General features: G+C 56.2%; 97 protein-coding genes (2 of these 97 only partly in view). 55 read left to right on the top strand and 42 right to left on the bottom strand.

Annotated features, from left to right (window positions below; translation table 11 throughout):
* On the top strand, positions 1 to 1,290 hold the 3' portion of the coding sequence (locus tag IBT47_RS14485; protein WP_200560974.1) for an MFS transporter. It extends 198 nt beyond the left edge of the window; only the last 1,290 of its 1,488 coding nucleotides appear in the window; the start codon falls outside the window, past its left edge; its stop codon occupies positions 1,288 to 1,290.
* A gap of 25 nt (positions 1,291 to 1,315) precedes the next feature.
* The gene (locus tag IBT47_RS14480) at positions 1,316 to 1,903 is read left to right on the top strand and encodes a TetR/AcrR family transcriptional regulator (RefSeq protein ID WP_105594123.1); all 588 of its coding nucleotides are present in this window, start codon (positions 1,316 to 1,318) and stop codon (positions 1,901 to 1,903) included.
* 40 nt (positions 1,904 to 1,943) lie between these two features.
* On the opposite strand, the gene IBT47_RS14475 is transcribed toward IBT47_RS14480, so the two are convergent.
* A complete protein-coding gene (locus IBT47_RS14475; protein WP_200560972.1) occupies positions 1,944 to 2,576 on the bottom strand; it encodes an FMN-binding negative transcriptional regulator in 633 nt (210 codons plus the stop codon).
* 134 nt (positions 2,577 to 2,710) lie between these two features.
* On the opposite strand from IBT47_RS14475, the gene IBT47_RS14470 reads away from it, so the two are divergent.
* Together IBT47_RS14470 and IBT47_RS14465 are read left to right on the top strand one after the other, a co-directional pair.
* Positions 2,711 to 4,192, top strand: coding sequence for a PLP-dependent aminotransferase family protein (locus IBT47_RS14470; RefSeq protein WP_200560970.1), 1,482 nt, complete (start codon positions 2,711 to 2,713; stop codon positions 4,190 to 4,192).
* Between the two features lie 272 nt (positions 4,193 to 4,464).
* Positions 4,465 to 5,328, top strand: a complete 864-nt coding sequence (locus IBT47_RS14465; protein ID WP_105594120.1) for an AraC family transcriptional regulator — start codon at positions 4,465 to 4,467, stop codon at positions 5,326 to 5,328.
* An 84-nt stretch (positions 5,329 to 5,412) separates the two neighbouring features.
* Here the strand turns inward: IBT47_RS14465 and IBT47_RS14460 are convergent, their stop codons facing one another.
* The 5 genes from IBT47_RS14460 to IBT47_RS14440 all read right to left on the bottom strand — a co-directional run bounded on the left by IBT47_RS14460 (position 5,413) and on the right by IBT47_RS14440 (position 13,873).
* On the bottom strand, positions 5,413 to 6,492 hold the full coding sequence (locus IBT47_RS14460) for a sensor domain-containing diguanylate cyclase (RefSeq protein ID WP_200560968.1): 1,080 nt from the start codon (positions 6,490 to 6,492) through the stop codon (positions 5,413 to 5,415).
* A gap of 135 nt (positions 6,493 to 6,627) precedes the next feature.
* Positions 6,628 to 8,793 carry a ferric-rhodotorulic acid/ferric-coprogen receptor FhuE gene (gene fhuE / locus IBT47_RS14455; protein ID WP_200560966.1) on the bottom strand — a complete coding sequence of 722 codons (2,166 nt, stop codon included), beginning with the start codon at positions 8,791 to 8,793 and terminating at the stop codon, positions 6,628 to 6,630.
* A 378-nt stretch (positions 8,794 to 9,171) separates the two neighbouring features.
* Positions 9,172 to 10,188, bottom strand: coding sequence for an NAD(P)-dependent alcohol dehydrogenase (locus tag IBT47_RS14450; protein WP_200560964.1), 1,017 nt, complete (start codon positions 10,186 to 10,188; stop codon positions 9,172 to 9,174).
* 277 nt (positions 10,189 to 10,465) lie between these two features.
* A complete protein-coding gene (gene proP / locus IBT47_RS14445; protein ID WP_234471902.1) occupies positions 10,466 to 11,971 on the bottom strand; it encodes a glycine betaine/L-proline transporter ProP in 1,506 nt (501 codons plus the stop codon).
* A 318-nt stretch (positions 11,972 to 12,289) separates the two neighbouring features.
* The gene (locus IBT47_RS14440; RefSeq protein WP_200560959.1) at positions 12,290 to 13,873 is read right to left on the bottom strand and encodes an EAL domain-containing protein; all 1,584 of its coding nucleotides are present in this window, start codon (positions 13,871 to 13,873) and stop codon (positions 12,290 to 12,292) included.
* Between the two features lie 319 nt (positions 13,874 to 14,192).
* On the opposite strand from IBT47_RS14440, the gene IBT47_RS14435 reads away from it, so the two are divergent.
* A complete protein-coding gene (locus tag IBT47_RS14435; RefSeq protein ID WP_200560957.1) occupies positions 14,193 to 14,522 on the top strand; it encodes a DHCW motif cupin fold protein in 330 nt (109 codons plus the stop codon).
* On the opposite strand, the gene IBT47_RS14430 is transcribed toward IBT47_RS14435, so the two are convergent.
* From IBT47_RS14430 to IBT47_RS14415, 4 genes are all read right to left on the bottom strand, one after another.
* Positions 14,523 to 15,560 carry an AI-2E family transporter gene (locus IBT47_RS14430; RefSeq protein ID WP_200560955.1) on the bottom strand — a complete coding sequence of 346 codons (1,038 nt, stop codon included), beginning with the start codon at positions 15,558 to 15,560 and terminating at the stop codon, positions 14,523 to 14,525.
* An 80-nt stretch (positions 15,561 to 15,640) separates the two neighbouring features.
* Complete coding sequence (locus IBT47_RS14425) at positions 15,641 to 17,296, bottom strand: iron ABC transporter permease (RefSeq protein ID WP_200560953.1); 1,656 nt, start codon at positions 17,294 to 17,296, stop codon at positions 15,641 to 15,643.
* A 47-nt stretch (positions 17,297 to 17,343) separates the two neighbouring features.
* Complete coding sequence (locus IBT47_RS14420; RefSeq protein WP_200547165.1) at positions 17,344 to 18,318, bottom strand: ABC transporter substrate-binding protein; 975 nt, start codon at positions 18,316 to 18,318, stop codon at positions 17,344 to 17,346.
* Entirely contained in the window at positions 18,315 to 19,019 is a 705-nt protein-coding gene (locus tag IBT47_RS14415; RefSeq protein ID WP_200560951.1) for an ABC transporter ATP-binding protein, read from the bottom strand. The genes IBT47_RS14420 and IBT47_RS14415 overlap by 4 nt, the downstream gene beginning before the upstream one ends.
* Positions 19,020 to 19,279: 260 nt before the next feature.
* Between IBT47_RS14415 and IBT47_RS14410 the strand changes: the two genes are divergently transcribed.
* Positions 19,280 to 20,473 (top strand): MFS transporter, encoded by a 1,194-nt coding sequence (locus IBT47_RS14410; protein ID WP_200560949.1) that lies wholly within the window; start codon positions 19,280 to 19,282, stop codon positions 20,471 to 20,473.
* A 103-nt stretch (positions 20,474 to 20,576) separates the two neighbouring features.
* On the opposite strand, the gene IBT47_RS14405 is transcribed toward IBT47_RS14410, so the two are convergent.
* Complete coding sequence (locus IBT47_RS14405) at positions 20,577 to 21,392, bottom strand: TIM barrel protein (protein ID WP_200560947.1); 816 nt, start codon at positions 21,390 to 21,392, stop codon at positions 20,577 to 20,579.
* 498 nt (positions 21,393 to 21,890) lie between these two features.
* Between IBT47_RS14405 and IBT47_RS14400 the strand changes: the two genes are divergently transcribed.
* Together IBT47_RS14400 and iolB are read left to right on the top strand one after the other, a co-directional pair.
* Complete coding sequence (locus IBT47_RS14400; protein ID WP_200547161.1) at positions 21,891 to 23,396, top strand: CoA-acylating methylmalonate-semialdehyde dehydrogenase; 1,506 nt, start codon at positions 21,891 to 21,893, stop codon at positions 23,394 to 23,396.
* A gap of 65 nt (positions 23,397 to 23,461) precedes the next feature.
* Positions 23,462 to 24,280, top strand: a complete 819-nt coding sequence (iolB, locus tag IBT47_RS14395; protein WP_200560945.1) for a 5-deoxy-glucuronate isomerase — start codon at positions 23,462 to 23,464, stop codon at positions 24,278 to 24,280.
* A gap of 130 nt (positions 24,281 to 24,410) precedes the next feature.
* Here iolB and IBT47_RS14390 read toward each other — a convergent pair whose 3' ends face one another.
* Positions 24,411 to 25,316, bottom strand: a complete 906-nt coding sequence (locus tag IBT47_RS14390) for an AraC family transcriptional regulator (RefSeq protein ID WP_200560943.1) — start codon at positions 25,314 to 25,316, stop codon at positions 24,411 to 24,413.
* A 181-nt stretch (positions 25,317 to 25,497) separates the two neighbouring features.
* On the opposite strand from IBT47_RS14390, the gene IBT47_RS14385 reads away from it, so the two are divergent.
* Positions 25,498 to 26,712 (top strand): MFS transporter, encoded by a 1,215-nt coding sequence (locus tag IBT47_RS14385; protein ID WP_200560941.1) that lies wholly within the window; start codon positions 25,498 to 25,500, stop codon positions 26,710 to 26,712.
* A gap of 41 nt (positions 26,713 to 26,753) precedes the next feature.
* Here IBT47_RS14385 and IBT47_RS14380 read toward each other — a convergent pair whose 3' ends face one another.
* Positions 26,754 to 27,590 carry a MurR/RpiR family transcriptional regulator gene (locus IBT47_RS14380; RefSeq protein WP_105594105.1) on the bottom strand — a complete coding sequence of 279 codons (837 nt, stop codon included), beginning with the start codon at positions 27,588 to 27,590 and terminating at the stop codon, positions 26,754 to 26,756.
* A 631-nt stretch (positions 27,591 to 28,221) separates the two neighbouring features.
* Here IBT47_RS14380 and IBT47_RS14375 point away from each other — a divergent pair.
* The 3 genes from IBT47_RS14375 to IBT47_RS14365 all read left to right on the top strand — a co-directional run bounded on the left by IBT47_RS14375 (position 28,222) and on the right by IBT47_RS14365 (position 30,661).
* Positions 28,222 to 28,713 (top strand): fimbrial protein, encoded by a 492-nt coding sequence (locus IBT47_RS14375; RefSeq protein ID WP_200560939.1) that lies wholly within the window; start codon positions 28,222 to 28,224, stop codon positions 28,711 to 28,713.
* 89 nt (positions 28,714 to 28,802) lie between these two features.
* Positions 28,803 to 29,546, top strand: coding sequence for a fimbria/pilus periplasmic chaperone (locus IBT47_RS14370; protein ID WP_200560937.1), 744 nt, complete (start codon positions 28,803 to 28,805; stop codon positions 29,544 to 29,546).
* 62 nt (positions 29,547 to 29,608) lie between these two features.
* Entirely contained in the window at positions 29,609 to 30,661 is a 1,053-nt protein-coding gene (locus IBT47_RS14365; RefSeq protein ID WP_200560935.1) for a fimbrial protein, read from the top strand.
* A 453-nt stretch (positions 30,662 to 31,114) separates the two neighbouring features.
* On the opposite strand, the gene iolC is transcribed toward IBT47_RS14365, so the two are convergent.
* Complete coding sequence (iolC, locus tag IBT47_RS14360) at positions 31,115 to 33,037, bottom strand: 5-dehydro-2-deoxygluconokinase (RefSeq protein ID WP_200560933.1); 1,923 nt, start codon at positions 33,035 to 33,037, stop codon at positions 31,115 to 31,117.
* Positions 33,038 to 33,646: 609 nt separating this feature from the next.
* Here iolC and iolD point away from each other — a divergent pair.
* The 4 genes from iolD to iolE all read left to right on the top strand — a co-directional run bounded on the left by iolD (position 33,647) and on the right by iolE (position 38,599).
* Positions 33,647 to 35,581 carry a 3D-(3,5/4)-trihydroxycyclohexane-1,2-dione acylhydrolase (decyclizing) gene (gene iolD / locus IBT47_RS14355; RefSeq protein ID WP_200546772.1) on the top strand — a complete coding sequence of 645 codons (1,935 nt, stop codon included), beginning with the start codon at positions 33,647 to 33,649 and terminating at the stop codon, positions 35,579 to 35,581.
* Between the two features lie 97 nt (positions 35,582 to 35,678).
* A complete protein-coding gene (locus tag IBT47_RS14350; protein ID WP_105594097.1) occupies positions 35,679 to 36,689 on the top strand; it encodes a Gfo/Idh/MocA family protein in 1,011 nt (336 codons plus the stop codon).
* Positions 36,690 to 36,773: 84 nt separating this feature from the next.
* Entirely contained in the window at positions 36,774 to 37,658 is an 885-nt protein-coding gene (locus IBT47_RS14345) for a sugar phosphate isomerase/epimerase family protein (protein WP_105594096.1), read from the top strand.
* Positions 37,659 to 37,702: 44 nt separating this feature from the next.
* Positions 37,703 to 38,599, top strand: coding sequence for a myo-inosose-2 dehydratase (iolE, locus tag IBT47_RS14340; RefSeq protein WP_200560931.1), 897 nt, complete (start codon positions 37,703 to 37,705; stop codon positions 38,597 to 38,599).
* 90 nt (positions 38,600 to 38,689) lie between these two features.
* Here iolE and IBT47_RS14335 read toward each other — a convergent pair whose 3' ends face one another.
* Both IBT47_RS14335 and IBT47_RS14330 read right to left on the bottom strand, forming a co-directional pair.
* On the bottom strand, positions 38,690 to 39,250 hold the full coding sequence (locus IBT47_RS14335) for a DcrB family lipoprotein (RefSeq protein WP_200560929.1): 561 nt from the start codon (positions 39,248 to 39,250) through the stop codon (positions 38,690 to 38,692).
* A 102-nt stretch (positions 39,251 to 39,352) separates the two neighbouring features.
* Positions 39,353 to 40,018, bottom strand: a complete 666-nt coding sequence (locus IBT47_RS14330) for a 7-cyano-7-deazaguanine/7-aminomethyl-7-deazaguanine transporter (protein ID WP_105594093.1) — start codon at positions 40,016 to 40,018, stop codon at positions 39,353 to 39,355.
* A gap of 235 nt (positions 40,019 to 40,253) precedes the next feature.
* Here IBT47_RS14330 and tusA point away from each other — a divergent pair, with 235 nt between their 5' ends.
* The gene (gene tusA / locus IBT47_RS14325; RefSeq protein ID WP_200560926.1) at positions 40,254 to 40,499 is read left to right on the top strand and encodes a sulfurtransferase TusA; all 246 of its coding nucleotides are present in this window, start codon (positions 40,254 to 40,256) and stop codon (positions 40,497 to 40,499) included.
* 63 nt (positions 40,500 to 40,562) lie between these two features.
* Here the strand turns inward: tusA and IBT47_RS14320 are convergent, their stop codons facing one another.
* Together IBT47_RS14320 and IBT47_RS14315 are read right to left on the bottom strand one after the other, a co-directional pair.
* Entirely contained in the window at positions 40,563 to 42,845 is a 2,283-nt protein-coding gene (locus IBT47_RS14320) for a zinc/cadmium/mercury/lead-transporting ATPase (protein ID WP_200560924.1), read from the bottom strand.
* Between the two features lie 83 nt (positions 42,846 to 42,928).
* Complete coding sequence (locus IBT47_RS14315) at positions 42,929 to 43,555, bottom strand: lysoplasmalogenase (RefSeq protein ID WP_200560923.1); 627 nt, start codon at positions 43,553 to 43,555, stop codon at positions 42,929 to 42,931.
* Positions 43,556 to 43,690: 135 nt separating this feature from the next.
* Here IBT47_RS14315 and IBT47_RS14310 point away from each other — a divergent pair, with 135 nt between their 5' ends.
* Positions 43,691 to 44,056, top strand: a complete 366-nt coding sequence (locus IBT47_RS14310) for a DUF2500 domain-containing protein (protein ID WP_200560921.1) — start codon at positions 43,691 to 43,693, stop codon at positions 44,054 to 44,056.
* A 50-nt stretch (positions 44,057 to 44,106) separates the two neighbouring features.
* Here IBT47_RS14310 and IBT47_RS14305 read toward each other — a convergent pair whose 3' ends face one another.
* Both IBT47_RS14305 and rsmD read right to left on the bottom strand, forming a co-directional pair.
* Positions 44,107 to 44,376 carry a DUF1145 family protein gene (locus IBT47_RS14305; protein WP_200546767.1) on the bottom strand — a complete coding sequence of 90 codons (270 nt, stop codon included), beginning with the start codon at positions 44,374 to 44,376 and terminating at the stop codon, positions 44,107 to 44,109.
* Between the two features lie 39 nt (positions 44,377 to 44,415).
* The gene (gene rsmD / locus IBT47_RS14300; RefSeq protein ID WP_200560920.1) at positions 44,416 to 45,021 is read right to left on the bottom strand and encodes a 16S rRNA (guanine(966)-N(2))-methyltransferase; all 606 of its coding nucleotides are present in this window, start codon (positions 45,019 to 45,021) and stop codon (positions 44,416 to 44,418) included.
* A 222-nt stretch (positions 45,022 to 45,243) separates the two neighbouring features.
* Here rsmD and ftsY point away from each other — a divergent pair, with 222 nt between their 5' ends.
* The 7 genes from ftsY (at position 45,244) to IBT47_RS14265 (ending at position 51,744) form a co-directional block, all read left to right on the top strand.
* Positions 45,244 to 46,836: a signal recognition particle-docking protein FtsY gene (gene ftsY, locus IBT47_RS14295; protein ID WP_200560919.1), complete on the top strand. Its 1,593-nt coding sequence runs from the start codon at positions 45,244 to 45,246 to the stop codon at positions 46,834 to 46,836.
* A 6-nt stretch (positions 46,837 to 46,842) separates the two neighbouring features.
* Positions 46,843 to 47,511 carry a cell division ATP-binding protein FtsE gene (gene ftsE, locus IBT47_RS14290; RefSeq protein WP_105594085.1) on the top strand — a complete coding sequence of 223 codons (669 nt, stop codon included), beginning with the start codon at positions 46,843 to 46,845 and terminating at the stop codon, positions 47,509 to 47,511.
* Positions 47,501 to 48,493: a permease-like cell division protein FtsX gene (gene ftsX, locus IBT47_RS14285; RefSeq protein ID WP_200546764.1), complete on the top strand. Its 993-nt coding sequence runs from the start codon at positions 47,501 to 47,503 to the stop codon at positions 48,491 to 48,493. Before ftsE ends, ftsX begins: the two co-directional genes overlap by 11 nt.
* Before the next feature lie 290 nt (positions 48,494 to 48,783).
* Complete coding sequence (rpoH, locus tag IBT47_RS14280) at positions 48,784 to 49,638, top strand: RNA polymerase sigma factor RpoH (RefSeq protein ID WP_105594083.1); 855 nt, start codon at positions 48,784 to 48,786, stop codon at positions 49,636 to 49,638.
* 118 nt (positions 49,639 to 49,756) lie between these two features.
* Entirely contained in the window at positions 49,757 to 50,623 is an 867-nt protein-coding gene (locus IBT47_RS14275) for an AraC family transcriptional regulator (RefSeq protein ID WP_200560918.1), read from the top strand.
* Positions 50,624 to 50,713: 90 nt separating this feature from the next.
* On the top strand, positions 50,714 to 51,433 hold the full coding sequence (locus tag IBT47_RS14270; RefSeq protein ID WP_200560917.1) for an AzlC family ABC transporter permease: 720 nt from the start codon (positions 50,714 to 50,716) through the stop codon (positions 51,431 to 51,433).
* Positions 51,433 to 51,744 (top strand): AzlD domain-containing protein, encoded by a 312-nt coding sequence (locus IBT47_RS14265; protein ID WP_200560916.1) that lies wholly within the window; start codon positions 51,433 to 51,435, stop codon positions 51,742 to 51,744. The genes IBT47_RS14270 and IBT47_RS14265 overlap by 1 nt, the downstream gene beginning before the upstream one ends.
* On the opposite strand, the gene panM is transcribed toward IBT47_RS14265, so the two are convergent.
* The gene (panM, locus tag IBT47_RS14260; protein WP_200560915.1) at positions 51,720 to 52,124 is read right to left on the bottom strand and encodes an aspartate 1-decarboxylase autocleavage activator PanM; all 405 of its coding nucleotides are present in this window, start codon (positions 52,122 to 52,124) and stop codon (positions 51,720 to 51,722) included. The two genes, IBT47_RS14265 and panM, sit on opposite strands and share 25 nt — an antisense overlap.
* A gap of 386 nt (positions 52,125 to 52,510) precedes the next feature.
* On the opposite strand from panM, the gene IBT47_RS14255 reads away from it, so the two are divergent.
* From IBT47_RS14255 to ugpQ, 10 genes are all read left to right on the top strand, one after another.
* Complete coding sequence (locus IBT47_RS14255) at positions 52,511 to 53,626, top strand: branched-chain amino acid ABC transporter substrate-binding protein (RefSeq protein ID WP_105594079.1); 1,116 nt, start codon at positions 52,511 to 52,513, stop codon at positions 53,624 to 53,626.
* 135 nt (positions 53,627 to 53,761) lie between these two features.
* Entirely contained in the window at positions 53,762 to 54,688 is a 927-nt protein-coding gene (gene livH / locus IBT47_RS14250; protein WP_123334125.1) for a high-affinity branched-chain amino acid ABC transporter permease LivH, read from the top strand.
* Positions 54,685 to 55,959, top strand: a complete 1,275-nt coding sequence (locus tag IBT47_RS14245; protein ID WP_105594077.1) for a high-affinity branched-chain amino acid ABC transporter permease LivM — start codon at positions 54,685 to 54,687, stop codon at positions 55,957 to 55,959. The genes livH and IBT47_RS14245 overlap by 4 nt, the downstream gene beginning before the upstream one ends.
* Positions 55,956 to 56,723 (top strand): high-affinity branched-chain amino acid ABC transporter ATP-binding protein LivG, encoded by a 768-nt coding sequence (gene livG / locus IBT47_RS14240; RefSeq protein WP_105594076.1) that lies wholly within the window; start codon positions 55,956 to 55,958, stop codon positions 56,721 to 56,723. Before IBT47_RS14245 ends, livG begins: the two co-directional genes overlap by 4 nt.
* A 1-nt stretch (position 56,724) precedes the next feature.
* Entirely contained in the window at positions 56,725 to 57,438 is a 714-nt protein-coding gene (livF, locus tag IBT47_RS14235; protein ID WP_105594075.1) for a high-affinity branched-chain amino acid ABC transporter ATP-binding protein LivF, read from the top strand.
* A gap of 270 nt (positions 57,439 to 57,708) precedes the next feature.
* Complete coding sequence (gene ugpB, locus IBT47_RS14230) at positions 57,709 to 59,025, top strand: sn-glycerol-3-phosphate ABC transporter substrate-binding protein UgpB (protein WP_105594074.1); 1,317 nt, start codon at positions 57,709 to 57,711, stop codon at positions 59,023 to 59,025.
* 139 nt (positions 59,026 to 59,164) lie between these two features.
* Entirely contained in the window at positions 59,165 to 60,052 is an 888-nt protein-coding gene (ugpA, locus tag IBT47_RS14225) for a sn-glycerol-3-phosphate ABC transporter permease UgpA (protein WP_105594073.1), read from the top strand.
* The gene (ugpE, locus tag IBT47_RS14220) at positions 60,049 to 60,894 is read left to right on the top strand and encodes a sn-glycerol-3-phosphate ABC transporter permease UgpE (RefSeq protein ID WP_200560914.1); all 846 of its coding nucleotides are present in this window, start codon (positions 60,049 to 60,051) and stop codon (positions 60,892 to 60,894) included. The genes ugpA and ugpE overlap by 4 nt, the downstream gene beginning before the upstream one ends.
* A gap of 3 nt (positions 60,895 to 60,897) precedes the next feature.
* Positions 60,898 to 61,968, top strand: a complete 1,071-nt coding sequence (locus IBT47_RS14215) for a sn-glycerol-3-phosphate import ATP-binding protein UgpC (protein WP_200560913.1) — start codon at positions 60,898 to 60,900, stop codon at positions 61,966 to 61,968.
* Positions 61,968 to 62,708 carry a glycerophosphodiester phosphodiesterase gene (ugpQ, locus tag IBT47_RS14210; RefSeq protein WP_200560984.1) on the top strand — a complete coding sequence of 247 codons (741 nt, stop codon included), beginning with the start codon at positions 61,968 to 61,970 and terminating at the stop codon, positions 62,706 to 62,708. The genes IBT47_RS14215 and ugpQ overlap by 1 nt, the downstream gene beginning before the upstream one ends.
* A 195-nt stretch (positions 62,709 to 62,903) precedes the next feature.
* Here the strand turns inward: ugpQ and IBT47_RS14205 are convergent, their stop codons facing one another.
* Positions 62,904 to 63,194: a DUF2756 domain-containing protein gene (locus IBT47_RS14205; RefSeq protein ID WP_200560912.1), complete on the bottom strand. Its 291-nt coding sequence runs from the start codon at positions 63,192 to 63,194 to the stop codon at positions 62,904 to 62,906.
* A 155-nt stretch (positions 63,195 to 63,349) separates the two neighbouring features.
* Between IBT47_RS14205 and ggt the strand changes: the two genes are divergently transcribed.
* Positions 63,350 to 65,128 carry a gamma-glutamyltransferase gene (gene ggt / locus IBT47_RS14200; RefSeq protein ID WP_105594068.1) on the top strand — a complete coding sequence of 593 codons (1,779 nt, stop codon included), beginning with the start codon at positions 63,350 to 63,352 and terminating at the stop codon, positions 65,126 to 65,128.
* 42 nt (positions 65,129 to 65,170) lie between these two features.
* Here ggt and malT read toward each other — a convergent pair whose 3' ends face one another.
* The gene (malT, locus tag IBT47_RS14195) at positions 65,171 to 67,891 is read right to left on the bottom strand and encodes an HTH-type transcriptional regulator MalT (protein ID WP_200560911.1); all 2,721 of its coding nucleotides are present in this window, start codon (positions 67,889 to 67,891) and stop codon (positions 65,171 to 65,173) included.
* 566 nt (positions 67,892 to 68,457) lie between these two features.
* On the opposite strand from malT, the gene malP reads away from it, so the two are divergent.
* Entirely contained in the window at positions 68,458 to 70,860 is a 2,403-nt protein-coding gene (malP, locus tag IBT47_RS14190; RefSeq protein ID WP_200560910.1) for a maltodextrin phosphorylase, read from the top strand.
* Between the two features lie 9 nt (positions 70,861 to 70,869).
* A complete protein-coding gene (gene malQ, locus IBT47_RS14185; protein ID WP_200560909.1) occupies positions 70,870 to 72,951 on the top strand; it encodes a 4-alpha-glucanotransferase in 2,082 nt (693 codons plus the stop codon).
* Positions 72,952 to 72,993: 42 nt separating this feature from the next.
* Here the strand turns inward: malQ and fabF are convergent, their stop codons facing one another.
* The 3 genes from fabF to gntX form a co-directional block, all read right to left on the bottom strand.
* Positions 72,994 to 74,268 (bottom strand): beta-ketoacyl-ACP synthase II, encoded by a 1,275-nt coding sequence (gene fabF, locus IBT47_RS14180; RefSeq protein ID WP_200560908.1) that lies wholly within the window; start codon positions 74,266 to 74,268, stop codon positions 72,994 to 72,996.
* Positions 74,269 to 74,464: 196 nt separating this feature from the next.
* The gene (gene nfuA / locus IBT47_RS14175; RefSeq protein ID WP_105594063.1) at positions 74,465 to 75,040 is read right to left on the bottom strand and encodes a Fe-S biogenesis protein NfuA; all 576 of its coding nucleotides are present in this window, start codon (positions 75,038 to 75,040) and stop codon (positions 74,465 to 74,467) included.
* Between the two features lie 58 nt (positions 75,041 to 75,098).
* A complete protein-coding gene (gntX, locus tag IBT47_RS14170; RefSeq protein ID WP_200560907.1) occupies positions 75,099 to 75,782 on the bottom strand; it encodes a DNA utilization protein GntX in 684 nt (227 codons plus the stop codon).
* 37 nt (positions 75,783 to 75,819) lie between these two features.
* Between gntX and bioH the strand changes: the two genes are divergently transcribed.
* The gene (bioH, locus tag IBT47_RS14165; RefSeq protein WP_200546749.1) at positions 75,820 to 76,584 is read left to right on the top strand and encodes a pimeloyl-ACP methyl ester esterase BioH; all 765 of its coding nucleotides are present in this window, start codon (positions 75,820 to 75,822) and stop codon (positions 76,582 to 76,584) included.
* 240 nt (positions 76,585 to 76,824) lie between these two features.
* The gene (locus tag IBT47_RS14160) at positions 76,825 to 77,091 is read left to right on the top strand and encodes a YdgH/BhsA/McbA-like domain containing protein (RefSeq protein ID WP_200546748.1); all 267 of its coding nucleotides are present in this window, start codon (positions 76,825 to 76,827) and stop codon (positions 77,089 to 77,091) included.
* Between the two features lie 18 nt (positions 77,092 to 77,109).
* Here the strand turns inward: IBT47_RS14160 and IBT47_RS14155 are convergent, their stop codons facing one another.
* The 7 genes from IBT47_RS14155 to IBT47_RS14125 form a co-directional block, all read right to left on the bottom strand.
* Complete coding sequence (locus IBT47_RS14155) at positions 77,110 to 78,801, bottom strand: alpha-amylase family glycosyl hydrolase (protein ID WP_200560906.1); 1,692 nt, start codon at positions 78,799 to 78,801, stop codon at positions 77,110 to 77,112.
* Between the two features lie 104 nt (positions 78,802 to 78,905).
* Entirely contained in the window at positions 78,906 to 81,209 is a 2,304-nt protein-coding gene (feoB, locus tag IBT47_RS14150) for a Fe(2+) transporter permease subunit FeoB (RefSeq protein ID WP_200560905.1), read from the bottom strand.
* Entirely contained in the window at positions 81,206 to 81,448 is a 243-nt protein-coding gene (gene feoA, locus IBT47_RS14145; RefSeq protein WP_200560904.1) for a ferrous iron transporter A, read from the bottom strand. Before feoA ends, feoB begins: the two co-directional genes overlap by 4 nt.
* 159 nt (positions 81,449 to 81,607) lie before the next feature.
* Positions 81,608 to 83,944, bottom strand: a complete 2,337-nt coding sequence (locus IBT47_RS14140) for a Tex family protein (RefSeq protein ID WP_200560903.1) — start codon at positions 83,942 to 83,944, stop codon at positions 81,608 to 81,610.
* Positions 83,945 to 84,053: 109 nt separating this feature from the next.
* Complete coding sequence (gene greB / locus IBT47_RS14135) at positions 84,054 to 84,533, bottom strand: transcription elongation factor GreB (RefSeq protein WP_105594056.1); 480 nt, start codon at positions 84,531 to 84,533, stop codon at positions 84,054 to 84,056.
* A 142-nt stretch (positions 84,534 to 84,675) separates the two neighbouring features.
* Positions 84,676 to 87,468 (bottom strand): TonB-dependent receptor domain-containing protein, encoded by a 2,793-nt coding sequence (locus IBT47_RS14130; RefSeq protein ID WP_200560902.1) that lies wholly within the window; start codon positions 87,466 to 87,468, stop codon positions 84,676 to 84,678.
* A 255-nt stretch (positions 87,469 to 87,723) separates the two neighbouring features.
* Positions 87,724 to 88,701: a helix-turn-helix transcriptional regulator gene (locus tag IBT47_RS14125; protein ID WP_105594054.1), complete on the bottom strand. Its 978-nt coding sequence runs from the start codon at positions 88,699 to 88,701 to the stop codon at positions 87,724 to 87,726.
* A 413-nt stretch (positions 88,702 to 89,114) separates the two neighbouring features.
* Between IBT47_RS14125 and ompR the strand changes: the two genes are divergently transcribed.
* The gene (gene ompR / locus IBT47_RS14120; RefSeq protein ID WP_001157751.1) at positions 89,115 to 89,834 is read left to right on the top strand and encodes a two-component system response regulator OmpR; all 720 of its coding nucleotides are present in this window, start codon (positions 89,115 to 89,117) and stop codon (positions 89,832 to 89,834) included.
* A complete protein-coding gene (envZ, locus tag IBT47_RS14115; protein WP_105594053.1) occupies positions 89,831 to 91,195 on the top strand; it encodes a two-component system sensor histidine kinase EnvZ in 1,365 nt (454 codons plus the stop codon). Before ompR ends, envZ begins: the two co-directional genes overlap by 4 nt.
* Before the next feature lie 43 nt (positions 91,196 to 91,238).
* On the opposite strand, the gene pckA is transcribed toward envZ, so the two are convergent.
* The 4 genes from pckA to IBT47_RS14095 all read right to left on the bottom strand — a co-directional run bounded on the left by pckA (position 91,239) and on the right by IBT47_RS14095 (position 96,938).
* Positions 91,239 to 92,858, bottom strand: coding sequence for a phosphoenolpyruvate carboxykinase (ATP) (pckA, locus tag IBT47_RS14110; protein ID WP_200560901.1), 1,620 nt, complete (start codon positions 92,856 to 92,858; stop codon positions 91,239 to 91,241).
* A gap of 520 nt (positions 92,859 to 93,378) precedes the next feature.
* Positions 93,379 to 94,257, bottom strand: a complete 879-nt coding sequence (hslO, locus tag IBT47_RS14105) for an Hsp33 family molecular chaperone HslO (protein ID WP_200560900.1) — start codon at positions 94,255 to 94,257, stop codon at positions 93,379 to 93,381.
* 23 nt (positions 94,258 to 94,280) lie between these two features.
* On the bottom strand, positions 94,281 to 94,682 hold the full coding sequence (gene hslR / locus IBT47_RS14100) for a ribosome-associated heat shock protein Hsp15 (RefSeq protein WP_105594048.1): 402 nt from the start codon (positions 94,680 to 94,682) through the stop codon (positions 94,281 to 94,283).
* Positions 94,683 to 94,799: 117 nt separating this feature from the next.
* On the bottom strand, positions 94,800 to 96,938 hold the full coding sequence (locus IBT47_RS14095; protein WP_200560899.1) for an intracellular growth attenuator family protein: 2,139 nt from the start codon (positions 96,936 to 96,938) through the stop codon (positions 94,800 to 94,802).
* A gap of 403 nt (positions 96,939 to 97,341) precedes the next feature.
* Here IBT47_RS14095 and nudE point away from each other — a divergent pair, with 403 nt between their 5' ends.
* The gene (nudE, locus tag IBT47_RS14090) at positions 97,342 to 97,908 is read left to right on the top strand and encodes an ADP compounds hydrolase NudE (RefSeq protein ID WP_105594046.1); all 567 of its coding nucleotides are present in this window, start codon (positions 97,342 to 97,344) and stop codon (positions 97,906 to 97,908) included.
* Between the two features lie 82 nt (positions 97,909 to 97,990).
* Here the strand turns inward: nudE and mrcA are convergent, their stop codons facing one another.
* Positions 97,991 to 100,546 carry a peptidoglycan glycosyltransferase/peptidoglycan DD-transpeptidase MrcA gene (gene mrcA, locus IBT47_RS14085; protein ID WP_200560898.1) on the bottom strand — a complete coding sequence of 852 codons (2,556 nt, stop codon included), beginning with the start codon at positions 100,544 to 100,546 and terminating at the stop codon, positions 97,991 to 97,993.
* Between the two features lie 117 nt (positions 100,547 to 100,663).
* Between mrcA and pilM the strand changes: the two genes are divergently transcribed.
* The 12 genes from pilM (at position 100,664) to trpS (ending at position 110,612) form a co-directional block, all read left to right on the top strand.
* Complete coding sequence (gene pilM / locus IBT47_RS14080) at positions 100,664 to 101,491, top strand: type IV pilus biogenesis protein PilM (RefSeq protein WP_200560897.1); 828 nt, start codon at positions 100,664 to 100,666, stop codon at positions 101,489 to 101,491.
* The gene (locus IBT47_RS14075) at positions 101,491 to 102,036 is read left to right on the top strand and encodes a PilN domain-containing protein (protein ID WP_200560896.1); all 546 of its coding nucleotides are present in this window, start codon (positions 101,491 to 101,493) and stop codon (positions 102,034 to 102,036) included. The genes pilM and IBT47_RS14075 overlap by 1 nt, the downstream gene beginning before the upstream one ends.
* Positions 102,029 to 102,526 (top strand): hypothetical protein, encoded by a 498-nt coding sequence (locus IBT47_RS14070; protein ID WP_200560895.1) that lies wholly within the window; start codon positions 102,029 to 102,031, stop codon positions 102,524 to 102,526. Before IBT47_RS14075 ends, IBT47_RS14070 begins: the two co-directional genes overlap by 8 nt.
* Positions 102,516 to 102,872 (top strand): HofP DNA utilization family protein, encoded by a 357-nt coding sequence (locus IBT47_RS14065; RefSeq protein WP_200560894.1) that lies wholly within the window; start codon positions 102,516 to 102,518, stop codon positions 102,870 to 102,872. Before IBT47_RS14070 ends, IBT47_RS14065 begins: the two co-directional genes overlap by 11 nt.
* Positions 102,859 to 104,079: a DNA uptake porin HofQ gene (gene hofQ, locus IBT47_RS14060; RefSeq protein WP_370569899.1), complete on the top strand. Its 1,221-nt coding sequence runs from the start codon at positions 102,859 to 102,861 to the stop codon at positions 104,077 to 104,079. Before IBT47_RS14065 ends, hofQ begins: the two co-directional genes overlap by 14 nt.
* 390 nt (positions 104,080 to 104,469) lie before the next feature.
* Positions 104,470 to 104,991, top strand: coding sequence for a shikimate kinase AroK (gene aroK / locus IBT47_RS14055; protein WP_105594039.1), 522 nt, complete (start codon positions 104,470 to 104,472; stop codon positions 104,989 to 104,991).
* A 53-nt stretch (positions 104,992 to 105,044) separates the two neighbouring features.
* Complete coding sequence (gene aroB / locus IBT47_RS14050; RefSeq protein ID WP_200560892.1) at positions 105,045 to 106,133, top strand: 3-dehydroquinate synthase; 1,089 nt, start codon at positions 105,045 to 105,047, stop codon at positions 106,131 to 106,133.
* 100 nt (positions 106,134 to 106,233) lie between these two features.
* On the top strand, positions 106,234 to 107,217 hold the full coding sequence (locus tag IBT47_RS14045; RefSeq protein WP_200560891.1) for an SPOR domain-containing protein: 984 nt from the start codon (positions 106,234 to 106,236) through the stop codon (positions 107,215 to 107,217).
* Positions 107,218 to 107,339: 122 nt separating this feature from the next.
* A complete protein-coding gene (dam, locus tag IBT47_RS14040) occupies positions 107,340 to 108,158 on the top strand; it encodes an adenine-specific DNA-methyltransferase (protein WP_200560890.1) in 819 nt (272 codons plus the stop codon).
* Positions 108,159 to 108,243: 85 nt separating this feature from the next.
* Positions 108,244 to 108,930, top strand: a complete 687-nt coding sequence (gene rpe, locus IBT47_RS14035) for a ribulose-phosphate 3-epimerase (RefSeq protein ID WP_105594035.1) — start codon at positions 108,244 to 108,246, stop codon at positions 108,928 to 108,930.
* Entirely contained in the window at positions 108,914 to 109,591 is a 678-nt protein-coding gene (locus IBT47_RS14030; RefSeq protein WP_200560889.1) for a phosphoglycolate phosphatase, read from the top strand. Before rpe ends, IBT47_RS14030 begins: the two co-directional genes overlap by 17 nt.
* A gap of 16 nt (positions 109,592 to 109,607) precedes the next feature.
* Positions 109,608 to 110,612, top strand: a complete 1,005-nt coding sequence (trpS, locus tag IBT47_RS14025) for a tryptophan--tRNA ligase (RefSeq protein WP_105594033.1) — start codon at positions 109,608 to 109,610, stop codon at positions 110,610 to 110,612.
* Positions 110,613 to 110,658: 46 nt separating this feature from the next.
* Here trpS and cysG read toward each other — a convergent pair whose 3' ends face one another.
* The 4 genes from cysG to tsgA form a co-directional block, all read right to left on the bottom strand.
* The gene (gene cysG, locus IBT47_RS14020) at positions 110,659 to 112,020 is read right to left on the bottom strand and encodes a siroheme synthase CysG (RefSeq protein ID WP_200560888.1); all 1,362 of its coding nucleotides are present in this window, start codon (positions 112,018 to 112,020) and stop codon (positions 110,659 to 110,661) included.
* A 67-nt stretch (positions 112,021 to 112,087) separates the two neighbouring features.
* Positions 112,088 to 112,435: a nitrite reductase small subunit NirD gene (gene nirD, locus IBT47_RS14015; RefSeq protein ID WP_200560887.1), complete on the bottom strand. Its 348-nt coding sequence runs from the start codon at positions 112,433 to 112,435 to the stop codon at positions 112,088 to 112,090.
* Positions 112,432 to 114,966, bottom strand: a complete 2,535-nt coding sequence (gene nirB / locus IBT47_RS14010; protein WP_200560886.1) for a nitrite reductase large subunit NirB — start codon at positions 114,964 to 114,966, stop codon at positions 112,432 to 112,434. The genes nirD and nirB overlap by 4 nt, the downstream gene beginning before the upstream one ends.
* Before the next feature lie 276 nt (positions 114,967 to 115,242).
* Positions 115,243 to 115,343, bottom strand: partial view of an MFS transporter TsgA gene (gene tsgA, locus IBT47_RS14005; RefSeq protein ID WP_200560885.1) — the end only. 1,084 nt of this gene lie beyond the right edge of the window; 101 of the gene's 1,185 nt are visible here — the last part of the coding sequence; the start codon falls outside the window, past its right edge — the gene reads right to left on this strand; it ends in the stop codon at positions 115,243 to 115,245.

Below are 115,343 nucleotides of genomic sequence, written 5' to 3'. Positions count from 1 at the left end.
AGCGATCGCCTGGGCCACAAACGGCTGTTTATCACCGGCCTGCCGCTGTTTGCCCTCGCTTCCTGGTGTGCGGCGTTTTCCCCCACCGCCGGGCTGCTGATTGCTTCCCGCGTGTTCCTGGCCGTGGGCGCGGCCATGATGATGCCCGCCACGCTGGCGATTGTGCGCCATGTATTTGTCGATGAACGCGAGCGGGCGCTGGCCATTGGCATCTGGGCCGCGGTGGCGTCCGGTGCGGCGGCGCTGGGGCCGGTTCTGGGCGGGCTGCTGCTGGAGTACTTCTGGTGGGGATCGGTCTTTTTGATCAACGTGCCGGTGGTCATGGTGGTGCTGCCTTTCGCCTGTTGGCTCATCCCACACAGCGGCGGCAATCGCCAGCGGCCTTTCGATCTGGTGGGATCGCTGCAAATTATGTTCGGTCTGGTGGGGGCGGTGTTTGCTCTGAAAGAACTGAGCAATATCAATGCATCGCTGTTTTCTGTTGTGGCCTCTTCCGCCGTCGGCGCACTGTTCCTGACGCTGTTCGTTCGTCGCCAGCAGCGTGCTGCGCAGCCGATGATCGATTTTTCGCTGTTTCGTAATGGCGGCTTTTCCGGTGGGGTGATGATTGCTATCGTTTCCGGGATTGCACTGACCGGCGTGGAACTGGTACTGACCCAGCGCCTTCAACTGGTGCTGGGGCTGTCGCCGCTGATGTCCGCGTTGATGCTGCTGCCGCTGCCGGTGGCGTCGGTACTGGCGGCTCCGTTGGCGGGTGTGCTGCTGCCGCGCTACGGTGAGCGGGCGGTGATTATGTTCAGCTTTACGCTCAGCGCGCTGGGGATCATCTGCCTGCTGGGATTATTTAGCAGCGCGTTGATATGGCAGATGCTGGCCCTGTTTGTCACCGGATGCGGCCTGGGTGCGATGTTTACCGCTGCATCTACCTCCATCATGCTCAACACCCCGGAAGAAAAAGCCGGGATGGTGGCGGCGATTGAAGATGTTTCCTGGGAACTGGGTGGCGTACTGGGCGTGACGCTGCTGGGCGGGATGATGACGGCGGTTTACAGTTACGGGCTGGTTCTGCCGGAAGGGCTGGTCAGCGGGGAGGCGGCTTATGATAGCATTGACGAAGCGTTACGCATTGCTGCCGGAATGGGAGCGGAGCGTGCAGCTCAGCTGACGGGCCTGGCCTACGGTGCTTTCGATCGCGCCTTCCTTGCCGTGCTGGGCAGCGCCGCTGCGCTGCTGGTGCTGACTTCGCTGGTTCTGCGGCGGGTTTTGCGGCCGGTTCACTGCATTAAGTAAATACAGAGGTCACACGGAATAACAGATGAAAGAAACTGCGGAAGAACTACGAGCCAGAATCCTGAGCGGCGCGATTGAATTGTTTATTGAGAAAGGCGTGGAAAAAGTGACCACGCGCGAGCTGACAGAGCATCTTGGCCTCTCCCGCAGTCATATCTATCACTACTTTCGTGACTGGCAGGCGTTGTGCCTGGAGGCGCTGACCGTTTTTTTGCAGGCCGATTTGGATAATCTGAAAGCGAGGATCGTCGGTCAGCCCGCCAGGGAACAGCTGAGGATGCTGATGCAAACCTATCTGCCCGATGTGCAGGACGCGGTCTGGCAGCTTTACGGTTCGCTGTGGCAGCTGGCCATTCACGACGAAACCTGGGCGGCGCTGGCCCGGCAGATGGTGGATAAATGGCAGCTGCTGCTGGACGGCATTATTAACGCCGGTATTGCGGAAGGCGTGTTCAGCAGCGCCGATCCGCTCCGTACAGCCCGCCAGCTGGGCGCGATGATCAACGGCTACAGCGACCTGCTGATCGTTGAACCTTCCGCCAGCGCACGCCAGCAGGCGACGGAAGATATTGAAGCCTTTATCGCGCTCGCGCTGCTGACGCCAGCAGAGTAGCTCTGCGCCGCCGCTCCGCATTGACCCGCAGCGGGCCGGTTTAGCGTTTTTCCCTGCCCGCCGCCCGCATCGCTCCGGCAATATCCTGCTGGCCGCGATCGTAGAGTGCCGTTACGGCACCTTCCCGATCGGCGGCTTTCTTGTTCTGCCCCAGTTTCATCAGCCCGTCAATTTCACTGATGCGGATCTCAATTCCCACGACCGCTTTCAGCATGGCGCTGAGGAAATTTTCCGGCGCGTCGGAAAGCTGCCACGGCTGCGGCATCGCCGACTCCTGCTTCCGGGTCAGGCTGGCAATCATCTGGCGTAAAAAATCCTCATCGTCACGGAATGAGATGCGTCCACGGACGTGCACCGCCTGATAGTTCCAGGTGGGGACTTCACGGTGCGTTTCCTGCTTTGAGGGATACCAGTTGGGGGAGATATAGGCCTCCGCGCCGCGAAACACCACCAGCACATCGCTATCCGCTGCCACCCTTTGCCACAGCGGATTGGCGCGGGCGATATGGGCATACAGGCTGCCCATATCGCCCTCGCGCGGCTGAAACTCAAAAGGGATATGTAGTACTTCAAGCTGTTGCTGAGTGCTGATCAGCATCCCCAGCGGATACTCCGCGATCAGACTATGGAGAACCTCAGGCCGTTTTTCGCTGAAAAAAGAAGAAGGGTACATTGTTCACTCCTGGTAAACATGAAAGAGAACGGGCGTGGCTGGCTACTGACCTGCCGCAGAAGGTCGTGCTAAATTACGCCAATAGTGGCCTGCAATTAAGGGCCAGTATCACGCAAAATCACCAGGCCACAATCATGTCCAGAACCGTAGCAGTAGTGGAAATTCCCTCTATTGGCGAGTTAGATCGCCAGTCGGGGCAGCTCAGCCAGCAGCTGGCTCGGGCGTTGAAGAGGGCGATTCAGCGAGGGGAACTTAAAGCGGGCGATCGTCTGCCTTCCACGCGCGTACTGGCCGCCGCACTGGGGCTATCCCGGGGCACGGTGACCGTTGCGTATGAGCAGCTGATTGCTGAAGGATTTTTTCAGGCAGAGCGCGGGGCTGGCACTCGGGTAGCGAGCGATCTCACCCTGCCGGATAAATCACCAAACGATCGACTACGGGACTCGGCGCCCCCTCCGCTTTCTGCCAGAGCGCAGCGCTTCGCGCGTGCCGCCGGGCAAATCTCACCGATGCCGGCCGTGCCGTTTGCGGTGTCGGTTCCTGCCGGTGACACACTGCCTGACGATATCTGGCGGCGAATCGGCAATCGCATACGGGCTAGAGGCTCCGGTGCACCTTCCGGCTATGGCGAGCCCGCTGGCGCACCTGAACTGCGTGAGGCTATCGCCGAATACGTCAGAAAATCCCGATCGGTACGCTGTCATGCCGAACAGGTCATTATCACCTCCGGCACTCAGCAGGGGTTGTATCTGGCGACACAGGTCCTGCTGGAGGAGGAGGATAAAGCCTGGGTTGAGGACCCGGCTTATCCCGGCATTACCTCTATTTTTGAGTGCCATGGTCGTCAGCAGCAGATGGTGAGAGTGCCGGTCGATGATGCCGGGCTGGATGTTGCGGAGGGGATTGCACGCTGTGCGGAAGCCCGGGCGGTATTTGTGACGCCCTCGCACCAGTATCCGCTGGGCATGCCGCTGTCTATGGCCCGCCGTAGCATGTTGATTAACTGGGCGAAAGAGCACCGGGCCTGGATCGTTGAGGATGATTACGATAGCGAGCTGCGCTACGGCGGCCATCCTTTTCCTGCCCTACAGGGGCTGGCTCCGGAGCAGGTTATCTACCTGGGGACTTTTAGCAAAATCCTGTTTCCCTCGCTGCGCCTGGGCTATGCCGTCGTGCCGGAAGGCATGGTGGACGCCTGGCGGGGAGCCCGAATGCTGATGGATCGCCATCCCCCAAACGCTGACCAGTATGTGCTTGCCCACTTTATGCGGGAGGGGCATCTGGATCGGCACATTCGCCGCATCCGCAGTGTGTATGCCGAAAAGCGTAGCGTACTGATCGCGGCGATCGCGCGATTCATTCCGGCGGATCTGGCGTCGGTGCAACCCGGCGATCAGGGGATGCACCTGCTGCTGTGGCTGCGGCAGGATCTGGACGATCGTCAGGTCGTCAGGCGGGCGCTGGCGTCGGGCGTTTCGGTGCGGGCCATCTCGCATATGTATGCTGATGCCAGCCGTCGTCCGGGGCTGATCCTCGGTCTGGGGGGATTCACCGGGGATGCAATGGAGCAGGCGGTACGCTGGCTGGCAGCCGCTATTATTGCGGAGGCCGGGTAGCCTGTCGTTCCGGCAGAGTACAGGCGGCGGGTTGCGAAGCCGCTCTGATTTTCGCTATCCGCGACTTAAAAAAAGCAATTTTCGCGATAAATTGCCGGTGTGGAAAATTTTATTTAATTATTACATGTATTTATGTTGATCACTAAAACAACCATTGTGATTGTTTGCGGGCCGCCCGGCGGTAATACTGACTCAATCAGTAAAAGATTGGGACTTCGCTGGCAACCACGGCAGATGATATCTGAAGCTCCACTCCGCCTGGCGAGGTAGCGATGCTGGTTTTTTTGAAAGAGAGTGAAAGCGATCGGCTCTGCACCGATGCATGGCGCCTTCCACGCCTGCTGTTTGTGTGCAAGATCGGCGGCGAGGAATCCGGTATTCCGCGCGTGATGCACAAGCATGATGAGCGCCTGGAAATCATGTTTATGGCGCGCGGCAGCGGTGATTACAGCATTGACGGGGTCCATTATCTGGTGAAAGAGGGAGATATCCTGATCTTTAATGCCGGGATCACTCATGAAGAACGCCCGCACGTCAGCGGAGATGCGCTGATCTACTGCTGCGGTCTGGACGGGCTGCATATTGACGGTTTGAAACTCAACCAGCTGGAAGATCGCAAGCAGCCGGGCGTGCTCCCCAGCGGCGATCGTTACAATGAGCTGCTGTGTATTTTTGAGCTGCTCTGGCTGCAGGTGAGCCGCAAAGAGCAGAGGACGCTGGCAATAATCAACAGCGCGGTGGAAGCGCTGCTGCTTTCCTGCAAAAAAGTCTGGCAGGAATCCGCAGCGGACCCGACCAGTGAAAACAAGGTATTAGGCAAGCGAATAAAAACGTTTATCGATGCGCACTACAATCAGGAACTGACGCTACAGTCGATTGCGCGCGATCTGAATATCAACCGTTTTTATCTGATCCACAGCTTTAAGGCCTATTCGGGATATTCACCCAAGCAGTACCTGATTCGCCGCCGCATTGGTGAAGCGCAATCGCTGTTGCTCAGCTCGGACGACAGTATCGCGCAGATTGCCACGCAGGTGGGTTTTGAAAACGTGACCAATTTCCATCGGGTTTTTAAGCAGATAGTCGGCATCCCCCCGATAAAGTACAAAAAATTATGGCTCAAGGAAGAGGGGTGATTCCTGAGCGTCGCAAAAATCCCATGACGTTTTATCCGTAAGGATATCGGGTCCGGCTTCTGTAAGGGGGGGCCGGACCTTTTTTTATGCCGTCGGGTTCTCCGGCGCGGGTCGCCACAGCTGAACGCCGTTTCTGCCCGCTCGCTTCACGCTGTACAGGGCCAGGTCGGCGCGGCTCAACCACTGTTGCAGGCTCTCCGCCTCGCTGGCGGCGGCAATGCCGATGCTGATCGAACAGTGAAAATCCGCCGAGGCCGGTAGCCGCAGCCGGGTAATTTTTTGTTGCAGGGTTTCGGCCAGCGCGAGTATGCCCACTTCATCCGCATCGTGGACGATAACCCCCAGCTCATCACCGCCAAAGCGTGCCGGAATATCCTGCTCACCCGCCTCGTTGCGCAGCAGGGCGGAAATTTCCGCCAGCAGGAAATCCCCCGCCTCGTGACCAAAGGTGTCGTTCACGGTTTTGAAATTATCGACATCAAGCAGCAGCAGCCAGGCACGGCATTCACCGCGCCGGGTACGTAAATATTCACTTTCCAGCCGGCGATCGAACAGGCGGCGGTTGGGGATGCCCAGGCTGGGGTCCATCAGTGAGATGCGTTCAAGTTCGCGATTTTTGCGCCGCAGCGTCAGGGTTAACTTATATGAAACGGCGCTAAGCACGAACATATAGCCAGCGGCCAGCGGCAGCGTTAACCAGACTGTACGGGTACTAAAGCTGGTCTGCCACGGCATGCCGTTCAGCATCCACATCGGGATAAAGATCAGTAAAAATGCCCGCATCGCCGACTGCAGCTGTAGCCAGCCGCCAACGGCATAACGATCCGAGGCCAGCACGGCCATGATGATCAGCGACGGCATTGGGCTGATACCCATCATCGCCACCCAGAAGCCGCCAAGGGCCGCATCGATGGTCAGATTACGCCGCTCGCTGGCGGTCGGATCGGCGGAGGACATCGCCACGCGGTAGGCCACCCAGGGCCAGACAAAGGCGTTGATAAACAGCAGAACGTAAAAGGCGTTGCCTTTTTGTAGTTCCAGCAGCACCGAGATGATCGGGTTAAAACAGAGAAATGTACCCAGCTGACGCATGGCAAACATGCGGCGGATAAAGCGCGTTGAGCGCAATTTCAGATGGCTGTGATCGGGTGAATTATAGTGCATGAATAAGCAGTGTTTATCCGGTCCATAGTGCAGTGTATCGGGAAACCAATAATGCGGATCGTTTTTTTGCTTATCGTGCTGAGAAATGCCAGCCGCCGAAGCGGACTGGCATCAAAAGGCAGGTTTTTTACCGCATCAGAAGGTGTAGTTTGCCGACACGGAGAAGTTACGTGGCGCACCGTAAACGGCGTAGGTGCCCAGGTAGTCGTAATACTCTTTATCGAACAGGTTGTTGATGTTGGCCTGTACGGAAAGCTGTTTAGTCACCTGGTAGCGACTGAACAGGTTGACCAGGGTGTAGCTGCCCTGTTCAACATAGGTGTAGCCCTGCGGGCCGTACACGTCGTCCTGCCAGGTATGGTTCTGCCAGTTCACGCCGCCGCCGACGGTCAGATCCTGCAGCATCGGCAGGCGGTAGCTGGTGAACAGCTTCGCCGTAGTACGCGGAACTTCCGGTTTCACCGCCGTGCCGTCCGGCTGCTCGGCAACATAGCGCGATGCGCCAAAGGTCATCTGCCAGTTGTCGGTCAGCGCGCCGTTCACTTCAAACTCCACGCCGCGGCTGACAGAGTCTACCGCCGCATAGGCGTATTCAGTGGTGCCGGTCACGAAGCCGTAGGTGTTCACACCCAGGTTTTTCTGCTCGGTGCGGAACACCGACACGGTAGCGGTCAGGCGGCTGTTGGCCCAGTCGCCTTTCAGACCCGCTTCGTAGCTCTTACCTTTCACCGGGCCGAGGTAGTTTGCGTTGGTGTCACGCGTGCTCTGCGGCTGGAAGATCGTGGTGTAGCTGGCGTAGGCCGAATAGGTGTCGTTGATGTCGTAGGTCAGACCGGCGTAAGGCGCGATCTTGTCGGCGCTCTTGGTGCCGGAGGTGCCCACGGCGCTCCAGTCGGTGTAGCGTGCGCCCACCAGCAGCGACAGCGGGTCGGCCAGCGAGAAGCGCGCAGCGGCGTAGGCGGATTTCTGACGGATGGTATCGTCATCTTCCACGGCCCAGTCGCTCCAGTCGCCTTGTGCGGTGTTGCCGTCCCAGTCGTTGTAGTTACCGTCATAGGTGGCAGCGGTGAAGGACGAGTTCATAAAGTAGTTTTGCTGGCGGCTGTAGCTGCCGCCGACCATCAGCTCGTGGCTGCGGCCCAGCAGTTCAAACGGACCGTTGGCGTACAGATCCACCGAGTTCACGTTACGCGTGCCTTTGTTCCAGCCGCTGTACAGCACCGCGCCCTGGCCGGTGTCTTTATCCGGGTAGCCGTACGGGTACATCAGCTTGGTGTCGAAGGTGGTTTTGCTGTGCGTGCCGGTGACCTGCGCCTGCCAGCCGTTATCGAATTTCTGCGCGACGGTGGCGAAGATCTTATTGCTCTGCTTATCACTGTAGGACCAGTCCGGCGCGGCGTTAAAGCTGCGGTCGTAGTGGGTGCGATCGCCGTTGCTGTACCAGGTCGGGATACCGCCCCAGCTCGGGTCGCGGGCTTCGGTCTGCTGGAAGTCCCAACCGAGTGACAGCGTGGTGGAATCGGTCAAGTCTGCATCCAGCACGGTGCTCAGGAAGCGCTTACGCTTGTGGTAGCGGTCCAGCCAGCTGTCGTTCTCCTGATAGCCGCCGATGGCGCGAGCGCGTACGGTGCCTTCTTCATTCAGCGGTACGGTGACATCGCCGACGTAGCGCTGTTTATCCCAGCTGCCGGTTTCCGCAGACAGGCTGCCGGTCAGCACCTTGCTGTCGGCGTGCTTGCGCACCATATTGACGGAGGCCGACGGGTAGCCGGAGCCGGTCATCAGGCTGTTGGCACCGCGAATGATTTCAATGCGATCGTAGATGGCGGTATCGGCGGCGGTGTCGCCAAAGTCCCAGATATCGTCCACTACGGTCGGAATGCCGTCGGTCAGGTAGTTATTGATCAGATAGCCGCGTGACCAGTAGGAGGCGCGATCGGAGTCGATATTGAAGGCGGAAACGCCGGTGGTATTGGTTAGCACATCGCCGATGCTTTGCAGCGCCTGATCCTGCATACGCTGTTTGCTGACAATGGTTGCGGACTGCGGGATGTCACGCAGCGCCAGCGGCATTTTGGTCCCGGCGGTGGTGACCGGAACGCTGTAATCGGTGTCAGCGGTGGCTGAAGCTGCGCTGTCCCCCGCTTTTGCTTCTACGGTCAGGGTGTTTTCACTGGTCTCGGCGGCAAATACGGGCTGAAGTGCGGAGAGCACCAGCAGGGCGGCCAGGGTTGGTTTAAACAGGGACCGGGCAGAGGATGCTGCTGTACGGTGGTGCGGCAGGGTACGCGAAGAAGACAAAATCGGGCCTCATTTATCAGTTATTTATTGACGCTTTCCCGCACCGCGCGCTGTTAAATCCCAATAAATGGCAGGTGATTCTGGCGTGTTAATTTATCCCTGTATTAACCGGTGAGGCGCTTTTACGGCCCAATCCGCGCCGCAGTTTTCATCTTTATTAAAAAAGAGAATGAGAACTATATGTATTAGCGTTGTAGCTGTAAACGATTATCAGGCGCGAATGACAATTAAAATTTCGGTAAGTTCCGGAATTACGAAATCTTAACAATTCCCAAAGCGCTGAAAAGAAAAAGCCACCTGCTGGAGGTGGCTAAAGAAGGGGGATGACGGGTTGGCTCACTGCGGCAGTGTGGCCTGCGGCCAACCGTGACGCGGGGGTCAGAAGTCGGCTTTCAGCACCACGCGGAAATCGGCTTTACCGGCGCGTACGTGGTCCAGCGCGTCGTTGATTTTCGACATCGGGAAGAACTCCACTTTCGGGGCGATATCGCGGCGCGAGGCCAGTTTCAGCAGCGAACGCAGCTGGCCCGGAGAACCGGTAGAAGAACCGGTGATCGCCTTATCGCCCATAATCAGGTCAAACGCGCTGACCTGGAACGGCTTCATGACCGCGCCCACCGTGTGGAACTTGCCCTGCGGCGCCAGCGCATTGAAGTAGGGTTGCCAGTCGAGGTCAACGGCCACGGTGCTGATAATCAGATCGAAACGGCCTGCCAGCGCCTTCAGCGCTTCAGGATCGCGGCTGTTCACCACTTCGTCCGCACCCATGTCGAGGATCGACTGCTTTTTGGCCGGAGTGGAGCTGAACGCCACCACTTCGGCACCCATCGCACGCAGAATTTTAATCGCAATATGGCCCAGACCGCCGATGCCGATTACCCCGACCCGGCTGGTGGCGGTGATGTTGCTCATCAGCAGCGGCTTAAAGACCGTGATGCCGCCGCACAGCAGTGGACCGGCGCTGGCTGCATCCAGGTTCTCCGGCAGCGGGATCACCCACTGCCAGTCGGCACGCAGTTTCTCGGCAAAGCCGCCGTGGTTCAGAATGGTTGGCGTGCTGCCCTGCTGGCAGTTGACCTGCTCGCCGTTAATACAGGCATCGCAGTGCTGGCAGCTTTTGGCCGTCCAGCCAATACCCACGCGCTGGCCGATTTTCAGGCCTTTGGTTTTTGCCGCTTCGCCGAGTGCCGCCACGCGACCGATCACTTCATGTCCGGCAATAGTCGGGAACTGTGAGATGCCCCACTCGTTATCGATCATCGACAGGTCAGAATGGCAGACGCCGCAGTATTCCACCTCGACTTCCACTTCCTCTGTGCCCAGCGCACCGGCTTCGTACTCATACAGTTCCAGAGCCTGTCCTGCTGCCAGTGCCGCATAGCTTTTGATTTTCATGTTTCTTACCTCAGATTCAGTTTTCGGTCGAAGGGCAAGTGTAGCCGTTTAGTGAGTCAAAATGGTGTCTGCGCCGCACGTAAGGTTTATCTGAACAACTGACTGCGGGGAAAATGGGCAACAGCGCGATATTTCACACTGTCTGGCCCGCATAAATTGCGGTCCGGGCCAGAGTAGAAAACTTAGCGGGTTGGAAATACTAAAGCCGGGCAACAATATGCTGAGTGGCGGTTATCGGTACATAGCAAAAGGGCCGGGTATTCCCGGCCCTGAATGATTACTCGTTAATCCGCGGATGCTGATTAATCAAGTGCGTACGCTTCGCTTCCAGCTCGGCAATCTGCTCGTTGATGTCTTCGATCTTCTGCTCGATGTTGTCGTGATGCTCCTGCAGGATCTCTTTTGCCTCGGTAATGTCCGACGCCGCCGGAGTGGCACCGCGCAGCGGCATGTTCGCCGTCTCCTTCATCTTCAGACCGGTCACCAGACCCACCAGCGCGACCACCATCAGGTAGTAAGCCGGCATATACAGATTGCTGGTCGCTTCAACCAGCCAGGCGGCCAGCGTTGGCGTCAGGCCCGCAATCAGCACCGAAATGTTAAAGGCGCTGGCTAAGGCACTGTAGCGGATGTGGGTCGGGAACATGGCGGGCAGAGTCGATGCCATCACGCCGGTAAAACTGTTGAGGATCACCGCCAGCAGCAGCAGACCGGCAAAAATCAGCCCCATCACGCCGCTGTTAATCAGCATAAAGCAGGGAACCGCCAGCACCAGCAGCGCGATACTGCCGATAATGACAAACGGACGACGGCCAAATTTATCGCTCATCAGCCCCATCACCGGCTGCACAAACAGCATACCCAGCATGATGGCGATAATAATCATCACCCCATGATCTTCCGAGTAGTGCAGGTTATGTGACAGGTAGCTCGGCATATAGGTCAGCAGCATGTAGTAGGTGACGTTGGTGGCAATCACCAGCCCGACGCAGGACAGCAGGCTGCGCCAGTGTTTGGTGGCAATCTCTTTGAAGGAGATTTTCGGACCGTCGGCCAGGCCTTCACGGTCGCCCTGCTCAAGCTTATCGACGTGCTGCTGGAACGCCGGGGTTTCTTCCAGCGCGTGGCGCAGATACAGACCGATGATGCCCAGCGGCAGGGCAACAAAGAACGGAATACGCCAGCCCCAGTCGAGGAATTTCTCCTCACCCACGACGGTTGAAATCAGCACCACCAGGCCCGCACCCAGCACGAAACCGGCGATAGAGCCGAAGTCCAGCCAGCTGCCCATAAAGCCGCGTTTGCGGTCCGGGGAGTATTCGGCAACGAAGATTGATGCACCGGTATATTCACCGCCCACCGAGAAGCCCTGTGCCATTTTACACAGTAGCAGCAGAATCGGTGCCCAGATGCCGATAGAGGCATGGGAAGGGATCAGGCCAATACAGAAGGTACTGACCGACATGATGATAATGGTGATGGAAAGGATTTTCTGGCGACCGTATTTATCGCCCAGAGCCCCAAAGAACAATCCGCCAAGCGGGCGAATCAGGAACGGTACGGAGAACGTCGCCAGCGCGGCGATCATCTGTACGCCGGGATCGGCGCCGGGGAAAAATACCTGACCAAGGGCATAGGCTACGAAGCCGTAAACGCCGAAATCGAACCATTCCATGGCGTTGCCCAGTGAGGCCGCGGTAATTGCTTTGCGTAATCTACTATCATCGATGATAGTGACGTCTTTTAAACCAATTGGTTTGACACGCTTCCTACGTGAAATCATATCAAGCACCCTGTAATTTTCTGTTTTTAATCCCAAAATTCCTACATCATCGAGCGGGTCAGACGAGCTGGCGGAGCAATAATGTGGGAAAAATCCAGCGGCAAAATGCGTCGGCGGCGGGCTTCAATGGCGCACTCACACGGCCCAATCACGCACTTCACCACCGTTTATTATAGAACCTCTGCGCGATGTCGCATTTTTTCGGGTAAAAAAATCAGAAATTGATGGAAGCAGGATGTACAGAAGCCAGGGGAAATGGTGGTCGATCGAGCGCCTTAATTCGCGCCCGACCTGGTGAATATTCCACCATAAGCGGAATTAACGTGTGGTGGGCTCCTGGGGGCCACTGCCGTTGTGCTCCTGCAGCCACTCTGACAGGGCCGCGCTTTCCATCGGGCGGGCGAAGTAGTAGCCCTGGATCAACGAGACGCCGTGGTTTTGCAGATAGCACAGCTGCATTTCGTTCTCCACCCCTTCCGCCACCACCTTTAACGCCAGCTTATCGGCCAGGGAAATAATCGCATCCAGCACCGGGGTTTCGCCGTCCACGGATTCGATGGTGTTAACAAATCCACGGTCGATCTTCAGGTAATCAAGTGGGAAGGTTTGCAGGTAGGAGAGTGCGCAGTGGCCGGTGCCAAAATCATCGATGGCAATAATGATCCCTTCACGGCGCAGTTCGGCCAGTCGCTGGGAAACCATCCGATCTTCGCCGATCAGGCTGCGCTCGGTCAGTTCGAGGGTGATCGTCGGCTTGAGATGATCCATCCCGGCGGCAAAGGCCCGAATATCCGACATGAACTCATCATGCTGCAAATGTTCTGCGGCCAGATTCACGCTGAGATGAAAACCCGGTTCCAGCTGCCACTGCGCGCTGTCCTGAATCACCCTTTGCAGCAGGTAGCGGGTCAGCGGCACAATCATACCTTCGGACTCGGCGGCGGAAATAAACACATCCGGCCGCACCCAGTGCCCGTCAGGGCGCTGCCAGCGCATTAGCGCCTCAGCGCCGCTAAATTTCTGTGTTTGCAGATTAAAGACCGGCTGGTAGTGAACGGAGAATTCGTTGCGTTCTATGCCGCGGCGAATTTCATCGCGGAACGAGCTTTTGCGTTTCAGCCAGTTGCTGGTGAGCGCAACAAACAGCAGGGAAAGGATCAGCGCCATCGGCATCAGGCTGAACAGCACCTGCTGCCAGTTATAAAGCAGCTCACTGCGGGAAGAGGTAACGCTGAGGGTGATCGCATAACGTTCAGAGTGAGTATTCAGCGTGTAGTTCCCCCACTTTTTATCACTCTGGCGGGTGGCAGGAACGCCGCTAAACATGGCAAATCCGTCGCCAAATTTCATCGAAATGTCGTAATCGTGGCGCATACCTGCCGCCCAGATAAAATCAATGAAATACTGCCCGTCGACCAGCGCGTAGCTGGCGAATCCGTCACGGTCTTCATGCATAAACAGTACCGCAGGGCGATTTCTGACTCCGCTGGTTCCGGCAACGGAGAGGCTCCACAGGTCTTTATGTTCGGGCGGCAACGGGCGACGAATAATGTCTTCTATTGAATCCTGGCGTTCGCCAAAGGTAGATGAACAGACAACATTACCGTCCTGAACCAGACCCACCGAGCGAAAGTAGGGATGCATCGAGCCATATTCCTGCAGCTCATCTTTGATATCCGCGCAGCGATGGTTTTTGTATTCCTGCAGGGAGGCGGTCATTACCCGCGCTCTGTCGCTGATATTCTCCGCCTGGGACATCAGCATTGAACTGGTGACGGCAAGCTGCCGCTTCACCATTTGCCCCGCTTCCAGCAGTGTGAACATCAGGCAAAGCAGGATCGGTATCAGTCCTGCGGCAACCAGCCAGCGCAGGCCGTGCCTGGTTTTTTCAGTCGCGAGCAAAGTGTTCTCCCGTGGTGTCTGGCGGCGGTAAAACAACAGCAGCAAAAAAGGTGAATGAGGCAAGTGAGTATTATGGCAGCAACTTTACGTTGATGCGCAGCGGCTGCGGCTGATTTAAGTAGAAAAATTCGCCTTAAATGTTTAGTCAATGCCTGGATTTCTTATGATGTATTTTAAGCGACCGGCGACGGGCCGATTATTGTTGAAATCGACCTTTCGCGTCGAAAATTGCCCTCTGGTGGATTTTTTTCGACTGAAATCGGTGTGCATGTTTGAATAAACCGGGTAATTTCAATGTTTAACTCCATGGAGTTTGGCAATGAAATTAAGCGATATTCCTTTCGGCATAACGGACTGGTCGACGATTGAGGCAACGGAACATCCGGGGGAAACCGGCAGCGCATCGTGGCGCACGCAGCAGTTTGGTGACGTGCGCGTGCGTCGGGTGGACTATACCCCCGGCTATCTGGCCGATCACTGGTGCATTAAAGGGCATATTCTGCTGTGCCTGTCCGGCGAGCTGCATACCGAGCTTGACGATGGCCGCGTCTTTACCCTGCGTGCGGGAATGAGCTATCAGGTTGCCGATAATGCGGAAGCACACCGCTCCTGGACCGAGCACGGCGCACAGCTGTTTATCGTCGACTGATTATTTGACCGGGCGGCCATTGCCCAGCAGTATCGCCAGCTTGCTGCCGCCCGGCGTCGTTTCCATCAGAATCTTGCAGACGCTGGTCAACGGCACGGAGAGCAGCATCCCCACCGGCCCAAGCAGCCAGCCCCAGAAAATCAAAGACAGAAATACCACCAGGCTCGACAGCCCCAGTCCGCGCCCCATCAGCCGTGGCTCCAGCATATTGCCGCACAGCATATGAATGGCGATAAACAGTGCGGCTACCAGCCCGGCATCCAGCGGCGTGTTCAGCAGCAGCGCCTGCAATACCGGTGGGATACCGGCAATCACCGGGCCGATGTTGGGAATGTAGTTAAGCAGGAAGGCCACCGCCCCCCACAGCAGGGCAAATTTCACTCCCAGCGCCAGCAGCACCAGCCAGACGGCGAAGCCGGTAATCAGGCCAATCAGCGTTTTTAAGGCCAGATAATGCGTAACGCCCTTCAGTGCCCGGTGCAGCCCGGCAATGCGGATTTGTGGATTCACCAGCGCGTTACGCAGCTTATAGGGCAGGTGATGGACCTCAAACAGCATAAACACCACCGTCATCACCACCAGCACCAGCTGGGTCATCGCGCCGGAAATCTGCGTAAACATGCTGGTGGCCACGTTGACCATCGCACCGGGATCGAGCCGCTGCATCAGCGATTCGCTGGAAAGCCGAATGTGAAAACGCGCGGCGGCGTGTTGTAACACCGCGAGTTTCTGCTCTGCCTGTGACTGGAGCTGCGGATAGATCGCGCTGAATTCATCCGCCGAGCTGGCGATCATGCCTACCAGCATGGCTATGATCAGCAGGATCACGACCACCACCAGACTGATGGCCATGCCGCGCCGCAGACCGCGCCGCATCAGCGCGGTCACCAGCGGATTCAGTACGATAGCGAGGAACAGCGCCAGCAGGAAGGGCACCACGATCTCCGCCGAAAGCTTCAGTCCGGCCAGGATAACCACCAGGGTGGCCAGTTTTAGCAGGATGTTCTGCCCGATTTTCTCCTGTGGCAGTGGACTCATTGCGCCTCCGTTATTAACTGCTGTGCAGCAAGTGTAGCGGCTGCGGCAGTGAGTCCGCCGTTTTTAGGAATGATCGCCTGCTAAGAACGCTCCCCGCGCTGCATCAGCGCCAGCGCACTGAACATTAGCGTCAGCCCGGTGGTAATGGCAATGGTCGCCATCGCCATACCCTGGCCGACAGAACCCTGTTCGAACTGCCGCCAGATAAACACCGATACCGTCTGCATACCCGCCGGAGCCAGCAGCAGCGAGGTCACCAGCTCGCGCGAGCCGATAGCAAACACCATCAGCATCGCCGCCAGCAGGCTGGGGAACACCAGCGGCAGCACGATGTAGCGCAGCGCCTGGAACTGGCTGGCGCCGTGTACCCGCGCCGCCGGTTCCAGATTGCCGCCCAGCTGCTTCAGCGCGCTGCCCACGTAGCGCACCGGCCACGGTAGCAGCAGGCAGCAGTAGGAGAGCAGCAGGATCGGCCAGCTGTTATAGGGCGTTACCGGCCAGAACGGCTGATTCCACAGCAGAATTAACCCGACGCCGACCACCACCCCGGGCAGCACGGCGGGCAGCAGCGACAGCCCGTCGATAAAGACCGCCCCGCGGATTTTGCGCACCACCACCAGCCAGGCGGCAAGAAAGCCAATCACGCCGGTAATCAGCGCGGCGGCAAAGGCCAGCCCGAGGCTGGTGGAGAGCGCGTCCAGCGCGTCACCGTGCTGGGCAAACAGCGCACTGAAGTGGCGCAGGGTCACGTTCTCCAGCCGGATACCGCCGGAAAGGGTGGAAAGCAGGGCGCTGAGCAGCATCGAAGACATCGGCATGATCACCACAACGAAGGCCACCAGGCTGAACAGCACCAGCGCGGGCCAGCGCCAGTGGCCCAGCTGCGCGCCTTTGTTCAGCGCGGGTTTGCCGGTAATGCTGGTGACTTCTTTATTGCCCACCAGCTTACGTTGCAGGGTGTAAGCCGCCAGCGCCACCAGCACCAGCAGCATCGACAGCAGCGAGGAACCGGGCAGATCGATAGGCCAGTCCGCCAGGCGTTCTTCGATGCCGACCGTCAGCATCACCACGCCCGCGCGGGAGCCGAGCGCAGCCGGAACGCCGTACTCCTCAATGGCCAGAGTAAATGAAAGCAGTACTCCGGCCGCCAGCGCGGGCAGCATCATCGGTAATGTAACGTGCCAGAAGGCCCGCAGCGCGCTGGCACCGTGAACCCGCGCCACGATTGCCAGGTGCTGCCCGCTGGCGAGCAGGCTGCGCGACACGGCAAAATAGACCACCGGGAAGATATTCAGGGTCATGACCAGTGCAATGCCGTTCTGGCTGAACAGCAGATCGTTGAGATCGAAGCCGATCAGTTGATACAGATACCCGTTGTGCTGTAGCGCCAGCATCCAGCTGAGTGCGGCAATGTAGGGCGGCGTGAGGAACGGGATCAGCATGACCAGATCCCACAGGCGCGCCAGCGGCAGATCGAACAGCCCGCGCAGGGTGCCAAGAGGAATGCCGACCAGCGCGCTGAGAAGCGCCACCGTCAGGCCAATTTTAAGCGTACCGCTCAGCAGCGCAGGCAGCTGCGGGTCGCGCAGCAGTGCCGGAATCGGGCTGAACGCCCCGGCCAGCGAACCCTGGGCCAGATGCGGGAACAGCGCCTGTAACAGAATAAACAGCAGCGGCAGCGCAACCAGCACCACCAGCAGCGCCACCGTGAGCAGCGGCATCAGACGATAATTCATGGGCGATCCTGGAGGGTGGCACCGCTGAGGGTGCCACCGGATAGGGATTAAGGTTGTTTAAACAGGTCGGCGAAACGTTTTAACACGCTGCCGCGATCGGCACTGCCGCTGCTCTGTGCCGGAAGGATTTTCAGGTCGCTCAGCAGCGGGCGTTTGGCACCGACGTCTGAACGGGCAGGCATCAGCCAGGCATCGGCCACTTTCTGCTGGCCTTCTTCAGACAGCACGTAGTCGACAAAGGCTTTGGCATCCGCCGCATTCTGGCTGCTTTTCAGAATCATCATCGGGCGTGGAGCCACCACCGTACCGCTGGCCGGGAAGATCACTTTGATCGCTTCGCCGTCCTGGATGCTGCCGTAGGAAACATAATCCACCGCGCCAAACACAGCGGCTTTCGCACCCTGTAGCACCGGCGTCAGCGCCTGGGCGTTAGGGCCGGCAATCACCATGCCGTTATCCTTCAACTTGCTGAACAGCTGCCATGCACGATCGCCCATGCTGTTTTGCAGGCCAATCAGCAGATCGAGAGAGGCACCTGACAGGGACGGGTCCGGCGTGGTCACCTTACCTTTAAAGGCTTCTGCGGTCAGATCCTGCCACTCTTTTGGCTCCGGGGTGCCGCTCTTGGTGTTCCAGACGATCCCCAGCGCGGAGATCCCCTGCGCCACATAGTCGGCGGTTTTGAACTCAGCCGGGACTTTTTCCGCGTTCGGGCTTTGGTACGGCAGCAGCCAGCCGCGCTGCTGTAGCTCTTCGGCGGTATCCCAGGAGGCGGAAATCAGTACGTCCGCCTGCGGATTGGCCTGTTCGGCCTCCAGTCGTGCCATCACCTTACCGGTGGTGGCCTGGAAAATATTCACTTTTACGCCGGTCTGTTTTTCAAAGCCCGCGGCCAGGCCTTTTGCCAGCGATCCCGGCCCGGCGGTATAAACGGTCAGTGCCTGTGCGTCGGCGATCATCATGCCAGAAGTCAACAACATGGCGAAAATAGCTCCTGTCTTCATCGGATTAAACAATGTCATGCGGGTTCCCCAGAGAGTGAAGTAACGGTTTGAATAGCAGAAACGGAGCCCGCGGCCAGCCAGACGATGCGATCCGCCAGGATCTCCGCCTCGCGCCGGTCGTGGGTGACGTACACCGCGGTGGTGCCGAGCTGGCGCAGCAGCGTGGCCATCTCCAGACACAGCGACTCGCGCAGATCGGTATCAAGATTGGATAGCGGTTCATCGAACAGCAGGATTTTAGGTTCAGCGATAATCGCGCGTGCCAATGCGACACGCTGCTGCTGACCCCCCGACAGATCGGACGGCTTGCGTGCGGCGAAATCGCCGAGTCCGACGCGCTGTAGCGCCTGCATTACCCGCTGCTGGCGCTCATGGGCGGAGACCCGCCGCATCAGCAGGGGAAACGCCACGTTCTGCGCCACCGTCATATGCGGCCACAGGGCGTAATCCTGGAAAACCATGCCGATATCGCGCTGTTCGGGCGGCGTGCTTTTCGCGGCGCTGGCAATCAGCCGTTCGCCAAAATGCAGCGTGCCCTGCTGCGGCTCCAGCAGCCCGGCGAGAATTTTCAGCAGCGTGCTTTTGCCGCAGCCGGAAGGGCCGAGCAGGGCTACAATAGAGCCGGGTTCGATATCCAGATCGATGTGATTGAGTACGCGGTGTTCGCCAAAGGCATAACCAATACCTTTCAGCGTAACGGCGACGGGTGAGCGGGTCATGGCGACACTCCGTTATTGCGCGGGCGTGCCTGACCAGCCGCCGGCCAGGGCCGGTAGCATGTGCTCACCTGAATGAAGTTCAGGGGAGTAAAGACCATATTGTTATCCTCTTTGGGACTCTGTGGGGCGGAGTATAGAGAGGCTTTGTGACGAAAATATGGCGGTATTCGCGCCCGCTGCGGCGAATAAATATCCGTAGGACGCTAACGGTTCAGGTATAGTGAGGCCTCGACTTTTTTGCTTTGCGAGCCGTAATTTCCATGTCAGACCCGTCAGCAGGCGACGCCGCGCAATCCGGCCTGCGCTTAAATCTGCGCATTATCTCCGTTGTTATTTTCAACTTTGCCAGCTATCTGACCATCGGGCTGCCGCTGGCGGTACTGCCCGGCTACGTCCATGACGTGATGGGCTACAGCGCCTTCTGGGCCGGTCTGGTGATTAGTCTGCAATATTTCGCCACGCTGCTTAGCCGCCCTCATGCCGGGCGTTTTGCCGATCTCTGGGGACCGAAGAAAGTGGTGATCTTTGGCCTGTTCGGCGCGCTGATTTGCGGCATCTGCTACGCGCTGGCGGCACTGAGCAGCGCCATTCCCCTCGTGAGTTTGCTGCTGTTATGCCTCGGCCGCGTGGTGCTGGGCGTGGGGCAGAGCTTTGCCGGAACGGGTGCCACGCTGTGGGGCGTGGGTGTGGTGGGATCGCTGCATATTGGCCGGGTGATTTCGTGGAACGGGATTTTCACCTACGGCGCGATGGCGATCGGTGCGCCGCTGGGCGTGGCAATCTATATGTGGGGCGGTCTGCTGCTGCTGGCGGCGATAGTGATCGCCATCGCGCTGGTGGCGATTGTGCTGGCGTTCCCCCGGCCTGCAGTGAAAACCAGCAAGGGAAAACCGCTGCCGTTTCGCGCGGTGCTCGGGCGTATCTGGGGCTATGGTCTGATCCTGGCGATGGGCTCGGTGGGTTTCGGGGTGATCGCCACCTTTATTACCCTGTTCTATCAGGATAAAGGCTGGCAAGGTGCGGCTTTCGCCCTGACGCTGTTCAGCGTGGCGTTTGTTGGTACGCGTATGCTGTTCCCCAATGCCATTAACCGCTTTGGCGGACTGAACGTGGCGCTGGTCTGTTTCGCGGTTGAGGCGTTCGGGCTGCTGATGGTCTGGGGTTCGTGGGAGCCGTGGATGGCGAAAGTGGGTGCGCTGTTGACCGGTGCCGGCTTCTCGCTGGTGTTCCCGGCGATTGGCGTGGTGGCGGTGAAAGTGGTGCCGCCGCAGAATCAGGGCAGTGCGCTGGCGACCTATACGGCCTTTATGGATCTGGCGCTGGGAATAACCGGTCCGCTGGCCGGGCTGATTATGAGCTATGCCGGGGTGCCGGTGATTTATCTGCTCAGCAGCCTGCTGGTGTGTCTGGCGATACTGGCGACGCTATGGTTAAAACGGGTGACGACCGCATAAAAAAATGCGGCCCTGGAAGGCCGCTAAGTGACACAGATAAGAAGTGAAATCCGGCAGATTTGCCGGATTTTCCGTTGGCCGGATAAACCCGGCCACGGGATGTTTAGCCCTGCAGCAGTGCGATGCTCTGGCGAATTTCGCGCTCGATGTCCGCAGCGGTCCAGTTGTCCATGCTGGAAGCGAACGGCTCGAAGGCGTAGATGCCTTTGTAGCCCAGCTTCTCCAGGCGCTGTACCTGCGACACGCTCTTCAGGCGGTCGCCTTCGCTCAGCATGATGCGTTCTTCATCGGTCAGCTTGCTGGTTTCGCGATCGTCTTCCACGCCGGACAGGTGCACCAGCCCGATGCGATTAACATCCAGACCGGCGGCGAAGTCCTGTTCCGCGCCTTCATACAGATGGTGGTGGAAGGTATCCAGCACCAGGGTAAACGGCACATCCGCCTGGTCGATCAGCGCTAACGCCTGGCCTGCCGAGCGCAGCGAGCTGACCGGGAAGCCCAGCGGCTCAACCAGTCCTTTAACGCCGTAGCGTTCAAACAGCGGTGCCAGCGTACGCAGTGCGTTCACGGTATCTTCAGCAGAAACCGGCGTACCGTCGTTCAGCGGGCACATGACCAGCGCCTTCGCGCCGATACCCTGCGCATCCTTCAGCAGTCCTTCAGCGCGAGCCAGCAGGTCGTCGCTGATCTGGTTGAACGGATAAACGGCGTTAATCGTAATAATTTCCATGCCGTACTTTTCCGCCAGGTCTTTCACCTGCTGGTGACTGAGATCGTCAGTCACGCTGCCGCCTTTCATATCGTTACGCAGTTCAACCTTGCTCAGACCCAGCTTCTGCACCAGCTGGAAAAAGGCTTCAATGCTCAGGGCTGGGGCAATTTTACGGTTAATGCAAATGCGGGTTGGATCGATAGCCATGGGATGGCTCCTGTTTCAGTAGGGTAATAAAAAAAACTCCACCACAGGGCCAGTCTTACCCGATCCGCATGGTGCAGTAAAAGTACGCATAAGAAAACATTTATTTCATAGTTAGTGAATAATGAAATTTAAATTTTTAGATCCGCCTCTCAAAATTTCACCGCGCATAAAAAAACACCAGCAAAAACACGGGGAAATCGCCGCGAAAAGCGCGAACAATTCCGGGGGCGTTATCGTTACGTGGTAAAACCACTGTTCCGCATGTGGCCTGAGCTGGGGGCTTTATAGCGATGCCAGCAGGCAGGACCATTTACCCGGCAGAGCCTGACCGTGAAAAATGCGATCCATGCCGCTAAAACCGAATTTTCTAAAGTGAAATATTTGAAAAATTTATTCCAATATTATACTGTCATCCCACGCATTAGAGTTTTGCCCGGCCAGGTAGCGTTGTGATTCAGACTGCCTGCATGGGAACTATCACATCAAAGAGGCCAGAACATGACTATCGTAGGAAACTTTATTGGCGGTAAAACTTCCCTGAGCGCCAGCAACGAAACCATCCCGGTTTACGATCCGGCGACCGGCAAAGTCATCCGTGAACTGACGCAGAGCACCAGCGACGAAGTGGCACACGCCATTGAAGTAGCCCACAACGCTTTCGATAGCTGGTCACGCACTTCTCCACTGCGCCGCGCCCGTATCCTGTTCAACTTTAAAACCCTGATGGAACAGCATCGTGACGAACTGGCCGCGCTGATCGTGAGCGAGCACGGTAAAGTCTGGTCAGATGCACTGGGTGAACTGACCCGTGGTCTGGAAGTCGTTGAGTTCGCCTGTGGTATCCCACACCTGATCAAAGGTGAGAACTCAGCGGACGTCGGTACTGGCGTTGACAGCTACTCATTGATGCAGCCGCTGGGCGTGGTTGCGGGTATCACCCCGTTCAACTTCCCGGCGATGGTGCCACTGTGGATGTTCCCTATCGCGCTGGCCTGCGGTAACACCTTTGTTCTGAAGCCACCGGCTCTGGACCCGTCAGCGTCTGTTCGTATGGCTGAACTGCTGACCGAAGCGGGCCTGCCGGATGGCGTGTTCAACGTGATCCACAGCTCTAACGAAAACGCAGAGCAGCTGTATAAAGATCCGCGCGTTCAGGCAGTGAGCTTCGTGGGTTCTTCCGGCGTTGCCGAGCACATCTACACCACCGCCAGCGCACACGGTAAGCGCGTGCAGGCGTTCGGTGCGGCGAAAAACCACGCTATCGTAATGCCGGATGCCGATCTGGATGCCACCGTGAACGCCATCATGGGCGGCGCGTTTGGTTCTGCCGGCGAGCGCTGCATGGCGCTGCCAGTCGTTGTTGCCGTGGGCGACGACACCGCTGACAAACTGATTGCTGCACTGACTCCGCTGGTGAAAGCCCTGCGCGTGGGTCCTGGCATTCACAAAGGTAAAGACGAAAACGAAATGGGGCCGGTGGTTTCTGCTGCGCACCAGAAGAAAGTACTGGGCTACATCGACAAAGGCGAAGCGGAAGGCGCGAAACTGGTTGTTGACGGCCGTGGCATTCAGGTTGAAGGCAACCCGGACGGTTACTACGTTGGCGGTACTCTGTTCGATAACGTCACCACCGACATGGTTATCTGGCGTGAAGAGATCTTCGGACCGGTTCTGAGCATCGTGCGTGCCCCTGACTACAAAACCGCACTGGACCTGGTTAACAGCCACGAATTCGGTAACGGCAGCGCTATCTTCACCAGCAATGGCCACACCGGCCGCGACTTCGTACGTGAAGTGCAGGCGGGCATGGTTGGCGTTAACGTACCGGTTCCGGTACCGATGGCCTTCCACAGCTTCGGCGGCTGGAAACGTTCTGTCTTTGGCGCACTGAACGTGCATGGTCCGGACGGCGTGCGTTTCTACACCCGCATGAAGACTGCAACTGTTCGCTGGCCGAGCGGTCAGAAAACCGTGTCTGAGTTCAGCATGCCTACACTGGGCTAATCCTTTTCACCAACAATCCGCGCCGCCGGGCAGTTTGCGGCGGCGCGGGCAAAGGACAAAGCAGCATGTCATTATTAAATAAAGCAAAACAGCCCGATGCACAGGGCCGTATTCAGAACGTCACCCCGGAAAGTGCCGGCTGGCGTTATGTTGGCTTCGATGCCTATCTGCTGAAGAAAGGGCAGACCCTCACGCTTGAAAGCGGTGATAAAGAGCTGTGTCTGGTGCTGGTTGCGGGTCTGGCTTCGGTGAAAACCCGTCAGGCCGAGTTCCCGAATATCGGTAAGCGTATGTCGCCGTTTGAGCGCACGCCGCCGTATTCCGTCTACGTGCCGCACAACGAACAAATTGAAGTGGTGGCAGAGTCCGATCTGGAACTGGCGGTGTGTAATTCGCCAAGCCAGGGCAATCTGCCGGCACGTCTGATCGCGCCTGAAGATGTGGGCGTGGAGCAGCGCGGTAAAGGCCACAACAAGCGTCTGGTGCATAACATCCTGCCGGACAACAAGCCTGCCGACAGCCTGCTGGTGGTGGAAGTGTACACCAACGAAGGTGATACCAGCTCCTACCCAAGCCACAAGCACGACCAGGAAGATTCAGAAGACGAAACCTATCTGGAAGAGACGTACTATCACCGTTTCGATCCGGAGCGTGGCTTCGCCCTGCAGCGCGTCTATACCGACGATCGCTCGCTGGATGAGTGCATGGCGGTGTATAACCGCGACGTTGTTACCGTCCCGCGTGGCTACCACCCGGTAGCGACCATCGCCGGTTACGACAACTACTATTTGAACGTCATGGCTGGGCCGGTACGTTTATGGAAATTTACCTGGGAGAAAGATCACGCCTGGGTGAACAGCGATGAGTATCCGCGCAAGAAGTAAGTTGGTTTAGTTGTAGTGATGTACCCCAGAGGGATTCTGGCTGTAGCGATGCAGTCTGAAGCCCGAAGGAAAAGGTTGATGTTGAAAACAAGCTAATAAACGGGCGGCCACCTACGGGCTGCCCGTTTTTTTATGTCTGGCGTTTACCGCTGACCGAGGTGGGCGTGCGGCCGTAAAAGCGCTGGAAGGCAGCGCTGAAGCTGGAAAGATGCTGGTAGCCAACCTTCCACGCCACGGTGGAGACGTGCAGTCCGCTTTCCAGCAGTTCCCAGGCGTGAGCCATGCGGATTTCCGTCAGCATACGGTGCGGGGTGGTATTGAACAGCGCCCGGAACCCCTGTTTCAGCGCGAATTCGTTGGTGCCGACCTGGGTACAGAGCCAGGCAACGGTGAGTGGACGGTCGTAATGCTGTTGCAGCAATTCGCGTGCGCGTGCCAGCCTGTCCTGGGCCACACCGTTTAGTTCCCGGGAATTGACTGGCGGAGGGGAGAGCAATCGGGCCTGTTCCGCCAGCAGCGTCAGCGCCGCAATCTGTATTTCAAGACCGCTGGACGCACTGCCATGGAGTGTCGCAATCCGCTCAGCCAGCTGCTGAATGCTGCTGCCGTGCTGGCCGGAGAATAAAGAGTGGACCTGATTATCTCTCTGCCGACCGCTGAGCAGACCGGTCAGCGCATACTGTTCCATTAGCGGCTCATCGATAATTAGCCGTAGCTGGCGCACCTGCTGGCCCGCCGGGAAAAAGCGCTCGCCGTGGCTACGGGAAAACAGGGCAACGGTGCTGTGACCGGCACGAAAATGATACTGACTGCCGTCGCGGGCATGGGTGACGGTGCTGCCTTCCAGCGCAATGGCGATAGTCAGGCTACGTATATCCCGCTCTGCGATACCCGGCTCGCGGAGTTCCCTGCGGGGTTGGTAGTGGCAGTAGGCCATGGACAGTCCTTCATCCAGCTGTAAACGATCGACAAACCCTCGGCAGGAAGCGTGCGCGCTCGGCTGTCTTTGCCAGCAGAAACGTGGTGCTGAATTCATCTTGCCCTCTTCTTGCTGCGGGTTGGCTCCGCTTTGCCTAAACAAAGCTCCGTTATGCCTAAGAAGCGAATGATACACAATCTCATTAAGAACTTATAGTGACCTGCGGGCTATTCACGGCCTGACTCAGCATCGCGCCACAAACGGAGCGAGGATAGAAATCACCAATTCGGAGTGAGAAATGAACGAATTATCAGACGGCAATCGCCGCCTCGCCGGGGGCGCGATGGCGCGGCCAGGACAGCTCTGGCTGCTTTGGCTGGGCTTCATCATGGTGTCGCTGAATATGCGGCTGATCTTTGCAACGGTGGGGCCGCTGCTGTCGGCGCTGCACCTGAGTTTTACCTCAACGCTGCTGGTGACCACGCTGCCACTGGTGCTGCTGAGCGTTTTCTCTATCACCGGCGTGAAGCTGCGCCAGCGAATGGGGGAAGAGCGGGCGCTGTTTGTGGCGCTGGTTCTGCTGTGCCTCGGTTGTGCTATGCGCGGAGGAGGAGAGTCCATGCTCCTGCTGGGCACGGCGATTGGCAGTGTGGGTATTGCGGTGATGAACGTCATTATGCCCGCGCTGGCGCGTAAGCGTTTTCTGCCGCAGCAGATGGGGTCGGTAATGGGAATTTATGCGCTGATGCTGGGTGTCGGGGCGGTAATCGGTGCCGGTGGCGCTTTCCCACTGTTCCTTTCGCTGGGGGCGGATGAGGTGGCCGCTTATCAATCCCTTGGGCTGTGGGCGATCCCGGCGCTGCTGGCGCTGCTGATCTGGCTGCCGCAGCTGCGTCACTCCGTTGCGGCGGGGCAGGTTTCCGGGGGGCACAACGGTGTGGGGAACGATCTGTATCGCCAACGCGTGGCGTGGTCGGTGACGCTATTTTTTGGATTGCAGGTGCTGAATCTGTATGTCTTCCTTGCGTGGATGCCGACCATTTTCACCAGCCGGGGCTCATCGCCTGAAAGTGCTGCGCTGCTGTTTTCCGCTTCGCAGTTTAGCCTGATGATTGGCGGCTTCCTGGTGCCGTTCCTGGCGGCGCGCGCGCGCGATCAGCGCGGATTTATGGTCCTCACCATTTTGTGCTGCCTGGTGGGCACGCTCGGGATCCTGTATGCCCCCGCGAATACCGCGATGGTGTGGGTGCTGCTGCTGGGGTTTGGTCAGGGTGCCGGTCCGGGGCTGGGAACCTATCTGTTTGTTGTCCGCAGCGCCAGTGGTGAAAGTGCTGCCCGGCTCTCTGCGATGGCACAGAGCGTCGGCTATCTGATCGCCGGATTGGGGCCGCTGCTGGTGGGCTATCTGAGGAAATCTGTCGGTAGCTGGGATCTGCCGCTGTTGCTGGTGGCCGGGCTGCTGGTACTTGAACTGCTGGTTTGCCTGCCTGCCGGGAAGAATCAGCGGATATGAGGTGTAACCGGCGCTGGCAGGAGGCGAGCGCCGGTATGCATTTAGTTGGCGTTATTCAGCGCCAGCGAAACTGCCAGCGTCTGTGCCAGGCACAGGGAAGCCACCTGAGAACGGAATCCGTCAACCTGCGCCTCGCGCACCACGAAGCAGACGTCGCTAAAGGCGGCCAGCGGACTCACCTGGCTGTCGGTAATGGCTATCTGATGGGCACCGCGTTTGGCTCCCAGCTCAACCAGTTCAACCGCTTCACGCGCGTAAGGTGAGTAGCTGATGGCAATCACCACATCTTTTGGGTTTACCATGCTCAGCTGTTCGGCAAACATGCCACCCAGACCGTCGATTAAAAATGCACGGCGCTCAAGGTGGCGCAGAGCGTAGGTCAGGTAGGAGGCCACGCTGAACGAACGGCGCAGACCAATCACGTAGATGTTATCGGCCTCATCGAGCATTTTGACCGCTTTTTCCAGCTGCTCGGGGTTAATCTGCATTGCCAGCTGCTGAAGCGCCTGCGAGTTCACCATAGTGAACACATTCAGGATCTCAGCCGGATTTTCCGGTGCAGTTGGCGTTTCATCTGTCGCGGTCTGGCGGAACAGACGTGCACGTTCGGTGTAGTTGACCGTTTCTTCCATCAGGTGCTGACGGAACACCTGCTTCATTTCATTGAAGCCGCTGAAGCCAAAGGCATTCGAGAAACGAATTAAGGTGGAAGGCGGTACGTCTGCCTGCTGTGCAATGGAAGCGACGGTGTCGAAGGCGATACTGTTACTGTTATCCAGAATATAGCGAGCCACCTGCTTCAGGCGTTTGCTTAAGGTGTCATAACGGCGACGGATGTCGTCCTGTAGCAGTGAAAGCTGTGTTGGATTGTTGGTCATTAAGCGGCTCGCTAATCTCAAAATTGATGTTCTTCTGAACGCCATTCTACCAGATGAACAAAAAATTTCACTTGATGAAGAAAGCAGCGCCTTTTATTTCATCAGGGTTGGGAATTGGTTCACAAAATTGCAACGAACTGGCAAAAACTCAGCGGCAGTATATCTCCTGGAATGAGGTGGCGAAATCTCTGTTTCAGCATTTTATGCTGCATATTTGTCAGCGTTAAGATACGTTGTTGGTGATGACAGAACCGCTGTTCAAATCTGATCATGTCCTTGACAATTTTCCAGTTATGGCATGGGTCTTGACTACCAGATGCGCGGTTTCAGCATTTATCCTATTGATATAATATGCATTTATGGTGCAATCGTAGTGTTATTAACTGTTTTTTTTAGAAATTATGTTTTTTTATATCGTATGTATTATTTGCTGATTTTATCAGAAAAGGAAATTATCGAAATTAACCCATGGATGATTTAACATTTCCAGGCTAAAGCATAATTGATTATAATTAAATCTAACTTGGCTAATTTCGTTTTTTTCTTAGATGGAATTTATTATCGTCAGTATATAATAATCTTATCTTGATGATGAATTGCCTCTGCTGAAATAGTAAAAAATGGAAGATATATGTGTGCATGGAAGATAGCTGCAATAGCGTTTCTATTCGGGGTTTGTCTACCCGGTTACGCTGTTGATACGGGAATGATGACTGTTAATTTCAGAGGTCGCGTTGTTGATAAAAACCCATGCACTATCAACAATGATGAACAGATTATCGTACCTTTTGGAAATATTTCAAAGAAAGACGCCGATGGTGTAACGATTAAAAAGAATCTGAATGTTAGTGTGAAATGTACCGGCTTGAGTTCAGGTGACGGATTAAGAATGAAAATCGTAGGTACATCAGATACCTATGACTACATTCTTGATACAAACATGAAAGGTATGGGGATTGTTTTTTATAAAAATGGAAGCCGGGTTGATATTAACACATGGTTCAATTTACCTAATCCTGCAGATAGTCTGATACTGGCAGCATCCCCTAATATTATTGGTGAAAATATTTCAACTGGCGGTGATTTTAATGCATCAGCAACTTTGCTAATTAATATTCAATAGGTATTATTTAAAAAATTTATGATGATCGAGATTTAACTGGGTGCATAGGTTAATTTTTAGATGATGATGAAAAAACAGATGGATACGTTATGTTTTTATCAGTAAGTCGCCTTCTTTTTCTGTTGATATTTATATTTTCCCCAATGACTTATGCCGCGATTGCCATACAGCAGTCACGAGTCATTTTCGACAGTGATAAATCATCACAAAGCCTGTTGGTGATTAATCAAAATCCTTATGACCCTTACCTTGCACAGGGGTGGATAGAGGACGAAAATGGCAAGCGTGTCCAGGGGCCGTTGTTGATACTGCCTCCTATTCAGCGTTTAGAACCTGGGGAAAACTCGCAGATTAAAATACAGGCGCTACCTTCGGCGAGATTGTTGCGTCAGGACCGGGAAACGTTGTTTTACTTAAATCTGCGGGAGATCCCTCCCCGCGTTAAGGGAGGGAATACCTTCCAAATTGCTTTGCAAAATCGTATCAAGATCTTCTATCGCCCTGTGGGATTGAAAAACCTGGATCTTGCCAGTCCATGGCAGTCACAGCTTGTATTAACGCGACGGGATAATCGCTGGGAGATTGCAAATCCAAGCCCGTATTACATCACGCTGGTGGATGCGCAGACCCATCATAAAGGACAAAAAATCGCTGATTTTACGCCATTCATGTTGGCGCCGGGCTCCAGTGAAATGTTGCCGGGTGATATCGGCGATTATGGAAATGCTCCGGTATTTACCTATTTGAATGACTATGGTGGCCGCCCAGAAGTTACTTTTAAATGTAGCCAGGAACGCTGTAATGTCATCACCAATCGGGTTCCATCTGATTAATATCCGCGATCTTTTCTTGTAATAACGTTTATCTTAAATTTAATAAATTCGCGATGGTAATCATGAAATTAATCAAAATTATTTTCGGTAGCATTTTTCCGATAAAGGTATTGACGCTTCTGACATTGACCATTTCAACGGCATATGCTGTCCCCTCTGTACCACCGGGAATGCCGAATGGTGGATGCTGGGCCGATCCAATGAACAATTTAAATGTATCATTAAATGCATCTATGTTTAGTTCAAATCTGGCAGGTGCGACGGCAACGGTCCCATTCATTACACAACCCAATCATTATCCAGGATGGTGCTATAGTGAATATGGAGCAAGGAGTGCATCTTATTTTTCAGTGGATAAAGGTATAAACACACCAGGGAAGTACTCGGGATATAATAAACTGACGGATGATGTTGATTTCCGTATCGGTATTGTTTTCGTGGACGCCAGTACTGGGCTTTCTGGTGAGTATTATCCTCCTCTTGTGAATGAATACTTTGGTTCACTGATGGGCCCTACGGGAAAAGGCGTTACCAAGCTGTCTGATGCTTATGTAGGTAATAATGGAAAAGTTTATTTTAAACTTCGCCGGAAATTAATAGGTGGTGCATTCCATATTCCCGCAGGGTTGGAGCTGGCTAGTTTATACCGCTATGTCTATTCAGGCGAGCGCCCAAATATACCGATATATCGTCTTATAACGCAACAGGCCATCATCCCTATTCCTGTCGAATGTAGTATTAATGAGGGGAAAACGATGGACATTAATTTTGGCCTGATTGACAGCTCCGTGTTAACAACGTCGGCACTGTCATCACCCTATCAGGATAACCGTCAGCTTAAGTACAAATGTAATACCACGCTGAGCCAAAATATTAAAGTTAACCTTATCGCAGAAAGTGCATCTTTCGGCGATGCCATAAGAACCTCAAACCCGAGGATTGGTGTTGTCATGCTATATAATAATAAGCCGGTAAAGCCGAATGACGGTTTTCAGACTACGTTATACAATGGCTCAGGTAGCGATTATGTCAAGTTTGCTGTGGTAGGAAATGGTTCAAAACCCGCGGCCGGTGATTTTAATGGGTCAGCAGTACTTATTATTGGGCAATTATAAAACGTTCAGTGTGAATAGTTAAATTTATCCGTTTTTCGGGGGGTGTTTACCCCTCTTATTTTTTCTTTTGATTTTTTTTCGTGATTCCTGAGTTTTTAATCTTGACGTGGCATGCTGGCGGAAAATTTTCTCTAAAAAGACGCCTAAAATAACGTAGTCATTTTCATAATAAATATAGATCAGAGGGCTGGGGCTCAGTGAGAATATGCCTGGCTACTGGTACTTCAAAATGAAGTGAAAATCTTCGTGATTTTGGAACATTATGGCTTATTATCTTCATCATTTTACCCTCTGCTTTTTATATCAATAATCAATTCATGAAATAAATCAATCGAATGCTTTTGGTAGCTTCATGTAATAAAAAGAAGTGTTGGAAGTGATGTGCTCGCCATATGAAAACTCCCCGACAGAACCAGAATGAATTCTGATATCCGTCAGGGAGTGTGCTACTGATTACTTAGCCGGGCGTGCTTCGCGCCAGTAGCTAATCAGCGTCAGGTAATTGCTTTTAACTTTGGCAATCAGCGAGGCATCATCCAGCTCACCCTGCAGCCACTGGCGTGACGGCTGGCCGAAGATGGTGCGGCCTACCGCGAAGCCTTTGACCCATGGGCTCTTCGCCGCAGCGGCAAAGCCCGCTTTCAATTCGGCTTCCGGCGCGTCCAGGCCCAGCAGCAGGATACCGCGGCAGTGCGGATCGTTTTTCTCGATCAGCGCGCTGATAGCTTCCCATGATGCGTGTGACAGCGGCGGCAGTTTCCACCAGTCAGGCTGAATGCCCATGCTGTAGAAGTGGGTCAGAATTTCCAGATAGTACTTCTCATCTTTATCCGGGTTGCTTTCCGGCAGGATCACTTCCAGCAGCAGCTCATGGCCAGATTTGTTACAGCCTTTCCACACATCCAGGATCAGGTCGTCCTGCTCTTTACGCATTTCCGCGCTGTCGTGCGGATGGTAGAAGGTCAGACACTTGACCACGTGTTCCTGCGGCCAGTCCACCAGCTGGGAACCGATGTTGCCGTGCTCAAGGCGCAGCGGACGAGAGCTTGGCTGCTCGATCGGGCGACCAATCCACCAGCCTTTACCGGTAATCGCGTTCAGCGCGGGTTGGCCGTAAGTCGTGTCCGCCAGAATACCGCAGCGGCCATCGTCCAGACCGGCTTCGCGAGCCGCTTCCTGTGCACCCTGCAACAGCAGCGTTTTCAGTTCTGGAATGCGTGAATCGTCGAAGCCCGCTTCGGCAGCCATGTCGGCCAGCTGTTTGCGGTGGTCGAAGGCGAAGATGTTCAGTTCGGTCCACTCCTGCTTACGCGTGGTGACGCGGTGCAGGTGGTTCAGACGTGCGTCCAGATCCGGGCGCTTAACGTCTTTATCGCGGCTGAGGAAATCATCCAGCTCTTCTTTCGTTGGCATGGCTGGCGCACAGCCGTGGCGAGAAACCACCAGCGCACCGCAGGCATTCGCGTAACGGCATGCCTGTTCCCAGCTTTCGTCGTTCAGCCAGCCGCGCAGCAGGCCGGACATAAAAGCATCGCCCGCGCCGAGTACGTTCAGCACTTCCACACGCACGCCGCTTTGCAGCTGTGTTTCTTCCCAGCTGTCCGGGATATCGCCTTCGAAGACGACGCAGCCCAGCGGGCCACGTTTGCAGACCAGCGTCGCTTTGGTCGCTTTACGCACGTTTTTCAGCGCAGTCAGGCTGTCGGTGCTGCCACCGGCAATGTGGAACTCTTCTTCCGTTCCCACCACCAGGTCGAAATAGTGCAGAACTTCCTGCAGCTGCTGGGTAACACGGTCGGATTCAACGAAACGTGTTTCGCCGTCGCCCAGTGAGGTCAGACCCCACAGCACCGGGCGGTAGTCGATATCCAGCGCGGTACGCAGGCCGTGACGGCGGGCGATTTCCAGCGCTTTCAGCACGGCTGCACGGGTATCCGCGTGGGAAAGGTGCGTGCCGGTCACGGCAACGGCGCGGGAAGAAGCGATGTAGTCTTCCTGAATATCGTCCGGCACCAGGCCCATATCGGCACAGTTGTCACGGTAGAACACCAGCGGGAAGGTTTCCTGATCTTTGATCCCCAGGATGACCAGACCGGTTAGACGCTTTTTATCGGTGATCAGGCTCTGAGTGTCGCAACCTACGCGCTGAAGCTCTTCCCGCAGGAAGCGGCCCATATGCTCATCACCAACGCGCGCCAGCATGCCTGATTTCAGGCCCTGGATTGCAGTACCGTAAGCCACGTTACCGGATGAGCCACCCAGATATTTGGCAAAGGTGGTTTCATCTTCAAGGCGCGCACCGATTTGCTGGCCATAAAGGTCGACGGCGATGCGCCCGATACAAATCACATCAAGCCGCTTCTGTTGTGTACTCATACCTGTTTTTTCCTTCTGTGATGTACCCTGGTCATCGGCGTTTTTTCGCGGTTGATTAGCCGCCGGTGGTTTCGGGTAAAGCCGACTCTGTTTGAGCTTCTCCAGCAGATCGGTGGCACGCCAGCCCGATCGAATCCGGATCTAACATGCCAACGAGTATGAGGAATAAAAATTCCAATTTCAATATGAAATGAAATTATTGCCCCAAAAGTGTGAGGTGGTTAAAACTCTTGCACAGCGCTATATCCGCCCGACAGAGATAACGCCGTTTCAGGCAGCTCAGGAGTTGTGAGCGATATCTCAACTTTCTTAGATAACAAGAGTAAACATATTGAAGTGAAAGGGTTTTTATCATTTTATGTCTGGATGGCACCTGGCGTTTCATTTCCCCCCTGCCGATCCCCCCATTCATCCTCGTTTCAACGCAGAATTTGATCTCACTCGCAAAATGAAATGTTTCTTCTGTAATTCTGTTTAGTGAAAAAAATATTTGTTTATAATCGGCTCACGTTTCACTTATAGCTGTCGCCGATTTCTCACCAGGGCGACCAAAAATGCGAATACCGGTGGACCTGAGTGTGGCGTCCCCGACAAATAAAGGAAGAGCAAATGGGCAAGATCAGATTAACTACAGCACAGGCTCTGGTCAGATTCCTGGACAACCAGTATCTGTCGGTAGACGGCGTTGAGACCAAATTCGTTAAGGGCATTTTTGCCATCTTTGGCCACGGCAACGTGCTGGGTCTGGGCCAGGCTCTGGAACACAACAACGGCGATTTGGTGGTGTATCAGGGCCGTAACGAGCAGGGTATGGCGCATGCGGCAATGGGCTATGCCAAGCAGAAGCTGCGCCGCGAGATTATCGCCTGTACTTCTTCCGTCGGACCGGGCGCGGCCAACATGATTACCGCTGCGGCGACCGCCACCGCTAACCGCATTCCTTTATTACTGCTGCCGGGCGATGTGTTTGCCACCCGCCAGCCGGATCCGGTTCTACAGCAGATTGAGCAGAGCCACGATCTGAGCATCAGCACCAACGACGCCTTCCGCGCCGTCAGCAAATACTGGGACCGCGTTAACCGTCCTGAGCAGCTGATGACCGCCTGTATCAACGCCTTCCGCGTGCTGACCGACCCGGCAGAAACCGGCGCGGTGACCATTTCTCTGCCGCAGGATGTGCAGGGTGAAGCCTATGACTTCCCGGAATATTTCTTCCAGAAGCGTGTGCACCGCATTGAGCGCCGTCTGCCAACCGAAGGCCAGCTGGCCGACGCGCTGAAGCTGATTGCTGAAAAACACAAGCCGATGATCATCTGCGGCGGCGGGGTGAAGTACTCCGGCGCGGGCGCAGCGCTGCTGGCCTTCGCCGAGCGTCACGGTATCCCGTTTGCTGAAACTCAGGCCGGTAAAGGCACCATCGTTTCCGACCATCCGCTGAACGTGGGCGGCGTGGGTGAAACCGGCTGCCTGGCCGCTAACCTGTTGGCGAAAGAGGCCGACCTGGTGATTGGTATCGGTACGCGCTACACCGACTTTACCACCGCGTCAAAATGGATCTTCCAGAACCCGGACGTGAACTACATCAACATCAACGTCAGCAATTTTGATGCCTACAAGCTGGATGCGGTGCAGGTTGTGGCCGATGCCCAGGAAGCGCTGAACGCGCTGAACAGCCGCGTGGAAACGATCCGCAACGGCTGGGGTGAGCAGGTAAGCCAGGCACAGAGCAAGCTGCTGAAAGAAACTCAGCGCGTTTACTCGGCGGTGTACAGCGAAGAAAACTTCGTGCCGGAAATCGCTGACCACATTGACCGCGAAGCGCTGTTTGCCGAGTTCAACCGTCTGACCGGTTCATTCCTGACGCAGAGCAGCGTACTGGGGACGCTCAACGAGCACCTCCCAAAGGATTCGGTGATTGTCGCCGCCGCGGGCAGCCTGCCGGGCGATCTGCAGCGCATGTGGCGCACCAAAGATTACAACAGCTATCACGTCGAGTATGGCTACTCCTGCATGGGCTACGAGGTCAACGCTTCTCTCGGCGTTAAGCTGGCCGAGCCGCACCGTGAGGTTTACACCATGGTAGGCGACGGTTCATTCCAGATGCTGCACTCCGAACTGGTTACTTCGATTCAGGAAGGCGCCAAAATCAACGTGGTGCTGCTGGATAACATGACCAACGGCTGCATTAACAACCTGCAGATGGAACACGGTATGGACAGCTTCACCACCGAGTTCCGCTTCCGTAACGCGGAAACCGGCAAGCTGAACGGTGGCTTTGTACCGATTGATTTCGCCGCGATTGCCGCAGGCTACGGCTGCAAAACTTACCGTATTACCACGCTGGAAGAGCTGAAGGCCGCGCTGATTGATGCGCAGAAGCAGACTGTTTCCACCCTGTTCGATATTAAAGTTCTGCCGAAAACCATGATCCACAAGTATTTCAGCTGGTGGCGCGTGGGCGGAGCACAGGTTTCCGACTCTGAGCGAGTGGACGCCGTTGCCCGTAAGCTTAACGAGCATATCGACCAGGCTCGCGAATATTAATAACGCATTTTTTATTGTTCCTTTTGCTGTTCTTTTTTGCCTTTAAAGCGCGGGCTGCTTAGCCCGCTTTTACCCCCTACTCAAGTAAGGATCGATCATGACGTTAAAGTTAGGTGTTATTGGTGCTGGTGCCATCGGTCAGGAACATATCCGTCGCTGCAGCAAAGTACTGCAGGGTGCAGAGGTTGTGGCCGTCTCTGATATCAACGTGGAAGGCGCGAAAGCGGCCGTTGCGCGTCTGGGTCTGAATGCTGAAGTTTACGCAGACGGTCACGACGTCGTGAACTCTTCCAACGTGGATGCCGTGCTGGTGACTTCATGGGACCCAACGCACGAAGAGTACACGCTGGCTGCAATCGCTGCCGGTAAGCCTGTGTTCTGTGAAAAGCCGCTGGCGATGACCGCTGAAGGCTGCCGCCGCGTGGTGGATGCAGAGATTAAATTCGGCAAGCGCCTGGTGCAGGTTGGCTTTATGCGCCCATACGACGCCGGCTACCGCGCGCTGAAAAAAGTGATTACCGATGGTGAAATCGGCGAGCCGCTGATGCTGCACTGCGCGCACCGTAACCCGACCGTACCGGAGAACTACACTACCGATATGGCGATTACTAACACGCTGATCCACGAGCTGGATGTACTGCGCTGGCTGACCGAAGACGACTACAAATCTGTACAGGTTGTCTTCCCACGCGTAACCTCCAAAACCCATGCAAAACTGAAAGATCCGCAGATCGTTCTGTTTGAAACCCGTAAAGGTATCCGCATTGACGTTGAAATCTTCGTTAACTGCGCATACGGCTACGACATCCAGTGCGAAGTGGTCGGTGAAGAAGGGATTGCTAAGCTGCCAGAGCCGTCTGCCGTGCAGATGCGTAAGAACGCGCAGCTTTCTACCGCCATTCTGACCGACTGGAAAGACCGCTTTATCGATGCCTATGACGTTGAGTTGCAGGCGTTTATTAATGATGCCACCGCAGGCAAGCTGACCGGGCCATCCGCCTGGGACGGTTATGCCGCTTCCGTTGCCGCTGATGCCTGCCATAAAGCGCAGAACAGCGGGGCGATTGAGCCGGTGGAACTGCCAGAGCGCCCGGCGTTCTACAACTAATCGCCGCGCTGCTACCGCACCTTCCCCTGCCGGTGAGCAGGGGAAACCGTAAAACAGCGTACTGATTTAATCACGGAGAGTCTGATGAAAATTGCCTTTGATGTGGATGTCATTCGAGATTTGGGCATCACAAAAATGGTTCACCAGGTGGCTGACTGGGGCTACAAATATATTGAGCAGTCCCCGCATCCGCAGATCAACCCGTTCTACAAGCATCCTAAAGCCAGCCGCGAAATTATCACCGAGTACAAAAACGCGCTGCGTGCTACCGGGTTAGAGATCTCCTCATACATCGTGGTTTATCGCTGGTCCGGTCCTGACGAGGCACGCCGCCAGGCTGCCGTTCGCAACTGGAAACGTATGATTGAGATCGCGGTAGAGACCGGTGTGCAGGTTATTAATACCGAACTTTCCGGTAACCCGAACGAACCAGAAATCTGTGAAGAGATGTTCTATCGCTCCATGGAAGAGCTGCTGCCTATCGTTGAACGCGAAGGCATTCGCATCGAAATCCAGTCACATCCGTGGGATTTCTGCGAAAACAGCAATGAAACGGCCGATATTGTGAAATCGTTCCGCAGTGAGAACGTGAAGTACCTGTACAGCGCACCGCACACTTTCTTCTACGACAAAGGCAAGGGCGATGTGAAGCCAATGCTGGAGTACGCCGGTGCCGATCTGTCCCACGTGCTGATTGCTGACACCATGAACCATACCAAGCACTGCCGCTATATCGTGAACCCACCGGGTGTGGACGCCACGATTCACCAGCACGTTGCCGTGGGTAAAGGTGAGGTTGATTTCCCGACGCTGTTCCAGACTCTGCGCGATATGAAGTTTGCTGAGCAAACCTTCAAGGTCGGCGGCGATCCGATTATCGCCGCAGCGCTGTTCGGTTATCCGGAAGAAATGAACGTTGAAGCGGTTGCTACGCGCGAACTGATCGAGCGTGAACTGCTGCGGAAATAACAGCGGGCGGTTGTGGCCGCCCGGTGAACACCAGAGGTAGGATCATGAACAAAGATAACGTCAAACTGGCTATTGCCCCGATCGGCTGGACTAACGATGACATGCCGGATCTGGGTAAAGAGAACACCTTCCAGCAGATCGTCAGCGAAATGGCGCTGGCCGGTTTTGTCGGCAGCGAAGTGGGCAGCAAATACCCGCGCGACCCGGCAGTATTGAAGCCGATGCTGGATATTCGTGGCATTCAGATCGTTAACGCCTGGTTCAGCACCTTCTTCGCCAACGGCGACAAAGCGAAGACCATCGACGAGTTCATCAACCATCGCGACTTCCTGCATGCGATGGGGGCGAAAGTGATTGGCTGCTCCGAGCAGAGCCTGAGCATTCAGGGCACCACCAAAGCGGTACTGGAAGAGAAGCCGATCTTTACCGATGAGCAGTGGCGTCTGACTACCGAAGGCTACAACGAGCTGGCAAAACTGGCCGCTGAGAAGGGCATGACGGTGGGTCTGCATCACCATATGGGTACCGGTATTCAGACCACGGAAGAAGTGGATCGCTTTATGGCGGAAACCAATGACGACGTTTATCTGCTGTTCGATACCGGCCACGCCTATTACTCAGAAGGCAGCCAGGAGAAGATGCTGGCGATTCTGACCAGGTATCTGCCGCGTATTAACCACGTACACCTGAAAGACGTGCGTGATGAAATCGTCGATCAGGTCAGAAGCCAGAAGCTGTCGTTCCTGGACGGCGTGAAGAAAGGCACCTTTACCGTTCCGGGCGACGGCGTGATTGATTTCAAACCGGTGTTCAAAATCCTCGACGATTTCGGCTACAAAGGCTGGATGGTAGTGGAAGCCGAGCAGGACCCTGCGCTGGCTAACCCGTTTGAATACGCGGTAAAAGCACGTAAATACATTCGCGAAACGGCCGGTCTGTAAGCGCCTGACGTAAAAAAACCTCCCACTTCTGAAACGGGCTTCTGTTGAAGCCCGATGACGAAGATGGGAGGTTTTTTTGTGAGCGCAGTATTACTTCAGCTGAAGCGTTTTCAGGATATTTCCCGCTTCGGTCTGCGCGGCCTGCTGATCGTCTCCCGGCAGGGAGATCTGCATGGTCAGCAGTTTGCCATCTACTTTGCCCATCACCAGCGAAGACCAGACGGTCTGATTGTTAGCGGAGATCACCGTATCCAGCTGCTGTAGCTGCTGGTCGTTAACGGTAATTTCTTTATTGGTCACCACCTGCAGCTGAGGCGCGCGGCTACGCTGCTGCTCGATCATGCGTTTTGACAGGTCTTCCAGCGTATCGTTGCTGCTGTCGCCTTCGATGACAATGATCGCTTTCTGGCCTGATTCATCTGCGTAAACGTGCATATTATTAGCCTGAGTACCCAGCTTGCCGCTTTTGTCACTCATGCCGGCAGGCAGCGCGAAGCTCAGTTTGCCGTCCATCAGTGAAACGGTCTGGCTGCTCTGACTTGCCTGGCTGCTGGCATTTTTATCCGCAGCGGCGGTGTCACTCTTGCCATCGCAGGCGGCCAGGCCAACTACCAGTAAACTTACTCCGGCATATTTCAGTAGGTTACGCATCAGGGTCCCTTTGTTAGTCATCACTTAAGATATCAGGCACTTATACAATAGCATTCAGCGTGTAAAAGCAACTTATCTTGCGTGACATTGTGTGTAACCAGCTTACCCAAAATTAACCTGTGGACCATTGGATTTTTCTGCTAATCGCTTCAGCGTGGCGTTGAGCAGCAGGCCATAGGCAGGCAGGAAGAAAATCATGCAGATCATGACTTTAAAGCAGTAATCCACCATGGCGATCTCTACCCAGTGGGTTGCCATAAACGGATCGGTGCTCTGGTAGAAAGCAATGAAGAAGAAGGCTGCCGTATCGCTGATATTGCCAAGGAACATCGCCGCCGCCGGTGCCATCCACCAGGCGGCTTTCTGCCGCAGGCGGTTAAAGACATAAATATCGAGGATCTGACCCAGCGCGTAGGCCATAAAGCTGGCACAGGCTATGCGGGCTACAAAGATATTCATCTCTTTCAGTGAGTCCACTCCCTGCCATTCCCCCTGAAAATAGAGCGCGGAAATCAGGTAGGAGATAAACAGGGCCGGGATCATCACCGCCAGGATAATGCGACGCGCCAGCGGGGCACCGAAAATTCGTACCGTCAGATCGGTGGCAAGGAAGATAAACGGGAAGCTGAACGCGCCCCAGGTGGTGTGCAGACCAAAAATGGAAACCGGCAGCTGGACCAGATAGTTGCTGGAGGTGATCACCAGCAGATGAAACAGACTGAGCCAGATCAGCGCGTGGGTACGCTGACGCGAAGTAAATGCGATCATATTGAGCCTTTTTAAGATCAATGGGGTGAGGGAACCCAGTTTAAATTTAAGACGCACTGGCCGTATTGACGGCAGCACATCGGTCGCTTGCGCGATTTTGCGGCATATTACCCGGTTGTGCTGCTATTGCAATGGTTAATTTTAGCGCAAACGTTATCGTCCGATAGCGCTGTTGCGCCCCGGCCGTCCGGCGGTAGAATAGCGGCTGTTTGTTATCATTACTGTTGAGAATCTCATGAGCGACCTTTTCGCTAACCCCGATAAGACCCTTGATGCGTTGGGCCTGCGCTGCCCGGAACCGATCATGATGGTGCGTAAAACCGTGCGCCATATGCAGGAGGGCGAAACGCTGTTGATTATTGCTGACGACCCGGCGACTACGCGCGATATCCCCGGTTTCTGCCGATTTATGGAGCATACGCTGCTGGCACAGAATACCGACGCGCTACCGTATCGTTATCTGCTGAAGAAAGGCGTTTAAGGGAGCCTTTTCGGCTCCCCTGAATTAACGGCTCTGGGCGAATAGCTATCGCCCTGGCTACAGTTACGATCTGCGGCGCAGCAGCCGCAGGGCGTTAGCGGTCACTAATGCCGTTGCACCCGAATCCGCCAGCACCGCCAGCCACAGCCCGGTGATCCCCAGCAGGGTGGTCAGCAGGAACACCGCCTTCAGCCCCAGCGCGATGGTAATGTTCTGGCGAATATTGGCGTGAGTGGCACGCGACAGGCCAATCATCGCCGCCAGCCCGGTAAGCCGGTTATGAGTCAGCGCCGCGTCAGCCGTTTCCAGCGCCACATCGCTGCCGCTGCCCATTGCAATACCAATCGTTGCTGCCTTCATGGCTGGCGCATCGTTGATGCCGTCGCCAACCATTGCCACCGGCTGCTGCTGGTTAAGCGCGCTGACCGCCGCCACCTTATCTTCCGGCAGCAGGCTGGCGCGGTAGTCAATGCCCAGTTCACCGGCAATAGCCGCCGCAGCCCGTGGATTATCTCCGGTCAGCATCACACCCTGAATGCCCATTGCTTTTAGTTCTGCCAGCGCGTTTCTGGCATCTTCACGCAGGGTATCGCGCAGCGCGATCAGGCCATAAAGCTGCTCTGTATCGTGCAGGATCACCACCGTATTGCCCGCGCTTTCCAGCGCCTCAACGGCGGATCGATGTTGAGCCAGTCGTTCTGCATCGACTTTTGACGGCGCGCTGATTGAAAGTAAGCGATTGCTCACTATTGCTTCCACTCCGCTACCGGCAAGCGCCCGCTGTTCCGTGGCGGCAGGTAAAGTTAACTCGCGCTCTGCGGCGGCAGCGACAATGGCCTGCGCCAGCGGATGCGAGGAACCCTGCTCAATCGCCGCTGCCGTTGACAGCAGCCACGCTTCATCCCGCTGTGCAAACGGCTGAATGGCGGTGACCCGGGGTTTACCCTCGGTGAGCGTACCGGTTTTATCAAAGGCGATGGTGCGAACGCTACCCAGGCTTTCCAGCGCCGCGCCGCCCTTAATTAACGCACCGCGGCGGGTTGCCGCCGCCAGTCCGGACGTAATCGCGGCAGGGGTGGAGATCACCAGCGCACACGGGCAGCCGATCAGCAGCAGCGTTAACCCTTTATAGATCCACGGCTGCCATTCCGTGCCCATCAGTAGCGGCGGAATAACGGCAACGGCCAGCGCCAGCGCCATAATCACCGGGGTATAGACGCGGCTGAAGCGATCGAGGAAGCGTTCAATCGGAGCACGTCGCTCTTCCGCTTCTTCAATCAGATGCAGAATGCGGTCGATGGCGCTTTCGCCCGGTTTCGAAACCACTTCCAGCTGCACCAGACGATCCACGCTCAGGCTACCGGCGGCAATGGATTCTCCCTGCTGGCGTTCAACAGGGATTGATTCACCGGTAAGCGCGCTTTCATCAAAGCTGGCAAACGGGCTGAGCAGCCTGGCATCCGCAGGCAGACGCGCCCCGGCGGCAACTTCAATACAATCGCCCGGGCGCAGGGCGCTGACCTGTACGTTCTCACGGGTGGAACCATTGATGCGCACCGCCTGGTCAGGCTTGAGTGCCATCAGCGCCGTGACGCCTTTACGCGCCCGGCTGGCGGCAAATGATTCCAGTCGTTCACCCAGCATAAACAGCAGTAGCACCATCGCCGCTTCGGCCGTTGCGCCAATAAACAGTGCGCCAATCGCAGCCACGCTCATTAAGGTTTCGATACTGAAGGGGGAACCGCTGCGCATCAGGCGCAGTGCGCTGAGTGCAATCGGCCAGACGCCGACAAGCGTAGTCGCAATAAAGGCAAGCTGGCCTGCTGCGGGGTTGACGCTGTCCAGCAGCCAGCTGGCGGCCATCAGAACGGCCAGCAGGATCAGGCTGCGATTCTCCTGCCAAAATCCGGGGGCGGGCTGGGCAGTTTTAGCGGCGTCTGGCGCATCGCTGCGCTGAAGCTGGAAACCGGCGCGGGCCACGGCTTTCTCAACGTCATTACGCACATCGCTGTTGGCATCAACCACCAGTTTTTCACTGGAAAAGACCACGCGGGCCCGATCCACGCTGCTTAGCTGCCGTACGGCGGTTTCGACTTTGCGCGCGCAGCTTGGGCAGTCCATACCCTGAACCTGCCAGCTGTAGCGGGAGAGTCCCGCTCGCCTGTCGCCCTCGTCGTCGGCGGTGTCTCCCGAACTGCAGGAGGCATCGCCGCAGCAGGGCGTTTCTACGCTGGCTGCGCTAATCGCGGTGATTTTGCGTATAACGGGACGTTTGGCCGAAGTGCTGCAACCGTGCTGATGGGGGGCGTGGTCGTGACCACAGCTGCAAGTAGAATGCGAGTGCATAGCGCCTCCTGAAAGATAGCGGCGGGCGTCAGTGCCCGCCATAAAACTATCTTACACTTTGGAGTCCACTCCAGAGTCAAGCCCTACAGCCACAGCGAACGCACAATCATAAAGTGACCGGCAAAATAGCAGGCGGCAATAATCGCCCGATCGGCATTAAAGCGGAAGCGATAGTGGCTGACCAGCCAGACGATATTGGCCAGCAGCAGCAGGGAGGCGCCCACCATCAGCGTGAAGCTGTAGTCGGTTGGGCGGAAGACATACAGCTCGGCGCTCAGCCAGACCATCAGCAAGGTGATGCCGATAAAGGTGCACACCGGCCAGCGCAGCTCCTCCAGTCTGCTCCAGACCGTGGCAATCAGCAGCCCGCCAATAATCAGCAGTGCCAGCGGCAGCGGCCAGAAAAAGCTCAGCGTCATCTGGCTGGCGAAGAACAGGGTGTACAGCAGATGAGAAAGGAAAAACGCGCCGATGGCATACAGCATGCGCCGTTCGGGCAGCAGGGTCAGGGCATCGCCCAGCAGCGTTGCCAGCAGGCCAAGCAGGATCAGATAGTCGGTGGTTTTCAGTACGGGTGCCTGCCAGGCCCAGGCCAGCAGTAACAGTAGCGTGACGGGTTTAAACACCCAGCGCTGCCACTGCGGGCCGCGGTAAGAGGCATCGACGTATAACCAGCCGGAAAAAAGCACTGCGAGAAAAGACCAGATCATAATTTTTCCCTGTATTGACGAAAAACTCCACAACTTCGCCCAGTTTAGGCCACCCGACAGCGGTGTGACAATCATCCTGGTCCGGTTGTATGCTTATCGCGTGATGTTCCCCGTATCCCTGGAGAAAACCGTTTTATGAAGCCACCGATAATTTTTCTGGTTGTGGTTGCGCTGATCGCCGTGCTGGCAACGCGGCAGTTTATCAAGCAGCGACGGGAAAACTCCGCCAACGACGCTTCGCCCGTACGCAGCCTGATGGTGGAAGTGAAAACGAAACGGGAATATCTGGCACCGGATCGGCGCTCGCGCCAGCGTGACCAGATCCCGGTGGAAGACATGCGTTATGAGGCGTGGTTTCATCCGCTGAATGGCGCAGAGGACATCAGGCTGGCGCTGGACGCCAGTGATTATCATCAGATCGATAAAGGCAGCCGTGGTGAGCTACAGGTACAGGGGACGCGTTTTATCCGTTTTACTCCCTGTACGGCTTCCGACTGTTAACAAAAGGCAAACGCCGCCTGAAACCTGCGGCGGATTTTCCGAGCGGGAGTCTACTGTTTTGGGAAGTTTTTCTTCTGCCAGGCCAGCAGCTCAAACACGCCGAAGAAGAAGATTTTCGCCTGGGTAAAACCGCTCAGCTTCGGGGACTCTTTCGGCTGCGTTGAGCGCATCAGCACCAGCTGTAAGCCGTGCATAATGACCATAAAGAACAGCGCGACGTTAACGAAGTGGGTCAGCGGTTTAGGGAACGGGTGAACAACGTTCAGCAGCAAAAATCCCCAGACAAAAACCATCAGCAGACGGCCTGCATTAATTAACATGTTAATTCTCCGAGCCTGTGTTGCAGGCAATAGTATTGATTACGCCTCTGAGGGCGGAAGTTCTGCAACGGCATGCCGGATATAGAGACGGTACGCCACCTGGCCGGCAACTTTTTCCCGATGCAGCTGCCAGTTTACCGGCACCGGCGGCAGGCCATGTTCAACTTCACTTTCAACGTAGATCAGTGCTTCATCACTCAGCCAGCCGTTGTTTTCCAGCAGAGTGACGGTTTCTTCCAATAGTCCCTTGCGAAAAGGCGGATCGATAAACACCAGATGATGCGCATCGCCTTTTTGAGCAAGAAACTGCAGCGTGTTGGTGTTGATGACCCTGCCGTTTTTAGCCCCCAGCGTGGCGAGGTTTTTTTCCAGCTGCTGGGCTACCGGGCGCTCCAGTTCCAGCAGGGTGGTGCTGGCCGCATGGCGAGATAGCGCTTCCAGCCCCAGTGCGCCGCTTCCGGCGTAGCAGTCAAGGCATCGGGCTTCCTGAATATCGGAGGCCAGCCAGTTAAATAGCGTTTCGCGAACGCGATCCGTGGTGGGGCGCAGGCCAGTGCTGTCGGGAACCGGCAGCTTACGGCCTCGCCAAAGGCCCCCAATAATGCGTATTTGCCCGGCTGCGCCGCTGCGGGTTTTCTTGATCATCGTACTGAACTCTTAATAATTTGTTGCACAGTTTAACGGGCTAACCGGGCTGAGGAAACGTAAAAAGGGAACTGTAATGCACTCAGCAGAAAGTGTTAGACTAAGGGATTGATTAGGCTGTCTCCCGCAACCGCACTGTGACGCCCGCGTGCGGTTGCGAGAGACAGTTTTCGCTTATTTTCGGACCGGTACGGTTTTTCCCGCGAGGAGTGTGGTTGCACCATGGCAAAGAATAAAAAACGTGGCTTTTTTTCCTGGCTTGGTCTGGGGCGTGAAGACAAGGCACAGCAGGAAGACGTAAAAGAAACGTTAGACCCGCAACCTGCTGCTGATTCTACGGCGGAAGCCGAAGCCGCCGCCCGTGCTGAAGCGGAAGCGGCTGCCCGTGCTGATGCGGAAGCGGCTGCCCGTGCTGATGCGGAAGCGGCTGCCCGTGCCGAAGCAGAAGCCGCTGCCCGTGCTGAAGCTGAAGCCGTTGCTCGTGCTGAAGCGGAAGCCGCCGCTCGTGCTGAAGCGGAAGCCGCCGCTCGTGCTGAAGCCGAAGCTGCTGCCCGTGCCGAAGAGGAAGCCGCTGCCCGCGCTGAAGCGGAAGCGGCTGCCCGTGCCGAAGCAGAAGCCGCTGCCCGCGCTGAAGCAGAAGCCGCTGCCCGCGCTGAAGCCGAAGCTGCTGCCCGTGCTGAAGCAGAAGCCGTTGCTCGTGCTGAAGCGGAAGCCGCCGCTCGTGCTGAAGCCGAAGCTGCTGCCCGTGCCGAAGAGGAAGCCGCTGCCCGTGCCGAAGCTGAAGCCGCCGCTCGTGCTGAAGCGGAAGCCGCTGCCCGCGCTGAAGCGGAAGCCGCCGCCGCTGCCCGCGCTGAAGCCGAAGCTGCCGCTACCGCCGAGCAGGTTCGCCCGACGAAGGAAGGCTTCTTCGCCCGCCTGAAGCGCAGCCTGGTGAAAACCCGCCAGAACCTCGGTTCCGGCTTTATCGGCCTGTTCCGCGGCAAAAAAATTGATGACGATCTGTTTGAAGAGTTGGAAGAACAGCTGCTGATCGCCGACGTGGGTGTGGAAACCACCCGCCGTATTATTGCTAACCTGACCGCTCAGGCCAGCCGTAAGGATCTGCGCGATGCCGAAGCGCTGTACGGCCTGCTGAAAACCGAGATGGCGGGCATCCTGTCTACCGTTGAAGCACCGCTGGACGTCAGCGGCAAGACGCCGTTTGTCATCCTGATGGTGGGCGTTAACGGCGTCGGTAAAACCACGACGATTGGCAAACTGGCGCGCCAGTTCCAGGCCGAAGGCAAATCGGTGATGCTGGCGGCGGGTGACACCTTCCGTGCGGCGGCGGTGGAGCAGCTGCAGGTGTGGGGCCAGCGCAACAATATTCCGGTCGTGGCTCAGCATACCGGTGCGGATTCCGCCTCGGTGATCTTTGACGCCATTCAGGCAGCGAAGGCGCGCGGTGTGGACGTGCTGATTGCCGATACCGCCGGTCGTCTGCAGAATAAATCGCATCTGATGGAAGAGCTGAAGAAAATCACCCGCGTGATGAAGAAGCTGGATGAGGATGCGCCGCATGAGGTTATGCTGACCATTGATGCCAGCACCGGACAGAATGCTATCAGCCAGACTAAACTGTTCCATGAAGCCGTTGGCCTGACCGGCATTACGCTGACCAAGCTTGACGGCACGGCGAAGGGGGGGGTGATCTTCTCGGTGGCCGACCAGTTTAACATTCCTATCCGCTATATTGGCGTAGGTGAAAGTATTGAAGACTTGCGATCGTTTAAGGCTGACGATTTTATAGAGGCACTATTTGCCCGAGAGGATTAATTTAGGATGATTCGCTTTGAAGAAGTCAGTAAGGCTTATCTCGGCGGTCGGCAAGCGCTGCAGGGGGTGGATTTTCATCTGCGCCCCGGCGAAATGGCGTTTCTGACCGGACATTCCGGGGCAGGGAAAAGCACCTTGCTGAAGCTGATTTGTGGCATTGAGCGCCCGAGCGCCGGGCATATCTGGTTCAGCGGCCACGATATCAGCCGTCTGAAAAGCCGCGAAGTGCCGTTTCTGCGCCGCCAGATCGGCATGATATTCCAGGATCACCATCTGCTGATGGATCGTTCGGTTTATGACAACGTCGCGATCCCGCTGATTATCGCCGGTGCCAGCGGGGAAGATATTCGCCGCCGCGTGTCGGCCGCGCTGGATAAGGTTGGCCTGCTCGACAAAGCGAAGAGTTTTCCCATTCAGCTGTCCGGCGGTGAACAGCAGCGCGTGGGCATTGCCCGTGCCGTGGTGAACAAGCCAGCGGTGCTGCTGGCGGATGAGCCGACCGGTAACCTTGATGAAGCGCTGTCTGAGGATATCCTGCGGCTGTTTGAAGAGTTCAACCGCGTGGGCGTCACCGTGTTAATGGCCACCCACGATATGGGGCTGATTGCCCGCCGTAACTACCGCCTGATGACGCTGAACCAGGGCCGTCTGCACGGAGGTTATCGTGGTGAATAAACGTAACGCCCGCCCGGCCGCTGCGAAAGCCGCAAAGCCTAAAATGCCGTCAAAAAGCAAAGCGCTGAAGGGCGGCTGGCAGGAACAGTGGCGCTATGCGATGCGCGGATCGCTGTCTGAAATGTGGCGTCAGCCGCTGGCTACGTTGCTGACGGTGATGGTGATCGCGATTTCGCTGACCCTGCCCAGCGTGTGCTATATGGTGTGGAAAAATGTCAGCACCGCGGCGGATCAGTGGTATCCGGCCCCGCAGCTCACCGTTTATTTCAGCAAAACGCTGGATGACGATGCGGCTGAAGGCGTGGTGGCGAAGCTCAAAGCCGAAGACGGCGTGGATAAAGTGAATTATCTGTCGCGCGAAGAGGCGCTGGGCGAGTTCCGTAACTGGTCCGGCTTCGGCGGTGCGATGGATATGCTGGAGCAAAATCCGCTGCCGGCGGTGGCGATTATTACTCCGAAGCTCAACTTCCAAAGCTCCAACACCATGGACAGCCTGCGCGAGCGGGTGTCGAAAGTGGAAGGCGTGGACGAAGTGAAAATGGATGACAGCTGGTTTGCGCGGCTGGCTGCGCTGACCGGACTGGTCGGGCAGGTAGCGGCGATGATCGGTATCCTGATGATCGTCGCGGTATTCCTGGTGATCGGCAACAGCGTGCGGCTCAGCATCTTTGCCCGCCGCGATACCATTAACGTGCAGAAGCTGATCGGCGCGACCGATGGCTTTGTGCTGCGCCCGTTTTTGTACGGTGGGGCGCTGTTGGGCTTCAGCGGTGCACTGCTGTCGCTGGTGCTTTCCGGTGTGCTGGTCATGCGGCTGGAGTCCGTGGTAGCTCAGGTTGCGACGGTGTTCGGCACCACCTTTGTTCTGCACGGCATGACGTGGGATGAAAGCCTGCTGCTGCTGCTGATTGCTGCGATGATCGGCTGGATTGCCGCCTGGCTGGCGACGGTACAACATTTACGTCGATTTACGCCGCAGTAACCCCTCTACACGTTTTTTTGATATAATCTTCCTCTGCTGCATCAGCGTTTGCCGCAGAGGAAGTTAAAACGCATCGCTTCCCGCTGTTCATCCGGCACTCGCCAACGGCATTAAGAACGTGTATAAATTATCCCTGATTAAAATTGAACTTGTGGATAACTTCGGCGTCTTATCCCTGTAGAGATTGATATTCGCACGGAATGCTTTCTATTTAGCGCTGTACTTCGCGTAGGGTATCAGTCGCGTCAGGATCTGACGCAGTCACGATGCTAAACACTGAGAGGGTTTGAATGACCAAAGAAATGCAAACTTTAGCTATTGCTCCTTTAGGCAACCTGGATTCCTATATCCGGGCGGCTAATGCCTGGCCTATGCTGACGGCAGAAGAGGAAAAAGCGTTGGCTGAACGGCTGCATTACCAGGGCGATCTGGAAGCAGCTAAGACGCTGATCCTGTCTCACCTGCGCTTTGTTGTTCATGTTGCTCGTAACTACTCCGGTTACGGCCTGCCGCAGGCAGACCTGATTCAGGAAGGTAATATCGGCCTGATGAAAGCCGTGCGCCGTTTTAACCCGGAAGTGGGTGTGCGCCTGGTTTCCTTTGCCGTGCACTGGATTAAAGCCGAGATTCATGAATACGTGCTGCGCAACTGGCGTATTGTCAAAGTCGCTACCACTAAAGCTCAGCGTAAGCTGTTCTTTAACCTGCGTAAAACCAAGCAGCGTCTGGGCTGGTTTAACCAGGACGAAGTGGAAATGGTGGCACGCGAGCTGGGCGTGAGCAGCAAAGACGTTCGCGAAATGGAATCACGCATGGCCGCGCAGGACATGACCTTTGACCCAACGCCGGAAGATGAAGGCGAAGGTCGTTCTATGGCACCGATGCTCTATCTGCAGGATAAAACTTCTGACTTTGCCAACGGCATCGAGGAAGATAACTGGGAAGATCACGCGGCCGATAAGCTTTCCGACGCGATGCAGGGGCTGGACGAACGCAGCCAGCACATCATTCGCGCACGCTGGCTGGACGACGACAACAAAACCACGCTGCAGGAGCTGGCCGATCGCTACGGCGTTTCCGCAGAGCGCGTTCGTCAGCTGGAAAAGAACGCCATGAAGAAACTGCGTATGGCTATCGAAGCCTGAGCATAATGCTTCGGGCGTCTGCGATGCCCAGACAAAAAAACCGCCTCCAGGGGCGGTTTTTTGTTGTCAGAATAAACCAACCAGCACAGCAATTTTATTCTAAAGTGGGAGAGGGAAAATGGAGACGCTGAATACGCCGCAGGAGCGCGCCACGCTGTTCTGCGTGGAGGAATTCAACGGCATGAATATGCTGGATGCCAGCTATCGCCATCGCCGCTTTCCCCGCCACGTGCATGACACCTTCTGCGTTGGGGTGATTGAGACCGGCGCGCAGCGCTTCTGGCGATCCGGGGGCGATCACGTAGCGCCGAGCGGCGATATCATTCTGGTTAACGCCGACGAAGTGCACACCGGCTGTTCGGAAGTGGCGGGCGGCTGGTCTTATCGCGCTATCTATCCTCATCCCGATCTTTTCGCCCGGCTGTCGGCAGGCAGTGAGCCAGGCCCGGTGCCGTGGTTCCCCGATGCGGTGCTGCACGATCCGCTGCTGTCCGCCCAGCTGCGGCTGCTGTCCGCCCAGCTGCGGCTGGTGTTCTCGCTGCTGCCGGAGCAGGGCAACAGCCTGCTGAAAGAGTCTCTGCTGCTGACGGCCTTCTCCTGGCTGGTGATGCGCTACAGCCGCACGCGCGTTGTGCCGCCCGACCTGGCCGATGCCTGCCGCGCGGTGCTGCCGGTGCAGGAGCTGATGGCCAGCTGCCCGGAAAAGAACTGGTCGCTGCAGCAGCTCGCTGACGTCGCGCATCTCAGCCCGTGGCACTTCCTGCGCCAGTTTAAGAAAAGCATCGGCATGACGCCGCACGCCTGGCTGGTGCAGGCGCGGCTGCAGAAGGCGCAGGTGCGGCTAAAGCAGGGTGAGACTATTGCTCAGGTATCCAGCCTGTGCGGTTTCTCCGATCAAAGCCATTTTACCCGCCATTTCAAAAACTCGATGGGCGTTACGCCGGGCGAATACGTGCAGGCGCTGAAACGGGGCCGCCGGGGATAAACAGAAGCACAGCCTCTTCAGGCAATTTTATTCAATCCTCCGCCGACGCTGCCTGCCACACTGCTGCTGAATTTACTCAGGAGCCGTCAGATGAATCATCCCGTTACTTCCCTTTCTCCCCCGCAGCCCGCGCCGTGGTCCGGCTTCTGGCGCGGAGCCAGCGGCATGCTGCCGCTCTGCCTGTCTGTGGTGCCGTGGGGCATCCTGGCGGGATCGATGGCCGTTCAGAGCGGGCTGAGCCTGTCGCAAAGTATCGCCATGTCGACGGTGATTTTCGCCGGCGCGGCGCAGCTGGTGACGCTCGGACTGATGCTGTCCGGTGCCAGCGTGGCGACCATTGTCATTTCGGTGTTTTTTATCACCGCCCAACATTTTCTGTACGGCCTGACGATGCGCGAAACGGTGTCAGTGCTGAAAGCGCGCTATCGCCTGCCGATCGGTTTTCTGCTGACCGACGAGCTGTTTGCTCTGAGCTGCGCGCAGCCGAAAGAGAAGCTGACGCCGGGCTATCTGATTGGCGCAGGGCTGACGTTTTATCTCAGCTGGGCGCTGTTCAGCCTGATGGGGATCGCTATGGCGTCCTCGATCCCGGATTTGGATCGCTACCATCTTGATTTCTCGATCGTCGCCACCTTTATCACCATCGTGGTGCCGATGATAAAAAACCTTAACGTGCTGTGCGGCGTGATCGTTTCGCTGCTGCTGTCGATGGTGCTCAGCCTGTATCAGATAGAAGGGGCCATTGCGATTGCCGGGGTGTGCGGCATGTTCTGTTCGGTAATGATTGCCCGTTTGCGGCAGGAGGCATGATGAGCTGGTTTTTACTGTTAACGCTGGCGGCGGTCGTGTTTTTTAACCGCTATCTGTTCCTTGAACCGGCGGTGCCGGTCAGGCTGCCCGCCGCAATCCGCGAAGCGCTGAAATATTCCGCGCCCTGCCTGCTGACCGCAATCTGCGGGCCGATTATTTTGCTGAATCACGGTGAAGTCCGCGCCCTGAGCGATAATCCCTATCTGTATGGCGCACTGGCGGGCGTGCTCATTGCCGCGCAGGTGCGCAATATGGTGCTCAGCGTGCTGCTGATTCTGGCGGTGTTCTATTTACTCTGCTGGTGGATGTAGTGCTGTAGCTCCGCATCAAACTGAAAACCCGCCGCCTGCATAAAGGCGGCGATAGCCTCTGCGCTGTCGTCACCGTCGTTTGCCACCTGCCAGCGGGTAATATGCGGATTCTGCGCCAGCGTATCTTCCAGCAGATACAGCCCGACGCCGCGTCGGCGCGTCACTTCCCGCACCATCAACTGCGACAGCCTGCCTTCATTTCCGGTAATCACAACCTGTACCGCCGCCAGCAGCCGTTCATTAAATCGTGCGGCGTAGAGCTGATGTTGGTCATCCAGCTGCTGTTCCAGCGCATGGCTATCGGCCTGCGGCCAGATTTTTTGCAGATCGCTGTGGTCCTGAAGTGAGAATTGTTGCAGGCGAATGATGGTTAGTTTCATTGTAAAAACTCGTCGGTCAGAAAGGCATATTGTAGCGAAGTTGACCATACTAAAGCGTGGAAGTTTTTCTGTACAAAAACGAGCTGTTCTGTTTCTCATTTAAACAATTTACCGAGTAAATCATTATTCGGTTAGTAATTGTCCAGCATAAAAAGCTGGTTAACTGGCTTAAAAGCAATCGTTAATGCCAGCTTATTATGCTGCTGCATCCGCGATTTAGTGAATATGTCAGTTGATTTACAGCAGAATATTCCTGTTTAATAACCTGAAATTTAACGCCTTTATACCAAAAAAATGCCGCATTAACCCCTAACCCTTTCTTTGTAAAGCGATTAGGAAAAATGACGGCAGAAAATAGCCAAATCACAACAGATGGGGAAGTTCGGATGAAAATCAGTAAAGGTAGTGCGTTCCTGGCGGGCTGCGTAGCCCTGGCGATGAGCCACGCTGCGTTAGCAAAAGATATCAAAGTGGCGATCGTGGGTGCGATGTCCGGTCCGGTGGCGCAGTATGGCGACATGGAGTTTACTGGCGCTAAGCAGGCAATTGCTGATATTAACGCCAAAGGCGGCGTGAACGGCAACAAGCTGGTCGGTGTGGAATACGATGATGCCTGCGACCCGAAACAGGCCGTTGCAGTCGCTAACAAAGTGATCAACGACGGTATCCGCTACGTGATCGGCCACCTGTGCTCTTCTTCTACCCAGCCTGCTTCAGATATCTATGAAGATGAAGGCGTGCTGATGATCACCCCGGCGGCTACCGCACCGGATCTGACCAGCCGTGGCTATAAGCTGGTTCTGCGTACCACCGGTCTGGACTCCGATCAGGGCCCAACCGCCGCCAAATACATCCTGAATGACATCAAACCGCAGCGTATCGCCGTGGTTCACGACAAACAGCAGTACGGTGAAGGCCTGGCGCGTTCCGTTCAGGACAGCCTGAAGAAATCCGGCGGCAACGTGGTGATGTTTGAAGGTATCACCGCCGGTGATAAAGACTTCTCTACGCTGGTTGCGCGCCTGAAGAAAGAAAACATCGATTTCGTCTACTTCGGCGGCTACTACCCGGAAATGGGCCAGATCCTGCGCCAGGCGCGTGCGGCAGGCCTGAAAACTCAGTTTATGGGTCCGGAAGGCGTGGGCAACTCTTCACTGTCTAACATTGCCGGTGCGGCATCAGAGGGCATGCTGGTGACGCTGCCTAAGCGTTACGATCAGGTTGCGGCTAACCAGCCAATCGTTGATGCGCTGAAAGCGAAAAAACTGGACCCAACCGGTCCATTCGTCTGGACAACCTATGCCGCGCTACAGTCTCTGACTGCCGGTATGGAGCGCAGCAAGAGCGAAGAGCCAGCCGATATCGCCAACAACCTGAAAACCGGTGCGGCGGTACCAACCGTAATGGGCGATCTCAACTGGGATGAGAAAGGCGATTTGAAAGGCTTCGAGTTCGGCGTTTTCAAATGGCATGCTGATGGTTCTTCCTCGGCGGTGAAATAAACCCGTCTGCGGGCCAGGTCAGCCTGGCCCCTGCGGCGAGATGACTATCCCCCGTTGGGGTCGGGCCTGCCCGGCCCTTTGTTGTATTCATCCTTCTGCCCTGCCTGCGCAGGAGGAATCGTAAGGTATTCAGGTATGTCCGAGCAGTTTCTCTATTTCCTGCAACAAATGTTCAACGGTGTGACGTTGGGCAGCACCTATGCGCTGATCGCCATCGGTTACACCATGGTGTACGGCATCATCGGCATGATTAACTTTGCCCACGGCGAAGTCTATATGATCGGCAGCTACGTCTCGTTTATCGTCATCGCTGCTTTGATGATGATGGGGATCGATGCCAGCTGGCTGCTGATCGGCTGCGGCTTTGTGGTGGCGGTGGTGATCGCCAGCTGCTACGGCTGGAGCATCGAGCGCGTGGCCTACAAACCGGTACGCTCTTCCAAGCGCCTGATCGCGCTGATCTCCGCTATCGGGATGTCCATCTTCCTGCAAAACTACGTCAGCCTGACTCAGGGATCGCGCGACCTCGCGCTGCCAAGCCTGGTCACCGGACAGTGGACGCTGGGAGAAAGCAACGGCTTTGCCGCCACCATCTCTACCATGCAGATGGTGATCTGGGCGGTGACTTTCCTCGCCATGCTGGCGCTGACGCTGTTTATTCGCTATTCCCGCATGGGCCGCGCCTGCCGCGCCTGTGCTGAAGACCTGAAAATGGCCAGCCTGCTGGGTATTAATACCGACCGCGTGATCTCGCTGACCTTTGTGATCGGCGCGGCGATGGCGGCGGTGGCCGGCGTGCTGCTGGGCCAGTTCTACGGTGTGATTAACCCGTACATCGGCTTTATGGCCGGGATGAAGGCCTTTACCGCTGCGGTACTGGGCGGCATCGGCAGTATCCCTGGCGCGATGCTGGGCGGACTGATCCTCGGTATTGCCGAGGCGCTGACCTCTGCCTATCTGAGCACCGAGTACAAAGACGTGGTGTCATTTGCGCTGCTGATTGTGGTGCTGCTGGTGATGCCAACCGGTATTCTGGGCCGTCCGGAGGTTGAGAAAGTATGAAAAAGCTTAACCTGCTGAATGCGCTCGTCTCTTCACTGATGCTGCTGGTGCTGGCCGCGTTCTTTATGGGCCTGCGGTTGAACCTCGACGGTACACATCTGGTGGTTAACAACGCCGGAGACGTGCGCTGGAACTGGATCGCCGTCGGCTGCGGCGTGGTGTTTATCTTCCAGATGCTGCGCCCGCTGGTGCAGAGTAGCCTGAAAAAAGTCTCCGGCCCTTCGCTGGTGCTGCCGGGCATTGATGGCTCAACGCCGAAACAGAAGCTGTTCCTGCTGGCGCTGATCGTCGCTGCGGCGGTGTGGCCGTTTATCGTTTCACGCGGTACGGTGGATATCGCTACCCTGACGCTGATCTACGTAATGCTTGGCCTGGGGCTGAACGTGGTTGTCGGGTTATCCGGCCTGCTGGTGCTGGGCTACGGTGGTTTCTACGCCATCGGTGCCTACACCTTTGCGCTGCTGAATCACTATTACGGCCTGGGTTTCTGGCAGTCGCTGCCGCTGGCCGGTATGGTGGCCGCCGGATTTGGTCTGCTGCTGGGCTTCCCGGTGCTGCGCCTGCGCGGTGACTATCTGGCGATTGTGACGCTCGGTTTCGGCGAGATCGTGCGTATTCTGCTGCTGAACAACACCGAAATCACCGGTGGCCCGAACGGCATCAGCCAGATCCCGAAACCGTCCTTCTTCGGTCTGGAGTTCAACCGCAGCGTACGCGACGGCGGCTGGGACACCTTCCATAACTTCTTCGGCCTGAAGTATGACCCGAGCGACCGTATTATCTTCCTGTACATGGTGGCGCTGCTGCTGGTGGTGATCACCCTGTTCGTGATCAACCGCCTGCTGCGTATGCCGCTGGGCCGCGCGTGGGAAGCGCTGCGTGAAGACGAAATCGCCTGCCGCTCGCTGGGCCTCAGCCCGACGCGCATCAAGCTGACCGCGTTCACCATCAGCGCCGCGTTTGCCGGTTTCGCCGGCTGCCTGTTCGCCGCCCGTCAGGGCTTCGTCAGTCCGGAATCCTTCACCTTTGCCGAGTCCGCCTTTGTTCTGGCGATCGTGGTACTGGGCGGCATGGGATCGCAGTTTGCGGTCATCCTTGCGGCAATACTGCTGGTGGTATCGCGTGAGCTGATGCGTGACCTGAACGAGTACAGCATGCTGGTACTCGGTGGATTGATGGTACTGATGATGATCTGGCGTCCGCAGGGGCTGTTGCCGATGAAGCGTCCGCACCTGAAGTTGAAAAATGCGGAAAAAGGAGAGCAGGCATGAGTCAGCCTTTGTTAGCAGTCAATGGCCTGATGATGCGCTTTGGCGGTCTGCTGGCGGTCAACAACGTTCAGCTTGAACTCCGTCCGCAGGAAATCGTCTCGCTTATCGGCCCGAACGGGGCGGGTAAAACCACGGTGTTTAACTGCCTGACCGGTTTCTACAAGCCGACCGGCGGCTCGATTATGCTGGGCGATAAGCAGCTGGCCGGATTACCCGGGCAGCAGATCGCCCGCATGGGCGTGGTGCGCACCTTTCAGCATGTGCGCCTGTTCCGTGAAATGACGGTGATTGAAAACCTGCTGGTGGCACAGCATCAGCATCTGCAAAGCGGCGTCTTCTCCGGCCTGCTGAAAACCCCGGCCTTCCGCCGGGCGGAAAGCGATGCGCTGGACCGCGCCGCTACCTGGCTGAAGCGCGTCGGGCTGCTTGAGCTGGCTAACCGTCAGGCGGGTAACCTCGCCTACGGCCAGCAGCGCCGTCTGGAAATCGCCCGCTGCATGGTGACGCGCCCGGAAATCCTGATGCTGGACGAACCGGCGGCGGGGCTTAACCCAAAAGAAACTCACGAGCTGGATGAGCTGATCGCAGAACTGCGCGGCGAGCATAAAGTCTCGGTACTGCTGATTGAACACGATATGAAACTGGTAATGGGTATTTCTGACCGTATTTACGTGGTGAACCAGGGGACGCCGCTGGCGAACGGTACGCCGGAAGAGATCCGCAACAACCCGGATGTAATCCGTGCTTACCTTGGGGAGGCATAAGATGAGTAACCCCATGCTTTCTCTGAATAATATCAGCGCGCACTACGGGAAAATCCAGGCGCTGCATAACGTCAGCCTGCATATCAATCAGGGAGAAATTGTCACCCTGATTGGTGCCAACGGCGCGGGTAAAACCACCATTTTGGGCACTCTGTGCGGCGAGCCGCGCGCGACCCAGGGCAGCATCGTCTTCGACGGTCAGGATATTACCGACTGGCAGACCGCGCGCATTATGCGTGAAGCCATCGCCATCGTGCCGGAAGGCCGCCGGGTATTTTCCCGCATGACGGTGGAAGAGAACCTGGCGATGGGCGGTTTCTTTGCCGAGCGTCAGCAGTATCAGGAACGCATCAAGCGCGTTTACGAGCTTTTCCCGCGCCTGTGGGAGCGCCGCATTCAGCGCGCCGGGACGATGTCCGGCGGCGAGCAGCAGATGCTGGCCATCGGCCGTGCGCTGATGAGCCAGCCGCGCCTGCTGCTGCTGGATGAACCGTCGCTGGGCCTGGCGCCGATTATCATTCAGCAGATTTTCGACACCATCGAACAGCTGCGCAAAGAGGGGATGACCATCTTCCTCGTTGAGCAGAATGCTAACCAGGCACTGAAGCTGGCGGATCGCGGCTACGTGCTCGAAAACGGTCATGTGGTGCTCGAAGACACGGGTGAGGCATTGCTCGCCAACGAGGCGGTCAGAAGCGCCTACCTCGGCGGATAAATACCCAGGGCAGCCCACGTGGCTGCCCTTTTTTTGCCCCGAACGTGCGGCCAACTGTGCGCTAAATCTGTGATCGTCTTCTCTCTGTTGATTACCAAAGTTGTTACATTCCTCTCACTTCTGCCGTCGCGTTTCGAAATTCCCGTCATTCGACCGTCACATTTCCGTCACATCGCTATTATTAATCTGTCATTTAGCCGTGGCATGTTACTTGCCGACTCACACAGTGCGCGGAATCGCGCATCATTAAAACGGGCACAGGAAACCGATATGTCATCTACCGCATTCCGTCGTACCGCTCTCAGCATGGTGCTGGGACTGACCTTCAGCGGCAGCGCGCTGGCCGCTACCGAAATTCCGTTCTGGCACTCGATGGAAGGCGAGCTGGGCGTAGAGGTTGACTCACTGGCGAAGCGTTTTAACGAAACTCACCCTGATTACAAAATTGTGCCGACCTACAAAGGCAACTACGAACAGAGCCTGGCGGCGGGTATTGCTGCCGTGCGTACCGGCAAAGCACCGGCCGTATTGCAGGTATATGAAGTGGGTACGGCCACAATGATGGCATCGAAAGCCATCGTCCCGGTTAATGAAGTCTTTAAAAAAGCCGGTATCGCGATGGATGCGAAGCAGTTCGTGCCTGCGGTAGCCGGTTACTACAGCGATTCGAAAGGCGAGCTGATTTCCCAGCCGTTTAACAGCTCCACGCCGGTGCTGTACTACAACAAAGACGCCTTCAAAAAAGCCGGTCTGAACCCGGATCAGCCGCCAAAAACCTGGCAGGAACTGGCGAAGGATACCGACGCGCTGCGTAAAGCGGGCATGTCCTGCGGCTACGCCAGCGGCTGGCAGGGCTGGATTCAGATTGAAAACTTCAGCGCCTGGCACGGTCTGCCGGTCGCCACCAAAAACAACGGCTTCGACGGCACCGATGCCGTGCTGGAGTTCAACAAGCCGGTACAGGTGCGCCACATCCAGATGCTGTCCGATCTGAACAAGAAGGGTGATTTCACCTACTTCGGCCGTAAAGATGAATCCACCTCCAAGTTCTACAACGGCGACTGTGCCATTACTACCGCCTCTTCCGGTTCGCTGGCCGACATCCGCAAATACGCCAAGTTTAACTTCGGTGTGGGCATGATGCCGTACGACGAAACCGTGCCGAACGCACCGCAGAACGCCATTATCGGCGGAGCCAGCCTGTGGGTGATGAAGGGCAAAGACGATGCCACCTATAAGGGCGTCGCCGAGTTTATGCAGTTCCTGGCTAAGCCGGAAATCGCTGCCGAGTGGCATCAGAAAACCGGCTACCTGCCAATCACTACCGCCGCCTACGAGCTGACCAAACAGCAGGGCTTCTATGACAAGAACCCGGGCGCGGATATCGCAACTCGCCAGATGCTGAACAAAGATCCGCTGCCGTTCACCAAAGGGATGCGTCTGGGCAACATGCCGCAGATCCGTACCATCGTTGACGAAGAGCTGGAAGGCGTATGGACCGGTAAGCAAACGCCGCAGGCCGCGCTGGATAACGCCGTTAAGCGTGGTAACGAGCTGCTGCGCCGCTTCGAGCAGCAGACGAAGTAACCTGTTGCCGGTGCAGACTGCCGCTCGCCTCCGGGCCGGGCGGCGGTCTGCCTGCAAAGGCACATCACCGATCTCTCCCGTGGGGCGATCGGTGATGTGCCCGTTAATACCGACCCCGTTCCGCACGAGATAATCCACTATGGCTCAGCCCCGTCCCGTCTTTCGCAATCGCTTGTTGCCCTATCTGCTGCTGTTGCCGCAGCTGGTAATTACGGCGATTTTCTTTATCTGGCCAGCGGGCGAAGCGCTCTGGTATTCGCTGCAAAGCATCGATCCGTTTGGTATCTCCAGTACTTTTGTGGGTATGGAGAACTTTGAGCGGCTGTTCAGCGACGGTCTGTACCTCGAGTCATTCTGGACCACCATCAAATTCAGCGGGCTGGTGACGTTCTTCGGCATGGGGCTGTCGCTGCTGTTGGCGGCGCTGGTGGACTATGTTATCCGCCTGAAAAAAACCTATCAGACGCTGCTGCTGTTGCCTTATGCCGTGGCACCGGTCGTGGCGGCGGTGCTGTGGATGTTTCTGTTTAACCCCGGGCTGGGGCTGTTCAGCCACCTGCTGAACCAGTGGGGCTACAACTGGAACTACGCGCAGAACAGCGGGCAGGCGATGTTTCTGATTGTGCTAGCCTCCATCTGGCAGCAGATGAGCTACAACTTCCTGTTTTTCTTTGCCGCATTACAGTCGATTCCGAAGTCGCTGGTTGAGGCGGCGGCGATTGACGGTGCTGGCCCGGTGCGGCGCTTCTTCGCGTTGTCGCTGCCGCTGATTACCCCGGTGAGCTTCTTCCTGCTGGTGGTGAATCTGGTCTATGCCTTCTTCGATACCTTCCCGGTGATCGATGCCGCCACCGGCGGTGGCCCGGTGCAGGCCACCACCACGCTGATTTATAAAATTTACCGCGAAGGCTTTGCCGGGCTGGATCTCTCTTCCTCTGCCGCCCAGTCGGTGGTGCTGATGCTGCTGGTGATTGTGCTGACGGTGATTCAGTTCCGCTTTGTTGAGCGTAAGGTGCGCTACCAATGATTGAAAATCGTCGCGGGCTGGATATCTTCAGCCATACCCTGCTGATCCTCGGCATCCTGACTATCCTGTTCCCGCTGTATGTGGCCTTTGTGGCCGCCACGCTGGATAACAATGCCGTTTATCAGGTGCCGATGACGCTGATCCCCGGCAGCCACCTGTGGGAAAACATCAGCAATATCTGGGTGCGGGGGGTGAACGGCAGTGGACCGGCCTTCAGCCTGATGCTGATGAACAGCCTGTTTATGGCATTGGCGATCACCATCGGCAAAATCAGCGTCTCCATTATTTCGGCATTTGCGCTGGTGTGGTTCCGCTTCCCGCTGCGCAGTCTGTTTTTCTGGATGATCTTTATCACCCTGATGCTGCCGGTGGAGGTGCGTATTTTCCCTACGGTGCAGGTGATTGCCGATCTGAATATGCTCGACAGCTACAGCGGCCTGACACTGCCGCTGATGGCTTCAGCCACGGCCACCTTCCTGTTCCGCCAGTTCTTTATGTCGATGCCGGACGAGCTGATGGAAGCGGCGCGCATCGATGGTGCCAGCCCGATGCGTTTCTTCCGCGACATCGTGCTGCCGCTGTCGAAAACCAATCTGGCGGCGCTGTTTGTCATCACCTTTATCTACGGCTGGAACCAGTATCTGTGGCCGCTGCTGATCGTCAACGACGCGTCGATGAGCACCGCCGTGGCGGGCATTAAAAGCATGATCTCCACCAGCGGTTCGCCAACGCAGTGGAATGAAGTGATGGCGGCGATGCTGTTAACCCTGATCCCACCGGTGGTGATCGTATTAGTCATGCAGCGTGCGTTCGTGCGCGGTCTGGTAGAGAGTGAGAAATAACCTATGGCAGGTGTAAGACTTCAGGCAGTAACCAAATCCTACGACGGGAAAAACCAGATTATTCAACCGCTGGACGTGACCGTGCAGGATGGCGAATTTATGGTGATGGTCGGGCCGTCCGGCTGTGGGAAATCGACCCTGCTGCGGATGGTGGCCGGGCTGGAGCGAGTGACCACGGGCGATATCTATATCGATTCCCGTCGTGTTACCGATGAAGAGCCAAAAGATCGCGGCATCGCGATGGTATTCCAGAACTACGCGCTCTATCCGCATATGAGCGTGGAAGAGAATATGGCCTGGGGCCTGAAAATTCGCGGCATGGGCAAAGAGCAGATCCGGCAAAAGGTGCTGGAAGCGGCGCGCAGCCTGGAGCTGGAACCGCTGCTGAAGCGCCGTCCGCGCGAGCTTTCCGGCGGCCAGCGTCAGCGCGTGGCGATGGGGCGCGCTATCGTTCGTGAACCGGCGGTGTTCCTGTTTGATGAGCCGCTGTCGAACCTGGATGCCCGCCTGCGCGTGCAGATGCGCCTTGAGCTACAGCAACTGCATCGCCGCCTGCAAACCACCAGCCTGTACGTTACCCACGACCAGGTGGAAGCGATGACGCTGGCGCAGCGGGTGATGGTGATGAATAAAGGCGTGCTGGAACAGCTGGGCACGCCGACCGAAATTTACGAGCGACCGGCGACGCGCTTCGTCGCCAGTTTTATCGGTGCGCCCGCCATGAATCTGCTGGACGGGCAGTTTAGCGCCGACGGCTCTCGCTTTAGCCTGGATGAGCGTTTTGCCTTGCCGATTAGTGCGCCATCGGCAGGCAAGGCCGGGCAGGCGTTGACGCTGGGTATTCGCCCGGAGCATATTGAGCTGTCTTCTGCCGAAGCCGGCGGGATCCCGCTGGTGGTGGACACGCTGGAAATGCTGGGAGCAGACAACCTGGCGCACGGCAAATGGGGCCAGCATAAGCTGGTGGTGCGCCTGCCGCACTCGCTGCGCCCGGCCGCAGGCAGCACGCTGTGGCTGCATCTGCCACCGCATGCGCTGCACTTCTTTGACCAAAATGGACAACGTACTGAATGATTAATCGTGCCTGGCCTTACCCACCGATTGTCGCCCATCGCGGCGGCGGCAAACTGGCCCCGGAAAATACCCTGGCCGCTATCGATCTTGGCGCGCAGCTGGGCCACCTGATGATTGAATTTGACGCCAAACTGTCGCAGGACGGTGAGATTTTCCTGCTGCACGACGACACGCTCGACCGCACCAGCAACGGCTGGGGCGTGGCCGGGCAGCTGCCCTGGGATAAGCTGGTGCAGCTGGATGCCGGGAGCTGGTTTGGCAAAACCTTCGACGGCGAGCGCCTGCCGCTGCTGGCGCAGGTGGCGGATCGCTGCCGCCAGCACCGACTGATGGCGAATATCGAAATCAAGCCGACTACCGGCCTTGAAGTTGAAACCGGTCGGGTAGTGGCGCTGGCCGCACGCGATCTGTGGCAGGATCAGGTGGCACCGCTGCTCTCCTCGTTCTCTTACGAAGCGCTGGAAGCGGCGCAGAAAGCTGCGCCGGAGCTGCCACGTGGCCTGCTGCTGCATGAGTGGGATGATAACTGGCGGCAGATGACCGACGCGCTGGGGTGCCTCTCCATCCATTTGAATCACAAGCTGCTGGATGAACGGCGCACCGCCGAGCTGAAGCAGGCCGGGCTGCGGATTCTGGTGTATACGGTTAACGAGCCGGAGCGCGCGCATCAGCTGCTGCAGTGGGGCGTGGATGCGATTTGTACCGACCGTATTGACGTAATCGGGCCGGATTTCCGCTGAGGGTACCGCGGGCTATACGCCGCTGTTCGATCTTGAGGGCGACCCCGAAGCCCAGGGCGGCGAGCTGCCGTTTGAAAAAAGCCTGAGCTAAGCCTGCCGTCAGCGACGACGCTCTGCCTGTTTGCCACGAAAAAATGCCCTGGCGGCTAACCGACAGGGCATGAGACTAAAGAAAACGGGCAATATCGCACGGGGTTAGTTAGACGGCAGCGTGTTGTTGCTGTGGCCCGGCTGATTGTTCAGCGTACGCTGCGAGGCGCTGTCGCGCTGCTCCTGAATTTTACGCTGTAGTTCCTGCTGCTGCCGCTGCTGATCCTGCTGAAGTTTCAACTTCTGCTGAGACTGCTGGATCTGCATCTGCTGCTGCATGCGTTGGGTGCTGGGGTTGTAGCCCGGCTGATTCGGGTTATTGCCGTTGTTTAACATATTCGCCATACCGCTCAGCGGCAGCAGGGCGGCAAGCATCACTAACACTTTCGTTTTCATTGTGATTCCTCCGTGTTACTTCCCTTATTTTACGTCAGACGCAATGCCCTGAGGCCAGGAGTGCTCCTGATTTCACGCAAAGTTCGCGAACCTGTCATTTTTGTGCATATTTATCAATGGCAAACATAACGTAAATAAACTTAAAGGATGTAACAATGATGACACAAGGTAAGATGCGTCGCCTGTCCTGGTCGCTGCTGGCCGGGTTACTGGTCTGGCAGGGGGCAGGTGCAGCACCCACAGACACGCCGACGGCGCAGCCTGCTCCGGCGGCGGCGCCGGTTTCCTACGGAGTAGGCGCGGATACCTTCCATCCGGTGAAAGCGGCGCACGGCATGGTGGCCTCGGTGGATGCTACCGCCACGGCGGTCGGCGTGAAGATCCTTGAGCAGGGCGGTAACGCGGTGGATGCGGCGGTGGCCGTCGGCTATGCGCTGGCCGTGACTCATCCACAGGCGGGTAACCTGGGCGGCGGCGGTTTTATGCTGCTGCGTACCGCCTCCGGTAACACCACCTCGATTGATTTCCGGGAAATGGCTCCGGTGCGCGCCAGCCGCGATATGTTCCTCGATGCGCAGGGGAATGCCGACAGTAAAAAATCACTGACCTCCCACCTGGCATCCGGCGTTCCAGGCACGGTGGCGGGCTTCTCTCTGGCGAACCAAAAGTACGGCACGCTGCCGCTGAGCACGTTAATCCAGCCCGCGCTGGAGCTGGCGCGCAAGGGGATTGTGGTCAACGAATCGCTGGCTGACGATCTCAGCGTCTACGGCAAAGAGGTGCTGCTCAGCCATCCGAACAGCAAGGCGATCTTCTTTAAGGCCGACGGCACGCCGTGGCAGAAAGGCGAGAAGCTGGTGCAGCGTAATCTGGCGAACAGCCTGGAGCTGATTTCCCGCCAGGGGCCGGATGCGTTTTATAAAGGGAAAATTGCCGATCAAATCGCGGCGGAAATGGAACAGCACGGCGGGCTGATTGGCAAAGCGGACCTGGCCAACTATCGTGCCATCGAGCGTAAACCGGTCAGCGGCAGCTATCGCGGCTATGAAGTCTATTCCATGCCGCCACCGTCCTCCGGCGGTATCCACATCGTGCAGATCCTCAATATCCTGGAAAACTTTGACCTGGCGAAAATGGGCTTCGGCAGTGCGGATGCGATCCAGGTGATGGCGGAAGCCGAGAAATATGCCTACGCCGACCGCTCGGAATACCTCGGCGATCCGGAATTCGTTAAGGTGCCGACTCAGGCGCTGACCAGCAAAGCCTATGCGAAAACCCTGGCGCAGCAGATCGACCTGGCGAAGGCGCGCCCGTCGTCGGAGATCAAGCCGGGCAAGCTGGCCCCATATGAAAGCGATCAGACCACGCATTTCTCGGTGGTGGATAAAGACGGCAATGCGGTGGCGGTGACCTACACGCTGAACACCAACTTCGGCAGCGGCATCGTGGCCAGCGACAGCGGCATTCTGCTGAATAACGAGATGGATGACTTCTCCGCCAAGCCCGGTACGCCAAATGTCTATGGTCTGGTCGGCGGTGAGGCCAATGCGGTGCAGCCGTACAAGCGCCCGCTCTCGTCCATGTCGCCGACCATCGTGGCGAAGGACGGTAAAACCTGGCTGGTGACCGGCAGCCCGGGCGGCAGCCGTATTATCACCACCGTGCTGCAAATGGTGGTCAACAGCATCGATTTTGGTATGAACGTGGCGGAAGCCACCAACGCGCCGCGCTTCCACCATCAGTGGTTGCCGGATCAGCTGCGGGTGGAGAAGGGCTTCAGCCCGGATACGCTTAAGCTGCTGGGTGAGAAGGGTCAGCAGGTGAAGGTGATGCCGGCGATGGGCAGTACCCAGAGCATTATGCTGGGACCGGACGGCATGCGCTATGGTGCTTCCGATCCGCGTACGATTGATGATTTAACGGCAGGATACTGACAGCAGCCGGGCCGACGTAAACCGTTCGGCCCGGTTTCTTTGTCAGTTACTTACGCCCATCCCCATCAGCTGCAGCAGCTGCTGTGCCTGCTGTACCGCCTCCTGACGATGTACCACGCCAAGCTTTTGATACAGATTGCGGATATGGGTTTTGATGGTGGTGGCCGCCACGTCCAGCTCGCCCGCGATGCGCTCGTTGCTGTAGCCGGAATAAATCAGCCCCAGTACCTGCCACTCGCGCTGGGTCAGCGGGCTGGTGCGGATCAGTTCCGGCACCTGCGGATGGGTCAGTAGGCGGGTGACAAAGCTTTCGTCGAAGTGGGCGAACTTGTGGCGATGGTGCTGATTAATATCGCGCAGGATGCGCTGAGCGCGCCGCTGCTCCATTTCCGGCAGCGTGTTGAGCTGTAACAGCTGGCGGAGCTGCTGCGCCATCGGTTCGCCTTCAATCACAAAGTGGCTGATAAAGCCGGTACGGTTGGCCAGAGTAAGCGCCTCAATCAGCGCCTGCTGGGCTTCGGCTTTACGGCCTTCCCGCCAGTAGAGCGCGTTGGCCAGCAGCAGATTGCGGTTTAAATCGCTGGTGAGCAGCAGGCGGCGTGCATTGTCATTCAGTTCATCCAGCACCACTTCCGCCTGACTGAACTGACCGAGCAGGATCTGCGCGCGGGCGATATTGCGCCACTGACCCTGCAGGAAGTGATTATCCGCATCTGCCGGTTTCAGGGTCAGGCCCAGCCAGCTGCCAGCGGTGGTGACGTCGTGGGTCATCTGCCAGTAGATCACCCGCGCCTCATCGGCGTTGGTCACCCAGTCGCTGTGGTAGTGGCCGTTGCTGAGCAGATTCTCACAGCGGGTCAGATAGCGGCGGGCGTTATCCAGATCGCCGCGCGCCAGGGCGCATTTCGCCAGCACCGTCAGACACTGCAGCTGCTGCTGCGGATGGAAGTTCTCCAGCACCTTCAGCCCGGCGCGGGCGGCTTTCTCCGCATCGTCCAGATGTGCCCACGAGAGCAAAAGTTGCGCACGCAGGCGCAGCAGGAATTCATGCATCGGCAGCTGTTCCAGCCCTTCTTCCGCAATCAGGCGGAAAGCCTGCTCCTGCGTATCCCAGGCCGTTTGCAGATAGCCCTGGGCAATCAGAATCTCGCTTTGCTGCAGCAGCGCCCACAGCGCGTAGTGGCAGACGTTCTCCTGCCGTGCCATCTGCGCGGTCTGCTGCATCATCATCAGCGCCATAGCCAGCTCACCGCGGCAGTGCAGCACTTCGCCGCGCACCGAGGTGGCAACGATACGGCTGAAAGCGCAGCTCAGCGGCAGGGTGTCCAGCGCCAGCAGCGCAAGCCGGTCGGCTTCGTCCGGGCGACCGGCGTTGATCGCCACCTGAGCGCGCAGGGCGTTAAACTCGGCGCTGAGCAGATCGTCGACCACTACCTGCTCCAGCGCCATTTCCTGTTCGGCACGCGCCAGCAGGCGATCGACTTCGTTATAACGGTGCTGACTCTGCGCCAGCCACGCCTGTAGCAGGATCAGCCGGGGATTCTCGACCAGCTGTTTCCAGGGCAGTGCATGTAAACCTTTTTCCAGCAGCGTCAGTTCGCTGTGGTTAAACAGGGTCCACGCGTGGCGCAGCAGGATATCGCGCAGCAGCGGAATATCTTCCGCTTCCAGCGCGTGATGGATCGCCTCACCGGCGTAACCCTGCGCCATCCAGCCTTCGGCGGCAGCACGGTGGATCGCATGGAGTTCGCTGCCCAGCTCCCACTGACAGCGCTGCCGCAGGAATGAAGCAAACAGCGGGTGGAAGTTAAACCACTCGCCGCGTTCATCCATGCGCTGAATAAACAGCCCCTGGCGTTCGGTCTCCTCCAGCCGTCGCTGGCCGCACTCTTCGCTGGTCAGGCGGGCAATCAGCCCGTCGTTCATCGAGCGCAGCACCGAACTGCGCAGCAGGAAGTTTCGCGTGGCGTCGTCGACGCAGTCCAGCACCTCATCCACCAGATAATCTGCCAGGTGACTGGCGTTAATCCCGGCCAGACGCTGGGCGGACTGATGGGTTGGCGTATTGGACTGGCGGGCGGAGAGGGCGATCAGCTGCAGTGCGGTGGCCCATCCGGCGACTTCATCACACAGCCGCTGCGATTCCTGTTCGGCGATGGGCTGCAGCAGGCGCCCGGCGAAAAAGGCGCGGGTTTCTTCATGGGTGAAGGCCAGCGACTGGCTGTTAATTTCCAGCAGCTGCTCGCGCACGCGCAGATTGGCAATGCCCAACGACGGCAGGTTACGGGAGAGGATCACCAGCGTCAGGTTTTCCGGCTGATGGCGCAGGAAAAAGCGCATCGCCTGATGAATTACGTCATTGTTCAGCTGGTGGTAATCATCAATCACGATGGTCAGCGGCGTCTGCCATTCGGCAAGCTCAATAAACAGCTGCGAGAATAGCGCATTAAGTGAAGCATACTGACGTTTCTGCGCCAGGGCTTCACTGCGTACGCAGTGCCCGCCGGTCGCCTGCTGCACCGCCGCCATAAAATAGTTGGCGAAGCGTTCGGGATAGTTATCGCTCTCATCGAGAGAATACCAGCCCAGGTTATTTTTCCCCGCTGCCCACTGGGCCATCAGTGTGGTTTTACCGTAGCCTGCCGGGCTGGTGACCAGCACCAGGCGGTACAGATGGCTGTTGGCCAGCCTGGCGATCAGGCGATCGCGTACCAGCGTATTCTCTAACCTTAGCGGTCTGCTTAGTTTTGAGGGTATCAGCATGGCGAACACTTCACTGTGTGATGGCGAAAGAAGAAATAAAATGAATTATTTCGCAGCGTGTAATTAAAGTACCTTTGACCAGGATAACGTGTATTGCAAGACGCAGCGTAAATGGAGGTTCTGTAAGTTGCACTGCATCACATTTCCTTATGATTTTTTACATCGTGCGACACTGGCGCGTTTAATGAATTGACTCATACTTAATTACATCGCATTACTTTTAACACACACCTCCCTCACCTTTTTTTAGCCATGCAGTGCGCTCTGCCGATTGATTGTGCGTTTCATCCGGGCCGCGGGTCCGGCGAGCTATACCCTCTCATTGTCATTCTTGTTATTTATTTGCTCATCGCATTATGCGATGAGCTTTTTTTCGCATTGGCGTCTTAACTGTAAGGTGCTGGCGATCACATTTTCACCTACGCCCCACGGCTCCTCCCTGGTAAAAATTGCCCGGGGATGATGCTCTGTCATCCGGCGTCGTTAGCATGTGCGCATTGGTCTACCACAGTATTTCGGGTCATGACGGCAGTTGGTCAATTTGAAACCATTTTGTGAGGGAAGTTATGTCGCAACAGCAATTCAATAAAGCACGTTTTGACGCGGCTCTGACGCGTCAGTGGCAGCATCTGGGCTATTCCTCCGCCGCTGAGATGAATTCTCACCAGTGGTGGCAGGCGATTAGCGGTGCACTGGCCGAGCTGCTGGCGGCGCAGCCGGTGGAAAAAGTGGATAAAAAGCAGCGGCACGTTAACTATATCTCGATGGAATTTCTGATTGGACGACTGACCGGTAACAACTTGCTGAATCTCGGCTGGTATGACGAGGTAAAAGCCGCTCTGGCGGAACACCAGCGCGACCTGAGCGAACTGCTGGAAGAGGAGGTCGATCCGGCGCTGGGCAACGGCGGCCTTGGACGCCTGGCGGCCTGTTATCTTGACTCAATGGCTACAGTGGGGCAGTCGGCAACCGGCTACGGCCTTAACTATCAGTACGGCCTGTTCCGGCAGTCGTTTGCCGACGGTCAGCAGAAAGAGGCCCCGGACGACTGGCATCGTGAGAGCTATCCGTGGTTCCGCCACAACGCGGCGCTGGATGTGAATGTCGGCATTGGCGGTAAGGTGGTGAAAAACGGTTCCGGCGGCTTTAGCTGGCAGCCCGCTTTTACCCTGCGCGGCGAGGCGTGGGATCTGCCGGTCACCGGCTATCGCAACGGCGTGGTCCAGCCGCTGCGCCTGTGGCAGGCGACGCATGCCCATCCGTTCGATCTGACCCTGTTTAACGACGGCAAATTCCTCAAGGCGGAACAGCAGGGCATTGATGCCGCGAAGCTGACCAAGGTACTTTATCCGAATGATAACCATCAGGAAGGCAAGCGCCTGCGCCTGATGCAGCAGTACTTCCAGTGCGCCTGTTCGGTAGCGGACATTCTGCGTCGCCATCATCTGGCCGGCCGCAAGCTGCACGAGCTGCCGGACTACGAAGTGATCCAGCTCAACGATACCCATCCAACCATCGCTATCCCGGAAATGCTGCGGGTGCTGATTGATGAACATCAGCTTGGCTGGGATGACGCCTGGGCGATCGTCAGCAAAACCTTTGCCTACACCAACCACACTCTGATGCCTGAGGCGCTGGAGCGCTGGGACGAGCGTCTGGTTCGCAGCCTGCTGCCGCGCCACTTTACGCTGATCAAAGAGATCGATCGCCGCTTTAAAAAGCAGGTTGAGAAGCAGTGGCCAGGGGATGAAAAAGTCTGGGCGAAGCTGGCTGTCGTTCATGACAAGCAGGTGCGGATGGCGAACCTGTGCGTGGTCAGCGGCTTTGCCGTTAACGGCGTAGCGGCGCTGCACTCCGATCTGGTGGTGAAGGATCTGTTCCCTGAATATCACCAGCTGTGGCCGGAGAAATTCCATAACGTCACCAACGGCATTACGCCGCGCCGCTGGCTGAAGCAGTGTAACCCGGCGCTCTCTGCGCTGATCGATGAGACGCTGAAGGAAGAGTGGGCCAATAATCTGGATGCCCTGCGCGGACTGGAGAAGTACGCCGATGATAAGGCCTTCCGCCAGCGCTACCGGCAGATCAAGCACGATAATAAAGTGCGTCTGGCGGAATACATTAAGCAGCGCACCGGCATTGTGGTCAGTCCGGACGCACTGTTTGATGTACAGATCAAACGCCTGCACGAATACAAGCGCCAGCATCTGGGGCTGATGCATATCCTCTCCTGCTATAAGCGCCTGCGCGACAATCCGAAGCAGGACTGGGTGCCGAGGGTCTTCCTGTTCGGTGCCAAAGCCGCGCCGGGCTACTATCTGGCAAAAAATATTATCTTTGCCATCAATAAGGTAGCGGAGAAGATCAATAACGATCCGCTAATCGGCGATAAGCTGAAAGTGGTGTTTATTCCCGACTACCGCATTACGGCGGCGGAGCTGATGATCCCGGCGGCGGATCTTTCCGAGCAGATCTCCACGGCGGGCTATGAGGCTTCCGGTACCGGCAATATGAAGCTGGCGCTGAACGGTGCGCTGACCGTCGGCACGATGGACGGCGCTAACGTTGAAATTGCCGAGCAGGTCGGCGAAGAGAACATCTTTATCTTTGGTAACCGCGTGGACGATGTGAAGGCGCTGAAGGCCGGAGGCTACGATCCGCTGAAGCTGCGTAAAAAAGATAAGCACCTGGACAGCCTGCTGAAAGAGCTGGAGAACGGCTTCTTTAGCGGCGGCGATAAACACGCCTTCGATATGATGCTGCACAGCCTGACGAAAGGCGGCGATCCGTGGCTGGTGCTGGCGGACTTTGCCAGCTACTGCGAGGCGCAGCTGCGGGTGGAAGCACTGTATCGCGACCAGGAAGCCTGGAGCCGCGCGGCCGTTCTCAACACCGCGCGTACCGGAATGTTCAGCTCCGATCGTTCAATCCGCGATTATCAGCAGCGCATCTGGCAGGCAAAACGCTAAGGACGGCCTATGGATCATCAGCAATTTGAGCAGGCCGCCGCTGCCGCAGGTATCGCGGCGGAATACATCAACGCCAAAGGCGAGCCGGAGGTGATTCCGCTGGCGACGCGGCAAAAGCTGCTGGCGGCGATGCACGAGGTGCCAAAAGCCGATCGTGTGCCGCTGCCGCCGTGCAAAGTGCTGCTCAGCAAGCGCGAGCAGCGGCTCAGCATCGGCGGCAGCGGTGAGTACCAGTGGCATTTTCATACGGAAAAGGGCAAAGAGTTTCACGGGCGAGTTGCGGCGGGAGAAACGCTGACGCTGCCGTCACGCCTGCCGAACGGCTACCATCAGCTGCTACTTAGCCAGGGGAAAAAGCAGTGGCTGTGCCGGGTGATTATCGCGCCGAAGCGCTGCTATGAGCCTGCCGCCCTGAAGCAGGGCGAGAAGCTGTGGGGGTCCTGCGTCCAGCTTTATACTCTGCGTTCCGCCCATAACTGGGGGATGGGCGACTTTGGCGATCTGAAGCGGATGGTCGGCGAAGTGGCCCAGCGAGGCGGCGCGTTTATCGGGCTGAACCCCGTTCACGCCCTCTATCCGGCCGCGCCGGAGAATGCCAGTCCGTACAGCCCGTCGTCCCGTCGCTGGCTGAACGTGATGTATATCGACGTTGCAGCGATAGTTGATTTCCAGCAGAGCGAGGAAGCACAGCGCTGGTGGCAGCAGAGCGAAACTCAGGCCACGCTGGCGGCGGTACGTGAAGCCGACTGGGTGGATTATGGCCCGGTGGGTGCGCTAAAAATTCAGGGCCTGCGCTATGCGTGGCAGCACTTCAGCAGCCGGCTGCCCGAGGACCGGACGCGCCTTGAGTTTGAGCAGTTTATTACCTGCGGCGGGGAAAGCCTGTTTAACCAGGCCGCTTACGATGCTATCCACGCTTATATGCTGCAAGAGGATGCCAGCCGCTGGGGCTGGCCAGTGTGGCCGGAAGCCTGGCAGCATGGCGACAGCGATGCGGTGCAGCAATTCTGCCAGCGCCACGAGGATGAGGTGCGCTTCTGGCTGTGGTTGCAGTGGCAGGCGCATCGCCAGTTTGATGAATGCTGGCAGTTTAGCCAGCAGCAGGGCATGCCGATTGGCCTTTATCGTGACCTCGCCGTTGGAGTCGCCGAGGGCGGTTCGGAAACCTGGTGCGATCGCGAGCTGTATTGTCTGAAGGCATCGGTAGGCGCTCCGCCGGATATTCTCGGGCCGCTGGGGCAAAACTGGGGGCTGCCGCCGATGGACCCGCATGTGATGGCGGCCCGCGGTTATCAACCCTTTATCGATCTCCTGCGGGCCAATATGGCCAGCTGCGGCGCGCTGCGTATCGATCATGTGATGTCGCTGCTGCGCCTGTGGTGGATACCCTATGGTGAAACCGCCAATTTTGGCGCGTACGTTTACTATCCGGTTGACGATCTGATGGCGATCCTCGCGCTGGAAAGCGAGCGTCATCAGTGCATGGTGATCGGTGAGGATCTGGGCACCGTTCCTGCTGAAATCGTCGGTAAGCTGCGTGACAGCGGGATCTACTCATGGAAGGTGCTGTACTTCGAACAGCAGGACAAAGACACCTGGCGGGCTCCGGCCGACTGGCCACGACAGTCGATGGCCAGCGCCACCACACACGATCTGCCGACGCTGCGTGGGTTCTGGAACGTGGGAGATTTAACCCTGGGGGAAACGCTGGGCCTGTATCCGGATAAAGTGGTGCTAAGCGGGCTGTTTGCCGATCGCGCAAAGCAGAAGCAGGCGCTGCTGGATGCATTACATCGCTTCGGCTGCGTGCCAAAACGCTACGCGAAGCGGGCGGAAAAACGTGAAATGGATGCCACCCTGAATCGCGGGATGCAGCGTTACATTGCCGACAGCAACAGCGCGCTGCTGGGACTGCAACCCGAGGACTGGCTGGATATGGCGAAGCCGGTCAACGTACCCGGCACCACCGATCAGTACCCCAACTGGCGGAGAAAACTCAGCCTCAGCATAGAGGACATGTTTGCTGATGAGGGGATTAACCGGTTGATTAGTGACCTCGATCGACGCCGTAAGGCAGGAAAAACCGCCTGAACTGCCGCCTCCGCCACTTAGCGTGACGGAGGCGGCCGCAGGTTACTCTTTGAAAGCTTTAAAAATTACCGAAGCATTCACCCCGCCGAAGCCGAATCCATTCACCAGCGCGGTGTGGATCGCCATCGGACGGGCGGTATTCTGCACCACGTCTAATCCTTTCGCCGCGTCATCCAGTCGATCAATATTCAGCGACGGTGGCGCTATCTGCTGACGTATTGCCATCAGAGAGAAGATCGACCCTACCGCTCCGGCGGCACCCAGCAGGTGACCGGTTGCCGACTTGGTGGAAGAAATCGCGGTTTTCGCCCCTTCTCCCAACACTTTCAGCAGGGCGTTAATTTCCGCCAGATCGCCCACCGGCGTTGAGGTGGAGTGGGCGTTAACATAGTCGATATCACTGCCCGTCATTTTCGCCTGTGCGAGAGCAATTTGCATCGATCTGACTGCGCCTTCGCCATCTTCCGGCCCGGAAGTAATATGATAAGCGTCTGAGGTAGTGCCATAGCCAACGACCTCGCCGAGGATGGTTGCGCCACGCTGGCGAGCGTGCTCCAGCTCTTCCAGCACCAGCATGCCTGCCCCTTCACCCATCACGAAACCGTCCCGCCCGGCATCAAACGGCCTTGATGCCCGTTCCGGATGTTCGTTCCAGGCGGTAGAAAGTGCGCGCGCGGCCTGGAAACCGCCCAGCGAAACCGGATTGATGCAGGACTCACTGCCGCCGACCACGGCGATATCGGCTTCGCCGCAGCGAATGGCACGCAGGCCATCGCCTATGCTCTGAATGCTGGCGGCGCAGGCGGAAACCGGCGTGCCCAGCATGCCTTTAAAGCCATATTTTATCGCTACCTGTGACGCGGCAAGGTTGGCAATAAACGAAGGAATCGTGAAGGGAGAGAGGCGACGGCTGCCTTTTTCCGCCACGGTTTTTACCGCGCTGCTGATAGCGTGGAAACCGCCGATACCGGTGGCAATAATGGTGGCAACCCGCACCCGTGCCGCTTCGCTAAGGTTACGCAGGTTAGCCTGGTTTATCGCTTCTTCGGCCGCAGCCAGCGCCAGATGAATAAAACGATCGGATTTTCGCTGTTCTTTCTGCGGGATTAAAGCATCAAGATCTAAGCCATACTCAGGGTCCTGATTCACATCGGGAACCTGTCCACCCACGCGTATGGCAGTGTCGCCGTAGGCATCTGCTGGCAGTGCAGAAACACCTGACTTACCTGCAACCAGACGCTGCCAGCTGCCGTTCACGCCGTTTCCCAGAGGGCCAGTTAGCCCCATGCCGGTAATAACCACTCTTATATTATTCATAGATAATGCTTTCACCCGGGTTACGAAAGGAAATTTCAGTGTACACGTGTAAGCTGAAAGATCCATAGCTAAACCTGCGTTAAGCTCTTTCTGTATAACGAACTTTTTTAAGATGCAAAAGTGAGCGAAATAGCGAGGGTGTAAATGAAAAAGGCGGCCATAAGGCCGCCCGGGAAGAGAGAATAACCGGCTGCGATCAGTAGAACGAGTGTTCGCCGCGCTGGTGCTCGGTCAGATCGCGCACGCCTTTGAGTTCAGGGAAGGCCTGCAGCATCTCTTTTTCAATCCCTTCTTTCAGGGTGACATCAACCATTGAACAGCCGTTACAGCCGCCACCGAACTGCAGAATGGCGAAGCCTTCGTCGGTGATTTCCATCAGCGAAACTTTACCGCCGTGGCTTGCCAGCTGCGGGTTGATTTGCGCCTGGAGCAGATACTCGACGCGCTCAACCAGAGGGGCATCATCGTTCACTTTACGCATTTTGGCGTTAGGCGCTTTCAGTGTCAGCTGTGAGCCGAGATTATCGGTGACGAAGTCAATTTCAGCATCTTCCAGGTACGGTGCGCTGAGTTCATCAACGAATGCCGACAGCTTGTCGAACTTCAGTTCAGTGTCGGTTGCTTCTACTGCATCGGGCGGGCAGTAGGAGACGCCGCACTCGGCGGTGGGCGTACCCGGGTTAATAACGAATACGCGAATCTGGGTGCCATCTTCCTGCTTTGACAGCAGTTTTGCAAAGTGCTCTTGTGCAGAGTCAGTAATAACGATCATGGCGATTGCTCAATAGTTAACAAAATTCATTGGTTATAATACGCCCATCTCCGACCCGCTACAAGGTTCGGCACAGGCACCATATCTGTACACTGGCGGCACCGGCGGCCAGTAGTATACGGCTGATTTCGGCAACCGTGCTGCCGGTAGTCACGACATCATCCAGCAGGGCAATATGACGCCCGCTGACCTCCGCCATGACCCGAAAAGCACCGCGCAGGTTGCGGCGGCGGGCCAGCGCATTGAGTCGATGCTGGATTTTCCCTTTGCGGATGCGCATCAGGCCCTGGCGGTCGTAGCGGCAGCGCGTCCAGTGGGCCAGGCACTGCGCCATATCATCTAACTGATTATAGCCGCGATGCCACGCTCTGCGGGAATGCAACGGCACACACAGTAATAAATCAGGGCGTAACAGCCCGTTATTGCGGCGTGCATCTAACCACCTTAACAAAATCAGCCGCGCCAGCATCACCGCCTGTGCGGTGGCACGATAAAATTTTAGCCGGTTCACTAAGATCTTTAACGGCGGCTGCCACGGCGTGACGGCCAGCAGATGCTGCCAGATTGGCGGGCGCAGCAGGCAGCGCCCGCAGGGGCGTGATGAATGGCCGCTGGCTAAACCACAGCGCGGGCAGCTGGGGTATTGCCGCAGTAACGTACGCAGGCAGACGCTGCACACGCCGTGGTGTGCCAGATTCAGCGGCATCTGGCATAGCCAACAGGCGGCTGGCATTGGTAGCATGATCACCTCATCGACGTTAAACACAGGACCATAACCTATGAAGCAGCTTTACTGGCAGACTATTGGCCAGGGCGATCGTCATCTTGTGCTGCTGCACGGATGGGGGCTGAATGCCAGCGTGTGGCATTGCATCAGCGATCGACTCAGCGCGCATTTTTGTCTGCACCTGGTGGATCTGCCGGGATATGGCCGCAGCCAGGGCTTTCCGGCGATGTCGCTGGATGAAATGGTGGCATCGATACTGCCGCAAGCACCCGAGAAGGCGGTATGGCTTGGCTGGTCGCTGGGCGGACTGGTTGCCAGCAGACTTGCGCTCCTGCATCCCGAGCGGGTTGAAGCCCTGATTACGGTAGCGTCTTCACCACGTTTCAGCGCAGCAGAGGATTGGCCGGGTATCCGACCTGAAACGCTGAGCGGCTTTCAGCAGCAGCTCAGTGAAGATTTCCAGCGAACGGTTGAACGCTTCCTTGCCCTGCAAACCCTCGGCACTGAGAGCGCACGTCAGGACGCCCGTGCGCTGAAAAGTGTAGTACTGGATCATCCGATGCCGTCAGTTGAGGTGTTGAATGCCGGGCTGGAAATACTCAGGGATGTTGATTTAAGAACGGATCTGATTTCACTGAATCTTCCGCTGCTGCGTTTGTACGGTAAACTCGATGGCCTGGTGCCGCGTAAGGTTGCCCCGCTGCTGGATACGCTATGGCCAGCCAGTCCCAGCGTTATCATGGAAAAAGCCGCACATGCGCCGTTTATTTCTCACCCGGAAGAGTTTAGCCAATATGTTATTGATTTTACGAAATAATATAAACATTCATCATGTGATTTAACTTTTTGATAACCCATTTTTTGCTCTCAGATGGCCAATAATGGTGAGTGTAAAAAAACAAGCGAATGATGGGCAGGGAAATGCCACTTTTTGCCCAAAATTTCGTAGGTTACCCGGTTGGTTTGTCTGTCAGATCCGGTTAATAATGAAGTCGGCGGCGTGAGAGTCTTTACGCTGCCGAAGTTATTCGGATCTAGCCTAAGGAGAGGACAAATCATGAAAAAAATTATTTCTGTTACTGCATTATTATTCACAGCAACGTTAGCATTTAATGCTTCAGCCGCCGAAGAAATCAGCCGCCAGCAGGTTCAGGAGATGAATCTGGATAAAATTGGTGTGATTACCACTACCGGCACCAATGCGCCAATGGATGCTAAAGCGGATCTGTCTGCCAAGGCGGATAAATTAGGCGGCCGTTACTACGTGATTATCGCCGCTGAAGAGCGTGGCCGTACGCTGGCAGAAGCTGAAGTTTATAAATAAGCCCCGTTGCATGGCGCTTTATTCCGCCTGCAGCCAGTAATAGTCACACGGGGCCAGACTGAGTGGCCCCGCTTTGTTCATCTGTTTTCCGTTAATCACGTTGCGATAGGATCTGTCATCCGGTAGCGCGTAGCTCATCGCCTTCTCACTCAAATTGTAGATGCATAGCAGGGTATCTCCGCTGCCCGGTGCTTCGCGTTGCATCACCAGCAGCGTGTTTTCGCTTTCCAGAATTTTTAGTGGATTATCGGGATGGAAAGCAGGCTGCCGCTGGCGAACCTGAATCAGTTCACGCATCGCATTAAACACCCGATGCCGCAGCGTGGCGGGATCGGCTAGGGCCTGTTCGATATCACCCAGTGAATACTTCTCTCGGTTGATGGCCCGGTTGTAGCCGGCACGCCTTACCCCTTCAACATCGTTGCGCGAGCCAAGCAGACTTTGCACATAGACCGCCGGTACGCCGGGAAACGCCAGCAGCAGCGCGTGCGCCAGCATAAAGCGCCGCAGGCGGGTGTCGTCGTCATCATCCTTTTTATTTAACGCATCCATATAGGTGACGTTAATTTCGTACGGGCTGGTGGTGCCGTCGGGATTGTTTTTATAGGAGATCAGCGCGCCTTCGTTTGCCAGATCGCGCACCAGTGAGACGATCTCGGTTTCCGGCAGAATGCCGCGCAGCGGGTTCAGACCGATGCCGTCGTGGGAGGCAAGGAAGTTAAAAAAGGTGGTGCTACCGCTGTTGGCGTCGAGCGATGCGGCCCACTGCTTCAGGGCGCGTGACGACCCGTAATGGATGGCGTGCAGTACCAGCGGCGGCAGCGAGAACTGGTAAACCATCTGCGCTTCATCCGTGCCGCTGCCAAAGTAGCTAATGTTATCTTTGTGCGGCACGTTGGTTTCCGTCAGGATCACCGTCCCCGGCGCGACCTCATCGGCAACGGCGCGCATCAGTTTAACCAGCTGATGAGTTTTCTCCAGATGAATGCAGGAGGTGCCGGGAGTTTTCCACATATAGCCAACCGCATCCAGCCGCACGTAGTCTGCCCCTTTTTGCAGATAGTCCAGCAGCACCGCCATCATGTCTATCAGCACTTCCGGGTTGGCAAAATTGAGGTCAATCTGGTCAGCGCTAAAGGTTGTCCAGATAAAGCGCGTTTCGCCATCGGCCAGAGTGAACGGCGTTAGCAGCGGGGAGGTGCGCGGACGGGTAACCGCACTCAGATCGGTAGCAGGCGGTATGCTGATAAAGAAATCATCCCAGCGCGGGTCCTGTGCCAGATAGCCTTTGAACCAGCGGCTTTCTGCCGAAATATGATTACAGACAAAATCGAACATCAGCCGGGTATGCTGGTGGAGCCGGGCAATATCCTGCCAGCCTCCGCAGTGCCGATCGATGTGGTGGTAATCAATAACGGAAAAGCCATCGTCCGAGGACCACGGGAAAAAGGGCAGCAGATGAACCAGGTTAAACGTTGTTTGCAGATACTGCTGATAGAAGCGGGTAAAGGTGGTTAATGTGGCGGTGCCGTCCTCGCGGAACTGGTCGGCATAGGTTATCAGTACCACATCTTTTTCATCCCAGTGCGGCTTGCGCTGATAGCGTATACGCTCGCGCGCATCGTCAATTTGCGCGCGCAGCCGATGCAGCGCGGCGGGGGGAAATGAAGCGTCATAGATGCGATCGATTAAGCTACTGATGATATCCATGTGTCGTGAACGGACCACCGCAGGCGAAGAGTTCAGGCGTTATTTTTCACTGTAGACTCTGGTATCAGATTCGCAACTTCTTCTGTCCTTCCCGCCGCAGAATATTAGTGGCAGTTTTTACTTTGCTCGCAGCCTTTGCAGGCATGAGTCATATTTTTAACCGGGATTAGCGTCGGTTTAAGCTTGATCCTGCGCAGCAGCGCCAGCACCACAATATTGACCAGCACGACGATAGCGATAATCAGGCTGCTGCTCCCCGGGTGCTGCTGGAAGCTGGCTAGCTGATAAAACATCGCGGCCAGCGACCAGGCGAGATCTAAGCCCCAGAAAATGGAAAACAGCATCCAGCGGTAGCTGCTTTCACGAGCGATTGCCCCCATCACCGATACGCAGGGAACGTACAGCAGAACAAAAATCAGATAGCTGTAAGCCGCAGCATCGCTAACGAATTTACTGTGCATGGTCCCCATCGCGCCGCCGGCCATTTCAGCGTCACCTTTGCTGGCTTCTATCGGGTTAGAAAGCACGCTGAGACTGAATGTGTCTTTGATGCCCTGCCAGGTTTCGTCAACGGCCTCTCGCAGCTGATCGATCAGGCTGAACTGCTCCGCATCAAAAGGCTGCTGTTGGATGGCTTCTGCGGTATACAGCGTATTCAGTGTACCGACCACGACTTCTTTTGCCATGGCACCGGTTAACAGGCCGACGGTCGCCTGCCAGTTATCGTCCGTCACGCCGATAGGGGCAAGCAGCGGTGTCAGCGCGCGGCTGACGCTGGCAAGGGCGGACTGATTCAAATCGCTGACGGGTTTTCCGCTTAACGAAAAACTATTCAGCGCACCAATCAGCATGCTGACCAGCACGATCACTTTGCCAGCGCGCAGTACAAATCCGCGCAGACGCTGCCAGCTTTGCAAAAGCAGACTTTTCAGATGCGGAATGTGCCAGACCGGTAGTTCCATGACAAACGGGCTGGCGGTACCGCGCATCAGCGTATGTTTCAGCACCAGCCCGGTCAGGATAGCAACCACAATACCCAACACATAAAGGCTGAAGACAATCAGTGCACCGTGTTGACCAAAGAAAGCCGCCGCAAAAACGGCGAAAATCGCCAGACGCGCACCGCAGGAGATAAACGGCGCCATCAGGACGGTCATTAAGCGTTCGCGCGGTGCATCGAGCGTGCGGGCTCCCATTACGGAAGGAACGTTACAACCAAAGCCGACAATCAACGGCACAAAGGATTTACCGGGTAGCCCCAGCGCCTGCATCAGGCGATCCATGACGAAGGCGGCGCGCGCCATATAGCCGGAGTCTTCCAGCAGCGACAGGAACAGAAACATCATGCCGATCTGCGGCACCAGCGGCATCACCGTATTGATCCCGCCGCCAACTCCCTGAGCCAGGAAAAGCGTCAGCCAGTCCGGAAAATGCAGAGTGATCCCCAGCCACTGAGTACCCTGAATAAAAATAGCGGCGGAACCGAGATCGAACAGCGGCTGTAGCGCGCCGCCCAGGTTGATCGCCAGAAAGAACATCAGATACATCACCAGGAAAAATATCGGCAGCCCCAGCCAGCGGTTCATTACCAGCTGGTCGAGCCGCTGCGAAAAACTGATGCCGGTGGTACCGTGAACCATCGCACCCATGCAGAGTTCATCGATTCTCTGGTAACGGCTGCTGGCGATAGACTGTGCGGCATCGTCATCGATCTTAAGGAGAAGATCCGCCAGCAGTGCGGTCGCTTCTCCTGCCTGCTGCCGGCTCCAGATATCACCCTCCAGCATTTGCAGCGCCAGCCAACGTTGTTGTTTTTTCGGTATTGCTTCGGGCTGAGCATCCGCAAGCTTAGCGATCGCGTCCTGTAGCGCCTGTGGATAGTCGACGATTGGATTGGGTGCGCTGCGATCGTGACGATCGATAGCCTGTTTAAGTGCATCAATACCCTGACCTCGGGTAGAGATCAGCGGTACGACCGGGCAACCCAGCGCCAGCGAGAGCGCGTTGCTATCAATATTGATCTGTTGACGATCGGCGATATCCAGCATATTCAGCGCAACGATGCAGGGCTGCCCCATTTCCAGCAGCTGGGTGGTGAGATACAGATTGCGCGCCAGATTGCTGGCATCCACCACATTAATCACCAGGTCTGCTTCTCCGCCAAGCAGGTAATGGCAGGCAATTTGCTCGTCCAGCGACGCCTGTGTGGACAGCGTCGTCAGTGAATAGGTACCGGGAAGATCCACCAGCCGCACCTGATTCTGTGGGGTGCTGAACAACCCCTCCTTGCGCTCAACGGTGACGCCCGCCCAGTTACCGACCCGCTGCCGCGATCCGGTCAACTGATTAAAAAGGGTGGTTTTACCCACATTTGGGTTACCGGTGAGTGCGATAGTACAGGATTTCATATTTCTGCCCCGGCGGCGGCCAGGCTTTCGAGCTGAAGCAGGGCGAGATCTTTCTTACGTAGCATCAGGCTGATTCGCGATGTTTTGATTTGTAATGGATCGCCGAGTGGCGCGATGCGAACCAGCTGAAATGTGGAACCGGGTAGCAAGCCCAGGGACATCAGTTTCTGTCGAAATACCGGGCTGACTTCGGGAGAAAAACGAAGAATGCGATAACGCTGTTTTGGTATCAGTTGCATGCCTGTGCCCGCCACATGGATAAAAATGAGTGATAATCAACCGATGCAAATTTTAATGAGAGTGATTATCGCTGGTATTGATATGGCGCAATGTTGGCACTGCAAGTGACAGCAGATCGTAGCAAAGAGGGCGGATCGGCCGATCCGCCCGTGGAGCTGTTAGCGTTTTTTACCGAATGCGGCAGCCAGCGCATCGCCCATTGCGCTGTTACCCGCAGGCTGTGCGGCAGGGCGTTTAGTGCTTTTCGCCGGGCGGGCGTTGTCCCGGTTATTGGTGTTGCTGTTAGTGTTGCCGCCGCCGCGACGGGCGTTGGTTTCCCCCGGCTGTTCGTCAAGACGCATGGTCAGGGCGATGCGTTTGCGCTGCAAATCCACTTCCATGACCTTCACTTTGACAATATCCCCGGCTTTCACCACTTTGTGCGGGTCGTCGACAAACTTATCCGACAGCGAGGAGATATGCACCAGTCCGTCCTGATGAACACCGATATCAACGAAGGCACCAAAGTTAGTCACGTTGGTCACTGAACCCTCCAGTACCATACCCGGCAGCAGATCGTTCAGGGTGTCCACGCCTTCAGCAAACTGGGCGGTTTTAAACTCAGGGCGCGGGTCGCGGCCTGGTTTTTCCAGCTCCTTGATGATGTCGCTGACCGTAGGCACGCCGAAACGCTCATCGGTGAAATCCACCGCTTTCAGGTTGCGTAGCTCACTGGGGTTGCCCATCAGGTCGCCCAGCGACTGTCCGGTTGACGCCAGAATTCGTTCAACGACCGGATAGGCTTCCGGGTGAACGGTAGAGGCGTCCAGCGGGTTATCCCCCTGGCTGATGCGCAGGAAGCCGGCGCATTGCTCAAACGCTTTCGGCCCCAGACGGCTGACTTTCAGCAGCTGCTGGCGGTTCTGGAAGCGGCCGTTTTCATCGCGCCAGCTGACAATGTTCTGGGCAATCATTTTGCTCAGTCCCGCCACGCGGGTCAGCAGTGGTACTGAGGCGGTGTTGAGATCCACGCCGACGCCGTTAACACAGTCTTCCACCACGGCATCCAGCTTTTTCGCCAGCTGGCTCTGGCTGACGTCGTGCTGGTACTGACCGACGCCGATGGATTTCGGGTCGATTTTCACCAGCTCAGAGAGCGGGTCCTGCAGGCGGCGGGCAATGGAGACCGCGCCGCGAATCGATACATCCAGATCGGGGAATTCCTGTGCTGCCAGTTCGGAAGCCGAGTAAACGGATGCACCGGCCTCGCTGACGATCACTTTCTGGCCCTGCACCTGCGGGAACTGTTTTTGTACATCCAGGTAGAAGCGCTCGGTCTCGCGGGAGGCGGTTCCGTTACCGATAGCGGTCAGCTCCACATGGTGCTTCGCACACAGCGCGGCAACGGCGGAAGCCGCTTTGGCGATTTGCCCGGTGTGTGGGTAAATGGTATCAGTAGCAACCAGCTTGCCGGTGGCGTCAACCACGGCCACTTTCACCCCGGTACGTAGGCCCGGGTCAAGGCCCATGGTGGCGCGCATGCCCGCCGGTGCTGCCATCAGCAGGTCGTGCAGGTTACGGGCAAAGACGTTAATCGCTTCATCTTCCGCACGCTCGCGTACCGTGCCCATCAGCTCAGTTTCCAGGTGCAGCAGGACTTTGATGCGCCAGGTCCAGCTGACCACGGCTTTACGCCATGCATCGGCAGGCGCGTTGTTGAGGCGCAGGCCGAGATGATCGGTGACGATCTGCTCGCCGTGGCTTTCGCGCGGCGGCTCATCAAACTGGGGATCGGCATTCAGCGACAGCTGCAAAATACCTTCGTTGCGGCCGCGAAACATCGCCAGCGCGCGGTGTGAAGGCACGGTGGCCAGCGCTTCATGATGGTCGAAGTAGTCGCGGAACTTGGCACCTTCGTCCTCTTTACCTTCAATGACGCGGGATACCAGGTGGGCGTTTTTCCACAGGTAGTCACGCACTTTCGCCAGCAGCGACGCGTCTTCGGCAAAACGTTCCATCAGAATATAGCGCGCGCCGTCGAGGGCGGCTTTCACATCTGCAACGCCTTTATCCGCATCGACAAAGCCCGCAGCCCGCTGTTCTGGGTCCTGCGACGGGTCCTGCCACAGCGTATCGGCCAATGGCTCCAGCCCGGCTTCAATGGCGATCTGCCCACGGGTGCGGCGCTTCGGTTTATAGGGGAGGTAGAGATCTTCCAGCTCGGTTTTGCTCATCGTGCCGTTAATGGCGGCGGCAAGCTCGTTGCTCAGCTTGCCCTGGTCATCGATGGATTTCAGAATCGACTGGCGGCGATCTTCCAGTTCGCGCAGATACCCGAGGCGCGTCTCCAGCGTACGCAGCTGGGTATCGTCCAGCCCTCCGGTCACTTCCTTACGATAGCGGGCAATAAACGGAACGGTATTGCCTTCGTCCAGCAGGCGAACAGCGGCTTCTACCTGTTCTGCTCTGGCCTTGAGTTCATCTGCAATAATGCGGCTCAGCGAATCTTTCATCATTGGGATACTTTTTTGGCTTAAGAAATAGGGGACAGTTATACGGATTGCAGGCGAAAAATGCCAACCCTGAGGCGGTGTAATCGTGATGCAACCGGTTATCGCCGCGTAATTAGGACTCTTCTATATAGCTGATATCGTTCACGTACCAGAGAGCGTCACCTACCGGGGTATGCACGGTGGCGGCATCGCCCACCTCTTTTTTCAGCAGCGCACGGGCCATCGGCGAGTCGATAGAAATATAGTCGTTGCGCCCGAAGATTTCGTCATAGCCGACGATGCGAAAGCGTTTGATGTCGCCGTCGTCGTTTTCCACCTCAACCCACGCGCCGAAAAACACTTTGCCATCCTGCTGCGGTGAGTAGTCGACAATGCGCAGCTGCTCCAGGCACTTGGTCAGATAGCGCACCCGGCGGTCGATCTCACGCAGGCGCTTTTTATTGTACTGGTAGTCGGCGTTTTCGCTGCGGTCGCCGAGGCTGGCAGCCCAGGTGACTTTTTTTGTCACTTCCGGGCGTTCTTCACGCCACAGGTAGTCCAGTTCCTGCTTCAGCAGGTTGTAGCCGCCGCGGGTGATCAGTTTGGTTTTCATCGTTAACCCATGCCGTAACCAGAGAAAACGCTATTTTGTGATGAGATGAGGCGGGGATGCAACCCACAGGGTGATGAGAAAGCAGCAGGGGGATGGATCTCCCCAAAAAAGAATCAGGCCGGGAATCCACCCGGCCATGCGATCAGAAGCGATACTCCATATTCGCCGTTAACGTGCGGCCCGGGTAGAAGTTGTAGCCCATGCTGGTCGGGGTGCCGTCCATCTGGTCGGTCAGGTTGGCCAGGTATACTCCCAGCTTCAAATCTTCCGTGGCCTGGTAGTTGGCAAACAGATCGACCTTAACGGTTTTTGGCCACAGGTTGGCGGTGAGCCAGCCGTCGCCATCGGGTAGCGGCAGCTGAGAATTTTGCTCCGCATAAGGACCGGCCTGCGCATCTTTGACATACCAGTAGGAAGCGCGCTGTTTACCGCGATATTGCAGGGTGGTTCCCAGCTCTAACTTACCGTGATATGGGGTGATTGCGGCGGTGATACTGCCCCGCACTGGCTCGATCAGGCTGGTTTCCATCCAGTTCCAGCCGGAATAGCACTGCGACCCGCCGTTGTCGCCGCCCTGGGTATAGATGGTGTCACCCGCTTCGTTATAGCTCTGATGATAGTAACTTCCGCTTGGCGAATTCGCGCTGCACATCTTATTGTCGTGGCGAAGTGGAACCGTCAAATTGCTGCGGATATAGAACAGCGGTTGTTTATATGCCAGATTAAATTCAAAACCCTGGCGGATCACGGCGTTGAGGTTATTCACGTTACCGACGCTCTGGCCGGTGCTGCCGCCACTTTCCCCGATAACATCATCACGCATCCATAGCGGGCCGTAGCCGATATAGTTTTTGATCCTGTTGCGATAGAAGCCCACGCCGGCGGTAAACTCATCCGCAGCGATAAACAGCGCAGGGCGGTGATAATTGACGCCCAGCTGTAACGACAGGTTTTTTTCCGGTTTCAGGTCGGGATTAACCAGAAATGCCTGCCGCATCCAGACTCCGGAAACATACATTTCACTGCTGGTGGGCGCGCGCTCACTGTAGCCCAATGAGGCGTAAGGGGTCAGCCCGGTATCCGCAAGGGTATACTGCACCGCGAGGTTGCCGGATTTCAGGTTGTAATGCTGTTTCTGATTATCGGTGACCCAGCGCGTGGTGCCTTCTTCTGGATCAATCTTCAGGTCATTGGTTTGGGTACTGAGATCCTGAAAAGCCAGATCGTAGGCTTGATTGTAGTCATAACCCTGCCCAACATAACCGTCGATCAATGTACCGAAACTGGCGATCGTGCCAGCCTTGCTGGTGTTACCGCTGCGATAGTGTGGGTCGTAGATCGTCATATCCACCCGCTGATAGCCCACCCCTGCGCTGATTTGTAGCGGGCCGTTATCATCGGTGCTTAGTGCCAGTGCAAGGCTTTTGGTGGTGGTGCGGGAATCGTTATCCCACTTTGGGATCGGGTAGTCGTAGCCCCAGCTCAGATACTGCTTGTGTAACGCATCCTCTTCGGTGAAGGCGTCGACCTTTTTCTTTTCGCTGCGGTATTCCACGCCGCTATCCAGCCGCCAGTCCCCGACAACCGGCAGGCTGAAATGGCTGCTGTTGGCCAGTTTGATGCCGTTGGACTTGTTATCAACGTTGTAGTGCATGTCCTGGTTATAAGCGTAAGAGCCTGCCGATCCCAGCCACCCCTGTTTACGCCGCTGCTGTTCGTGATAAATCTGCACGCTTGGATTGAACAGATCGGTGAACGCCGCCTGATACTTCAGGCTGAGCATCCGGCTGTCGAGATCGTTTTTTACCGACCAGGGGCTACTGCCCCATTCCGCTTCCGTACCGTCATTCAGCGCTTTCACGTTCGGCTGCTGATCGCTTTCATAGCGGGAATGGCTGGCGGAGGCGAACAGTTCCAGACTTTGGGTGGCCTCATCATTGAAGAAATGGCGCAGTCTCAGCATCTGTGAATCGGCTTTGCGCTCGGTGCCTTTTAATGCGCCGGATTTGGCCGCCTGCTGTAGCCATTGCAGGCGCTGCGGGGTAAGCATGCAGTTGCTCAGGCCGTCCTGATAGCCGCCTGAAATACCGTTGATGCTACCGTAGCGGCAGTTTTCTGCAGAATAATAGGTATTGTTTTGATCGTCAGAGAACTGCATGTTGGTAGCGTGAAAGCCATTCAACATTGCGCCCTGATTAAAATGGCTGCCGATGCGGTAGGCGTCGTTTTTACTGCGGGATACCCCCAACAGTACGTCCCAGTTTTCATCGCGCCCGGCGAGGAAAGCCGCTCCGGAGGGTTCCTGCCCGTTACCGTACTGGCTGAAGCCGGTGGAACCCCGTACCAGACCACCCAGATTTTTACCCGGGCGCAGCACGTCATCCATATCCAGATAGCGGAAGTTCACGCTGCCGCCAAGACTGCCCAGAGTACTGGTTGACGTGTTGACGCCACGGCTGACATCGATGGACTGCAGGAATAACGGCTCTACATAAATCGAACCGGTCTGGCCGATGTCTTTAGTGAAAGCGGTAAAGTTCTGTGAGACCCCTTCCAACTGCTGGGAAACGCGACCAAAACCGGCAACGCCCTGAATACCGATCGACACATCGGGGCGTGCATACAGGCTGTTCATCGAGGTCCCGGAGATTTGGTCCACGATGTCGCTTAGATGGCTGGCATTGCGGCGCTCAATATCTTTTCTGCTGGCTCCGGCGTTTATCCCGCTTTTAGGCGGCAGGGGGGCCGGGGTGCTTTCGGTCACGGTCAGGGTATCCGCAGGTGCCGATGTGGCAAGCTTTGCAGGCGATTCTGCTGAGCTATCTGCGGTGGTTTGCTGTGCCAGCGCCTGTCCGCCGGATAATGAAATCAGAGTAAGAAAGGTGATTTTGGTGAGAGTGCCGCCGTCTTTGGCCTCTTTACGATCCCGAGTCATGTCTTTATCAGCCTGTTAAGAAGAGGAATAACCTTTTGCATGGTTATGAAAATACGAGTGATAGTGATAATTAGAATTATTTCGTAATTGACTCGCACATTTTTTGCCGAAGCCAGGATGCTAGGGGAAGGCGAAAATCGCTGCTACCGCATTTCAGACAAAAGTTGTCTAATCCGGCAACATTTTTACATGTTGCTTACCCCGCGATGCGGGAATGTGGGGATTATTCTGTAGGAAATCGGGATTAGATCGGGATTATTCCGTGGCGCGGTGGCCGTGGACCCAGCGCTTAGGGGAGATGCCAAAGGTGTTGCGAAACACTTTGCTGAAGTGGCTGACGTTGGCAAAGCCCACCGCCTGGGCAGTATCCGTCACGTTAGCACCGGAAGAGAGCATTGCCAGCGCAACGTCAAGGCGGATTCGGGTCAGAGATTCGTGCACAGTGCTGCCGTAAAGCGCGTTAAAACCTGCCTGCAGTCGTTTTTCATTCAGCCCAACGGCCTGGGCCAGGGACTGCACGCTCCATGATTCATGATGACGATCTTCCAGCATGGCGCGCGCCTGCAGTAGTCGAAGGCGATCGGACGGAACCGCCTTCAGGGTTGAGGCACTGCCTTGCTCACGGGAACAGGTGTCCAGCATCGCGGCAATCGCCTCGCAGACTTTAGCGCAGAGAAAGACGTTTCTCGCTTTGCTGTCCAGATAGCTACACTGGGCGATCTCGGCGGCCAGCCTTTGCAGACTGCTAAAAATCGGCATCATCGCGACACTGGCATTGATATGCGGCATTACGCCGATTGCGGATTTCATATACCTTTGCACATCATCCATGTTCAGCCCGGTCAGGCCGCAAAGTGCCTCCGGCGTCAGATGAATATTCACCAGGCGAAATCCCTGTTCGGCAGTAAAAGTATCCCAGCCGGAGAGATGCTCTCCGGTGGCAGTCAGGCTGACGTAGCCGCCTTCAAGACGGAACCGCTCACCATTGTCAAAACCCGCTTCAATGCAGCCTTTTTGCAAAATACTCATTGAAAACGATGCGCCACCTTCGACCGGGAAAGTCCATGGCGCATCGGGTCGCCCGTTCATGCAGCAAATATTGACCCCTTCCCGCGGATGATCCACCTGCATGATTCGCGCCCAGCTTTCGGGAATTGACAGCGCTTTCAGTTCCTTGAGTGCGGCGGGGTTATGCCGTTTTACACGAAAAAAACGCCTTGCAGTACCCGCCATTGACTCTTTCCCACTGTGAAATTAATTGGCAATTATCAGAATAAATTCAGCCCTGGCGTCAGCACGGAGGAGGGGCTGCGGTGACATTATTGAATGTTAATGAGAATCATTATTGATGGTAACAGTAGCGAGGCAGAAGACAAGCTTTAATGCCCGATAATGTAAACCTGCGGTAGCATGATCCGAAACAGCGAACCTCTGAGGGATGAGCACTTTAGCCGCTGTTTGCGCTAAGAATTTTTTATTTACGTACGTGATCGGTAGCGCGTTTAACGAAGAATTTTAAGGATAACCTACTGTTTAATATGCTTTGTAACAATTTCAGCTACAATATAAACCATTATTGGCTGTTACATTCAGGCTTATTTTTTGAAAATATCAGCTTCAGGCAATAGCGCCTTGGGAGTATCGAAATGCAAGAGAACTACAAAATTCTGGTAGTAGATGACGACATGCGTTTGCGTGCGTTGCTGGAGCGTTATTTAACCGAGCAGGGTTTCCAGGTACGTAGCGTGGCGAATGCCGAGCAGATGGATCGCTTGCTGACCCGGGAATCCTTCCACCTGATGGTGCTGGACCTGATGCTACCTGGTGAAGATGGATTATCTATCTGCCGCCGTCTGCGCAGTCAGAGCAACCCGATGCCGATCATTATGGTGACGGCGAAAGGGGAAGAAGTGGATCGTATCGTTGGCCTGGAAATCGGTGCCGATGACTATATTCCGAAACCGTTTAACCCACGTGAGCTGCTGGCCCGTATTCGTGCAGTGTTACGCCGTCAGGCTAACGAGCTGCCGGGTGCGCCATCTCAGGAAGAAGCGGTTATCGCCTTCGGTAAGTTTAAGCTGAACCTCGGCACCCGCGAAATGTTCCGCGAAGATGAACCCATGCCGCTGACCAGCGGTGAGTTTGCGGTGCTGAAGGCACTGGTTAGCCATCCACGTGAGCCGCTTTCACGCGACAAACTGATGAACCTGGCCCGTGGCCGCGAGTACAGCGCGATGGAGCGTTCTATCGACGTGCAGATTTCACGCCTGCGCCGTATGGTGGAGGAAGATCCTGCGCACCCGCGTTACATCCAGACCGTTTGGGGCCTGGGTTACGTATTCGTGCCGGACGGCAGTAAAGCATGAGGCGAATCCGCTTCTCACCCCGCAGTTCATTTGCCCGAACCCTGTTATTGATCGTTACCCTGCTGTTCGTCAGCCTGGTAACGACCTATCTGGTCGTTCTGAACTTTGCCATTTTGCCGAGCCTGCAGCAGTTTAATAAGGTGCTGGCTTACGAAGTGCGCATGCTGATGACCGACAGGTTGCAGCTTGAGGATGGCACGCAGCTGGAAGTCCCGCCTGCGTTCCGTCGTGAGATTTATCGCGAGCTGGGCATTTCGCTGTACACCAATGCGGCGGCGGAAGAGAGCGGATTACGCTGGGCGCAGCATTACGAGTTCCTTAGCCAGCAGATGGCGCAGCAGCTGGGCGGCCCGACCGATGTGCGCGTTGAAGTTAACAAGAATTCCCCGGTTGTCTGGCTGAAAACCTGGCTGTCTCCGGATATTTGGGTGCGTGTGCCGCTGACCGAAATCCATCAGGGAGACTTCTCTCCGCTGTTCCGCTATACGCTGGCGATCATGTTACTGGCGATAGGCGGCGCATGGCTGTTTATACGAATACAAAACCGACCCCTCGTCGAGCTGGAGCATGCCGCCCTGCAGGTGGGTAAAGGCGTGATCCCGCCACCGCTGCGTGAATACGGTGCTTCTGAAGTCCGTTCGGTCACGCGTGCATTTAATCAGATGGCCGCAGGGGTCAAGCAGCTGGCTGACGATCGTACGCTGCTGATGGCCGGTGTCAGCCACGACCTGCGCACGCCGCTGACGCGTATTCGTCTGGCAACGGAGATGATGTCGGAGCAGGATGGCTATCTGGCCGAGTCGATCAACAAAGATATCGAAGAGTGTAATGCGATTATCGAACAGTTTATCGACTATCTGCGCACCGGGCAGGAAATGCAGTTTGAATACGCCGATCTTAACGGCGTGTTGGGTGAAGTCATTGCGGCAGAAAGTGGCTACGAAAGAGAGATTGAAAGCTCGGTGATGCCGGTCGAACTGATGGTCGATATCAACCCGCTGGCGATCAAACGTGCGGTAGCTAACCTGGTGGTCAACGCTGCGCGGTATGGTAACGGCTGGATTAAAGTCAGTTCAGGTCGGGAACTCCAGCGTGCCTGGTTCCAGATTGAGGACGATGGTCCGGGTATTGAACCCGATCAGCTTCAGCATTTGTTCCAGCCTTTCGTACGGGGTGACAGTGCCCGCAGTACCAGCGGAACCGGGTTGGGTTTGGCGATAGTGCAGCGCATTATTGATGCCCACCAGGGGGGACTGGAGATTGGTAAAAGTGAAAAAGGGGGCTTGTCGGTTCGTGCCTGGCTTCCCCTACCTGAGTTTCCTGCACCCGGTGCGGGTGGCCTGCCACAGCATCGTAGCTGATGAGTAGAAAATGGACCGCCATGCGGTCCATTTTTTTGCTTTTTTACAGCTTCGGTCCCGCTTTCACCAGCGCTGCACCGGCTTTAGTGTCGGTAAATTTATCGAAGTTATCGATAAACCGCTGCGCCAGGTCGCGTGCCTTCGCTTCCCACTTGGCTTCGCCGCCCCACGAGTGGCGAGGGTCCAGCAGGCTGGCATCGACGCCCGGCAGCGACAGCGGGATTTCCAGATTAAAGACGGGCAGCGTGACGGTATCGGCTTTATCAATCTCACCGCTCAGAATCGCATTGATAATCGCCCGAGTATCCTTCAGCGAAATACGTTTACCGCTGCCGTTCCAGCCGGTATTGACCAGCCACGCCTGCGCTCCGGCGGCTTCCATTCTTTTTACCAGCACCTCAGCATATTGGGTGGGATGCAGCGTCAGGAAGGCTGCACCGAAGCAGGCAGAGAAGGTTGGCGTTGGCTCGGTAATACCGCGCTCGGTGCCGGCCAGCTTAGCCGTAAAGCCGGAAAGGAAGTGGTACTGGGTTTGATCGGCCGTGAGACGTGATACCGGCGGCAACACACCAAAGGCATCAGCGGTGAGGAATATCACTTTTTTCGCATGGCCCGCTTTTGAAATGGGCTTAGCGATATTATCGATATGATAAATCGGATAAGAAACGCGGGTGTTTTCCGTCTTACTGCCATCGTCATAGTCAACCGAACCGTCAGCACGCACGACGACGTTTTCCAGCAGCGCGTCGCGGCGGATAGCGTGATAGATCTCCGGTTCAGCCTGCTCGGAGAGTTTGATGGTCTTCGCGTAGCAGCCCCCTTCGAAGTTAAATACGCCATCATCATCCCAGCCGTGCTCATCATCGCCAATCAGCCTGCGCAGCGGATCGGTGGAGAGGGTGGTTTTTCCGGTACCCGACAGGCCGAAGAACACCGCAACATCACCTTTTTCACCGACGTTGGCCGAGCAGTGCATGGAAGCAATCCCCTTCAGCGGCAGCAGATAGTTCATGATGGCGAACAGTCCTTTCTTCATTTCGCCACCGTACCAGGTACCGCCTATCAGCTGTATCTTCTCGGTCAGGTTAAACGCAATAAAGTTTTCTGAATTCAGCCCCTGCTGCTGCCAGTTCGGGTTGGTACATTTAGCTCCGTTCATCACCACGAAATCCGGCACGAAATTAGCCAGTCCTTCGTCATCCGGACGGATAAACATGTTTTTGACGAAGTGGGCCTGCCAGGCGACCTCAGTAATAAAACGCACGCTGAGGCGGGTATCCGCATTAGCACCGCACCAGGTATCCACCACGAACAGACGTTTGCCGGAAAGCTGCCGGGAAACTAACGATTTCAGCGACTGCCAGGTTTCCGGTGAAAGAGGGTGGTTGTCATTTTTACCTTTCCCTTCGTCACTCCACCACAGCGTGTCGCGGGTGGTGTCATCACGCACCAGGTATTTATCTTTCGGCGAACGGCCGGTAAAAATCCCGGTATCAACGGCAACTGCACCGGATTGCGTGACCGTGCCGCGCTCAAAGCCGGTTAAACCGGGTTGGGTCTCTTCCTTAAACAGCGTGTCATAATCGGGATTATGAACCACCTCAACCGTATCAGTGATGCCATAAGCGACGAGGTCCAGGCCGGTCAGGTCGTTAGTGCGCATATTACTGCTCCTTATCTCGGTTTTTTACTACAGCAAAGTGTAAGGGTATTTCGATTGCTTCACCGTGATAACCCGCAGGTTCCTGATGCGGGAGGGGGTAGCCATCACGATCGCGCGCAGTTTACTCCTCTCACCCGGGAGGGAAAGGAGCGGAAGACAGAAATGAGAGGAGGAGCATAAATCACTGAAAAGTACCGTAACGCAACGCATTAAAAGAGTGTTTATGGGATTTTAATGAGTGGTAAGTATTGATTAGATGGTTTTTTACCCGATGTCAGCGCAGTTCACTTTTCTACGACAGTGGATGACGGGAAACGACAACATCGGGTGAGTAGATTGACTTATTGCCATTGCATCACCAATACAGCGGAAGCGGATTTATAACCCGTTGTAGTACCGGTGCTGATTGCCTCGACGTTGACTTTAAAATTGGATGTAACGAGGTTAAAAAGCCAAAAAAAAGAGCAGCTAACGTAGCTGCTCCTTTATATTTCAATGGATTATTATCCATTGCGGAGAATCAATGAACCTGTTCCGCCTCGCCCGCTGAACCATTGCGAATTGCTGCAATATCTACAGAATCATAAACATAATGGTTGCCGCAGTAGTCACAGTGCATATCAATCTGGCCATCTTCTTCCAGAATCTGATTCACTTCATCCTGCGCCAGGGAGAGCAGCACTTCACCACAGCGTTCACGGGAGCAGGAGCATTTGAAGACCACGCTTTGCGGATCGTAAACGGTCACCTCTTCTTCGTGATACAGACGCCACAGCACCTCGTTGGCCGGCAGGCCAAGCAGCTCTTCGGTTTTGATGGTTTCGGTCAGGGTGGTGAGGTGATTAAAGTCATCAAGACTTGCATCCTGAGCTGGCAGCACCTGCAGCAGGATTCCTGCCGTACCCGGTAAACCATTGTGCTCACCGGTACGAATAAACAGTCGTGTTGGCAGCTGCTCAGAACGCATGAAGTAGTCTTCCAGGCAGGCAGCAAGCGTATCGCCTTCCAGGCCAACCACACCCTGATAGCGTTCGCCTTCTTTCGGAGAAATGGTAATCACCAGGTAGCCGTTACCGACCATCTCTTTCAGGCTGCTGCCTTCAGCGATCTCGCCCTGAGTGCGGGCTACGCCGCGCATTTCCTGTTGATTATTCCCGTTGATCACTGCCAGATTCAGCGGACCGTCACCCTGTAATTGAACGGTAATATCGCCGTCAAATTTCAGCGTTGCGGTCAGCAGGCTGGTCGCTACCAGCAGTTCGCCGAGGAGCTGCTGCACCGGCTGCGGATAATCATGGCCGTCGATGATATCGCGCCAGGTCTGGGAAGCGGTGACCAGCTCGCCACGCACGGCGTGGTTTTCAAACAGGTAACGGTGCATTTGGTCTTGCTGGGACATAATTTTTCTCTCTTAATGGCGGATTACTCGTCGCCAGAATTTTTAAATTTCATCAGGTCACGGCGCTCTTTTTTATCCGGTCGCCGGTCAGGATGCGGCATGGTGAGCGCGTTCATTTTTCGCGCCAGTGCCACTTTTTCCCGTTTTTCAATGCTCTGTTCCGTTTCGCGGTACAGCAGCTGTGCTTCCGTTGCGGGGCCTCGCTTGTCGCTAACTGCCTGAATAACAACCGTACGTTCATCGTTACCCTGGCGCAGGGTCAGCTCAGCGGCCACTTCAACCAGTTTGCTGGGTTTGCTGCGCTGACCGTTGTAATGGACTTTGCCACCTTCGATCATTTCACGCGCGACGGCACGGGTTTTATAAAAACGCGCAGCCCAGAGCCATTTATCGAGTCTGACCCCTTCTGTGGGTTTTTCTTTCATCGCTGCTCCTGTCGGGAAGCCCCTTATGTATGGGCCAACCCCGTTACTTTCAAGCTGCAGATTGGTAAGCGTTGAGGCTGGTCATAAACAGCCTTAAAAATAGCACAGATGCGCGGGTCAAAACATTGGCCGCACGGAGCGGATGTTACTCAGGGTATGATTAAGGCAGGTATCGTAATAACGCTGGATCTCCTGCAGGCGAACGCGATTGCGGTTCATCCTGCGTAGCGCTAATAGCAGATTTATCGTCACCATTGCCGCCAGGATCAGCAGCAGCAGACTGGTGCCAAGATAGCGCCAGAGAGTCACTGAATTCGGTTCGCTGTGAAGAGCAATATGCCGGGTCCCATTAGCATCCGTTGAGATATTGGTGACGATGCCGTTGGCGGTAAACGGCGTTTGCAGCAGCATACCGGCCAGCCGCCGCAACTCCGGCCACTGGTCGGGAGCGTTGTAATCAAACAGCGACACGGACGGTGCCGGGTGGCTGACCAGAGAACGGCCTTCATCGCTATAGATTAAAAAACCTCCCGGTGGCGGGCTGTTGAGCATCTCCGCGGCGCGGCGCGTTTCGCGATAGAAAAACGTTGATGTGGCGGTATTCACCAGATTTTCCAGCGCCTCGGCGCTGACCGGGCGCAGCAGGACGTTCATACCGCTCAGTGCCCCGGAATTGGCACGGCGCACCAGCGTGGTCCAGTCTTTGGCATTACCGAGGTTAACCAGCGCGTTTTTCAACCGTACGCAATCCAGCTTTTGGCTGCACAGGTCCTGAGTTTTCAGCACGATATCGGAAAAATCATCCAGCAGGATCATGCCGGATTTCTGAATTGCCGTGGCCAACTGCGGATTCAGCTTGGGGTCGGTGTTAGTCTGCGGATGGAGCTGCTGGCGAGTGGTATCCAGCAGTGCCGTTGCCTTATCGATAATATCCGACTGCGGCAGAGGCAGGGCCGGAGCGTTATTCCAGTAGAGTGCAGAACAATCAAACGGCATGAAAGCGTAGCTACGATTGCCCTGGTAGGCCGCAGGGATGGAACACATACCCGTCCCCTGAACCTTCAGACTGTCACCAATGTGCAGCGTTGTTTTTTCCAGATCGGCAATCCGGGTAACCTGTAAGCTGTCTGTACCTTTGATCCAGGCCATGCTGAGCTTAAGCGGCATACTCAAAGGGATAAGGGCAATCAACAGCACCATCACCACAAGTGAACAGCCGGCAAGCACGAGGTTTTTTCGCCAGCGCTGTATAGGGAAATTACGCACCTCATCCTGTAACGACAGAAAGCGCCCCTGACGAACAACATGCCGGTTAAGGTAGATATCAATTTCAGTCGTTTGCCCGAGATCCTGGGCCAGATAGTCCTGCCAGTGCGCGGGATAAATCAGATCAATACTGCCCAAAGAGATATTACTCGCCTGCCCCTGGTTTGATTCACCAAACAGCCCCCAGCGCTTTGGCGCACCCCTCAGGCAGTGTATTTCCCGCAGATCGCTGTCGGCAGGGCGACGGTAAAGGAACCATCCGCTCACCAGTATCATGGTTATTCCGGCCAGTACCAGCCACGGTGTCAGCATGATTGGGCTGATAAGGCTGAAGAAGAACAGCAGCAGCGCGGTGCCAATCACCAGCGCCTCGCGCGTACCTTCCGGGCGGCTGAGTGCATACTCTTCCGGGCTTTCTTTACGGACGCTGAGCAGTTCAATTTGTTCGCTTTCCGCTTTGCGGATGGAGGCATTCGGCGTCGTTGTTCGCAGCGCGGGCGCTAAAACGGGCATATCCCAGTTGTACTGAGTCAGCTGGTGCCCGTTCAACGAGATCACCAGTGGGATGGTCTGCGTTTTGATCAGCTCGACGTAGTTTTCGTCGGTAATGTACTGTTCCCACTGCGGCGGGAGGTGAACTTCGACCGAATCAAGATAGTAGCGCCACTTATGCGGTTCGTCCGTGGAGAGCCCGTAGCGTGTGATGGCACGCGTCACGGGATAGACGTTATTACTTTGTGAAGTCAGCACCAGCTGTTCCTGCGCGCTGCTGGCACCGGTAGGTAAGACGGTGGAACGGCTGCGGGCCAGAGATGACAGGTAGCGCTCAACGGCCGCGCGTTCTTCGTCGCTCAGCTTACGTTGGGGTGGGCTTAAGAATGGTAGAGGCTTAGCCAGCGGTGAGCGACGGCGTAGTGCATACCAAAATACACAACCCGCTACAATTGAGCAGGCCAGTATGGCAAGCAATATGCTAACTAGTGTGCCCATGCTTCCCTCATTCCTGCCACGGTGCTCCTGTTACGGTTCTGGCGAACGGCTTCGGTCATATCTAAACCAATGACGGTGGGCTCAGATTGTGCTGACAATCCGCGTTGAAATTATAAATAGTTATTAAAATCATAATGATAAAATAATAGCATGCCTTTCCTTGCCTAAATCTTACCAGGCATTTGCAGTATTAAGAATCGGTATAATCCTATTTCCCAGCACTAAGATTGACTTTTATTAAAAGATTTTCCTCATATTAACAATGATTTGTTATAAATAAGCAAAATGATCCGTGCGATGATTGGCATCCTGATGCGGCTACCGCACAATAGTGTAAATATGGTCAGCGTTCTGCCTTGTGCGGGCGATGACGTTTAATCTTCGGCTTATTCCTGGGGCCCTTATGACCAGACAATTACAGAAACCTGAAATCCTCAATGTTGAGGCCGTTGCCCGCTCGCGGTTGTTTACCGTTGAAGCCGTGGATCTGGTCTTCAGCAACGGGGCCCGCCGGGTATATGAGCGGATGCGTCCCTCCGACCGCGAAGCGGTGATGATTGTACCGATTATTGACGATCATCTGATCCTGATTCAGGAGTATGCCGTTGGCCTGGAAAGTTATGAACTGGGTTTCCCCAAAGGGCTGATTGATCCGGGTGAAACACCGTTTGAAGCAGCAAATCGCGAGCTGAAAGAAGAGGCAGGTTTCGGAGCACAGCAGCTTGAAACGCTGGGTAAGCTCACCATGGCTCCCTCCTATTTCTCCAGCAAGATGAACATTGTGGTGGCCGAGGGCCTCTATCCGGAAAAGCTGGAAGGGGATGAACCGGAGCCGCTGCCGCAGCTGCGCTGGCCTCTGGATAACCTGCTGGCTTTACTGGATGAGCCGGATTTTCGTGAAGCGCGTAACGTCAGTGCGCTGTTCCTTGTGCGTGAATGGCTGGTGAAGCAGGGGCGGCTCAGCTACTGACCGCCAGCGATCTTCTCGCTGTTCTGACCAAAAAAAGAAGCCGGATTAATCCGGCTTCTTCGTTTTAAGGCGTTAATATCTGTCAGAACAGTTCGTGGGTTTCGCCATTATCCATCAGCGTGGTGCCCACATCATGTACCGAGTATTCAGTCGGCTGAGTACCGTCGATAAAGTACTCCTGGCGAGTGTTGCCTCCGCCATTGGCCAGCTTGCCGGTGCTGCGATCGATGGTCACCGACACGATACCTTCCGGTGGCGTAAGCGGCTGTACCGGTACGCCATCCAGCGCTGACTGCATATACTCATCCCAGGCCGGTTGGGCACTCTTCGCTCCGCCTTCATAGCCGGAAATCTGATCTTTAATGGCTCCGGAAGCCGTCGTGCGGCCCAGATCGCGGCGATGATCGTCAAAACCTATCCATACCGACGTTACAACGCCCGGACCGTAGCCAGAGAACCAGGCATCCTTCGAACTGTTGGTGGTCCCGGTTTTCCCGCCGATGTCGTTACGCTTCAGATCGCGCCCGGCACGCCAGCCGGTCCCCATCCAACCCGGTTCACCAAAGATGTTTGAGTTCAGCGCGCTCTTGATCAGGAACGACAGCGGGGTATTGATGACGTGCGGTGCGTACTGCTGCTCGCCGTCCTGCTGAACCTGCTGCTGCGTTACCTGTTCCAGCTGAGGCTGCGGTACGGCATCGGTTTTCCCTTCCTGCGAAACCGCGACGTTTTCCACGCTGTCTTCGCTCAGTGCGACGGCTTTTTGCGTTTCACCGTAGATAACCGGCAGATTGCACTCCGGGCAGGCTACTTTTGGTTTCGCTTCAAACACCTTATCACCGGCTTCATTCTCGATGCGGGTAATGAAGTAAGGGTCAACCAGGAAGCCGCCGTTGGCCATTACTGAATAGCCGCGCACCATCTGTAACGGTGTGAAGGATGCAGAACCCAGCGCCAGTGACTCGGTATGGACAATGTTTTGCGACGGGAAACCAAAGCGCTGCAGGTATTCTGCCGCATAGTCAACGCCCATCGCGCGCATGGCACGAACCATCACCACATTTTTCGACTCGCCCAGCCCCTGACGCAGACGAATCGGGCCAGCGTAGGTGTTGGGTGAGTTCTTAGGACGCCAGTCGGCACCTGCACCGGCATCCCAGCGGGAAATCGGCAGGTCATTCAGGATCGACGCCAGCGTCAGCCCGCGATCCATCGCCGCCGTATAGAGGAACGGTTTGATGTTCGAGCCCACCTGGCGCAGTGCCTGGGTGGCGCGGTTGAACTTGCTCAGGGTGAAATCAAATCCACCGACCAGCGCCCGCACCGAACCGTCATGGGGATCGAGTGAGACCAGCGATGAGTTAACGTCAGGCACCTGCGACAGCATCCAGCCGTTGTCCGCCTGGCGAACCCAGATCTGCTGGCCCGGCTGCAGAACCTGATTCACGGCGCGTGGAGTTGCGCCCTGCAACGTATCGGATTTGAACGGGCGCGCCCAGCGAACGGCATCCAGATTCAGGTCCGTGGTGCTGCCATCGCGCATCTGTACCGTTGCGGAGTCGCTATTGCTCTGCGTAACAACCGCAGGGAACAGCGGACCGTATACCGGCAGAGACTTCAGCGTTTTCATAATCTCCGTTTTGCCCCAGGCCTGCTCACCGGCTTTCCACAGTTCGCTGGCCGGTCCGCGATAGCCGTGACGCATATCGTAAGCCAGCACGTTATCCTGCACTGACTTTTGCGCCGCCAGCTGCAGCTTGCGGGTGACGGTGGTATAGACCTTGTAGCCGTCGTTATAGGCATCTTCACCGTAACGTTTCACCATTTCCTGGCGCACCATTTCGGTCAGATACGGGGCAGAGAAGGCAATTTCCGGCGCGTGATAGTTTGCCACCAGCGGGGTATTGCGGGCCTCATCATACTGCGACTGGGTGATGTAATGCTGGTCCAGCATACGTGCCAGCACGGTATTACGGCGCTGCACGGCACGTTCATGGGAGTAAAGCGGGTTGAAGGTTGACGGTGCTTTTGGCAGACCGGCAATCATCGCCATTTCACTCAGCGACAGCTGATCGATATTTTTTCCGAAGTAAACCTGAGCCGCAGCGCCCACGCCGTAGGCGCGATAGCCGAGGTAGATTTTGTTCAGGTAAAGCTCAAGGATCTCATCTTTGCTCATCATCTGTTCGATGCGAACGGCAAGAAAGACCTCTTTGATTTTACGCAGCAGGGTTTTTTCCGGGCTGAGGAAGAAGTTACGCGCCAGCTGCTGAGTAATAGTACTGGCACCCTGTGAGGCATGACCGGAGACCAGCGCAATACTGGCAGCACGGAAAATACCAATCGGGTCGACACCGTGATGCTCATAAAAACGGCTATCTTCGGTGGCGATAAACGCCTTCACCATCGTTGGGGGGATTTGTTGCAGCGTCAGCGGGATACGGCGTTTTTCGCCGTACTGCGCGATAAGCTCGTTATCGGCACTGTAGACCTGCATTGGCGTCTGCAGACGCACATCTTTCAGCGTGGCAACGTCAGGAAGCTGCGGCTCTATGTATTTGTATAAACCATAGATCGAGCCAGCTCCCAGCAAGATGCAACACACTGCAAGGATCAATAAATACTTTACGAACTTCACCTGATATTTCCCATTAAGAGTCGATTGGGCAGTTTATAAACAATCGCGCGGTAGTATAAAGGCAAGCCAGTACCTTGGATACGTCCTTTTGTAACTGACGATAAGGAGATTTCGTCAATGGCTTTTCAGACATGGCAGGTCGGGTTGGATATACAAAACGGGCAGCTCTGCGCCATCGCTATCCAGCGCCGCCGCAACGGCTGGCAGCTGCGCCACTGGTGGCAGCATACGTTGCCGCAAGATACGTTAAGAAATGGCCTGGTGCAACGGCCAGAGATCCTCATCTCCATTTTGCAGCGCTGGCGCAGGCTGCTGCCATCGAGGATTGCGCTGCGCGTAGGATTCCCGCCCCAGCTGGTGATGCAGCGGCAGCTGAGCCTGCCCGCTACACACCTGCGTGAAGCCGCGCGTAGTGACTATATTCACGCGGCGGCAAAGCGTTTTTTCCCGATTGAGCCGGAAGCGCTGGCGCTGGATTTTCGCCTGAGCGACGGGGGCGAAAACCAGCTGACGTTAACCGCAACCCGCCGGGAAGCGCTACAGGGCTGGCTGGACTGCCTGCAGCAGGTTGGGCTGGTTCCGGATGTGATGGATCTGACGCCGTCGGCGCTCTCCGTGCTGGCCCGGGCACTGACGCTGGCACCCGATGCTTCGCTGGTACATCGGCTAAGCGACCACTGGCTGTGGTATTCGCCACAGCATGCTGAACGCCCTTGGGGATGGTGCCCGCGGGAAGATATTCCGGATTTTTCTGTACTTCAGCAGCGCTACCTGCCGCCGCAGAGCGCGGTTTGGTACAGCTCTGCGCTGGATGATGCGCCGCCGGAAGGGACCACGGCGCTTTCGCCTTTTACCGCCCTGCACTTTCTTCAGCCGCCGCTGCCGGTCTGCGGTGGGGCTTATACCATTGCGGCAGGGTTAGCATTACGCCCAGAGGATCGCTGATGGTTTGTATTAATCTGATGCCATGGCGAGACCGCCGACAGCGGCAGCAGTGGCAGAAATGGCGGCTGTTGGGGGCGCTGACGCTGGCGCTGATTTTCCTCGGTATGCAAAAAGGATACTGGCAGCAGCGGCTTAATCATCAGCGAGCGGAGCTGCTCAGCTTATGGCCCGTCGTACAGCAGGATGTTGCTGCTCTGCACAATCGTACTCTGGCGGCGCAAAAGCGGCTCGAACAGCTGCGAGAGTCACAACGACAGCAGATGCTACAGCGGCAGGATCTTTCCCGATGGTCGGCGTTTATCCAGCGGCTGAGTGCGGAAATCCCGCAGAATATCTGGCTGAGCGACCTGAAGAAGCATCAGCAGAGCGTTTCACTTAAGGGGTTCAGCCGCAGTATCGCCGAGCTTCATCATTTTCGCGACCGGCTGCATCAGCAACAGGAAATACCGTCCGTAAAGCTTGGCGCTCTTCGTCGTGAGTCGTCTGCCGATGTGAGTTTCAGTATGCAACTCACGCTGGGTAACAAGGATTGGAACAATGAGTAATCGCTGGCTGGCGGGGTGGCTGGAAGCGGATATCCGGCTTCGCATGTTCAGCGTTATCGGCGTGGGGGCACTAATGGCACTGCTGATGTGGCAGTTCTGGCTATACCCGGCCGGGCAAAAATCGCACCAGCTGGACAAACAGGCTGACGAGTCTGTATCTCGCTATCAGCAGCGAATTGCGGTACTGCGCCGTCTGCCGCCACTTTCAACGCTGGAAAAGCAGATTGAACAGATGGGTGAGCAGGCTGCTGTGGAAGATAACCATCATTTCTCTTTACCTGCACTGCTGGCAGCCTGCGGCGGGGAGCTTGAACACTGGCAACCGAATGAACGCGGCGGTGAACTGTCGATTTCTCTTCGCTGGCAGCAGTTTACCGATCTTCTCGGCTATCTGATGACGTTGAGACCAGCGGTAACGATCCCTTTGATGACGCTACAGGGGCAATCTCCACGGTTACATTTGCTGATTCAATTTCACTATGAAATTTAGCGCACTGTTGTTTTTACTTCTGGCGATGGATGTCGGGGCAAGGGACCCGTTTTTACCCGCCGGTGCGGAGCGTTGTCCGGCAGGCAATGCGGTTTCGGTGCCGTGGCGGCTTCAGGGCATTATCGGGCGGCCAGATCGCTTTGAGGGCTGGCTGATCTCTCTTTCAGGAAAGCGGTTGCACGTCAGCGTTAACGATTGGCCTGCCGGTGCGGGGTGGCAGGTTAAGCATATCGATCTGCGGGGCATCACCCTGACAGATGAACAGGCCTGCCAGCCACCGCAGACGCTGACATTTAAAGGAGAACATCTTGTTAAGGAAAATCGCGTGGGGGCTGATTCTGGTTAGCGGGTTGTGCAGAGGCGCAGCGCCCATCTCTCTGGTATTTGAAGATGCGCCGATAGGCCAGGTATTACAGGCTTTGGCAGAGTACCAGCAGCTGAACCTGATGGTGGCCCCTGAAGTAGAAGGTTCGCTGACGCTGCGGCTGCATGATGTTCCATGGCAGCAGGCACTGGAGCTGGTGATGAAAATGGGCAGGCTCAGTATTGAACGGGAAGGCAACGTGATGCTGGTGTTCCCGGAAGAGCATGAACAACAGAAACAGCAGCGCGCCGAGGCAGAGCGAGAAGCCGCAGAGCTGAACAGCCCGCTGCATACGAAGACGGTGATGTTCAAATATGCCGATGCTGCTGCGTTAAATACCAGCCTGCAAAATGAGCGCAGCAGGCTGATGACCGCACGCGGCAGCGTGACCTTAGATACCCGTACCAATGCGCTTTTACTTCGCGATACCCGAAAGGCGCTCGATCAAACCATCCGCTGGCTGCAGCAGCTGGACGTGCCGCTGGAACAGGTTGAGATCGCTGCACAGATTGTCACTATCAGCGAAGAGAGCCTGCGTGAGCTGGGGGTGAACTGGGGGCTGAATGGCGAAGAGCAGGTCGCCGGTGCACTGCGCGCCAGCCAGCTTCGCGTGGATCTTGGCGTTGCGCGCCCCGCAGGTATGCTGGGATTGACCCTGGCGAAGCTGGACGGACGGCTGCTGGATCTGGAATTAAGCGCGCTGGAACGCGAACACCAGGCAGATATTATCGCCAGCCCGCGCCTGTTCACTTCCCATCAGCAAACGGCCAGCATTAAACAGGGAACCGAGATCCCTTACGAAGTGGCTACCGGTAACAGTGGTTCAACGACCATGGAATTTAAAGAAGCGGTGCTTGGGATGGAAGTGACGCCCGTGGTTCAGGGCAACGGCCGGATTTTACTGAAGCTGCACATCAGCCAGAATGTGCCGGGCCGCACCATGCGCAGCGGCGAAAACGAGGTGCTGACGATTGATAAACAGGAAATCGATACGCAGGTGGCGCTAAAGGACGGGCAGACGCTGGCGCTGGGTGGTATTTTCCAGCAGCAGAGTGCCACCGGGCAGACTCGGGTTCCTCTATTGGGGGAAATTCCGTTGCTGGGTGGACTGTTTCGTCACAGCGTACGGGAGCAGAAAAGGAGAGAATTAGTGATCTTCATCACACCTCGGCTAATTCGAAGTGATTAAGGATTTTTGCGACAAAAAACATAGGCAGTATGTTTTTTCCTGAATTGGTTACGGTTGCGTTTGACGCAAGGGCTGAATTAGCTTACAAGGTTTAGCGATTTTGAATATCAGGCCTGTGGCCTTAAGTAGCGAATACATTTTAACCGTTTTTTATCGCGCGCAAACGGCGTAGCCGATGCAACCATATCCGGCTGATAAATGAAGCGGACTGAAACGTGCCAGATTACTGCGTGCAATGAGCAAGGTAAATTTAATCGGTTGCCAAAACCCCTTCAGTGTTGAGATAATTTTTCGTCTGACTCTCGCACTTTAGCTCATGAGGTTTCAGTTCATGTCCTGTCTGGTTTAGGCGGGGTATCATCCACGAATTGTCTTAGTAATACCGAAAAAATGGCAGAGAAACGCAATATCTTTCTGGTTGGGCCTATGGGTGCCGGCAAAAGCACTATTGGGCGTCAGTTGGCTCAGCAACTCAATATGGAATTTTTCGATTCCGATCAAGAAATTGAGCGACGTACCGGAGCGGATGTAGGCTGGGTTTTCGACGTTGAAGGCGAAGAAGGCTTCCGCGATCGCGAAGAAAAAATTATCAATGAACTCACTGAAAAGCAGGGCATTGTGCTGGCGACAGGTGGCGGTTCCGTCAAATCTCGTGAAACGCGCAATCGTCTTTCTGCTCGCGGTGTTGTCGTTTATCTTGAAACCACGATCGAGAAGCAGCTGGCACGGACACAGCGCGACAAAAAGCGCCCACTGTTGCAGGTTGATTCTCCACCCCGTGAAGTGCTTGAAGCATTAGCTGGCGAACGCAATCCAATGTATGAGGAGATTGCCGACGTGACAATTCGCACTGACGATCAGAGCGCGAAAGTGGTGGCTAACCAAATTATCAATATGTTGGAAAAGAGCTGATTAATGCTCTGATTGTTCGCCTGCGGGCAAAGCAGAAAAGGTGATACAGCGTCATGGAGAGGATTACCGTTACTCTTGGGGAACGTAGCTACCCCATCACTATCGCCGCCGGGTTGTTTGCAGATCCGGCTTCTTTTTGGCCGCTTAAGGCTGGCGATATGGCCATGCTGGTGACAAACCAAACGCTGGCCCCTCTTTACCTTGATGCAATGCGTAAGCGCCTTGAAGAGGCTGGCGTGGTTGTCGATCAGGTTATCCTGCCCGATGGCGAACAGTTTAAAAGTCTGGCCGTTATGGACCAGGTCTTCACCGCACTGTTAGAAAAACCTCATGGCCGCGATACGACCCTCATCGCACTGGGTGGTGGTGTTATTGGCGATCTGACGGGATTTGCCGCAGCCAGCTATCAGCGTGGCGTGCGTTTTATCCAGGTCCCTACCACACTGCTGGCACAGGTAGACTCTTCCGTTGGCGGTAAAACCGCCGTTAACCATCCACTGGGCAAGAATATGATTGGGGCGTTTTATCAGCCCGCTGCCGTGGTGGTTGATCTGGATTGTCTGAAGACGCTACCGTCACGCGAGCTCTCTTCCGGGCTGGCGGAAGTGATCAAATATGGCATCATTCTTGACGGCGAATTCTTCAACTGGCTGGAAGATAATCTGGATGCGCTACTGGCACTGGATGGCAGCGCAATGGCGTACTGTATTCGCCGCTGCTGCGAGCTGAAAGCCGAAGTGGTTGCTGCCGATGAACATGAACACGGGCTGCGGGCGCTGCTGAATTTAGGCCACACCTACGGTCACGCGATTGAAGCGCATATGGGTTACGGTAATTGGTTACATGGTGAAGCAGTCGCTGCCGGAATGGTGATGGCGGCACGAAATGCCGAACGTCTTGGGCAGTTCGACCCGGCTGATACCGATCGTATTATCGCACTGTTGCAGCGTGCCGGATTACCGGTCAATGGCCCTGAAAGTATGGCTGCTGAAGACTATCTGCCGCATATGATGCGCGATAAGAAAGTGCTGGCAGGTAAACTGCGCCTGGTGCTGCCTCTCGCTATCGGTAAAGCCGAAGTGCGCAGCGGAGTACCTCATGATATGGTGCTGGCATCCATTCAGGATTGCCAAAAGCCTTGACTCATAATGTTATTATCAGATCGGCCTGATGGCTGCTATTCTGAAGTTATCGCCTTTCAAAGGACGTGAATGGCGTAACCGCTCTATGGGAGGAGGCTAAATGGACGAGTTTAAACCGGAAGACGAGTTAAAACCTGACACCAGCGACCGCCGACCACCGCGGTCGCGCAAAACGTCTTCACTACCGAAAGTCCCGGTTTCACGTCAGCATATGATGATGGGCGTGGGTATTCTGGTGCTGCTGCTCCTGGTGCTGGGTATTGGTTCAGCGCTGAAATCCCCTGATGCACCGAGCGGCCAGACGGCTCAGCAGCCTGCTGCCGGTGGGAGTTCAGGTGGTGAGAAAAATATCGATCTTTCCGGTACGTCTTCCATGAGTGGGCAAACTGCTGGCCAGCCGAACGCCGCTGGTCAAACGTCGTCCCCGCAGGAACTTAGCGCTCCGCAAATTTCATCGACGCCGACTGAAGCCGCGCCGTTGCAGACACCGCAGAATCAACAGCGGGTTGAGCTGCCTGGTGACCTTAACAACGCCCTGAACAATCAGCAGGGGCAGGTTGATGCGGCTTCTCAGGCCGGGATCGGCTCGTCTTCGTTGCCTACCGGGCAGGCCACTGTTGGGGGTTCCGGCAGCAAACCTGCTGCGACCAAAACTGCCAATGTTCCGCATCAAAACGCCGTGCCGCAGAATAAACCTGCTGCCGTACACAGCAAACCTTCAGCAGCTAAGCCGGTAGTTAAGGAGAGTAAGCCTTCCGCGACCGCCAGCCATAGTGCTGTACCGCGAGCTCAAACGCCGACCAGTGTTTCCAGTGCGGCCAAACCCGGTGGTAACTATACGTTACAACTGAGCAGTGCCTCGCGATCTGACACGCTAAATGCGTGGGCGAGAAAACAGAACCTGAGCGGTTATCACGTGTATCAGACAACACGCAACGGACAACCCTGGTATGTCCTGGTGAGTGGTTCTTATAATACGTCCGCTGATGCGAAACGCGCAGTGGCATCACTGCCTGCTGAAGTACGTGCTCAGAATCCCTGGGTAAAACCGGTTAGCCAGGTTAAAAAAGAAGCAGGGCATTAATCCCGTGCCGGGGTAACCCGGCTAATCACGAAGTGTGAGTGTGTGACGACACGCAGACCTTTTAAAGCGCAGATATGCTGTCGGTGTAGCCACAGCCTGATGAGTAAAAAATTAACGACGGCATGAAAAAGAATCGCGCTTTTCTTAAGTGGGCAGGCGGCAAGTATCCATTGCTTGACGATATTAGACGCCATCTGCCAGAAGGTGATTGCCTGATCGAGCCGTTTGTCGGTGCCGGATCGGTATTCCTTAACACCCACTATCCAAGCTATATCCTTGCTGATATCAATAGCGACCTGATCAATCTGTACAATATTGTCAAGGAGCGTCCCCAGGCTTTTGTTGAGGATGTGCGTAAGCTGTTTACAATTGAGTCGAATGACTCAGTCGTCTACTACGCCAGGCGACAGGAGTTCAACCTCAGCCAGGACCCGTATCGCCGGGCGATGCTGTTTCTGTATCTTAATCGTCACTGCTACAACGGCCTGTGTCGGTATAACCTGCGCGGCGAATTCAACGTGCCGTTTGGCAGCTATCGTAAACCTTATTTCCCTGAGGACGAGTTGTTCTGGTTTGCCGAGCGTGCTCAGAACGCCACCTTTGTTTGTGAATCTTATGATGTTACCCTGGCTAAGGCGAAGACGGGCTCGGTAGTCTATTGCGATCCGCCGTATGCCCCTTTGTCGGCTACCGCTAAGTTTACGGCTTATCACACGAACAGCTTCAGCCTGCGCGAACAGCAGCATCTTGCGGAGCTGGCTTCTACGCTGTCGCAGGACAGTAATATTACGGTGCTGATTTCTAACCATGATACGCCGCTCACGCGGAACTGGTATCAGGGAGCGGTACTGCATGAGATTGAGGTACGCCGCTCGATTAGCCGCAGTGGCAACACGCGGAGTAAAGTGAGTGAATTACTGGCGCTCTATACTGGCCGGTGAACAACAATGATCTGACCCTTTGGCCCGAGCAGCAGTCGCATCGGCTGCCGCCACGGCTATCAGGGGTTTAGCCTGGGAGAAACGGATGAAACAGTTTTTAATCGCCCCATCAATCCTTGCCGCAGATTTTGCCCGCCTGGGTGAAGATACGGCGAAGGCGCTGGCTGCCGGTGGTGATGTGATACATTTCGATGTGATGGATAATCATTACGTTCCCAACCTGACGATGGGACCGATGGTCTTAAAAGCCCTGCGCGATTATGGCATTACTGCGCCGATCGATGTGCATCTGATGGCTAAGCCGGTCGATCGTCTGATCCCTGATTTTGCCAAAGCGGGTGCTAACTACATCACCTTCCACCCTGAAGCCTCTGAACACGTCGATCGCACGCTGCAGCTGATCAAAGAGCACGGCTGTAAAGCGGGCCTGGTACTGAATCCGGCTACGCCACTCAGCATTCTTGAGTACGTGATGGATAAACTGGACATCATTCTGCTGATGTCGGTAAATCCTGGCTTCGGCGGCCAGTCGTTTATTCCCGGCACGCTGAACAAGCTGCGTGAGGTTCGTAAGCTGATTGACGACAGCGGCTACGATATCCGCCTTGAAGTCGATGGTGGCGTGAAGGTCGATAACATTGGCGAAATTGCAGCGGCCGGTGCCGATATGTTTGTGGCCGGTTCAGCAATTTTTGGTCATCCCGATTACAAGAAAGTGATCGACGATATGCGCACTGAACTGGAAAAATCCCGCCATGGCTCATTTCACTGATATTCGCGCACTGGCATTCGATCTCGACGGTACGCTGGTAGACAGCGCACCAGGGCTGGCGAGCGCGGTCGATGCAGCTTTAATCGAGCTGCAGCTTCCTGCCGCAGGGGTTGAGCGTGTTGCGACCTGGATTGGTAACGGTGCAGACATTCTTATCGAGCGCGCCCTGAGCTGGGCGCAGGGCCATGCCCCGCGTGAAGAGGCGCTGCGTGAAGCGCGTATTCTGTTTGATAAGCATTATGCCGACACCGTAGAAAGCGGCAGCCTGCTCTATCCCCATGTGCAGGAGACGCTGGCGAAGCTGGCGGCACAGAATCTGCCGATGGCGATCGTCACGAATAAACCGACGCCGTTTGTCGCACCGCTGTTGCAGTCTTTAGGTATAGCGGACTACTTCTCGCTGGTTATCGGCGGAGATGACGTCGCCGCCAAAAAACCGCATCCTGCGCCGCTGTTTATGGTGTTGGGAAAATTTGGTCTGCTACCCGGTGAGTTGCTGTTTGTAGGGGATTCTCGCAATGATATTCTGGCGGCACAGGCGGCAGGATGTCCCTGTATCGGCATGAATTACGGCTACAACTACGGTGAGCCCGTGGCCGCCAGTCAGCCTGACATCACGCTCGATCACTTTAACGATTTAATGCCCGCGTTAGGGCTGTAATTATCAGGACGGAAACATGAGTAAACCCATTGTATTTAGCGGCGCACAGCCTTCAGGTGAACTGACCATCGGTAACTATATGGGAGCGCTGCGTCAGTGGGTACAGATGCAGGATGACTATCACTGTGTTTACTGCATCGTTGACCTGCACGCGATCACTGTACGCCAGGACCCCGTAGCGCTGCGTAAGGCAACGCTGGATACGCTGGCGCTATATCTTGCCTGTGGGATCGACCCACAGAAAAGCACTATCTTTGTGCAGTCGCACGTGCCGGAACACACTCAGCTGGGCTGGATCCTTAACTGCTATACCTACTTCGGCGAACTGAGCCGTATGACCCAGTTTAAGGACAAGTCCGCGCGCTATGAAGAAAACATTAACGCCGGGCTGTTTGATTATCCGGTGCTGATGGCGGCAGATATTCTGCTGTATCAGACCAACCAGGTGCCGGTGGGTGAAGATCAGAAGCAGCATCTGGAGCTGAGCCGTGACGTTGCCGCACGCTTTAACGCCATCTACGGTGATATCTTCAAGGTTCCTGAGCCCTTTATTCCGAAATCAGGTGCGCGCGTGATGTCGCTGCTGGAACCGACCAAGAAAATGTCCAAATCTGATGACAACCGTAATAACGTCATCGGCCTGCTGGAAGATCCGAAGTCGGTGGTGAAAAAAATTAAGCGTGCGATGACCGATGGCGATGAGCCACCTGTCGTACGTTACGATGTGAAAAACAAACCGGGTGTCTCTAACCTGCTGGATATTCTGGCGGGCGTAACCGGTAAGTCCGTCTCCGATCTGGAAAAAGAGTTCGACGGTCAGATGTATGGTCACCTGAAGGGGGCCGTAGCGGATGCGGTATCCGGTATGCTGAGCGAGCTGCAGGAGCGCTATCATCGTTATCGCAACGATGAAGCCTTCCTCGATCAGATTATGCGTGACGGTGCGGCGAAAGCCCGTGCCCGCGCGCAGGAAACCCTGAAAAAGGTTTACGCTGCCGTCGGTTTCGTCGCCCAGCCGTAATCCTGAATATAAAAACGGGTGGCTTCCCGCCACCCGTTTTTGTTTGTCAGAACCAGTTCAGCTTCTCGCGCAGTGCCACTACCTCGCCGACGATAATCAGCGCCGGGCTTTCCACTTCTTCAGCCAGTTCAGCCAGCTCAGCCAGTGAACCCGTGACCACACGCTGTCGCGTTGACGTGCCGTTTTCTACCAGTGCCACCGGCATCTCCGGTGACATACCGTGTGCGATCAGCTGCTGACGTATTTCTGCCGCCTGGGCCAGCCCCATGTAAAAGACCAGGGTTTGCCGCTCTGCGGCCAGATGCCGCCACTCCAGCTCGCCGTTTTGCTGCAGGTGGCCGGTGACCAGCCGTACGCTCTGTGCGTAGTCACGGTGGGTCAGCGGAATGCCGCTGTAGGCCGAACAGCCCGATGCGGCAGTGATACCTGGCACCACGGAGAAGGGGATATCGGCCCCCTGTAGTGCCTCCAGCTCTTCCGCTCCGCGGCCAAAAATAAACGGGTCGCCGCCTTTGAGACGAACCACCCGTTTGCCGCTTTGCGCCTGCTGTAGCAGGATCTGGTTGATTTCGTGCTGGGGTACGCAGTGGTGCCCCGCGCGTTTACCGACAAAGATGCGCTCAGCATCGCGCCGCGCCAGGGCCAGCACCTCATCGGACACCAGCCGATCGTAAACCACCACGTCGGCCTGCTGGATCTGTTGCAGTCCTTTCAGGGTGAGCAGTCCGGCATCACCCGGACCAGCGCCGACCAGCACCACTTCGCCCCGCTGCTCCAGCGGTTCGTTAAATAACTGTTCGCTCAGCCGCTCTACCTGCTGGCTGTCGCCGTTGGCCAGCGACTGCGCCAGCCGCTGGTGGTTAAACAGTTTTTCCCAGAAGCGGCGGCGCTGCCCGCTGCTGAACTGCTGTTTTACTCGCTGCCGCTGAGCACCGCCCCAGGCTGCAAGCCTGCCAAGATGCAGAGGCAGCAGGGCTTCCAGCTTTTCACGCAGCATCCGGGCCATGACCGGTGCATTCCCGCCGGAAGAGACGGCGATCATCAGCGGAGACCGATCGATAATCGACGGCATAATGCAGCTGGCGCTCTGCGGCGCATCGACTACGTTGCAGAACCTCCGCCGCGCGTCGGCACTCTGGCTGACCTGTTGATTCAGCGCCTCATCGTCGGTGGCGGCAATCACCAGCCAGCAGTCATCCAGCAGCGACGGGCTAAACGGATCGGTAATCAGCGTGGCTTTACCCGCCTGCTGCCAGAGCTGGAACTGCGGTGAAAACTCACGGGCGCAGACGCGCAGGAGGGCACCGCTCGCCAACAGCAGATGGGCTTTACGCTCGGCGACGTCGCCACCGCCAACCAGCAGGCAGGGCTTATCACGCAGCTGACAGAACAGAGGAAGAAAATCCATAAAGACTCACAAAAGAAAACGGCGGGATGGCCGCATGCGAAGGTGCGTGCGGCCGGTAAGGGATGTGTCAGGCGGCGGAGGTTTCCGCCGCAAGGTTTATCTCAATCATTCCGTGACAGATCCGAGCCGGATAGCTCGGAACTGAGTGGCTTTCATCTTCCATGCACAGGCCATCGCGCAGGCGGAAACGCTGTTTTTTCAGCGGGCTGGCCACCCACAGCTCCTGCTGGTGCTCGGCGATGATACCGCGCGACAGCACGCTGGCGTGGGCAAACGGGTCGATATTGCTTAACGCAAAGACCTGCTCATCTTCACCTGGGCGGAAAATGGCAATCTGCTGGCTACCAACCAGCGCGCAAACGCCGGTTGCGGGCAGAATACTGGTCAACGGGCAAATCTCCTGCCACTGGCTCATACATTTTCCTCCAGTTGGATAATCTCAATGCGTTCCTGCACCCGAGCAGGACGATGCTGTTCGCGCTCCGGCACCATCTGCACCAGTGGATCGCGCATGCTGCTGTTAACAAAGTGGGCAAAGCGAGCGCGCTGCTGCGCATCATTAACCGTTTCAGTCCACTCGCAAACCACCTGTGCGCGCAGACGATTGATTTCTTCTTCCAGCTGCGCGTTGATACCCAGTTTGTCGTGAATCACCACCTGCCGCAGATAGTCGATACCGCCTTCCAGATTATCCAGCCACACCGAAGTGCGCTGAAGCTTATCGGCGGTACGGATATAGAACATCATAAAGCGGTCCAGATAGTGCATCAGCGTATCGCGGTCGAGATCGGCAGCCAGCAGGTCGGCATGGCGAGGCTTCATGCCGCCGTTACCAGAGACGTAAAGGTTCCAGCCTTTTTCGGTGGCGATAATCCCAACGTCTTTACCCTGTGCTTCGGCACACTCGCGGGTACAGCCGGAAACGCCGAATTTCATCTTGTGCGGCGTACGGATGCCTTTGTAGTGATTTTCCAACTCGACGCCGAAGCCGACACTGTCGCCGACGCCGAAACGACACCAGGTGCTGCCCACGCAGGTTTTCGCCATGCGTAGCGCTTTGGCGTAGGCGTGACCGGTTTCAAACCCGGCGGCAATCAGCTGCTCCCAGATGGCCGGCAGATCGTCCTGCTGTGCGCCAAACAGGCCAATACGCTGTGAACCGGTGATTTTGGTGTACAGGTTGTACTGACGGGCAACGTTGCCGATCGCCATCAGGCCCTCTGGCGTGATCTCGCCACCCGCCGAGCGAGGGATAATCGAGTAGGTGCCATCCTTCTGAATATTACCGAGGAACAGGTCGTTACTGTCCTGCAATGGCGTATGTTCCGGCTTCAACACATATTCATTCCAGCAGGATGCCAGCAGCGATCCTACCGTTGGCTTACACACTTCGCAGCCGTAGCCTTTGCCATATTTGTTAATCAGCTGATTAAACGACCGGATGTTATTGACGCGGATCAGGTGATACAGCTCCTGGCGTGACCACGGGAAGTGTTCGCACAGATGATGGTTTACCTCGATGCCCTGGCGGCTCAGTTCCGCATTCAGCACCTGAGTGATCAGCGGGATACAGCCACCGCAGCCGGTCCCGGCTTTGGTTTCCGCTTTCAACGCGGCAACGCTGTGGCAGCCGTTTTGTACCGCCTGCACGATTGTGCCTTTGGTGACGTCAAAGCAGGAGCAGATCTGCGCGCTGTCCGGTAGCGATTCAACGCCAATCGACGGTTTTGCTCCGGCGTGTTCAGGCAGAATCAGTCCATCCGGATTGGCCGGCAGTTCGATCGCATTCAGCGCCAGCTGCAGCAGGTTGCCATAGTCGCTGGTGTCACCTACCAGCACCGCGCCCAGCAGCGTTTTGTTATCCGCGCTGACGATCAGGCGTTTATAGACTTCTTTACTCTCATCGAGATAAACGTAGCTGCGTGCGCCGGGCGTCCGACCGTGGGCATCGCCGATACCGCCCACGTCCACGCCCAGCAGCTTGAGCTTGGCGCTCATGTCCGCGCCTTCGAAGTGGCTGCTGCCGCCTAACAGATGGTCGGCGGCGATTTGCGCCATTTTATAACCCGGCGCGACCAGGCCATACACGTGCTCACGCCATGACGCACACTCACCGATGGCGTAGATATCCGCATCGCTGGTCTGGCAGCTGTCGTTAATCACCACGCCACCGCGCGTACCGGTGGCCAGATTGCACTGTTTCGCCAGCGCATCCTGCGGGCGGATGCCGGTGGAGAATACGATAAAATCGACCTCAAGCTGGCTGTCATCGGCAAACTGCAGGGTTTTACCTCTCGGAGCATGGTGCACAATCTGCCGGGTATTTTTCCCGGTATGCACCTGCACGCCGATGCTCTCGATTTTACGTCTTAGCTGCTCGCCGCCCATACGATCGAGCTGTTCGGCCATCAGCACTGGGGCAAATTCGATAACGTGGGTTTCAATACCGAGGTTTTTCAGTGCGCCAGCGGCTTCCAGGCCCAGCAGACCGCCGCCGACGACCGCACCACGTTTGCTGCGGCGGGCACAGGCTTCAATGCCGTTCAGATCTTCAATCGTGCGGTAAACGAAACAGTCAGCGCCTTCTGCACCAGGGATCGGCGGCACCCACGGACGAGATCCGGTGGCCAGCACCAGCTTGTCATAGGGCACCAGTCGGCCGCTGTTGGCGTGAATGACTTTCTCTTCGCGGTTAATCAGGATAGCGCGTTCACCAATCAGGATATTGATGCCGTGCTTCTGATAGTAACCTTCCCGCACCAGCGACAGCTCTTCGGCGGTGTGGTGAGAGAAGTAAGCGGAAAGGTGGACCCTGTCGTAGGCCACGCGAGGTTCTTCGCAAAAGACAGTGATCTCAAACTGTCCGGGCTGTGACTTTTCCACCAGTTCTTCGATCAGGCGGTGGCCGACCATACCGTTGCCAATGATGGCGAGTTTGATACTCATGCTTTGCCTCATTAATAAGATTCTGATCGTACGATAACCTCTCGGATATCGAGGTTATTGATGTGTATCAATCCCCCCCGGCAAATACCCATTAGTGGGTAGGCGGCAGAAAAAATGTTAGCTACATAACATTATGAAATCATAGCTTTTATGATTTTTAACGTGAGAGGAAAGTCGGTCGGGTATTGAGGGGGGTTAACGGATGATTTACCGGAATGACATATAAAAAAAGCCGGTGCACAGGCACCGGCTTGTTAGCTGCATTAAGGTCGAGAATTAATGCGAGTTCATATGGCCATGCAGCTTGTGCTTGCTGACGAAGCCCAGCAGCAGACACATCACAAACACCACCGCGTACAGGCCGTTAGCCGTTGCCA

This window comes from Erwinia sp. S43, assembly GCF_016624745.1.
GTDB lineage: Bacteria > Pseudomonadota > Gammaproteobacteria > Enterobacterales > Enterobacteriaceae > Erwinia > Erwinia coffeiphila.
The sequence above is the reverse complement of the archived record's forward strand: the minus strand, read 5'-3'. Positions and strand labels throughout refer to the sequence as shown.

What these genes read in the sequence shown, in the direction of transcription:
- IBT47_RS14475 (WP_200560972.1), bottom strand. Translation starts at nt 2,576, where the DNA reads ATGTACCCTTCTTCTTTTTTCAGCGAAAAACGGCCTGAGGTTCTCCAT.
- malT (WP_200560911.1), bottom strand. Translation starts at nt 67,891, where the DNA reads ATGCTGATACCCTCAAAACTAAGCAGACCGCTAAGGTTAGAGAATACG.
- IBT47_RS14350 (WP_105594097.1), top strand. Translation starts at nt 35,679, where the DNA reads ATGACGTTAAAGTTAGGTGTTATTGGTGCTGGTGCCATCGGTCAGGAA.
- rpoH (WP_105594083.1), top strand. Translation starts at nt 48,784, where the DNA reads ATGACCAAAGAAATGCAAACTTTAGCTATTGCTCCTTTAGGCAACCTG.
- IBT47_RS14125 (WP_105594054.1), bottom strand. Translation starts at nt 88,701, where the DNA reads ATGGCGGGTACTGCAAGGCGTTTTTTTCGTGTAAAACGGCATAACCCC.
- ugpA (WP_105594073.1), top strand. Translation starts at nt 59,165, where the DNA reads ATGGCTCAGCCCCGTCCCGTCTTTCGCAATCGCTTGTTGCCCTATCTG.
- IBT47_RS14480 (WP_105594123.1), top strand. Translation starts at nt 1,316, where the DNA reads ATGAAAGAAACTGCGGAAGAACTACGAGCCAGAATCCTGAGCGGCGCG.
- fabF (WP_200560908.1), bottom strand. Translation starts at nt 74,268, where the DNA reads ATGAATAATATAAGAGTGGTTATTACCGGCATGGGGCTAACTGGCCCT.
- IBT47_RS14315 (WP_200560923.1), bottom strand. Translation starts at nt 43,555, where the DNA reads ATGATCTGGTCTTTTCTCGCAGTGCTTTTTTCCGGCTGGTTATACGTC.
- IBT47_RS14380 (WP_105594105.1), bottom strand. Translation starts at nt 27,590, where the DNA reads ATGACCAACAATCCAACACAGCTTTCACTGCTACAGGACGACATCCGT.
- IBT47_RS14305 (WP_200546767.1), bottom strand. Translation starts at nt 44,376, where the DNA reads ATGTTAATTAATGCAGGCCGTCTGCTGATGGTTTTTGTCTGGGGATTT.
- ompR (WP_001157751.1), top strand. Translation starts at nt 89,115, where the DNA reads ATGCAAGAGAACTACAAAATTCTGGTAGTAGATGACGACATGCGTTTG.
- nirB (WP_200560886.1), bottom strand. Translation starts at nt 114,966, where the DNA reads ATGAGTATCAAACTCGCCATCATTGGCAACGGTATGGTCGGCCACCGC.
- livH (WP_123334125.1), top strand. Translation starts at nt 53,762, where the DNA reads ATGTCCGAGCAGTTTCTCTATTTCCTGCAACAAATGTTCAACGGTGTG.
- IBT47_RS14255 (WP_105594079.1), top strand. Translation starts at nt 52,511, where the DNA reads ATGAAAATCAGTAAAGGTAGTGCGTTCCTGGCGGGCTGCGTAGCCCTG.
- iolD (WP_200546772.1), top strand. Translation starts at nt 33,647, where the DNA reads ATGGGCAAGATCAGATTAACTACAGCACAGGCTCTGGTCAGATTCCTG.
- tusA (WP_200560926.1), top strand. Translation starts at nt 40,254, where the DNA reads ATGAGCGACCTTTTCGCTAACCCCGATAAGACCCTTGATGCGTTGGGC.
- IBT47_RS14415 (WP_200560951.1), bottom strand. Translation starts at nt 19,019, where the DNA reads ATGACCCGCTCACCCGTCGCCGTTACGCTGAAAGGTATTGGTTATGCC.
- malQ (WP_200560909.1), top strand. Translation starts at nt 70,870, where the DNA reads ATGGATCATCAGCAATTTGAGCAGGCCGCCGCTGCCGCAGGTATCGCG.
- IBT47_RS14320 (WP_200560924.1), bottom strand. Translation starts at nt 42,845, where the DNA reads ATGCACTCGCATTCTACTTGCAGCTGTGGTCACGACCACGCCCCCCAT.
- IBT47_RS14460 (WP_200560968.1), bottom strand. Translation starts at nt 6,492, where the DNA reads ATGCACTATAATTCACCCGATCACAGCCATCTGAAATTGCGCTCAACG.
- malP (WP_200560910.1), top strand. Translation starts at nt 68,458, where the DNA reads ATGTCGCAACAGCAATTCAATAAAGCACGTTTTGACGCGGCTCTGACG.
- IBT47_RS14070 (WP_200560895.1), top strand. Translation starts at nt 102,029, where the DNA reads ATGAGTAATCGCTGGCTGGCGGGGTGGCTGGAAGCGGATATCCGGCTT.
- iolC (WP_200560933.1), bottom strand. Translation starts at nt 33,037, where the DNA reads ATGAGTACACAACAGAAGCGGCTTGATGTGATTTGTATCGGGCGCATC.
- feoB (WP_200560905.1), bottom strand. Translation starts at nt 81,209, where the DNA reads ATGAAATCCTGTACTATCGCACTCACCGGTAACCCAAATGTGGGTAAA.
- envZ (WP_105594053.1), top strand. Translation starts at nt 89,831, where the DNA reads ATGAGGCGAATCCGCTTCTCACCCCGCAGTTCATTTGCCCGAACCCTG.
- IBT47_RS14375 (WP_200560939.1), top strand. Translation starts at nt 28,222, where the DNA reads ATGTGTGCATGGAAGATAGCTGCAATAGCGTTTCTATTCGGGGTTTGT.
- IBT47_RS14030 (WP_200560889.1), top strand. Translation starts at nt 108,914, where the DNA reads ATGGCTCATTTCACTGATATTCGCGCACTGGCATTCGATCTCGACGGT.
- ftsE (WP_105594085.1), top strand. Translation starts at nt 46,843, where the DNA reads ATGATTCGCTTTGAAGAAGTCAGTAAGGCTTATCTCGGCGGTCGGCAA.
- IBT47_RS14275 (WP_200560918.1), top strand. Translation starts at nt 49,757, where the DNA reads ATGGAGACGCTGAATACGCCGCAGGAGCGCGCCACGCTGTTCTGCGTG.
- cysG (WP_200560888.1), bottom strand. Translation starts at nt 112,020, where the DNA reads ATGGATTTTCTTCCTCTGTTCTGTCAGCTGCGTGATAAGCCCTGCCTG.
- feoA (WP_200560904.1), bottom strand. Translation starts at nt 81,448, where the DNA reads ATGCAACTGATACCAAAACAGCGTTATCGCATTCTTCGTTTTTCTCCC.
- ftsY (WP_200560919.1), top strand. Translation starts at nt 45,244, where the DNA reads ATGGCAAAGAATAAAAAACGTGGCTTTTTTTCCTGGCTTGGTCTGGGG.
- pckA (WP_200560901.1), bottom strand. Translation starts at nt 92,858, where the DNA reads ATGCGCACTAACGACCTGACCGGCCTGGACCTCGTCGCTTATGGCATC.
- IBT47_RS14140 (WP_200560903.1), bottom strand. Translation starts at nt 83,944, where the DNA reads ATGATGAAAGATTCGCTGAGCCGCATTATTGCAGATGAACTCAAGGCC.
- aroB (WP_200560892.1), top strand. Translation starts at nt 105,045, where the DNA reads ATGGAGAGGATTACCGTTACTCTTGGGGAACGTAGCTACCCCATCACT.
- IBT47_RS14470 (WP_200560970.1), top strand. Translation starts at nt 2,711, where the DNA reads ATGTCCAGAACCGTAGCAGTAGTGGAAATTCCCTCTATTGGCGAGTTA.
- IBT47_RS14420 (WP_200547165.1), bottom strand. Translation starts at nt 18,318, where the DNA reads ATGACATTGTTTAATCCGATGAAGACAGGAGCTATTTTCGCCATGTTG.
- livF (WP_105594075.1), top strand. Translation starts at nt 56,725, where the DNA reads ATGAGTAACCCCATGCTTTCTCTGAATAATATCAGCGCGCACTACGGG.
- IBT47_RS14335 (WP_200560929.1), bottom strand. Translation starts at nt 39,250, where the DNA reads ATGCGTAACCTACTGAAATATGCCGGAGTAAGTTTACTGGTAGTTGGC.
- IBT47_RS14345 (WP_105594096.1), top strand. Translation starts at nt 36,774, where the DNA reads ATGAAAATTGCCTTTGATGTGGATGTCATTCGAGATTTGGGCATCACA.
- IBT47_RS14245 (WP_105594077.1), top strand. Translation starts at nt 54,685, where the DNA reads ATGAAAAAGCTTAACCTGCTGAATGCGCTCGTCTCTTCACTGATGCTG.
- IBT47_RS14390 (WP_200560943.1), bottom strand. Translation starts at nt 25,316, where the DNA reads ATGAATTCAGCACCACGTTTCTGCTGGCAAAGACAGCCGAGCGCGCAC.
- greB (WP_105594056.1), bottom strand. Translation starts at nt 84,533, where the DNA reads ATGAAAACCAAACTGATCACCCGCGGCGGCTACAACCTGCTGAAGCAG.
- iolB (WP_200560945.1), top strand. Translation starts at nt 23,462, where the DNA reads ATGTCATTATTAAATAAAGCAAAACAGCCCGATGCACAGGGCCGTATT.
- nirD (WP_200560887.1), bottom strand. Translation starts at nt 112,435, where the DNA reads ATGAGCCAGTGGCAGGAGATTTGCCCGTTGACCAGTATTCTGCCCGCA.
- pilM (WP_200560897.1), top strand. Translation starts at nt 100,664, where the DNA reads ATGGCTTTTCAGACATGGCAGGTCGGGTTGGATATACAAAACGGGCAG.
- IBT47_RS14215 (WP_200560913.1), top strand. Translation starts at nt 60,898, where the DNA reads ATGGCAGGTGTAAGACTTCAGGCAGTAACCAAATCCTACGACGGGAAA.
- IBT47_RS14065 (WP_200560894.1), top strand. Translation starts at nt 102,516, where the DNA reads ATGAAATTTAGCGCACTGTTGTTTTTACTTCTGGCGATGGATGTCGGG.
- ggt (WP_105594068.1), top strand. Translation starts at nt 63,350, where the DNA reads ATGATGACACAAGGTAAGATGCGTCGCCTGTCCTGGTCGCTGCTGGCC.
- iolE (WP_200560931.1), top strand. Translation starts at nt 37,703, where the DNA reads ATGAACAAAGATAACGTCAAACTGGCTATTGCCCCGATCGGCTGGACT.
- bioH (WP_200546749.1), top strand. Translation starts at nt 75,820, where the DNA reads ATGAAGCAGCTTTACTGGCAGACTATTGGCCAGGGCGATCGTCATCTT.
- IBT47_RS14435 (WP_200560957.1), top strand. Translation starts at nt 14,193, where the DNA reads ATGAAATTAAGCGATATTCCTTTCGGCATAACGGACTGGTCGACGATT.
- IBT47_RS14265 (WP_200560916.1), top strand. Translation starts at nt 51,433, where the DNA reads ATGAGCTGGTTTTTACTGTTAACGCTGGCGGCGGTCGTGTTTTTTAAC.
- IBT47_RS14400 (WP_200547161.1), top strand. Translation starts at nt 21,891, where the DNA reads ATGACTATCGTAGGAAACTTTATTGGCGGTAAAACTTCCCTGAGCGCC.
- hslR (WP_105594048.1), bottom strand. Translation starts at nt 94,682, where the DNA reads ATGAAAGAAAAACCCACAGAAGGGGTCAGACTCGATAAATGGCTCTGG.
- trpS (WP_105594033.1), top strand. Translation starts at nt 109,608, where the DNA reads ATGAGTAAACCCATTGTATTTAGCGGCGCACAGCCTTCAGGTGAACTG.
- IBT47_RS14205 (WP_200560912.1), bottom strand. Translation starts at nt 63,194, where the DNA reads ATGAAAACGAAAGTGTTAGTGATGCTTGCCGCCCTGCTGCCGCTGAGC.
- IBT47_RS14160 (WP_200546748.1), top strand. Translation starts at nt 76,825, where the DNA reads ATGAAAAAAATTATTTCTGTTACTGCATTATTATTCACAGCAACGTTA.
- nfuA (WP_105594063.1), bottom strand. Translation starts at nt 75,040, where the DNA reads ATGATCGTTATTACTGACTCTGCACAAGAGCACTTTGCAAAACTGCTG.
- IBT47_RS14270 (WP_200560917.1), top strand. Translation starts at nt 50,714, where the DNA reads ATGAATCATCCCGTTACTTCCCTTTCTCCCCCGCAGCCCGCGCCGTGG.
- IBT47_RS14095 (WP_200560899.1), bottom strand. Translation starts at nt 96,938, where the DNA reads ATGGGCACACTAGTTAGCATATTGCTTGCCATACTGGCCTGCTCAATT.
- IBT47_RS14425 (WP_200560953.1), bottom strand. Translation starts at nt 17,296, where the DNA reads ATGAATTATCGTCTGATGCCGCTGCTCACGGTGGCGCTGCTGGTGGTG.
- IBT47_RS14370 (WP_200560937.1), top strand. Translation starts at nt 28,803, where the DNA reads ATGTTTTTATCAGTAAGTCGCCTTCTTTTTCTGTTGATATTTATATTT.
- IBT47_RS14465 (WP_105594120.1), top strand. Translation starts at nt 4,465, where the DNA reads ATGCTGGTTTTTTTGAAAGAGAGTGAAAGCGATCGGCTCTGCACCGAT.
- IBT47_RS14130 (WP_200560902.1), bottom strand. Translation starts at nt 87,468, where the DNA reads ATGACTCGGGATCGTAAAGAGGCCAAAGACGGCGGCACTCTCACCAAA.
- ugpE (WP_200560914.1), top strand. Translation starts at nt 60,049, where the DNA reads ATGATTGAAAATCGTCGCGGGCTGGATATCTTCAGCCATACCCTGCTG.
- panM (WP_200560915.1), bottom strand. Translation starts at nt 52,124, where the DNA reads ATGAAACTAACCATCATTCGCCTGCAACAATTCTCACTTCAGGACCAC.
- IBT47_RS14405 (WP_200560947.1), bottom strand. Translation starts at nt 21,392, where the DNA reads ATGGCTATCGATCCAACCCGCATTTGCATTAACCGTAAAATTGCCCCA.
- IBT47_RS14410 (WP_200560949.1), top strand. Translation starts at nt 19,280, where the DNA reads ATGTCAGACCCGTCAGCAGGCGACGCCGCGCAATCCGGCCTGCGCTTA.
- IBT47_RS14450 (WP_200560964.1), bottom strand. Translation starts at nt 10,188, where the DNA reads ATGAAAATCAAAAGCTATGCGGCACTGGCAGCAGGACAGGCTCTGGAA.
- IBT47_RS14430 (WP_200560955.1), bottom strand. Translation starts at nt 15,560, where the DNA reads ATGAGTCCACTGCCACAGGAGAAAATCGGGCAGAACATCCTGCTAAAA.
- IBT47_RS14155 (WP_200560906.1), bottom strand. Translation starts at nt 78,801, where the DNA reads ATGGATATCATCAGTAGCTTAATCGATCGCATCTATGACGCTTCATTT.
- IBT47_RS14045 (WP_200560891.1), top strand. Translation starts at nt 106,234, where the DNA reads ATGGACGAGTTTAAACCGGAAGACGAGTTAAAACCTGACACCAGCGAC.
- IBT47_RS14330 (WP_105594093.1), bottom strand. Translation starts at nt 40,018, where the DNA reads ATGATCGCATTTACTTCGCGTCAGCGTACCCACGCGCTGATCTGGCTC.
- ugpB (WP_105594074.1), top strand. Translation starts at nt 57,709, where the DNA reads ATGTCATCTACCGCATTCCGTCGTACCGCTCTCAGCATGGTGCTGGGA.
- rpe (WP_105594035.1), top strand. Translation starts at nt 108,244, where the DNA reads ATGAAACAGTTTTTAATCGCCCCATCAATCCTTGCCGCAGATTTTGCC.
- gntX (WP_200560907.1), bottom strand. Translation starts at nt 75,782, where the DNA reads ATGCTACCAATGCCAGCCGCCTGTTGGCTATGCCAGATGCCGCTGAAT.
- IBT47_RS14310 (WP_200560921.1), top strand. Translation starts at nt 43,691, where the DNA reads ATGAAGCCACCGATAATTTTTCTGGTTGTGGTTGCGCTGATCGCCGTG.
- IBT47_RS14365 (WP_200560935.1), top strand. Translation starts at nt 29,609, where the DNA reads ATGAAATTAATCAAAATTATTTTCGGTAGCATTTTTCCGATAAAGGTA.
- IBT47_RS14075 (WP_200560896.1), top strand. Translation starts at nt 101,491, where the DNA reads ATGGTTTGTATTAATCTGATGCCATGGCGAGACCGCCGACAGCGGCAG.
- rsmD (WP_200560920.1), bottom strand. Translation starts at nt 45,021, where the DNA reads ATGATCAAGAAAACCCGCAGCGGCGCAGCCGGGCAAATACGCATTATT.
- proP (WP_234471902.1), bottom strand. Translation starts at nt 11,971, where the DNA reads ATGATTTCACGTAGGAAGCGTGTCAAACCAATTGGTTTAAAAGACGTC.
- aroK (WP_105594039.1), top strand. Translation starts at nt 104,470, where the DNA reads ATGGCAGAGAAACGCAATATCTTTCTGGTTGGGCCTATGGGTGCCGGC.
- nudE (WP_105594046.1), top strand. Translation starts at nt 97,342, where the DNA reads ATGACCAGACAATTACAGAAACCTGAAATCCTCAATGTTGAGGCCGTT.
- dam (WP_200560890.1), top strand. Translation starts at nt 107,340, where the DNA reads ATGAAAAAGAATCGCGCTTTTCTTAAGTGGGCAGGCGGCAAGTATCCA.
- IBT47_RS14385 (WP_200560941.1), top strand. Translation starts at nt 25,498, where the DNA reads ATGAACGAATTATCAGACGGCAATCGCCGCCTCGCCGGGGGCGCGATG.
- hslO (WP_200560900.1), bottom strand. Translation starts at nt 94,257, where the DNA reads ATGTCCCAGCAAGACCAAATGCACCGTTACCTGTTTGAAAACCACGCC.
- livG (WP_105594076.1), top strand. Translation starts at nt 55,956, where the DNA reads ATGAGTCAGCCTTTGTTAGCAGTCAATGGCCTGATGATGCGCTTTGGC.